The sequence below is a fragment of the Halobacillus litoralis genome (genome assembly GCF_020524025.1).
Lineage (GTDB): Bacteria > Bacillota > Bacilli > Bacillales > Halobacillaceae > Halobacillus > Halobacillus litoralis_D.
In genome coordinates, this window is the sequence record NZ_JAIVKN010000002.1 from 230,687 (window position 1) to 346,029 (window position 115,343).

Below are 115,343 nucleotides of genomic sequence, written 5' to 3' on the forward strand. Positions count from 1 at the left end.
GAATCGGTGTTCCACGTACCGCTTCTACATAAACGGTAGCAATACCGTAGATCAGCTTGTTTTTAGATAATCTGGCAAAACCGAAAATTGCTCCTAGTACGAAACCGATAATCAGACCAACAAATGTGATTAATAATGTCCATACCAAACCTTCAAGCAGGAAAGGCATGACACGATAATAGTGGGATTCCGTTATAAACTCCATATATGTACTCGCTCCTTGTGTATTGAGTTGTAGGATTCATGCCCTATATAGGATAGAACGCATACTTTTGCATTGGAAAAGCGTAACAAGTGTGTTTCTTGCTACGCTCTCCATTCTTTTCTTATTACTCAGAAGACTCTGTGCCGTATTTGCGTTCTCCGAACCATTCTTCATAAATATCATCATACGTCCCGTTATCAATCAACGTCTGCAACGCTTCGTTGACGTCTCCTACGAGTTCAGAGTCTTTTGGAAAGGCAATGCCGTACTGCTCCCCTTGTAGAATGTCTCCAGCGGTTTTTAACTTTGCGCCTGAATCATTGGCTACATAGTACTGTACATTTGGAACATCATACATTACAGCATCAAGACGACCGGACTCTAAATCCATATAGGCTTCTACAATCCCCGGGAAAGTGATTAATTCAGCATCCGGGTGATTCTCAGTAATATACGTTTCACTTGTCGTACCGGAACGTGTTCCTACTTTCTTGCCTGCTAAATCTTCTTCGGATTGAATTTCTTCATTGTCCGCATTTACAGCTAACATAAGACCCGCATCATAGTATGGGTCAGAGAAGTCGATTGTTTCTTTACGTTCTTCTGTAATCGTCATTCCGGCAATCCCGATGTCATAGCGCCCAGACTGCATACCGGCCACAACACCATCAAACTTCATCGATTCAATTTCTACATTGAACCCTGCTTCATCTGCAATTGCTTTAATCAGATCAATATCGAATCCCTGCATTTCTCCCGACTCTTCATCCATGAATTCAAACGGAACAAAGTTATTATCTGTTGCCACCGTATACGTTTCTTTAGATTCGTCAGATCCGGAATCACCGGAACTAGAAGATTCATCGCTGCTCCCACATGCTGCAAGCAGCGTGCTTAATACAAGAACCATAAATAAGTACCATTTCGACTTCATTCATCTTCCCCCTTTTGTTATATGACTTCTATTATCTCAAATTTTACCACTATTTTAAATTTTCTAAATAATAGATATTAACCCTTTTCCGACTGAATTTGACACTTTACACGAATATTTATACACTATGATAAGTTTTTCGCTTTTTTTATCTATTTTTCTTCGTTTTACTACAAAATAAGTTTATATGTGATTGAAAATATACTCAAAGGGTATAGGATTAACATTGTGAAAATTTTAAAAGAGATAAAGGAGCAGATGGACATGTCGCATGAATATCAATTGGATACGAAAGATTTTCACTCTTTGAAAACGGCGTCCCAAAAGATGTTTAACGTGATTAGCGAACGTTTGAATGTACAAACCGCCTACGTCACAAAGAGAGGCGAGACAGCTATGACTGTCCTCAGTTCTTTTAATAGAGAAGAGGAAATTATTCCTGAAGGCTATTCTGTGGAGTATGGGGGGACGTACTGCCGTTATATCATCAATAATAAAGAAAGTTCTTTAACAACGGACAATTTAATGATGGATGAACTGACAAGAGATCTCGAGGTCTCCTCCCAATTACAGGTGAAGGGTTTTCTAGGAGTTACCTTAGTTGATACAAGCGGGGAAGTTTTTGGTACGCTCTGCGTTATGGACAAAGAAGAAAAAAACTTCTCGGATCAAGATATTAAGTTTCTTAAATCAATGGCAGATGTCCTCTCTCATCTGATTGAACTGGACCAGACCCAATACAATATGGCACTCTTGAATGTTCCGATTATCCCTATTACCAAAGGGGTTGCTATCTTTACGATCCAAGGAATCATAGACCAGCACCGGGCAGATAAAATCATGAAGAATGTCCTTGAGTATGGAGTGGAACATGATGTGGACTACTTTATCATTGATTTAACTGGTTTAGTCATTTTAGATAAAACCTTCCCGAAAGTCATCGTAAACCTTGTTCAAGCCTTGGAGGTTATGGGGATCCAGACGATTATGACCGGCATAACTCCTGAAATTGCTCAACGGGAAATGAAAGATACGAATCTTATCAAGATGAAAACAAAAACCGTCTGCGATTTAGAATCGGCCCTTTCTTACATAGGTTTTACGTTAATAGAAAATCAATCAAACCCTGTCTGAATAGACAGGGTTTTAGTAAGCGGGTGAAGAACAGAAAGAAAACGCCTCCCTAAAGAGACGTCCTCTCTAATATTTAGGCTGGGGGTCGGCTTCCATAAGTAAATCTACCAGATGGACAGCATCCATCTTCCCACTTAACCCTTCACGCTCTACTCCAAGCTTCATTTGCAAATGACAGCCTGGATTGGATGTGACAATCCGATCCGGTTTCACACCACATACGTCTTTCATTTTCACATCGAGAATGTCCATTGCCTCTTCATAATTCACGATATTGTATACCCCCGCAGACCCGCAGCAGAACTCAGGACGTTCGAGCTCTCTCAACGTTAATCCTGGAATCTGCTTTAGTAATGCCAAAGGCTCATCGGTTACTTTTTGAACGTTCCGCAGATGACAGGAAGGCTGATACGTAACCGTCCGATGGAGCTCCTTCTCAAATAAAAGACCATCCATTTCCATCAGCACTTCAGAAATATCCTTTACGCGCGACACAAACGCTGATGCGCGTTCATGCCAGGATGATCCTTCCTCAAAAAGGTGCGGGTATTCAACGAGACGCGCGCCACATCCCCCTGCATTACTAACAATATAATCAAACCCTTCTTCCTCAAAAGCTTCAATATTCTGCTTAGCGAGTTCAATGGAATGATCAACTTTTCCGGAATGGGCATGAAGAGCACCGCAGCACGTCTGCTGTTTTGGAAAAACGACTTCTGCACCGCTGCGCAGAAGCAGCTCCATTGTGTTTTGGTTGGTTTTATAAAAAACGCTGTCCATTATGCACCCTTTAAAAAAGCCCACTTTCGCACATGATGGACGTTTTCGGACGTACCGGCCCACACGCGCACGCCTTTCCTTGGGAGAAGGCATACTAGGAAGGATCGTTTCAAACTTATCAATAGGCAGGGGCACACGTTTGGTCAAGCCAAACTGCTGGGATATTTTTTGAAGTCCGCTGGTTTGATAGAACCAAGTCGCGTTTCCTAACGAGTTCATCCATTTTGACGAAGGAAAGAACGTTTGAAAGAAGAAGTCCTCCATTAACTTTCGCGGTTTAGCCTTTTCACTCTCATCGTCAACCACTTGTTTCGCACCTTCAAAGATTGCACCATACTGGACATTTGTTGGGCAGACGGTTGTACAGGCCATGCATCCCAGGCACTTTTCGATCGGTTCACGCAAGTCTTCAACGGACGCTTTCCCTTCTGCTACCATCTTCACCAAATTAATGCGGCCCCGGGGAGAATGCGTTTCTTTCTCCATCGTTTCATAGGTCGGACAGGCAGGAAGGCAGTACCCGCATTGAACACAATCAAATGTTTTATCATAATGCAGCTTTTCTTTCAGCAGGCTACTCATGATGCAGCACCAACTTCTGTCCTTTTTCAGGAAAGACTTTCCCCGGATTTAAGATTCCATTCGGATCCCAGCTGTCTTTGATCCGCTTCATCATATCCAATCCAACTTCTCCGAGTTCAAGTTCCATAAACGGTGCTTTCATTGTCCCTATTCCATGTTCACCAGACAGGGTACCACCCAGATCCAAGGCAGCCTGAAACATCTCTTCCACTGCCATCTCCACCCGTTTCATCTCTTCTACGTCCCGTTTATCACAAAGAATATTGGGGTGCAGATTGCCATCTCCTGCATGTCCAAAAGCGACGATCTCTAGATCATACTTCTCTTTCAACAACTGCAGACGGTCCATAAAATCTGGAATTTTACTCCTGGGAACCGTGGCATCTTCTGAAACTTTCGTCGGCTTAATTTTTGCAATCGCCGGCGACACCTGCTTTCTTGCATGCCAAAGCTTTGCTGCTTCTTCCTCACTTTTCGGAATAAGAATTTCTTCAGCACCCATGTCCTGCATGATTTCTTCAATAAGACCACGTTCAACACCTAACGTTTCCGGATGCCCATCGAGTTCAATAATAATAACCGCTGCTGCATCCACGGGAAGCCCGGCCGGCTGGAAGTTTTCAACAGCTGTAATACATGCCTGGTCCATAAATTCCATTTTTGCAGGTAGTATTCCGGATGTGAGCGTCTGGGAGATCGCTTCTCCTGCCTTTCTTACCTCATCGAAAGCGACCATGATGGTCTGAACTGCCGGGGGTTTGGGCATCAGCTTTAAAGTCGCCCCGACGATGACAGCAAGCGTCCCTTCTGACCCTACAATTAATTTCGTTAAATCAATCCCCGTCACGTTCTTAATCGTTTGGCCGCCCGTCTGGATGATTTCTCCTTCTGGTGTAACAACCTCAAGGCCAAGTACATGGTCTTTTGTCACCCCGTACTTTAGTCCACGCGGACCACCCGAATTCTCTGCGAGGTTTCCACCAATTGTTGCCACATGAGCACTACTGGGGTCAGGGGCATACATCAGACCGTGCTCTTCAGCAGCCTTATTGATATTGGCAGTTAAGACACTTGGGGCAACTGTAACTGTGAGATCGCGAGGACGAAGATCAATAGACGCCGGCCACTGAGACATATCAAGCACAATGCCTCCATGGACAGGCAGGGGTCCTCCGCTTAAACACGTCCCTGATCCGCGTGGGTGGACTGGAATCTTGCAGCGATTCGCCAACTTTAAGACGTCTGATACTTCCTGCTTTTCCTTGACTTGAACTACGACATCAGGCAGGTGTTCCCCAAACGAAGCATCAAAACTGTAACTGTGCCTGTCAGCAACTGATGTCAGTACACGAGATTCAGGTACGAAGCCCTTCAGTTCCTCAATCCATTTCTCCATCCTCTCATCTCCCTCTTAAGATTTCTCCTGTTTTGGACGACTCGGTTTTTCTTTTAACAAATCCATCACATCAGTAATCTCATTGAAGTAATTAGAAGCCTGCTCCCATTGATCTGTGACCAGATTAACAAATAGAATATCAATCATATGCAGCTGAGCGAGTCTCGATGATGTAGCTCCACTGCGGAAGGGGGCAGGAATTTCCCTTGAGGCAGATATATAGAGCGGGACGTCCGCATGGGCAGACACAGCGGATTGTCCATAGCGGGTCAAACTAATTGTCTTCGCTCCCTTTTTCTTCGCAATTTCCATAATCTTTGCCGTTTCATACGTTTCTCCTGAAAAAGAAATGCCGACAACCACATCCTGTCCGCCCACGTTGGCGATGTTCATAGCGGCGTTATGTAAATCTGTAAAAGCTGACGTCGCTTTGTTCATCCGCAAAAACTTCTGCTGGGCATCCTGAGCAATGATCCCTGATGCACCAACCCCGAAGAAATGAATGTTTTCCGCCTGTTTCAAAACATCGACGGCTTCGGCTAATACCGAATAATCCACCATCTCTGTTGTTTCCTTAATGGCTTGTAAACTATTATTCGTAACCTTCTCCACAATGGAGTCAGAGGACTCCCCCGGCTGGATATCTCTGAACCGGGCTTCTGGTTTCTTCTGTAAATCCCCGGATATTCGGAGTTTTAATTCCTGCAGCCCTTTCAACCCGAGTGATTTACACAGCCGGATGACCGCTGCACTGCTTGTTGAACTTAATTCTCCCAATTGGGAAGCCGTACAGTGGATCGCTTCATGTGGCTGTTCCAATATAAATACGGCAATCTTTTTTTCTGAAGGCGGAAGCTTGTCTTTCATTTCATTAAGAATAACAAGCCCGCCCGTTAATGAATTCTTCATGTTCTTCACCACTCTATCCTTTAATTGCACCTTCAGTCATCCCTTTCACAATTCTTCTTTGGAAGATCGCATATAGGACGATCACCGGGATGATAGCGATAACAAGACTAGCAAATAACGTCCCCCATGCGTTGGTATATTGAGTTTCGTTGCTGATATAATCGATCGCCAAGGCAAGCGTGTAATTTTCTTCTGTCTGCAGAAAAATCAAAGCCATAAAATATTCATTCCAGAACTGGATCATATTCATGATGGTCACGGTAATGATACCTGTAGTTGAAAGAGGCGTAATGATCCTCCACAAAATACCATAAGGAGACATCCCGTCAATCGCTGCTGCTTCTTCCAGAGATTTTGGTATCGTTGCCATAAAGCTCGTTAATACAAAGATACTGAAAGGAAGCTGGCTGACAGCATAAACAATACTTAACCCAAAGATATTATCTAATAAATTTAACTGCATCAATAAAAAGAACAGCGGAATCCAGCCCAGAACCATCGGGATCATCATCGCAGATATATATAAAGTGAACAACAATCGGTTGCCGCGAAACTTGATCCTCTCCAGGGCATAGGAAGTTGGAATGGCCATTGCAAGAGTCAACGTTGCCCCAATCCCGGTCACTAGAAAACTGTTAAACACGCTGGTATCAATGTTGTAATTGGTCCATGCATCGGCAAAATTGGAGAAACTGAAGGACTCAGGCAGGCCCCAGGGATTAGAGTAGATTTCTGCATTGGATTTAAACGCTCCAAGAATCATCCAGAAAATGGGATATAGAACAGCTAAAGACCATATGATCAGTGGAACACGAACGATCGTACGCGAAAAAAATTTACCTATATTCACTCGATTCCCCTCCTCACAATTAATACTCCACTTTTTCTCTTCTCATTAAAAACTGCATGATCAGGACGGTGATTAAAGATAAAATCAAGATCATCACACCAATGGTTGCCCCATAACCAAAGTTGTATTTTACAAATGCCTGTTCATATAAATAGGAGCCCATCACATGCGTGGAGTTGTTCGGACCGCCTTTTGTCATCACCTGGACGATAATAAAAGAACCGTTCAATGTAGTAATGATAATATACAGGATTGATATTTTAATCTGCGGCCAGATCAAAGGAAGAGTAACCTTCCAGAACTGCTGCCACTCTGTCGCTCCATCAATCTCAGCTGCTTCATAGTAACTCTTCGAAATATTAGAGATCCCGCCCATCAGCATGAGCATAAACAGACCGATACCTGCCCATACAGAAGGCAGCACGAGACTTGGTAACGCCCAGTCTTCACTGCCAAGCCAGGGCTTCGTCCAGCTTTCCAATCCAATAAGTTCAAGACCAGAGTTCACAAGACCAAGACTTGGGTTATAGATAAACATCCACAAGATCCCGATAACCACAACAGACATGATATTAGGAAAAAAGAACACAATGCGGTAGAAAGGGGCTTCTTTAATTTTCATCTGGGTTAAGGCGACGGCAAAGAACGTCGATAAAATCATAATTCCAATCACCTTCGCTACCACAAGGAAATAGTCATGAAGGATGGTTCTTGGGATAATGTCATCACTGAACAGGCGGCGGTAGTTATCAAATCCGACAAACTGTGCCAGCGAAGATGCGCCTGACCATTCAAAAAAAGAATAATAAAGGCCGTTAAATAATGGATACAGGGTAAAAACAGAAAATAAAAGAAACGTTGGAACCAGGCAGAAAGCCAGGAACAAGTTCCGTTGTCTACTGGATTGAACCATATTTATTACACCTCTCACTTTGATCTAGTCTGCCTGCAGCTTCTCTCTTACACGTCTTTCTCTTAGCTTCTGTGAAACTTCAATGTCGACCTTCCACATAATCTCCCTACTCTTGAAAACACAGTTTCGAGATCTCAGGGTAAGTTTTAGGGGCTACAGGAAAAGGTTCGCTTTCCATGGGGCGGGCGCTGAGCCTCCTCGGACTCTGTCCTCCGGGGCCTCACCTGTCCCGCAAATCCCATTGGAGTCTCACCTTTTCTCTCCGCCCCTTGCCTTATTAGTGTTTCGAAACAGATTCATGAAACTTAAAATCCAGTGATAACAAGCCTTGCATATTGAAAGACTTTATAGAGCTAGAGCGCTATATCCATCTTTAATATGGATGACGGAAGACGCTCCTTATTAGAAAGAGGTACGTTTCTCAAATTCATCGATTGGTGAGGTTGGGAAGCTGGGAGACTCCCGTGGGAGAAGGAGGCAGGGGGAGACCCGCAGGGCGTCAGCCCGAGGAAGCTTCCCAGATCCCCCACAGGAAAGCGAGCAGCTTCCCAACCTCCCCTGACTCTTATTAAGGCAATGAACCTCTTGATTCCTCGAAATCGCTGTCTTACACAATCCTTCTACCAACAATACCTTCTCTTAAGGGAGGTGTTCACAAACTGACTTCTACTATGGTACACATGCATGAAGCTTACAGTAGAAGATAAGGAAAAAGGAATGTGAAGACGATCCGCCTCCACATTCCTTCTTATAACTATTCCAGACTGCTGCGGTACTCTGCCGCTGCTTCTTCAGCCTCTTCTACAAACTCTTCTGCTGTAATATTGCCAAGCATAAGGGAAACGAGAGAGTTGCTGATTGGAGTTTCAAGTTCTGAACTCATCGGATGTGGCTTTTGATGAATCTGTACCTGCTCAGGATCATTAATCATTTCATTCGCTTCAATCAGGAAGGAAGGCACTTCTTCACTTGAAGACAGATCAACACCCTGCAGGTTCATAATTGCTCCTGTATGTTCAGAGAAACTTTTCGCGTATTCTTTTGTGAAAACAAACTCCACGAACGCTTTTGCTGCTTCTGGATTTTCTGCTTTTTCAGCAATGGCAAGCGGGCGGAGGTCCGGGACAATCGTATACGGCTCCCCTTCATCCTGCATTGGAGATGGAATAAATCCATATTTAAAGTCTTCAGGTGTATCGTTGGCCATTTCATTTGGAAGCCAGAAACCAACTGGGATAAAGGCATTTTCATGTAATAGGAAATTCATTTGCGACTGGGTATGATTCAAAGCGCCGAAACCAGAATCAATCATCCCTTCCTGCTGCATTTGTTCAACTTTTTTCATAACATTAAGAACAGGTTCGCTGGACCATGCCCCTTCTTTACCTGTAATCACGTCATTCAGCAGTTCATCTCCACCAGCTGCTCCAAAGGCAGGATAAAGCATACCGCGTAGGAAGTAGTACGGGTACTGACCGGTTGTGACAAACGGTGCAATGCCTTCCTCTTCTTTAATTTGACTCATCGTATCCATAAAGCCAGGGAAGTCTTTTGGAACATCCCAGTTGTTCTCTTCAAACCAAGCATCGTCATACCATGTTCCCCATGTATCGAAAACCAAAGGAAGGCTGTAAATTTCTCCATCATACTTAGCCGGATCTACAATGAAGCTTTCACCTAAAGCTGAACCATCTTCCAGTTCCACACCATTCATCCACTCTGTTAGATTCATCAGCTGTCCATCTTCAACCATCTGCGTTTCACTTGAACCGGCGCCATCGATATAGACAACATCCGGCGGATTGTCTGAAACCCAGCGGGAACGCATCTCTTCATTAATATTTGGACCTGCATGTTCTGTGATGGTGACATCCGGGTACTCTTCCTGAAAGTCTGCAATCACTTCTTTCCACCACGAATCTCCATATCCACCTACAAAGTACTGAATTTCAAGTTCCCCGGCAATTTCTCCAGAACCAGATTCCCCAGATTCCGAAGACGTATCCTCATTCGACCCTTCCCCGTCTGTTTCTTCCGTTCCTGCACCAGGCGCACATCCAACAAGTAAAAGAAAACTAAATAAAATACCTACCATCAACCAAGCCGATGTTTTTTGAAACATCCTCAACATAAGCTCCCCCTTTTGATTGAATTATTCTATTTGAAACCACTGTGTGGTCTTCAAATCAACATGAACGTTCTTCAGCTTTCCTTAACTGTCCATCATGATCAGCCAAAAGTTTCAACGCCTGTTCAAAAGATACATTACGTTTCAGCATTAAGATGGCGGGCTTCACTTGAAGTTCTGCTTCTTTTAATGCCTGCTCTGCTTCCTCATATGTAGCTGTTGTACATTCCATTAGAATGCTTTTCGCCCGCTCCCGCAATTTATGATTGCTGGCATGAACATCAATCATTAAATTCTCGTATACTTTGCCGAGTTTAACCATCGCTGTTGTACTCATCATATTCAAAACCATCTTATGAGCAGTGGCAGACTTCAGCCGCGTCGAACCTGTCAACACTTCCGGCCCGACAATGACCTCAATCGGACACCGGGCCTTCCGGCTGATTTCAGAATGTTGATTACAGGATAGGGAAATCGTATAGGCTTTCTTTTTATCGGCGTAGGTTAACGCTCCAATCGGATAAGGTGTCCGCCCGCTCGCCGTAATGCCTACGACGACATCCTTACTTGTGAGCCCCTTTGCTTTTAAGTCCTGCTCCCCCTGGGCAGCATCATCTTCTGAGTTCTCTTTTGCCTGTGTAAAGGCTTGTCCTCCTCCAGCCATCACAGCTTGGACCATGTCAGGATCTACCATGAATGTGGGGGGGCATTCGGATGCGTCTAAGATCCCCAGTCTCCCGCTTGTTCCCGCACCGACATAGAAGAGCCTCCCGCCATTTTTCAAAGCTTCGACGATGTGTTCGACAGCTGTAGTTATAGACGGAAGGACCCGTTTGACGGCTTCTGCCACTTTTTGGTCTTCTTCGTTCATCACGGTCAGTATTTCCAGCGTCGTCATCTGATCCAAACGTCTGGTTTCTGGATTTCTTTGTTCTGTTGTTAAAAAGGTTAACGAATCAGTCATTGTACATCCCACCTCTATAGGGTTTAGCGAGTAAAGCTGCTCCATATTCCGGTGATGCGTATGATGGAGTAAAGGTGCCTAGTTCTTGTTTTTTCAGTTGTTGTTTAAAATGTTCTCTTACAATAGAAGAATATGTAAAAATAGAACCGGCGACCGTTACACACCCTCCAGGTTTCAATCCTTTGTTAATGAGACTTTTCACATGAAGCACCAGTTCTTCCGCTGCTTCCTCTAGAATTTCAATAGCTGCGGCATCACCCATTTCAGAAGCTTGAATGACACAGGCTGCGAGTCTTGCAATCTCATGCTTTTCACGAGGATGCTGGTAAATGTAGCGTACAAGATGATGAGGACTTTGAAGTCCGCACTCTTTTAATAGTAAAGCCGTTATTTCTGTTTCCGGCCCCCGTCCATCTACCGCTTTAGCGACTTTTGACAGCGCTTTCAAAGAAATGTGATAACCGCTTCCTTCGTCACCAATGAGGTGTCCCCATCCTCCGCATTTATGTATGTTTCCGTTTTCGTCCATGCCTATAGCATTGGATCCAGTGCCTGCAATGACCAGTATTCCTTCCTTCACTTCTGGTGGAAGAGCTCCTTTTAAAGCTGCCTGAGTGTCCGACCCAATAAAAAAGTGACAATTTTCAGACATTCGAAGGTTAAAAAAAATAGACTGGATCACTTCCGTCATCTGTATTTCATCTTCTTTCCGACCTACACCTGCAAGACCAAATCCTACCCCTGTAATTTCGGCGGGATGAATACCATAGCGTTTTAACCCCTCATCAATCAGGGATTCCAACCGTCTTCCAGATTCATTGAAACCAATGGTATGAGGATTTGTACCGGCCCCTGTAATCAACAATGGTTGTTGTGGGGCTGTGTTTTGGCTGGCTTCAAGAAAAAGACAAGTTGTCTTTGTTCCTCCTCCATCAATACCAATCACATAGTTCATGAACAGCCTCCAAATGATTTGTTAATTTTATTATAAAGTTCCTGATTTTTCATGTCAATGTAATGTCTGTTAATTTGTAATTTCATTTCAAGAAGATTCTATTACCGTATAAAACACTCTGAGTCACGCAGTGCCACTCCAAATTCTCCCCAAACTTATCAGAGTTCTTTTAGATTAGAGAACATCATAGAACAATATAAAAAAGCCTCGGTTACCCATAGGAATAACCGGGGCTGATAGAATCTTGTTCTTTTCACATAAACTAAGCGGCTTGACTGCTTTGTTTTTTCCGTTCTGCTTTTAATCGGAATGGGGCACGGATTAAAGCAAAGATGAGGAAAACACCTAAATAGCCGATCACAGGATAGAAGAAGGCGACAAGTTCTGTAAAACCGACAAAGCTTAATCCAAATGCAGCAGCACCTATGATAAGAACAAATTGCTTATGTTTCTTTGTTCCGACTTTAGTAAAACGGGCAGCAAGCGAGAAGAACATGCTGACGGCTGTATTGAAGACCATACCGAAAAGCACAATCGAGTAAAATAAGCCTAGAACTGGAGAAAGTTGATCCACCAACGCTAACAATGGCATATCATAGCCTGCAACAGCATCCACTTTTGAAAAGATAGCCAGGTGACTAAGGATAATCATTAATCCCAGCCCAAGACCTCCAACCAATCCTCCAGCAGCGGATATTTTTTCATTCTCCTCATTCCCCCCCATGAGCAGGGCCATAGATGCGCCAACAGCAATATTGAAAGACACATAATTGATGGCTGCCATAAACCAATGGGACAGAGCAGATGGCTGTTCCAGAGCGAACGGTTGAAGCTCTGAAAATGTTCCTTCCATTGTAAAGAGGCTGTACGCCGCGATTATAAGAACCGTGATGATTAAAAACGGTGTGATGCTTCCAATCACCTGAATCACCCGATTGACATTCATCATAACCGCAAGTGTAACGATTATAGTCATAAAAACAATACCGGATGCCTGGGACAGGCCAAACTGCTGGTGGGGAATAGAACCTGCCCCGGCAATCATGACTACGCCGACGCCGAACAAAGTAAGAATGATGACAGCGTCAATGACCTTTCCAAGGTACCTGCCGCTGATTCGATAAATGGCTTCTTTATGAGATTTCGCCTGCATACGAGTTCCAAGTGTCGTTAACATCATTCCCATATAGGCGAAAAGGGAGGTCGCAACTACAGCTCCGATTGTGCCTAAATAGCCATAGCTTGTGAAATACTGCAGGATCTCCTGCCCGGATGCGAAACCAGCTCCTACGATGATGCCGATAAAAGCACTTGCGATTTTCAATATTCTCTTCATAAAAATCCTCCTTATGTAACCATGATTACTAGAATTTACGAGATTGATCGGCATTGCGTTTATGGAGAATTTTCATACCATTTGTTCTTTTCCACAAAACACTCTCTCTATATTCGTCTTTTTCCACAAAATAATCAAGAGTAAAAAGTTGATGCTTGTTCAGCCGGAACAATGGTAAAATGGTAGTAATTCAGGAAGAAGGAGAACGTCTATGAACCTCACATCACGCGTATCCCATTCATATAAAGACCTATTCGATTCTCCGGAAGGGCTTGCGGATCAAATTGCCGAGAACCTTGGCTGTCCAGTTACCATTGAAGATGCCAACCATAAGATCGTTTCTTACAGTAAGCATGAAACGAACGTGGATGATGCAAGAACAGCTACCATAATGAGAAGAAAAGTACCTGAGCAGGTGGTTAATGGATTGTGGAAACAGGGCATTATGGCTCAGCTTTTTGAACATGGAGACCCTTTATTTATTCCGGAGATGAAAGAAATCGGCCTCGGAAATCGACTTGCGGTTTCGGTTCGAAATAAGAAAGAAGTTCTTGGCTTCATCTGGGCTCAGACCAACGACCGGTCTATTACTGAAGACCATATAGAGGAAATGAAAGAGGCCGCTCAATTCGTCAGTCATTATTTACTCCGCCAGCAAGCGAAGAAAAGAAAAACAGAAGAAAACCGAAAAGAGTTTTTCTGGCAGTTGCTGACCGGGTCCTTGCAGAATGAAGCTGAAATCAAGCAGCTTGCAAAAAGATTTCATATGAATTTACAAGGACAGCTCTGTGTAGCGATCTTTGAATTCACCGGAAATATGAACCAGTCGGTCGAACGTCATGCATATTATCTGACCGAAACCCTCCAGCAGACAAAGATCGTCAGTCGTATCTTTGATAATCAGCAGTTGATTTTGTTAATACGAACAGATAAAAAAGAGGATGCAACGATGATTAGTGAAGCCTTTATCCGTGACTTCACACAAAAGATGAGAGAACGTCTCGGGTTTGAAGCCGTTAAAGGTGCATTCGGGCAGATCTATGATTCTCCTGTTCACGTTAACTTCAGTTACAAGCAGGCGTTGAAGGTTCTCGAACTGAAAGAACAATTTCCATCCCCCCTTCACCAGGTCGACTATTATCAAGACCTTGGGATCTATCAGTTCATCAATGAGTTATCTGCGTTACAAAAGAAAGAAAACTATCGAAATGACGCCTTAATCAACCTTAAGGCCTATGATAAAAGAAACCGTTCCATGTTACTAGAAACACTCAAGATCTTCCTTTTGCATAACAGCAATGTCCACAAAGCAGCGGAATCCATGCATATTCATACAAACACGCTGAATTACCGGTTGAAAAGAATCAGGGAAATCGGGAATATCGATTTTAAAAATGCCAATGAAAAGACAATGTTATTTCTAGACCTTTTAATTGATGAAAGCGAGAGAGAGGATTTGTGATTTTACACAAATCCTCTCTTTTATTTTTTCATTTTCACCTAATTAAAAATAGGACCTTTCAGGCTATACTTTCTTTACATTCAATACGAAAGGTGGTCATTTCTAATGATTATCGGAATTCCCAGAGAGATTAAAAACAATGAAAATCGCGTTGCCATCACTCCATCAGGTGTTGTAAATTTACGTAAAGCCGGCCATACGGTTTTAATAGAAACGCAGGCCGGTCTTGGCAGTAATTTTACAGATGAAGAATACAAAGCATCTGGTGCAGAGATTATCGGGAACGCTTCCGATATCTGGGCAGAATCAGAAATGGTCATGAAAGTGAAAGAACCTCTGGCCTCTGAATACAACTATTTCCGTAAAGGGCTTATCCTCTTCACCTACCTTCACCTGGCAGCTGAACCAGCGCTCACAAAAGCCCTTGTAGAAAATGAAGTGACAGCGATTGCTTATGAAACGGTTACCGTCGATAACAAACTACCGCTTCTTACACCGATGAGCGAAGTAGCCGGACGCATGGCTACTCAAGTTGGTGCTCAATACCTTGAAAAATCCTTTGGTGGAAAAGGCATCCTGCTTAGCGGTGTACCTGGCGTATCCAGAGGAAAAGTTGTCATTATCGGCGGTGGAATCGTCGGGACCAATGCAGCTAAAATTGCCGTCGGATTAGGAGCGCATGTAACGATTCTGGACTTGAATCCAAATCGACTGCGTGAATTGGATGATCAGTTCGGCGGTGACGTGCAGACGCTGATGTCCAACCCTTATAACATCGCTGAATCGGTTAAAGAAGCCGACCTTGTTATTGGCGCTGTCCTTATTCCAGGAGCGAAGGCCCCTAAATTGGTAACAGAAGATATGGTAAAAGAAATGACACCAGGATCTGTCATTGTAGATGTCGCCATTGATCAGGGTGGAAACTTTGAAACGGTGGATCATATCACGACTCATGATGAACCAATTTATGAAAAACATGGTGTGCTTCATTACGCTGTGGCGAACATTCCAGGTGCTGTTCCCCGCACATCCACCATTGCATTAACGAACGTAACGATTCCTTATGCTCTCCAGATTGCATCAAAAGGAGCAGCAGCTGCAATTGAGGAGAACAAGGCTATTGAACAGGGGGTAAATACCGTCAACGGCCACCTTACGTATAAGGCTGTAGCACAGGACCTTGGTTATGATTACACTCCTGTCCTTGAAGCCCTGAAACAACCCGCTCAACTATAATGCTAAAGTCCCCTCCTATGCATAGGAGGGGACTTTTTTACTTCTTTAATTATCATGATGAAAGTCTTAGGACATCAGACTATACCGGTATTTTCTGAAAATACAAACAGTTCGATAGACTCTGTATGATTCATCCATTATTACCTATAATTGGATGTATTCTGACAAGGAGGTTGATTATGAAAAAGAAACATGTCATTCCAATGGCCGTTCTATCATCCGCATTATTTATGGGTACAGTCGCTCCTATCCAAAGTCACGCCATCAGCGAAAACAGCACGCAGGTACATGCCGATCTAGAAAAAAAGAATGTACATAAGGAAAATGGGAAGCCATTCTTTGTCAAAGAAAAGCAGGCAGAAAAGCAATCCGCTGCTAATGAAAAAAATGCAAAAGCCTTTTTAAATAAAAGCAAAGAAGCCTTTAATATGAATTCACCTGAAAAAAGTCTGGGTTCTGCAAAAGTGAAAGAAGATAAACTCGGGATGAAGCACGTCACACTGCAGCAGGAGAAAGATGGCATCCCTGTGGAAGGGAATTTCGTTAAAGTTCACTACAATCACGACAATCAGATTCAGTCCGTGAACGGGCAGTTTGATTCTTCTATCGAATCAGAACAAATGACAACAAAACCTTCTCTTTCCGGGGATGAAAGTTTAACTATTGCCAAAGAGGCTGTCCAGGCGCCGGATCAACTGGTGGAGGATCCATCTTCCAATCTGGTCATCTATCCATCCGGAGACGATAGTTCTCTTGCATACAAAGTAAATGTGAACTTCCTTGGTGAACATCCAGGAAATTGGAACGTATTTGTAAATGCCCATACGGGTGAAGTTATTGACTCGTATAACAAGATTATGCATGCAGACGGCTACCTGCCTGCTAAAGGCTCAGGAACCGGGGTTCTCGGTGATCACCGCCTCCTTCATATCACGCATCAAAATGAAGAAGGCGTGGGTCCTAATGGGACAGACTTTTACCTGCATGATAATTCCCATAAGGGTCTGGAAGGCATTTACACCTACGATTTTAAAAATTCCTGGGACTATCCTAATCTTCCTGGTGAATTATTCAGCTCTAGTAACGCTTCGTTTAACGATGACTATGAAAAGCCGGCTGTCGATGCGCACTATAATTCAGAGGAAGTCTATGACTACTACCTTGAGGAACATGACCGTAACTCTATTGACGGAAAAGGTATGGCCATCAAGTCCACCGTTCATTTTGGAGAGGACTATAACAACGCCTTCTGGAATGGTCAGCAGATGACGTATGGAGATGGAGACGGAGAGTTCTTTGTTCCTCTATCCGCAGGTCTCGATGTTGCAGCACATGAAATGACGCACGGAGTAACGACGTACTCAGCCAATCTTAATTACCGTTTCCAGTCCGGCGCTCTAAACGAAGCTTTCTCTGATATCTTCGGTGCACTCGTAGATGAAGAAGATTGGGAAGTCGGTGAGGATATTATGGCAGATGAAGCTAAAGCATCCGGGCGGACGTCGCTGAGAAGCCTGAGCAACCCAAGTAAATATCCTGTTGGAGCAGATTACGTCCCTTATGGAGATGGAAACGGAAAGTACCCATCCCACATGGATGAGTATTATGACCTTCCAAGAGAGCTTGATAATGGCGGTGTCCACATTAACTCATCCATTATCAATCACGCGGCATATATTACCGGCGAACAAATCGGCAAAGAGAAGTTAGGACAGATTTATTACCGTGCCTTAACGGTCTATCTGACCCCAACCTCTGATTTCAATCAAGCCAGAGAAGCGATTATTCAATCCGCTGAAGACATTTACGGCGCAGGCAGCGAAGAAGCCTTTGCAGCAGAAGATGGTTTCAATAAAGTAGGAATCACTGGGCAGCAGTAATACTGTTCCCATGAAAAAAGGAGGCATCAGATCTGATGCCTCCTTTAATTTTTCTGTGTATCTCGAATGTCGATCTTCGTTATCTTATACCCATCCGCTGATTCTATCAGAGTGTAATCTTTCTGCCGCACATAATCCAGTTTTTCTCCATTTGAATCGGTAAACGTAAATGTCTCTTCTGTGGTAAGAACATACGTGTCATTTCTAAAGTCGGACTGAAGCACGTTATTTTCATGGAAAACAAACGTATACCCTTTCCCTTCAACGTCTGAGAGATACTCCATCAAGTCTCTCGCTGCTTCACTGCCATCCTCAAGGTAAGGAGAGATTTCCCCATATCCACCTCCATTCAGTGCCTGTTCGTAGGCGTCTCTAAAAGAAAGCACAAGCTCCTCCGTCTGAAGACCTTCCTCCTCTTCTTCTACTACATCAAATGCAACTTCCTCTTCGGTATCAAACCAAAATTCGAGCGAGCCAAATTCGCCATCTTTAGAAGTTACCTCACCACTCCTTTGCACACGTCCCTCTTCATCTGTGAATTCTGCATAGAGAACCGTATCCTTATCTTTTGGAAAAGGACCAAGTTCTTCATATTGTCGAAGTTCTTTCCCCGTACTTTTCCCGTTCACAAAAAGGACAGCCTCTTCTCGATTGGTTTGTATGGCGAAGGTTTCACCAAAATCGGATAGTGTAAGCTCAAATGGCTCTTTTCCACCAGGTACAATAGATACACGACCTTTATACTCAAACTCCCCAAAGTCATTGGTTCCTCTGCCTTTGACAGGGTAATCACCAGGATAAGCAGCAAAGGCATTCTCCACTTTCGGTTCTTTCTGTAGCTGGATCGATTCCCCACCTACTTCCAGGGCAATCGGAAGCTGGGTCGTCTCTGCTGTTACTGAAACGGCATTCGCCTTAACCTCATACGTATGGTACAACCCGCCAAGGATCGAATTTTTAACCATTGTAAATACTTCAAACCCATGACTGTCTGTTATCGGAAACGAGGATTCTTCACTCTCCTCTTTCCCTTTTTCCACCAGCTGTAGATAAAGATCATCCCATCCCGACTCCATCAGATAATCCATATAGGTATCTTCATTGAGCACGGCTTCCTTATCCACTGTAACGGCAGTAAAAAAAGCTTCCGCATCGCCATCAGCAACTGCCTGATTCATCTGCTTAAAAGCGGGAAGGGGGTCCACTCTTGCTTCCATAATTTTATGAAAAGAAAAAATGAACAAGGCAAGGACAACTATAACCCCGATTAAGGTTTTTGTTTTCCTGCTTAAAGGCGGCCTCGGCCGGGTCCGTCTTGTAGACGGCTGCGTTTCTGGTTTAGCCTTCGCTCCGCAGTAGATACAATAATCCTGTGTCTCTTGAAGTGGTTTTCCACATTCCCTGCAGTAATTCATCAGCCTCCCTCCTTCTGCACATGTTTTTTCATTAGAAATAGGCTGTAATTTCGTTGATCTTTTCAATCATTAACCATCTCCAGAAAAAATAGGAGAGCAGCAGGATAAGAAGACTTGTACCGATACTTCCATAAAAGGCAGCTGTTTTTCCCTGTTGCATGCCGTGGTGGTAAATAAAAAGACTCGGTACGATAAGAGCGGTGTAAAAAACAGAAGCTCCAAGCAGAATAAAGGTCACACTTGCTGTACCACTAAGCGCAAATAACATCGCGAGGACGTTGACAGCTAGAAAAGGAAGAAGCAGTGCGCCGTACTGAGCAGTCAAACGTTTACCATCAATTCCAAGTTTCATCCACCTGACAACGACAAAAAGCACAAAGAGACTAATAGCCATCGTGACAAATGAAAAGAGAAAAACTCTTGAACTTATCGTGAAAAATGGAAGGGATTCAGCTGATTCCAGCCAAAATACATTCAATTGCTTAAATAGCGAATTAGCAATGAAATAAACACTGATTGTAAATACGGCCATGTAAAGCAGAAGGGTAGTAACTCCCTGCCCGAAACTCTCTGCCGAACTACGGAAAGCATCAAGAGGCTGTTTGAGGGTGGCGATCGAATGGTTCCAATACTGACTTGTTTTCTTAGTGAATTCAGACTGGCCAGGCTGAGGTGAGACAACAGCTAAAGCCGTCGATGCGGATGCCCCGCCATTTGGTTCAAACAATGAATTCCCACATGCTTCACAAAACTTACCATCCGGCTGATCGTGCTGGCACTTGGAACATGTCATGAAATCATCCTTTCCTGTTTTCATACTCAATAAAGGATGTATACGTTCGTCCACCACGTATTCAGAACCTAAACTTTGTAGAAGTCCTCCTTTTTCAACACAGACTCCCTGCGGTTGGATCAACGTTTTTCTATATGCAGCATGAAGGAGGATGAACGCTTACTGCTTTCAAACATTCATGTGGTTAAAAAGCGCAGCAACTGATTCAATAAAAAAGACTCTCTGCCTGATGAGCAGAGAGTCCTTTTCATGTTATAACGCTTTAACAAGTCCTCCGTCTATGACGAGAGATTGTCCGGTAAGATACGTATTGGCCCCGGAAGCCAGAAAAACAACAGCTTTGGCAAACTCCTCAGGTTCCCCGTACCGGCCAAGAGGAATCGATTGTTCTGTTGTCTCTTTGAGATCTTCTACAGCAGTCCCCAGTTTCTCAGCGCGTTTAGCATCGAGAGCAGCTACACGGTCTGTCGCAATTCGTCCCGGTCCTACGGTATTAATGAGAATGTTATCACCCGCAAGTTCCTGTGACAGACTCTTGGATAACCCTACAATGCCTGCACGGAATGTGTTGGAGAGAATAAGGTTATCCAACGATTGTTTAATAGAAGAAGAAGCGATATTGATAATCTTTCCTTCCTTCTGCTCACGCATAGATGGAAGAGCTTCCCTGATCGCCCTTGTAAAGCTTAATAGATTTAATTCAAAAGCTTTCTGCCAGTCGGCATCCTCCAGTTGGTCGAACGTGCCTGCAGGAGGTCCGCCTGCATTGTTAATCAAAATATCTATCTTTCCGTACAAGTCCACAGAACGCTGCATCAGCTGACGGATGTCCTCATGCTTCGTGACATCACACACCTGGTAATCAACATTTGTGTTCCCACTCGTTTCCTGTATTTCCGCCTTCGTCTTTTCAAGCTCCTCCTCGTTCCGGCTTGATATAAGAACGTGCGCTCCTTCGTTAGCGAATTCAAGCGCAATTGCTTTTCCAAGTCCCTTGCTTGAAGCCAGGACGACAACAGATTTTCCTTCTACATGTAGATTCACTCGACTTCATCCTCTCTATCTGCTTTTAAATCTTCCACTGGATTTATAAGGTTTGGAAATCCATCAATCTCACATTCCACCACGTCCCCGTCTCTTAATACGACGGCTCCCGGGGTGCCTGTAGAAATAATATCCCCGGGAAGGAGTGTCATCACCTGAGAATGAAACGCGACCAGTTCATACGGATCAAACGTCATGTTGTCCACTTTATTGGACCGGTGGACGCGTCCATTTATTTTCGTCGTCACGTTGAGATTGAGTACATGATCGATTTCATCGGGAGTAAACAGCTGTGGTCCAAAACTAAAAAACGTATCGAAACTCTTTGATCTTGTTAAAAAACGAGGATTTCTCTTTAAGATATCCTCTGCAGTCATATCAATAATGGTTGTATAACCAGCAATGACTTTCGCTGCATCCTCTCTCGTTACATCCTTACAGGTCTCGCCGATAATAACTCCAAGCTCAGCTTCCCCTGTTGTACGGTCGGAAAGAAGAGGAAGGAGAATGGAATCCCCCGCTCCAATAATCGTCGTGTCAGGTTTCATAAAACTGGCCGGTTCTGTACCAGGCGCTTTTTCATCCAAATCTGACGCGTGATCTGTATAATTCAGTCCAATCCCCCAGATTTTACGAGGATGACGATAAAGCGGCCGGTACGATGGGGTCTCAACGACATTCATTTTACTTTTCAACTCGATCGTCTGCTCCTGCCACCATTTTCGAAAAGAAGAAAAGGTTGGAGGCTGGATCAATTCATACAAGTCTTCCGGCCACTGTTGACCAGTGGTGTCATTTATTGCATTTAACGGATATACAATATCTTCTTCCACTACCACTGCTTTTTCTACTCCACCATACTCAATCGTTGCCAGTCGCATTAAGATTCCCCTTTCATTAAAGCGCTGAACGCTGTTCCTGAAGTTCGTTTGGTCTCTTCAAATTTGTAAAAAGGACAAGAAGGAAGATCGATAATCCAATCAGATCTGTGACGATGCCGGGATAGATAAGCAGCAATGCACCTATTCCAGCTCCTACTCTCATCCACATCGGCACGCTTACTTTTAAGTATCCTTCGGTCATGATGGACAAGAGGAAGACCCCGATCAGCGAGGTGACGGTAATGACTAAGATGTTGAGAATCGTTGCGTCAATCATGAGCATTTCATGAGAGAAAACAAACATAAACGGAACAATAAACCCTGCAATGGCAAGCTTCATCGCCTGAAATCCTGTCTTATTCGGATCTCCCCCCGCAACCCCTGCGCCTGCAAATGCAGCCAGGGCAACTGGAGGTGTAATATTAGCGAAAATACCAAAGTAGAAGACAAACATATGGGCTATGAATGTCGCCGTTTCCGTAGATCCAGCCAGCTCACGATAAAGAGGAAGCTGCAGAAGGATCGGCGCGGCCATCGTACTCGTTATAATATACGTCGGAATACTCGGCAGTCCCATTCCAAGAATAATAGAAGTAATCATGGTTAACACCAGTGTAATCAGAAGTTGAATGAGAGGGCTGTTCACAGCACTTCCGATACTTACTATACTATTGGCGATTTCCAGAGCGACCCCTGTCAGGGAAGCGATACCTACGACAATCCCAACAGCACCGCAGGCAATAGCTACTGGAACTGTCGTTTTTGCTCCTTCTTCTAAAGCTCTGAGACAGTCCATCACGCCAACTTCATCACCGACAATCTTCAAATACTTCCTCCACACATTAATGACGAGTGGAATAACGAGAATAATTACAAGTTCCCACCAGTCACTTCTGACATTAGGCATGCTGCTCCCAGTAATCAATGCAGACAATTGAGGCTGGAAAATGAGGAAAAGAGATACACCGATGATAATAGGCAGCATTCTCTTTGAACCTGCAATAACGATGGTTGCAATGATAGACCAAAAAGCTGCGTAAAAAGGAGTCTTACCAGAGAATAATAAATAAAGCAGTGTCAACATCGGAATAATCAAGTGACCACGCTCGACGAGGACATCTTTTAAAGAAGGCAGCTCACTTTTCGGCAGGCCTTTTAACCCTCTCTTTGCTGCACGGAAATGAACCTGCAGAAGGATCCCAACATAAAACAAAAGGGCCGGAATAATTCCTGCGAGTATAATTTTCGTGTAGGCGACATTCAGGTTCTCAGCCATGATAAAAGCGGCGGCACCCATAATCGGAGGAAGAATCTGCCCACCTACACTTGCAGCTGATTCGACCGCTCCAGCAAAGTTCTTTTTGTAGCCGATTTTTTTCATCAACGGGATGGTGAACGTCCCTGTAGTCACGACATTCGCAATGGCCGAGCCGTTGATTGAGCCAAGAAAACCACTGGCAATAACAGCCACTTTCGCCGGTCCGCCTTTCGTGTGGCCGGCAACCGCAAGTGCTAAGTCATTGAACAATTGGCCCATTCCGGAGCGTCCAAGGAAAGCTCCAAACAAAATGAACAGAATAATATAACTGGCAGATACCCCGATAGCCGTGCCCAGCACACCTTCAGTAATAAACACGAGCTGAGAAATAATCTGCTTGGAAACACTTGTTACAATCGTCATGTTCAAGTCAGGATAGATCGACAACTTTACGTAAAATCCATAAATTAAAAAACCAAGACCTAACAGCGTCAATCCCCATCCCGTCACGCGCCGGGTAATATCAAATAATAGCACCAAAACCAGAATTCCTACATAGAAGTCCATATCATTGATCTGACCGCCTGATTGTATAATCCGTTCAGCTGTCATCAGCATGTAGATCGCAACAAACAAAGACAATCCCGATGTGATATAGTCATAAAAAGGAACGCCCCTGCTCCCTCTTTTTCTGATGAATGGATACATAAGAAAACCCAGGGTCATCAACGTGTAAAGGTGGATACTCCGTTGTTTTATATCCACTAAAGATCCTGCATAGGAAGTGTATAAATGGAACAAGGACAACGCTATCGCCAATACGGAAATCGTCAATGCAATTGGCTTTGCGATCTTCACTCTCGTTGTACTTTCACGGTCGTACTGCTCTGCGGTTTTACTTTCCTGTTTATTCATCATCTGTGCTCACCTCTCGTTTCTACGAATATATAATCTCTTATAGCAGACAACATAGACTGCTGACGTACAGAAAGTTGATACGCCTGTTTTTCCTCCAGAGGGAGAATGGAATCCTTTCCATAATAAACTCGATGGTCTGTATCCTTTCCGGTACGAATCCTCAGTATCTTTCCTATGTTCTGATCGATCCCCATCATATAGACCCATCCATCTTTGATATACGTTTCATCTCCCGTATCACTAGGCACCCCGGCACCAAAGGTCTTAAAGCGGGTACCCGTCAAAGAGATGGACCCTTCACTCAGTTCAAACATCTCTTCCCATTCTTCTTTTTCCACGGAATGTTTCCATCGGATTCGAAACTCCTGTTTTTCATCATAAAGGTGAAAGTCTTCCACATGGCCATCTGAAGTAATGGTAAAAGTCGATACCTTTATAAAGGAAAGAAGAAGAAAAAGGCCGAAGACTACAGCGGTGATGGACAACCTTTTTATCCATTTCATCGTATAAAAAAGGGCACCGGATCGATGCCCTGTTTCCTTTACTCTAGAATGCCTTGTTCTTCATAAAATTTCTTCGCACCCGGGTGAAGGGGAGCGATAAGACCTTTGGCGATTTCGTCACGATCCAGCTGTTTTAGAGCTCCGACAGACACTTCTTCTGTGCCAAGATACTCATAATAACGTTTGGTCATGTCATAAACGACATCCTCACTCAAGTCTTTTGAAACAATAATCATATTTTGAATCCCCACGGTTTCCACCGGTTCATCAAGGTTATAACGAGCTTCATCGCCTGCTTCAATCGTGTTTGCTTTATAGAATGGATATTTCTCCATTAAGGCATCTGCCGTTTCTCCATTGATTTGAACAAAAGTGATATCCGTCTGCTGCATCAAATCCGTAATGTTGCTGTTCGGCACGCCTGATGTGAAAAAGGCTGCATCTAAGTTGCCATTTTTCATTTCCTGCACACTGTCCGCATAGCCTGTATGCGTGACTTTGGAAAGATCGTCATACGTTAAATCAACCGCTTCCAGTACTTTTTTAGCACTTTGTTCAACGCCTGAACCAACTTTACCAACGCCTACTTTTTTTCCTTCGAGGTCTTCCATAGAAGTAATCCCGCTGTCCTTCAAGGCGACAACTTGTACAACGTTCTGATACATTCCTGCCATCGCTTGAACGTCAACAGAATTTCCTTCGAACTGACCCTGTCCTTCAATCGCGTCATACCCAACATCACTCATAATGATCGCCATTTGGTTTAAGCCATCCTTAATGTTTTGGATATTTGCAACTGAGGCACCAGTGGATTCAACTGTCACATTGTCGATATTTTCACTTTCTTCCAGTACGGGCTTAAGTGCTCCACCAATCGGGTAATAGGTTCCTGAAGTCCCTCCAGTACCCAGCACAATTGATTCAGCACCGGAACCTCCTGAGCTGGAAGCCCCTTCTGAATCACCCTCACCACCGCATGCTGCTAAAAATGTAGTAAGCACTAAGGCTAATACAAGTAATAATCGTTTGTACATAAATGCATCCCCCTAATTCGTAATATTCTAACAATAATGATAACGCTTCCAGTTATCCATTTGAATGTTTTGGACATATTGAACGTTTTGGTCTTTTTGGTCTTTTTTAACCAGTACTCTGTTAAATTTTTGTATTGTTATTTTAGGTTTCAACAAAAAACCAGCATTGTTGAAGACTTGAGGTCGAGAGAATGTTTCCGTCGGCTTTCGTTGAGTGTAAGATGGACCAGGAACCCCCCCGCTTCCTGCTGGTGCTGGTGAGCCTCCTACGGGAGAAAGAGGTCGCCAAGACACCAGAGCGAACAATGAACTGAGTAAGGAGGCACGATCTTCCCCATCAAAGAACAAAAAAAACGCCCTGCTTTTAAGCAGGACGTCTATGTTTTTAACTGATAGCGGTTGACTGGTCTACCGACTCCGCCATATTGAATATCTATTTCGACCTCCCCGTTCTTCTGTAAATATTCCAAATAGCGGCGGGCGGTTACTCGAGCCATTCCAAGTCCGTCAGCCACTTCTTCCGCTGAAAGTGGCGTTGTGTATGGTACGAGGAATTGAGTGATCTGTTCCAATGTCTGCTGGTTCAGGCCTTTAGGCAGGTTCCTTACCTCTTTTTCACTGTAACCTCCGATTAGATCATCCACTTGACTTTGGCTTAAATCACCATCACCGCTTACCTGTGTGCGAAAAGTTTTGTAGTGAAGTAAAGACTGTTGAAGGCGTTCATACTTAAAAGGTTTAATAATGTAGTCCACAATTCCGTATTGAAACATAGAACGAATGGTTTCTTTTTCTTTAGCCGCTGTAACAACGATGACGTCTGAGTCTATCGCTCGTGATCGAATTTCTTTTAGAGTTTCCACTCCATCAAGCTCCGGCATATAAATGTCGAGAATAATGAGATCTGGAGAAAGTTTAACTGCACACTCCACCCCTTCCTCTCCATTGGAAGCTGTGGCGATGACTTTGAAAGGAGAAACCTTTTCAATAAATTGTCGATTCACTTCTTGTACCATGGGATCATCTTCTATCAATAACACGTTGATCATTTTTGACTGTTTGCTCATACGAATTCTCCTTTACGAACATCGGCAGTTGAATCATCACACTTGTCCCTTCACCGGTCTGTGAAATGATTTCAAGACTTCCCCGGCCTTTATCTACAATATTTTTCACTAAATATAAACCAATTCCCGACCCTTTTTTCCCTTTGGTTGTAAATCCCTTATGGAAAGCTTTGTTCTGATGCTCAGACGACATCCCTTTTCCATTATCCTCTACAGTGATGGCGCAGTACTCTTTATCCTGAATAATGGATACATCAATCCATTTCTGTTCACGCTTCACCTCATCAAAAGCATGGAAGGCATTTTCAATCAGGTTTCCTATAATCAAGACAAAATCATGTTCATCCAGTAGATAAGGATAGACTTTTAAAACACTCTGCTCATCGACTGTGACCTCAATGTCCAGTTCTTTTCCTCTGCTCACTTTACTAAGCAGTAATCCGGACAGGCTGTAATCTTTAAACTTTGATACGAGAAACCCAGACAATTCCTCCTGTTTCTCTGAGGTCTCAAATACGAAATTCAGCGCCTGCTCCTTTTGGTCTAATTGAATCAAACCGGCAATCGTATGTAATTTGTTCAAGTGTTCATGGTTCTGTACGCGGAGGGCGTCGACGAAGGCTTTCACACCAGTCAATTCCTCTGCGAGCTTGGTCACATCTGTTCGATCCTGGAAAATCATAACCGCCCCGATAATCTCATTTTCTACTTTCATAGGCACAGTTGTATATAAGATCACCGTGCTCCCCAGCCGAAGTTCCTTATTATAATCCGCCTCTCCTGCATGTAAGGCATCATAAAAACGGACCTCCGGAACAACCTCCCTGATCGGAGAGCGGGTATAATCCTTATTTAAATGAAGAAGCTGCTTTGCTTTTCCATTCATCATCGAAATCACGCCGGATTGATCAATCACAATGATCCCTTCATTCATGGCCTGGAAGGCAGCTGTTCGTTCTTCGAAGAGCTGTACGATTTCGTGAGGTTCAAGACGGAAGGTCTGTTTCTTGAGATGACGGGCAAGAAGCCAGGAACCAATGATTCCAAATAAAGAAGTCAGCGACAGCACGAATAAAATTTCATTTTTAATTCCCCATAGAACTTCTTGTATGGAAGGCAGAAAGTTCCCAACTACCACCACACCAATTTGTTCAAGACCCTCATTCATAACCGGGACAAACCCTCTTACAGCTACGCCTGATTCACCCTTCGCTTTTGAGATATAGGTGTGTTCAGCGAACGCCGGTCCTTCATCTTTCCCTGAGGATAACGTACCAAGTTTCTCTTCAACAGGGTGGGAATAGCGCACACGGTTCATGTTCAGAACGACGATATAATCGGAACGATTGATTGTTCGTATCCTTTCTACCATAGGGTTGATCGTTGTCCACCCTTCAGACTCCATAAGACCTTCTTTGACCTCCGGCAGGTTAGCTACTGTACGCCCGGTAACAAGTGCTTGTTCACCCAGTGATTTCTCCCTATTCTCAATCGTATGCCCAACTATGATGATTCCGCCAATAAGAATGGAGAAAAGAACAATCCCAAAAGATAGAATCGTAATCTTCCATCGTATCGGCATCTGCTTTAGGGACATTCTACGCATCCCCCTCTCTTTTTCTAGTGTATCACTTAAATGTTGAATTATGGTACACTGATGTAAACGATTCCAAGGGGTTTTAGCATTGAAAGCCTTCTTCGCTATCAGTCTATTTATTTTCACCGGGATTTTTACGGCTCTTTTTTTTGGATTTGGACTAGGGGAAGCTTCAGAACCCCTGGAATACGATGATGAACAAGAAGGATTAGAAGATGAAATTGTCATTAAGTTCAGCCATGTAGCTGCAGAAAACACACCTAAAGGACAAGCAGTGAGGAAGTTTGCTTCTCTTATCCAGAAGCGCACAGATGGAGAAATTAAAGTCGAAATTCATGCCAACGGGACCCTCTATAACGACCAGAATGAGTATCAGGCTTTAAAAAACAACCATATTCAAATGATTGCTCCAGCTACGTCAAAACTTACGGACAAATTTCCAAAATGGCAAGTTCTCGACCTGCCCTTTGCTTTTCCTACATACAAGGATGTGAAAAAAGCGTATGAAGGTCCGATTGGACAAACCCTGTTAACGGAACTGAAAAACGATCAAGTTAAGGGATTGAGCTTCTGGTATAACGGCTACAAACAGATGACAAGCAGTGAAGATCCTCTCCTCCGCCCTTCAGATTTTAAGTTGATGCATTTCAGAATTATGCCGAGCCCTGTCATTAAAGCTCAATATCAAGCGCTTGGGGCAAGCACCAGTGTCCTTCCTTTTAATAAAATCTATGAAAATCTTGACGTAGATTTTATCAATGGACAAGAAAATACTGCATCCAACATTTACACCAAGAAATTGTATGAAACTCAGGACCATATGACCATCAGCAATCACGGGTATTTAGGGTATGTTGTGTTAATGAATGAAATATTCTGGAAGGAACTGTCAAAAGAACATCAGGACATTATCCAGAAAACGATGGCCGAAACGACAGATTGGAGCTGGAGGCACTCCATTGAGATGAACGATAGTCAGCTTCGGGAAATGAAACGCACAGATGCCATCGAAGTCCACTATCTGAACGATCAACAAAAGCAGCTTTGGGAAGATGCGCTGGAATCCGTCTATAAAGAAGCCAGACCCGTCATTGGAGACAAGCTGTTTAATGAAGTGATGAAACTAAAGGAACACGACTGAAAGGAGCCATCATGATGAAAACTATTTTTGTTGCAGGCCATTCAAAACTGCCTACAGGTATCGCAGCCAATCATATTTCGGAATCTCTTACTCTAACACTGGAAATTGACAAAAAATACGGGGTGATTGTGGATGCCTCCTGTACGCTCGCTACCGAGCATGGAAGAGAGTTTATCAAGTCTCTATTAAAAGGGTACAGCCTGAAAGACGGAATTGAGGAACCCATTGCCCGCTTAAAAGAAGGCTATTTAGGTAAAGCCGGCAATGCGCTTGAGGCCGCGCTGAAGGATTCTCACAAACAATATCTCTATCACCAATAAAAAGAAGGACCAGATTTGTTCTGGTCCTTCTTTTTTAGCTTTATTAAAATATTTTCTAATTTTAATAGACTTGTATTTATACTACTTTCAAGGCTTTTAATTCAGGGAGCTTTTTGGCGATTTCTTTGCCGATTTCCAGAGAAGCGGTTGCGGCTGGTGATGGTGCGTTGCATACATGAACCGAACGTTTGCCTGTGATGATATGAAAATCATCAACCAGCTGTCCGTTCTTCAGCATGGCCTGGGCACGCACACCTGCATCTGTCGGAACCACATCTTCTGCCTGGATGTCAGGTACAAGACGCTGCAGACTTTTGACAAAGCTTTTTTTATGAAAAGAGCGGACCATCTCTTTCATCCCTTCTTTCACATTCGAACCTGCCATTTTCCAAAACCCTGGAAAAGACAGGACATCCAAGGTGTCCTTCCAATGAAAGTCCGTTTTTTGATAGCCTTCACGCTTAAAGCTCAGCACGGCATTCGGTCCTGCATGAACGCCTCCGTCCATCATTTTCGTTAAATGAACCCCTAAAAACGGAAAGTCGGGATTAGGAATTGGATAAATCAGCCCTTTTACTAAATGAGTTTTTTCCTCAGTCAACTCAAAATACTCACCGCGGAAAGGAACAATCCTAACATCTGTATGGATGCCCGCCATCTTAACAAGACGGTCACTGAAGAGTCCTGCGCAGTTGATCATATAACGGGAATGCAGGCTTTTTTCTGTCGTGTCAATCACAACTTCTTCCTTACGCTCTGTTATATCGACCACAGCGGAACCTAATAAAAACTCCACCCCTGCCTGTTCCAGCAACTCCTTAATTTTTTCACTGACCTTCTTATAGTTCACTATCCCTGTCGAAGGTACTTTCAAACCGGCCAGCCCATCTACATAAGGCTCAATTTCTCTCAATTCATCGCGGTCAATTCTGGAGACATTCAAGCCATTTTGCTGAACGCGTTCATATAAAGCTTCCATGCGTGGCAGTTCCTCTTTATCTGTTGCAACAAGGACCTTGCCACAGACTTCATGGGGGATGCCGTTATCCTGGCAGAATTTCACCATGGAGTTCCGCCCCTGGACAGCCATCCTTGCTTTTAAACTACCCGGCTTGTAGTAAACGCCTGAATGGATGACTCCACTGTTTCTTCCTGTCTGGTGGGCGGAAATTTCAGTTTCTTTCTCAACCACTACGATACGCGCGTCCGGATACTTTCTCACGAGCGCATAAGCTGTGGATAATCCTACAATTCCGCCTCCAATAATCACATAATCATACATCAACATGACCTCCTGCTACTGAACGAATCGACCTCTTTGGCGAAGCAATTCTCTGTGCAATTCTGTATTTTTTTCAAATCCGCCTCTTCCATGAAGCCAGAAACGGTTGTTTAGCATAACTAAGTCTCCAACAGGCAGTTCTAATTCAACAATTCCTGTTGAATTTTCCATCGATTGAGAAAGCTCTTTTAAATATTGTGCCTGGCGAATGGTTTCAGGATAGACAAATTGATCAATAAAGCAGATACACGGCTGGTTATTCCATGTATAAAAAGTTTTCCGATGGACGTCCTCTGACACATTTTTACTCGCTGGTGCTTTGTACGTGAAAGGGTGGGAAGCCAGTGCATGGTTATAGAAGTAATCAAAATCTTCCCATTCATCAAGATGAAGGAGCCTTGAACTTCCACCTACAGCATTTTCCTCCTCCATTTTCATCATAAGCAGCCAGTCTGTCGGCTCATCTACATAGGTTCCATCTGTATGAAGCGTAAATCTTCTGTATGCCTGGCGGAGATAAGAGTCACTGTCATCTGTGTGTTTAACGGAAAAGCGGGCATAGTATTTCTTCGACATGGCATCAAAGTTCGGAATTCCAGCAATATGGCTTAACGCTGTTGAGAATTTCACGTAATCTTGAGCATCCGTTGTAATTCCCTGCAGTCCGATTGTAAACCCGCCTGAGGTACGGTCGTTCAGTATGCGGCGGATTGTATGTCCAAACACTTCATCCGTTAATTCCAGAAGCGTGTTGGCGACTAATAAACGCTGATAAGGAATATATTCGAGCTGCTCATCACTAATGTCCTTAACCTCATCCAGGAATTGATGGATCACCTGTTCTTCCAGTTCGATAGAATATAAGCGGTCGTGCTTTTCATGCGGTTGAATGGAATATCCTTTTCCAGTAAATGATGACAATTGTTCTTTTTTCACTTCTAATGCACACATAGGAACACCCTCCAGAATTTAATTGGTTTTTCATCTTACGGGCCCATAAGATAGAAAAAAGCCAGTCTTCCCCTATGAAGGAAAAACTGGCTTTAAACTGCGGAAGAATCTCTGGTTCACAGAGACTGAACAGTTTTACAGTTACAGTATTTACGTTTACGTTCGCTTATTGCAACCGGATTGTGAAAGGGGCTGCCTCTCTACAGGGCTGCTTTCTACCATTATCTTATATCTTTTATAATTTTCTGTCAATAGACTTTTCATTTATTTACAGAAAACGACTCTTTCCACACATCTGACTCGAAGCACCTATTAAAGGCGCCTGCTCCCTCAACATAAGTTCTCTAAGGTTACGACAAATTTCCCGGGAAATGTTTATGTACCATCTACAAATCCATGATTATAACCACAAATAAAGAAGAATGAAAATGACGGCCCAGATCGGAACAGAAAGAACGATGGCCCACAACAGTCCCTTCATGAAATTCCCTTCACCATTTTCCATATGAACACCTCTTTTTTATACGAGTATGTCCAGCTGTGATTTTTTTAACTCACAACAAAAGGTGCGGGGCTCCTATTCAAGTCCCCACACCTTCTGCTATTCATCACGGATTAACTTAAATGTCCCTATTCCTTTTGCCAGCATCGAACCTTCTTGATCGTATAACTCTCCTTCAGCTGTAACGATTCGATATCCCTGCTTAAGGATTCTCCCAGTAGCGGTGATCTCTCCACCGGCCACAGGAGCAAGATAATTAAGGTTTAAGTTCATCGTCGTGCAGCGTGTCTTTGTCGTCGACCGGATTGCCATACCTAAGACAAGATCCAGCATGGTCGCATGAACACCTCCATGTAAGGTGCCATTGACGTTGTGTAATTTTTCATGAATGGGCAGTTTTAGAAGAACATCCCCTTCTTCAAACCGCATAATTTCAAAGCCGATATGGGAAAAGAAAGGACTCGCTTCAAAGCTCTCCCTCACATCCTCAATGGTTTTCATCTGTCCTTCCTCCTTCATTACCTGCCTTGAAAAAGAGGCGGTCTCTTCTCAAGGAACGCGGTTGTTCCCTCGTTTTTATCCTCTGAGTTAAACAGGACAGCCTGAGAGAGCTTCTCCAGCATAAGTCCTGTCTTCATATCTGTCTCTGCACCCATATGAACAGATACCTTAGCGAGTTGTACAGCAAGTGGTCCTTTAGCCAGAATCTTGGCGCTGACTTTTTCCACTTCTTCCAGCAGTGCTTCAGGGGATACAACTTCTGTAACCAGCCCAATTCTTAAAGCTTCTTCAGCGTCAATGATTTTCCCTGTCAAGATCATCTCAAGCGCCTTTCCCTTCCCGACTAAACGAGCCAGTCTCTGCGTTCCACCTGCTCCAGGGATGATCGAGAGGTTCAGTTCTGGAAGGCCTAATTTAGCCTGGGTGGAGGCAATTCGAATATCACAACTCATGGCCAGTTCGCATCCACCGCCCAAAGCAAAACCATTAATCATGGCGATCGTCGGTTTTTCAAAGCTCTCAATCTTGTCATAGATTTGCTGCATACCGTTCGACTGAAGGGCATCGACTGCTGTTTTTTCCGTCAACTGGCTGATATCAGCCCCTGCCGCGAAGGACTTTTCGCCTTTGCCTGTGAAGATGACAATCCCGACTTCTGGATCTTTAGAAGCTCGATCCAGTGCCTCTTCCATTTCATCTAAGGTCTGTTTATTCAACGCATTTCGAACATCCGGACGATTGATCGTAATGAAAGCCAGCTGATCCTGCCTTACGTATTCAATGTTTTCTAATGCCATGATTTCTCATCCTTTCCTACTGCTTTGATTCAGATAATAACTTAAACGTGCCGATTCCTTTTGCAGCCATTTCTCCAAAGCAATCTTCTACGATCCCTTCACCGGTGATTACCTTCTCCGCCTGGTGGGTGATAGACGCATAAGCTCTATAAGGGCCCTTGTTGGACAAATCAAAGTAAGTCGTATTCAAATTGATCGTACTGGCAGGACTCTTGAATTCCTCATTAACCGTAGATCCAATGACGATGTCGAGCATGGTGGAAAATAAACCCGGCGAAAGAGTCCCATCCTCGTTTACGACCTCGGATTTAACAGGGAGATCGAGAGTAACACGGCTCTTTTTATCCACGTGTTTTTTGTACCCGATATGATCAAAAAAAGCAGAATGATCCTGCACGGTAAGACCCCCCTCAAGCTTTACATTCGTTCGACCATGATCGCCATCCCCTGCCCGCCGCCGGCACATAAGGTGGCAACGCCGATCTGTTCTTCTCTCCTTTTCATTTCATGGAGAAGGGTGGTAACGATTCGCGCTCCACTTGCACCAACGGGGTGTCCCAGGGCAATGGCTCCACCGTTCACATTAACCTTCTCTTGATCGAGCCCAAGCTCACGGATAACCGCTAACGATTGAGAGGCAAAGGCTTCATTCAACTCTACTAGACCAATATCAGACACTTGTTTATGGGTACGCTCTAACAGTCTCTTCACAGCTGGTACCGGCCCTATCCCCATTAAATCCGGAGAAACACCCGCTGTCGCCCAATCAACGATTTTTGCCATAGGCGTTAATCCTAATTCCCGTGCTTTAGAGGCGCGCATAAGAACGAGCGCGGTGGCTCCGTCATTTCGGCCGCACGCATTCCCCGCCGTTACTGTACCATTTTCTTTAAATGCAGGACGCAGGCTGGAAAGCTTCTCCAGTGTGGTGTTCGGCCTTGGGTGTTCATCCGTATCACAAGTAAACACCGATTTCTTCTCTTTCACCTCGACAGGGACAATCTCATCTTTAAACCGACCTTCTTCGATCGCTTTAGATGCTCTCCGCTGACTTTCTATAGCAAAAGCGTCTTGGTCTTCTCTTGTTACGTTGTAACGTTCTGCTACATTTTCAGCTGTGATACCCATACCAAGATTGCTGCCATAGATTTCTTTTGGCTGCTGACCTGCTTCGGTATTGGAATCCACCAACTGGGTCCGGTCTCCGCCAAATCGCGCGTTTCGAAGATAGAGAGGAGAACGGCTCATGCTTTCTGTTCCACCTGCAACTACGATATCGGCCTGTTCAAAAGCGATCTGCTGGACACCTGAAGCGATACACTGCATACCAGATGCGCATAAACGATTAATGGTATAGGCAGGGGAAGCTTCAGGAATGCCCGCCCTTAAAGCAGCGACTCTGGCTACATTGGAAGACTCTGTCGTCTGCCGGACTTCTCCCATAATGACTTCATCGATCTGTTCTAATGACACCCCTGCACGATCAACCGCTTCTTTGATGGCAGCTGCCGCCAAATGTCCGGATGATTCATTCTTCAATGAACCTCCATAGCGTCCAATCGGTGTTCGTACGGCACTGACAATTACGATTTCTTCGTTCATTTCCATCCTCCTTTATAGTGCATATTCTTTCTTCAGCTGTCCGGATATGATATTTTTTTGTATTTCTGATGTACCTTCATAAATCCTGGTAATACGCGCATCCCGGAAGAACCGTTCAATTGGGTAGTCTGAAATATACCCGATTCCTCCATGAACCTGGACGGCTTTATCAGCAACACGGTTATAGACTTCAGAACCGTATAATTTCAGCATCGCTGCTTCTTTAATCACTTTTTTCCCTTGATCAACCATCCATGCGACCCGATAGGTAAATGAGCGGAGCGCTTCTGTTTCAACCGCCATTTCCGATACCATGTGAGCGACCGCCTGATGCTCGATTATCGGAACACCAAACTGCTCCCGCTCCTGTGTATACTGCATGGAGAGATCAAGCAGTTTCTGGCAGGATCCAAGGTTCCTGGCCGCAAGACCTGCCCGTCCATTCGCCAGTATTTTCAAGGCATTCACGTACCCCTGCCCTTCTTCTCCTAATACGTTTTCAACGGGAACTTCACAATCTTCTAAAATAATCTCAGCAGAATGCGAGCCGTGCAGCCCCATCTTCGGCTCAATGGCTCCGACTTTGAAACCAGGAAAATCTTTTTCGATAATGAAGGAGGTGATTCCTTTCGCTCCTTTAGAAGCATCTGTCACAGCCATAACGGTGAAGACATCAGCCACGGTTGCATTCGTGATGTAATGCTTGGTTCCATTCAGGATATATTTATCGCCTTTTCTCTCAGCGGTTGTCTTAAGGTTGGTTGCATTGGAACCCGCGCTGGGTTCTGTCAGGGCAAATGCCCCGATGGAATCTCCGCTGGCAAGTGCCGGCAGATACTTTTGTTTCTGCTCGTCATTTCCAAGCTCTACGATTCCAACAGTCCCAATACCGGTATGAGCACCAATCAAAGTTGTAAAGCCATTATGCGTTGCACCTATTTCTTCATATAACGCACATTTACCGACCATGCCTATGCCTAAGCCCCCATACTCCTCGGGGATACTAAGACCAAACAGCCCCATTTCCTTAGACATTTCAATAATCCGGTCAGGGATTTGATCTTCTTTTTCGATCTCCATGGCCGCCGCTTCTACTTCTGTCTGAACAAAATCACGCACGCCTTTTTTCAGCGTTTCAATATCTTCATCTAGTCTAAAATCCATGTATATCTCTCCCTCTCTTACGAATACGTATAAAACCCTCTGCCTGTCTTCCTGCCTAAATGTCCTGCCTTCACATACTTCGTTAAGATTGGACACGGACGGTACTTCTCGCCTAACGTTTTATGAAGGTACTCCATATTCCGAAGCCGGGTATCCAAACCAACCAGGTCCGCGAGTTCCAATGGGCCCATCGGATGGTTCAATCCTAGATTCATCGCTTTATCAATATCTTCAACTGAACCTACCCCTTCCATGACCATATTCATGGCTTCATTTCCGATCAGGCAGTTCATACGACTAACGGCAAATCCGGGATACTCGTTAATTTTCACGCACTCTTTTCCAATGGATTCTCCAAACTCGAACGATCGTTGAATCGTCTCTTCTGATGTTTCCAGCCCGCAGATCACTTCAATCAGCTTCATCTTTGGTACAGGATTGAAGAAGTGAAGAGCAATACATTGATCAGGTCTTGACGTTTGTGCAGAAATTTCGGTCGGACTCATCGTCGATGTATTGGTCGCGAGAACAGCCCTTTTGGGAGCACACCGGTCCAGCTCCTTAAAGATTTCCACTTTCAGCTCCATCACTTCTGGAACTGCTTCGATTACAAGCTGCGCTTCGGCAACAGCTGGTTGTATTTCCTGATGATAGGTTATCTGTTTCATACGCTCTTCTGCTTCCTGCCATGACAATTTTCCTTTTTCTATACTCTTCTGGAACTGCCTTTCTATATAACTCCTGCAATTGTCCAGTCCCTGTTCAAATTTATCCTGAACAGAAACAGATAATCCGGAGAAAGCACAGACAAAAGCCACCCCTCTGCCCATCGTGCCCGCTCCTATGATACTCACGTTCTGAATCATCCTCACCCACCACCTTTGTGTCATCCATTCCTTACGTTTTAAAACCCCTGTTCATAGGCAGAAACCTTATTCGTACCATGTTTCATACGTATCTATTTAAAGTGCCTGTCAGGACTCAGCTGTATTGGTAAAAGCCCTTACCTGTTTTGCGGCCGAGCTCTCCTTTATTTACTTTTTCTTCTACGATTTTCGCTGGACGATCCGCTTCATCTCCAGATTCTTCAAATCGCTGCATGCGGACGAAATAATTCACATCAAGTCCTGTTAAATCCATTAACGAAAAAGGACCGATAGGATGATTTAAAGCTTTCGTACAAACCGTATCGATTTCTTCGTGAGTGGCGTAGCCGTTCTCAAGGAGAAAGACGGCTTCATCCATCAGCTTCCCGAGAATTCGGTTGGCGATAAACCCAGAGATTTCTTTTTGCAGCATAACTGGAGTTTTATTTATACTTTTCACAAATTGAAAGGCTCGCTGAGCTGTATCTTCAGATGTATGCGGCCCTTTCACGACTTCAACCAACTCCATAACAAGAGGCGGATTAAAGAAATGAAGGTTACACACCTGCTCTGGACGGCTTGTTGCATCCGCTATTTTAGAACTGACAATCGTTGAACTGTTCGTGGCAAGGATGGCACCAGGCGCAGTGATTTCATCCAGCTGTTTGAATAAGCTCCTCTTCACATCCAATTTTTCAACAACCGCTTCAATGACAAGGTCTGCATCATGAACATCTGAAAGCGATGTTCCCATCGTGAGATGATCAAACGCTTCCTGTACCTGCTGTTCTGTCAGGCGGTTCTTCTCCACACTACGGCGCATTCTTTTTTCCAATTCTTCTTTCGCCTGCTGTAACTGTTCTTCTTTAAGGTCATTTAAGAATACGGGATAGCCCTGCAGTGCACAAACCATTGCAATCTGGCTTCCCATTGCACCGGCACCTATGACGGCAACTTTATGAATAGGATTGGAAATCATGAGATTGAGTCCTCCTTCGCGGCATTTCTTTTCTCTTTTTCAACAAGTTTGCGTTTCAATAGTTTTCCAACGGTATTTCTTGGCAGCTCATGAGTGATTTCAAATTGCTTTGGAACTTTATAACGGGTTAAGTTGCGGTAGCAGTGACCTTTCAGCTCTTCTAAATCAATGCTGTGCCCTTCTTTTGCGACCACATAAGCTTTAACGATTTCTCCTTTTTCCTGATCTGGAATGCCTACAACAGCAGATTCTTTCACGTCAGGATGTTCATATAAAACGCTTTCAATTTCCTGCGGGTAAATATTGAAGCCGCCGTTAATAATCATTTCCTTCTTACGGCCGACAATATAGAAATATCCATCATCATCTGTCATTGCCAGATCGCCGGTATAGAGCCATCCGCTTCTTAGCGCATGATTGGTTTCATCTTCCTTCTTCCAATACCCCTTCATAATCTGCGGACCTTTAATCACTAATTCTCCTACACTATTTTCAGGCAGTTCCTGATTATCTTCATCCACTACCTTACTATCTGTCCCAGGCAGTGGAATGCCAATGCTGCCTACTTTTCTTACTCCACTCGTAGGATTTCGGTGAGTAGAAGGGGAAGCTTCCGTCAAACCAAATCCCTCTCCGATCACAGCACCTGTTAAGCTCTCAAACCGTTTGATAATCTCTATCGGAAGCGGTGCTGAACCGCTTGAGCAGAACTTTAAGCAGTCTAAGCCGTACAATTCCACTTCTGAATGATTAACAAAGGCATTGTACATTCCCGGCACACCTGGGAAGAAGGTGGGCTGGTATGTCTTGATGTTCTCCAGTACATCATTAACCTCAAACTTGCGGATAAGTAGAATCGTAGCACCAATATAGATTCCAAGATTCATCGCACTCGTCATGGCGTACACATGATAGAGCGGCGTTGCTGTCAACACCATTTCCTCGCCCCTGGCCATCTTCTCTCCATACATGGTGTGGCTTTGGACGACGTTTGCCACTAAGTTGAAATGAGTGAGCATGGCCCCTTTCATCTTTCCGGTGGTGCCTCCTGTATATTGAATGACCGCCACATCTTCTTTTACAGAGATAGGGACCTCTTTGGTTACCGGTGTGTCTTTTTGAATAAGATGAACTAAGGAACGAGGGTCGTCTGCGTTTCCTCCTGATAGAAACAGGTGTTTCAAATCGTTGATCTCACTCATTTCCTCTACACTGGAAAAACGGGATTCTTCTGCAATCAGGTAATCCATGTCAGAGTCACGCATAATCTGCAAAAGTTCCCTCGCTGTGTATCGCGGGTTGATCTGCACAACTATAAGTCCCAGCCTTTGTGCAGCATAATAGGCGATTACATAATCAGGATGATTGGAAATCATCAAACCGATTCTTTCGCCTTTCTCAAGTCCAAGGGTATCCCAGGACCCGGCTAAGCGATCGACTCGATCTTTTAACTGCGAGTATGAGATCTTCATGCCTTCAAAAATGATGGCTGTCCTTGTCCCATACTGCTCCACCGTTTGTTCTAAGAGCTTATACAAAGGAACTTCCGGTACGTTCATTTCCTTTTTCATTTCAGGCGTATAAGATTCGTACCATTTTCGATTCTTTAAAGAATTCAATCCAACTCCTCCCTCTCACTTATTCTAATTCTCCAACTTCCTCATAGTATTTTTTCGCTCCAGGATGCAGCGTTTCAGGATCAATCCCATTTAATGCCGTGTCTACCGTAAAGTGTTTAGCTCTTTCCGGGATCTGGTCTTCAAATGCAGGAATGTTATCCCAGAACAGTTTTGTCAGATTGTACACATACTCTTCATCTAGATCTTTTCTTGCTGATAACATCGTAACCATTGTGTATGTCGGAATTGGTTCACTTAGATCCTTGTACGTATCGGCTGGAATTTCACCGGAGGAAATCCCGATTTTCTTTTCCTCAATGCTTTTCAGCTTGTCTTCTTCAATAGGGATGACTTTTATCGGCTTCGTGATTTCAATCTCCTGTAAGGCCGGAATAAATGGTGCGCCTCCGCCAACAAAAACATCCACATTGTTGTCTTTCAGCATAGAAGCTCCATCAGAGTAATTTCCGTACGAAATTTCTCCCCCGGCTTCATTTATCGTTTCTTCGTCAATGTCATACTCCGCCATCATATTCCAGAAGGCAACTGGACCACCGCCGCCTTTTGGACCAAGGAAAATATGCTTATCAACAATATCCTCAATGCCATTAATATCATCATGATCGGTTGTGGTGGCAATCGTTTGATAGACCGGATACAACGCTCCGATTGCAGACGCTTCCGAGATTGGTTCATCAAATCCTGCTCCCCCATCCAGCGCCGCAGTAAAGTCAGACGTGTAATTCAGACCCATCTGGATATCTCCCACTCCAAGGGATTTTAAGTTTGCTGTCGATCCTCCCTCCACCTGGGAGACGTTCAATCCGGAAAACCCATCCATATAAACATCCAGCATGACGGTCGTAATAGGGTACCATCCAGACCCCATCGGTCCGCTGCCGATTTTCAAGAACTTATCCGGTGCAGATGGTTTATCTGACGAATCCCCGGATGTTGCATCACTGCTTCCGCATCCAGTTAAAACGAACGCAAAAGAAAGTACCGTTATGATTAGGACCATATATTTTTTCATTCATATCCACCCTTCTTTATTTATCCACTCATCTGCTTGGAATCTTCCGTCACATAGGTCGTGGATTTTTTCTGCCAGATGATTAAGAAAATGACGAGGGAAAGGCCGATTAAATCGCCAATTAACCCCGGCATGACCAACAAGATGGCGCTTGTGAACAGCAGCAGTCTCTTCAACATTCCTAAAGGACCGAGCAGGTAATTCTCCAAGGCTCCTGCAAAGAATAAACAACTCAAAAATGCGCTGGTAACAGCAATGACAATCCGTGTCGTGTCCGCTCCCTGAAGAAGTAACTCAGGATTATATACAAACAGAAACGGAATGAAGAACCCGCCCATCCCGATTTTTATAGCATAGAAGGCGGTTTTCGTCGGATTCGATCCGGCTATTCCAGCTGTTGTATAAGCCGTTATGGCCACTGGAGGCGTCAAACCGGACAGCACTCCAAAATAAAACACAAACATATGGGCAGCAACGATGTTCACGCCTAAATCAATCAATGCCGGTGCCCCCAGCACAGCTAATATGACGTAAGCAGAAACGGTCGGCATCCCCATCCCCATAATGATGGATGCACCTGCCACCAGAATCAGTAATAAAATCAGCGATCCGCCTGCCACGTCAATGACAAACCTTGAGAACGTAATCCCAAGACCTGTTAAGGATACGGCTCCAACAATAATTCCTGCTGTCGCACAGGCAGCAATAACAACAAGCGCATTTCTCGCTCCATTTTCCAGGGCTGCTAAAATATCCAGTAAACTCATTCTTGTAGCGCTGCGGATCCAGCTTAAAACGATAGTTGCAAGGATAGCGTAAAAGCCGGATTTCATTGGACTGTAGCCATAAATCATCAGTCCGATGATCAGCAGAATCGGCAGGAACAGATAGCTTTGTTTCAGCAGGACAAGCTTAAGGTTCGGCAGCTGTTCCTTTGGAATGCCCTCCATCTCTAAACGCTTCGCGTGGAAGTAAACCACCATACCAGCGATAAAAAAGTAAATGATCGCAGGAATGAGCGCATAGAGAGCAATCTTGATATATGGAATGCCAATCGTCTCGGCCATAATAAAAACAGAGGCACCCATAATCGGCGGCATGATCTGACCACCTTGAGAAGCGACGGCCTCGACCGCTGCGGAAAATCTTTTGCTGTATCCAAGTTTTTTCATCAAGGGAATGGTAAAAGAACCTGTAATGGCTGCGTTAGCCGCTCCATTTCCTGTGATGGTCGCAACCAGTGCACTTGATCCTACAGCAGAGAGCGCCGGTCCTCCTGTTTTATTGCCGAACAAACCAAAAGCGAAATCTGTGAAGAACTGTCCTCCTCCAGACTTCATCAAAAACGAACCAAAAACCACAAACAAAATGAGCACAGTAGAACTGACGTAAATCGGTGCACTGAAGATCCCTAAAGTTCCACTGAACATATGATCCACCATTTTTTCATAGCGGACACCAGGGTGGGCGAGTGCTCCCGGAAAGTACCTTCCTAAAAAGATGTAAGCAAGAAAGAATAATCCGATAGCCGACATCAAGATGCCGTTCGTCCTTCGAGTTGCTTCCAGGACAAGAGCAATGAAGATCGTCCCGAAGATGACGTCAGACTGGCTGATGTTTCCTTGACGGCTTTGAATCATTTCTGCTCCAGTGATCATGTAGTAGGCGGTCACTAAAGTAACAAGGACAATCAATACGTCCATGACACCGAACTTCTTTCCCTTTCTAAAAGGAAACAACATAAAAATCAGGAGCAGTGCCCATAAGACGTGGATACTCCGCTGCTCCCAGGAAGGAAGCGTTCCGAAGCCGGCTGTGTAGACATGAAAGATGGACAATCCAATGGCAAGCAGGCTGATGATGAGGACAAAGATCCTCGATCCATTCCACTTTTCCTTTCGATCCTTCCACAGGGTTTCAATAAAAGCAGGCTTCTCTTTAACGGTTGTGTCTAACTTCTTCACCTCAGCTGTTTCACTATTCAGTTTGGTTCACCTCCAACCCCTCAACATGTAAGGGCTTACAAATTTTCGTTTAATTTTCTTCCAATACTTTTCTAGCTACCAGCAGTCGCTGGATTTCATTCGTTCCTTCATAAATCTTTGTAATTCTGGCATCCCGATAAAAACGTTCGACCGGGTATTCACCGATATAACCGATTCCACCATGGATTTGAACGGCTTTATCTGCGACTTTATTAAAGACTTCCGATGCAAAAAGCTTAGCCATGGATGCTTCCTTAATGACCTTCTTGCCTTCGTCCACCTTCTCCGCCGCCATCATCGTCAGGGTTCTTGCCGCTTCTGTTTCTGTAGCCATATCAGCTAACATCCATTGAATCGCCTGGTTATCTGCAATCGGTTTTCCAAATTGAATGCGTTCTTTCGCGTAACTCGCAGACAGCTCAATCAACTTGTCACAGGATCCTACGGCTCTTGCTGCCAGACCTATTCGGCCCTCACCGAGAATTCTCAGCGCATTAATATATCCCATCCCTACTTCGCCAATCACATTTTCTTCGGGAACGATACAGTCTTCAAAAATGACTTGAGCTGTATAGGATCCTCTCAATCCCATTTTTTTATCTTTCTTTCCAACGATCAGACCCGGAAAATCTTTTTCTATTAAAAAGGCCGTTATGCCGCCTTTCGCTCCTTTTTCACGATCTGTTAACGCAAATACTGTAAACACATCCGCAACAGGAGCATTGGTAATAAAATGCTTCGTTCCATTCACGACCCAGTGATCGCCTTTTTTCTCTGCCTGGGTGGCAAGGTTCGTCGCATCTGAACCTGCTCCTGGTTCAGATAAAGCAAATGCGGCAATTTTTTCTCCTGTTGCCATTTGAGGCAGGTACTTCTGCTTTAACGACTCAGATGCCAATTTAACCAACCCGGTACTGCCAATTCCGGTATGAGCACTGATTAAGGAAACAAATCCGTTGTGCGTCCGACCCAGCTGCTCCAGGACAACCGCCTTTCCAACCGCATTGAGTCCAATGCCTCCATATTCTTCAGGGATACTCATTCCAAACAAACCCAGTTCCTTTGCTTTTTCTACAAGATGAGGGGGAATCGCATCCTCGTCTTCAATTTGCTGCGCATAAGGTTCTACCTCATTTTCTACAAAGTTTCGGATCATCACTTTCATTTGTTCTATTTCATCAGCAATTGTTACAGCCATGTACATAACATCCTTTCATTTTTGGTCTTCACTCTTATACAAGCAATTTTCATGCCAGCTCGACCGTTTCAGTAAAAAAATCCATAAAAAAAGTCTGCATAAGCAGACTGGACGGGCCTTAAAGGTTTATTATTTTTTTATTCAGGGTAAGAGTCGTTTCATCTATACATTTTTAGACACTCTTCTTTGATTCATATTTGAATTAAAGAGAGGATATAACCATTAATGTTGATTCGTTTTTGAATGCAGTGATTCATCTTTGAATCGCAATTTTCGATTCATAAAATTCAGCACGCTGTATATCGATTGGATGGCAGGTGTTTCGATTCCATTCATTTCCCCCTGCCTCTTAAGGTAACCACACATCGCCTCAACTTCCATCGGCTTTCCACGAAGACGATCCTGAAGCATAGAGGTCTGGTGCTGTTTCGCATATTCTGCTCGAGAGAAAATCTGTGCAGCCATTGCTTCAGCGTCACCAGGGATTCCGCTGTGGGAAGCGACGGTTATGACTTCGTCACAAATGTTTTCTGCTGTTCTACGCAGATCCTTGTCTTCCAGTATTTCTCCCACACGTGCACCAGACACAGCAGAAAGAGGATTGAACGTGGCGTTCCACATCAGTTTTTTCCACTTTCTCACCATAATCTGTTCAGATTGCACGCAATCAAGCCCGGCTTCCTGAAAGAGGTCGATAAATGGGGAGGGGTTTGTGACTAGTGATAGTGCTCCGACAACGAGCTTCACTCTTCCCTGCTGACGTATAACCCCCGGGTTTTCGACGGCTGCCTGTACATAGGTGACCGCGGATAACACGCGGTCCTCTCCGAAGGTTTCGCTCAGAAACTCTTCATTTTCCACTCCGTTTTGTAATGTCATGACATAAGCCGTATCCTTTAGTTCAGCCTTTAGCGACTGCGCCATGTCTTTTGTATCGTTAGACTTCACACAAAATAAAAGAAGATCTGATTCTGCCAGCTCTCTATAATCATCTGTAAAATTTCCCTCCACCACATATCCCCTGGACTCTTCCTTTATGAACAGCCCCTCTTTCTTCATAGCAGACAAATGGCTTCCTCTTGCTAAAAACGTGACATCATGTCCCGCTTCCGCCAGTCTTCCTCCAAAGTAACACCCGACAGCTCCAGCTCCTGCCACCCCTACTTTCATTCAGCATCCTCCCCTTTGCAGACCTGTAATTGATATTTTTTCAGCTTTCGGACGATCGTTGGCTGGCTTGATTGGAGGGCCTGTGCAATTTCGTACGTATTTTTATATTTCTCTACAGCCTTTTTTAATACTCTGGCTTCTGCAAGCTCTACAGCTTCTTTTAAAGGAACGATTGAGGACTCGGTGTTTATTGAATCTGTTGTTTCCTGATATTCTTTTGGCAGATTTTCTGTTCCCAACAAATCTTCCGGTGTTGTCACAACAAGGCGTTCAATTAAATTGGAGAGCTCCCTGATGTTTCCCGGCCACTCATAAGAAAAAAAGAAATCATTCAAATTCGAATCCACTCGTTTTCTCATACCGTACCTTTCGTTTGCCTGTTTCAAAAACAAATCTATTAGAGGAAGAATGTCATCCCGACGGTCTTTTAAGGAAGGGATGGAAATAGGAAGAACGTTTAAGCGGTAATACAGATCTTCCCGAAAATCCCCGTTTCGGACCATTTCTTTTAAATCCCGATTGGTCGCGGCGATGATACGGACATCCACTTTTCTTGGTTTTGTCCCGCCGACCCGCTGAATTTCATTTTCCTGCAGCACTCTCAGAAGTTTGACCTGCAGCATGAGTGGCAGCTCACCGACTTCATCTAAGAAAAGCACACCTTTATCCGCCATTTCGAACATCCCCGGCTTTCCTTGACGATTCGCCCCTGTAAAAGCTCCCTGCTCATAACCAAACAGCTCAGACTCAAGGAGGTCCCCTGGAATCGCACCACAGTTGATCTTAATAAAGTCTCCCTCTTTGGAACGCGCACTTTCTTTAAAAATATGCTTAGCCAGAATATCCTTGCCGACACCTGTTTCTCCCAGAATTAAGACGGTTGCATTGACATGAGCGATCCGCTCCGCTGTGTCATAAATCATCTTCATAGGCTCACTGTGAATGACAATTCCATCCAATCGCGACCTGCGATTTTTTAGAAGGTCAAGCTCTCTTTTATACTTGTCATTCAATTGATTCATCCTGCTCAATTTTGTTTGAAGTTCATTCAAGTCGGATAAGTCCCTGATATTCGTAACGACTTTTTCGACTTCTCCGTCTTCATTGAACACAGGTGCTCCTGTAATTAGAGTTTCTTTCCCTTCAAAATTATCCTGAACAAGGGAAACGGTTCGTTTTTGTTTCACAACACGGTGGGTAACCGAACTCTTTAGAATCCCCCGCTTAATCAGGGCATCGACATTCTTTCCTATGTAGTACTCTTTCGGTATACCGGTAATCCGCTCGATCGCTGAATTTGTTTTCCATGTTACTCCTTTATGATCGGTAATATAAATACCGTCATACGCATTTTCTATAATCGCATCGAGTTCCCGGGTCAACTTCTTTAAATCTTCATTTTCCGTTTTTAAAGCCGAAATTTCACTCGTTTCTGTGCCAATAAATAAGTGAGTTTCTTCTTCAGACGAAGAGCTTCGGATAAAAACAAACCGTGTGTCTCCTCTTTCAGCAAGCACAAGCTTGGATTCCGCTGCCACATCCCACCCTGGAAAGATTTCGCTGATATGAGATTCGGAGGTAAGTTCACCTTCTACATTTTTTTTCATCTTTTCGTTGAAAGAAAGGACTTGTCCATTCTTATGAAGTACCATAGCAGGAAGAGGAATTTGATCAACCATTTCGATAAGAACCACCGTTTCACCGCCTCATTAGTATAGGATTGAAGTTCTGCCTGTCGCTTTTTATTAAACCTTTGCTGTACTCCCATTAAGCAGGGGGAGTGGATGGATCAGACCGGGAGCATTCCCTAAACGAAGGGGAAGACAGCCCTGAATGTTGAACAACGGTTGTTTTAAAACATTCCGTATACGGTTAGTACAAGGATTAATACACTCAACACGCTCATAATATAAGTCCCGTTCCAGCGGAAACCAATGGTCAGCCCATTCCGCTGCAGGCAATGACTCACAATAATATTGATGGCGTTTAGCGGACTCAAAACAGCTGTCATAGACCAGGACATAATAAAAATAAGCGCCAGAAATTCAGGTGACATGCCTATATTGATCGTTGACACTTGACTGGCTAATATCGGGATGACGACAATTTGATGAATTCCAATACATGCGAAAAATAAGACAACCGCAAAGATGACAAGGACAAAGAATAGGAGGGACTGCTCAGCATTCCATAACAGGAAGGATTGAATTTGTCCCGAGAATGCTGTATTTCGAATGGCCAGACCGAATAAGCCTGCACTCAAAAACAAGGTAATCTCATGATCCATGTGTGCGATTTTTTTCAGATATTCTTTAAACTCATGCCACAGGTTTTCCCATTGTTTAAGGCTCAACGCCCAGACCAACGGCACAAAAACAGCAATTAAACTGACAAGGGTCAACATGGAAATATGAGTGATAGACTCCAGGACAAGAAGAATACCAATCATACCGAGGAGCATAGAGAAGATTTTCCATACATTCTTTCTATGAACTTTCTCGATACCAGGGTCTTCTTTTGTATCCTCCATCTCCTGCTTCTTTATAATCTTTAACTTTTTTGAGGAGCGCTTGAATAATAGATTTCCTATTCCAAGTTGGATGAGAGCGGCTGTTAATCCAAGTGCGATATACTGGCTGAATTCACCACCGACCTCATATAAAACAATAGCTACAGATGCAAAATAGGGAGACCAAAGCATGGAAGAGGTAAAACCGATTAAATACGATTTCCCAAGAATCACAGGATGGATGTTAAGCTTTCCCACCATTTCGTGAACGATCTTTACAGAGCCCATATTTAAAATCGGACTAATTAAAGCAAGAGAACTGGAAAGACCAAAAAAGGCGAGCCTCGGCTGGTCTTCCCATTTTTTTAAGAAGTATTCAATCGATTGAAAATAGCCTCCTGCTTTTAAAGGAATGGAAAGCAAAGGTACCAATACGATTAAGGCTAAGAGCGGCAGGTTCTGCTGAATGCCCTCAAGACTTGTGACTGCCGGCTGTTCTTTTGTCATGGCATTAATGAGTAATGCCAGACTAAACAAGGTTAACGTTATGAATCTGGCTATTCCTGTGACTGTCCTGACACTGATAAAATAAACAAGCAGACACAACAGAGATAAAAGATAAGACAAAGGCAGCACAGGGAGAAAGAAGTAAACGAGATATATGCCGCACATCGCAAGTATAAATATAGGTTTCCATCGAGTCTTTTTCTTCATAAAAGAACCGCTTATACTTCTTCCTTCACATCTGAGTATGGCCAGGCCGGCAGCATCTGGGACAATGGCTTATCTGAGCGGTAACCGAGCACATAATCGGCCTGCATAATCGTATGAATCTCCCTTGTTCCTTCATAGATGACAGGTGCTTTTGAATTTCGCAGGAACCGTTCTACAGGGTACTCATTGGAATATCCGTAGGCACCGTGAATTTGGACAGCATCATTCGCAGCTTCATTAGCAAAATCACAGGCCTGCCACTTTGCAAGAGAGGTCTCTCTTGTATTCCTCTTTCCTTGATTTTTCAACTCGCCAGCCTTGAACACGAGCAGACGGGACATTTGATAGCCGGCTTCCATATTGGCGATCATTTGTTTGACCAGCTGGTGTCTGCCAATCTCTTTTCCGAACGTTTCTCTCTCATGGCAGTATCTGACACTTTCTTCTAAACAGGCGAGTATTTGACCACAGGCTCCTGCAGCTACCGTGAAGCGTCCATTATCTAGCGCAGCCATGGCAATTTTAAATCCTTCCCCTTCTTTTCCAAGGAGGTTTTCCTCCGGCACTTTCACATCATCAAAAAATAATTCTCCTGTATTACCTGCGCGGATTCCTAATTTACCTTTAATGCCTCTAGAGGAAAAACCAGGCATTGTCCGCTCAACAATGAAGGCCGAAATGCCTTTATGTTTGGTATCCTTATCCGTGTAAGCGAATACAAGAAAATGATCGGCATGGTCGCAAAGCGAGATCCACGTCTTTTGTCCATTTAAAATATAGTGATCGCCATCTTTTACAGCTGTGGTCTTCAGTGAAGCGACGTCTGATCCTGCCCCGGGTTCTGTCAGACCGAAGGCTCCCACCTTTTCCCCTTTAGCTTGAGGAATGAGATACTTTTGTTTTTGTGCTTCATTTCCCCACTGCAGAAGTGTCAGGCTGTTTAATCCTGTATGCACAGAAACAGCCGTTCGAAAAGCCGTATCCCCGCGCTCAAGCTCTTCACATACGATCGCAAGAGTATTGTAATCCATCCCGCTTCCACCATACTGCTCTGGAATACAGACCCCCATAAGATCAAGATCGGCTAAGCGTTTCATTACGGACGGTTCAAAATGTCCCCGTTCATCCCATTCCTGGATGTAAGGGTTAATCTCCTCATCTACAAACTTGCGGACAACTTTTCTGACCATTTCCTGCTCTTGAGATAATTCAAAGTTCATCATCCAGCCCTCCTTGTTTTTTCAGCAGGCAAAACCTGTTCGACCCTGCGTCTGTCTTTTTACCAAGAATTTCACAGTCAAGGCTTTTCCCTTCATCAATAATTCCTCTAAAAAACAAAAGCCAGCCATATCAAAAAAATCTTGATATAACTGGCTTCGATCTACGTCAATGAATCTCACAGCTGATGAGAGTCGATAGATTTACAGTTACTTATTTTGATTTATTCCGGCGTCATTCACGGGTCATGAAAGAGATAATCTTTCTAGATGTGAATGTTCTTCTTCCATTATACAATTGTTCTAATTTTCTGTCTAATTTTTATTTACTCTTCTACATCGATGGTGACGATCTCTCCATTCTCCACCGCCGCAAGACGAAGAGCTGTTGAGAACCCGCCATTTTCTCCGATTTCATCAACGGTATACACTTGTTTTTCCTCTGGGAGAGCATCTAACCCATCCTGCATATGAGCGCGGATAGCCTCAGGATCGTCAACGCTGCCAGCGGCTTTCATAGCTTCCATAAACACATTCATAGCTACATAGTGATAACCAGCTTCAGAACCAGGGTCTTCCCCGTATTTCTCATTGTATTTTTCAATAAAGGCATCAGTTCCCGGATAGTCGGAATACGTAAGAGGCGTGACGCCGATGGATCCATTCAGCTGTTCAAAGGATCCGGTTACGCTCTTCATCTCATCCAGTTTTGCCTGGTCCATAACGATAAACCCGCCTTCAAATCCGAGTTCTCTCGCCTGCTTCGCTACTTTTGCTGTAGGTTCTGAAGGACCACCGATGAACAGGACGTCTGGATTTTCTTTCAGAGCATTGGTTACAAGCGTGAAGAAATCTGTGTCTTTTGAGAAGTCAATGGAAGAATTATAGACAACTTCTCCCCCTTGTTCTTCCCAATAAGGAACAAGTGCTTCTGTCCAGTCTTTCCCGTACTGGGAAGCTGTCGGCAGCGCTGCCATTTTCTTGCCGTGGTTTTCCATGGCGTAGTTGGTAAATGGATCCAGGTACCCGTCATAACTTGGCGGAATACGAACGGTTAATTTGTTGCCGGCTTCTGTTACTGCCGGTTCACTCGTATAGGCACCAATCAGGAAATTCTCCTGCTCATTGAACACCTGCATCGCTTTAATCCCCCCGCTGTGAGGAGAGAAGATAATCGGAGTATCATTTTCCTGCAGCAGTCGTTTCGCATTCGCAGCTGTTTCATTTGGTAAGTATTTGTCATCCAGCGAAACAAGGTTGTACTTATAGGTCTGTCCGTCAATTTCAAATCCGCCGTTGTTGTTAATTTCCTCTACAGCTAAAGTAAGCCCATTTAAGGTACGCTCTCCATAATAAGCCGCCGGACCGCTTAAGGGACCACTATAGCCAATATTGACTACTTCCTCGCCCTCTTCCACTTCAGGAGCTTCTGATTGTGTTTCACTTCCACCTTCACTTGACGTCTGCGTTGAATTGTTATCAATACAACCTGCCATTACAAACAGAGCAGCCATGACCAATAATAATGCCGATAACTTGAGAATTCTCATTGAATATCCTCCCATGGTTTGGTGTTTTTTTAATCCTGTAAAAAGAGACGAGACATCAAGCACCAATATAAGCTTTTCTGACCGTATCATTCGACAGCAGTTCGTCCGCCGTTCCCTTGACGACAATAGACCCGCTTTCGTACACATAGCCCCGGTCCGCAATTTTTAACGCCGCATAGGCATTCTGCTCAGCCAGCAGAACCGTTGTGCCATCTTTATTAATTTTTTGGATTACATCAAACATCTGCTCTACAATCAGAGGCGCAAGACCGATGGACGGCTCATCAAGGAGCACCAGTTTCGGTTTTGACATTATCGCTCTTCCGATGGCGAGCATTTGCTGCTGTCCCCCGCTTAAAGATCCCGCTGGATCGTCCTTTTTATCGTGGAGGATGGGGAAGAGTTCAAACACTTCTTCTAATGATTGATGGACCTGCTTTCTTTTTCTCCTGTGTACATAACCCCCCATAATTAAGTTTTCCTTGACCGTCATCTGAGGAAAGAGCTTCCTGTCTTCTGCACACTGAACAATGCCTGCCTGAACAATTTTATCTGGAACCACCCCGTGGATGGGAGATCCTTCAAAAGCAATGGTACCTTCACTCGGTTTCTGAAGACCGCTGATTGCATTAAACGTCGTGCTTTTCCCTGCTCCATTGGAACCCAGCAGGACGACAAGCTCTCCTTTTCCAACATGAATATCAATGTTTTCAATAGCAGCGAACGCTCCGTATTTTACGGAGACATTGGATAACTCAAGCACTCGCATCCCCTCCTAAATACGCTTCAATGACAGCAGGGTTATTCATAATTTCATCCGATGTTCCTTCAGCGATTTTCTCTCCATAATTTAAAACCATAATTTTGTCAGCAAGCTTCATAATCATTTTCATTTTGTGTTCGATGAGACAGACCGTGATGTTCCTTTGCACCATTTTTTCCATCAGCTCTGCCAATCCCTCTGTTTCTCCAGGGTTAATGCCTGCTGTGGGCTCATCAAGAAAGACAACTTCAGGGTCCGTCGCAAGGGCCAGCGCAAAAGCCACCCGCTTCTTTTCTTCCTGAGTAATGCTTCCGGCCTGCTGATCCATCACGTGGGTGAGTTCCACGAAGTCCAGGACTTCCATGGCTTTCTCTCTGCACTTTCTTTCCTCCCTCTTAAACCGGGGTGTGCGGAGGACGGCATCCCACAAGTTTGACTTCGTGCGCAGGCGGTGTCCGACAATAACGTTATCCAGCACCGTAGATTCTTCAAAAAGGTGGGTCGTCTGAAACGTACGGGCCACTCCGAGTTCTGCCATTTTATTCGGTGATAATTTTGTTACATCTTTCCCTTTGTAGATGACCTGTCCTGAGGTAGGCAGATGTGAACCACTCAGCAGATTAAAAAATGTGGATTTCCCGGCACCGTTTGGCCCGATAATCGCATTAATTTTCCCTTTTTCAATAGTAAAATCCACTTCGTTGACCGCCACGAGTCCACCAAATTTCTTCGTCAGCTGTTTTGTTTCAATGAGCACACTCATCCCTCCTTAATTTTCTTCTCTGATTCATCCGTTTCAGCTTCGAAATACCTCTGTTCTTTTTGAGGGCGGTTCCTTTTCCTTGCAGCCATTTTCATCCGCCAGTCATGGTAGGCACCCACGATTCCCCTCGGATAGAAAATAACCAGTAAAGTCAGCAATGGACCGAAAATGAGCATTCGATAATCTTGTAAAAATTGAAGGGACTGAGAAACAGCTACAATGAGGAAGGTGCCGACAATAGGTCCTGCCAGTGTTCCGATGCCGCCGACGATAAGATAAGTAAGAAGGTCAAAGATGATTGTAATATAGCCGATGTCCGGTCCGATAAAGCGGATAAAAGACGCATATAACGCACCAGCAAGGCTTGCAAAGAAGGTCGAGAGGACAAAAACCAATAGTTTGTTTTTCATAGTGGAGATTCCGATCGTCTGCGCTAAATCTTCGCTGTTGCGAATCGCGATAAATGTACGCCCGGTTAAGGAATGAACGATCCGATACATAATAAGGACAGTGAAAAGCAGGAAAAATAAAACCAGGTAATACTGAGATAGTGGAGTTTCAAAGGTGAGTGGACCGATAGCAGAAGGTGATTCAATGCCGATCAACCCACGGACACCGCCCGTTAAGCTGTCCCATTTATCAATTACCAGATAGATGATGTAACCGACACACAACGTGTAAATGGCAAAAAAGTGCTCCCGCGTTCTTAACGCGACAAGCCCGACAACAGCACCAATGGCACTGGTAATGAGACAGGCAAGCAGAAGAGCAAGCCAGAAGTTGATGTCTGTGTTAACGCTCAGTAATCCTAAAGAATACGCGCCAATGGCGAAAAAACCGGCATGAGCAAGGGAAAGATAGCCTGTATAACCCGCTAATAAGTTTAAGCCGTACACAGCGATCATCCATATAAAAGCAAGAGTAAGGACATGGAGGAAGTAATCGTTTGAAAGAACAAATGGGAAGAGAATTGCTGCGATGATAAATCCAATCACCCAGCCCTTGTTTTTAAGAAGTGAGACCAATTAAAAACCCTCCCTTGAAAACAATCCTTTTGGCTTGATTGATAAGATTACGACAAGCAGCAAAAAGGCAATTATGTCTTTATAATCATTGGAGATATACGTGGCCCCAAGACTTTCTGTAAACCCGAGAATGTATCCGCCTAAAATAGCGCCGGGAACACTCCCCATACCGCCAAGAATGATGATAACGAAGGCTTTTAGAATGACCAGGTGGCCCATACCAGGAAATACAAGATTGATCGGTGCAGACAAGGAAGCCGCAATCGCTGCCAGCCCGCCTGAAATCATAAAGGTTAACATCGCTACCCGGTTTGTATTAATTCCAACAAGCTGAGCACCTTCCCGGTTCTGCGCCATTGCGATAATGGTTGAGCCCGTGTAGGTCTTCTTTAAGAACAAATACAACAGAATCATAACGGCAATTGCACCAATGTTAATAAGAACCCGCTGGGTGGTGGCTGTCATTCCAAAGATATCAATGACTTGTCCATACGGAGTTTCCATCGTACGATAGTCAGCGCCCCAGATGAGCTGTGCGAAAGCCTCTAAAAATAACAGCATACCAATGGCCGCAATCTTATCATGAATAGGCGGCGCATGCCTCAGCGGATGAAAAACGAGTCTGTCCATAAGTACACCGAGAAGCCCGACAACTAAAACAGAAACAGCCATCGCAATCCAATAGTGTATGCCCCATAAAAGCATCATCGTAAGCGTCACATAAGCCCCCAGCATATACAAAGCCCCATGGGCAAAGTTAGGGATATGCAGGATGCCGTACACCAGCGTCAGTCCGAGCGCAACTAAACTATAGACACTCCCAATCGTTAAACCATTGAAAAGCTGCTGCGTTAAAATATCCATTGAACTTCCCCTTTAACCTCAATTTTGAAGCTGTGCCTTGGAAGTGATCCAAGGCACAGGTATTCATGACTTCTGGTCAACGTCTACTTTTTTTCGTTCTTCCTCCTGAAGCTTTCTCCAGAGGATTTTTCCGCTGTTTGTCATAGGGAATTCTTTAATAAACTCGATCATCCGCGGGTATTTATAAGCGGCCATCTGTTCTTTCGACCATTCCATGATTTCCTCTTCGGTCACCTTACCCTCGTAATTGTCATTCAGGATGACAAAAGCTTTAATGTTCTCGCCTTTTCTCGGATCTGGAACACCGACGACACAGGCCTGCTGGACTGCAGGGTGGTCATATAAAGCCGATTCTACTTCTGTCGGCCATACGTTGTACCCGGATGCATTGATCATTCGTTTTAGACGATCGACGATGAAGAAATACCCTTCCTCATCGTAGCGGCCGATATCACCGGTCCGGAAAAAGGATTTCCCGTCAATGTCAAGAAACGAACTCTCATTTTCGTCCTCCCGGTTGTAGTAGCCGACCATTACCTGAGGGCCGTTTACGACAATTTCACCGATCTCATCGGTCCCGACTTCCTCCAAGGTTCCAGGGTCAATGATTCTTGCATCTACATCAAAGGAAGGGATACCAAGACACTGCATTTTTGGACGATCAGGCGGATTGAAGTGTGTTTGAGCAATGGTCTCCGACAGTCCATACCCCTCGACAAACTCAAGACCCGTTAACTTATACAGTTTTTCGCCCAGTGCTTTCGGAAACGCTGCTCCCCCTCCAGAGATAGCAGTAAGAGAGCTTAAATCCTCGGCTTTCACCTCTGGATTTGCCAAAAAGTCAACGAGCATCGTACTGATCGTCACCCAGTGGGTACACTGCTGGTCACGAATCAACTGACGGGCGGTTTCACGATTCCACCTTGTCATAATCACCATTTTATTTCCGCTGAACAGAGGCATATGCATGCTGTGGACCATACCTGTTACATGAAAGAAAGGCAGGGTGGCAAGAGACCTTGAGTCCATCGTTGCCCTGGACCAGTAAAAGGATCCTAAAATGTTTGCCTGAACGGTTCGATTGGTATGCATACATCCTTTTGGCATTCCTGTCGTTCCAGAAGTATAAGGAAGCACAGCCAAATCATCAGCATGTACATCTACGTCCGTCGGCTGGGCTTTAAGTGCCAGAGCTTCTGCCCATAAGTGAACCCCGTCATCTTCGTATATATTCCTGACAGCAGCAACTTCTGCAGGCAGCTGATCTTCATCTTTTCCTTTGTAATCGGAATAAGCCGCTACGACTAAGTTTTCTAATGTCGTCGACTCTACAAGAGGCTGGACAACATCCATCAGCTCCTGTCCGATGATTCCCAGACGAATAGCTCCGTCTTTCACGTAAAACTCCAGTTCGTTGGTTTTTAACATTGGATTAATGGGAACAACAACAGCACCGGCTCTTAAGATGGCATAATATCCAATGACAAACTGCGGGGAATTCTGCATCAGCAGGAGAACTTTATCCCCTTTTTTCACATCCAGGTACAATTGCAGGTAGCCGGCAAGGGCGTCCACCTGTTCCAACAATTCACGGTACGTCATACGTGCTCCGTAGTAGTAAATCGCTTCATGGTCAGGATAGCGGGTGGCAGATACTCTTAAATTGTCATAAATCGAGGTCTCTGGTACCGTTAAGGACTTTGTCAACTTCGGCCAAAACTCATAATGCTTGGTTAGCAAAGAACCACTCCTTTTCATATTTGCTTTCAATTATTTGTAAGCGTTATCATTTTGTGGTTTAACAAACATGCTTACTTAATCATCCAGCCGCCGTCCACCAGTAAGTCGGACCCTGTCATATAGGAGGCTTCTTTAGAAGCTGCAAAACAGATGACGTTGGCCACTTCTTCCGGCTTACCCACACGACCTAATGCCGTATGTTCCTGAATCGCCTGTTCAAAGCGTTTATTCTGTAAACCTTCTGCGGTCAAAGGTGTTTCTGCAAACCCTGGGGAGACAGAATTCACCCGGATACCTGATTTAGAAAATTCCAAAGCTAATGCTTTCGTGAAATTAATGACCGCCGCTTTTGACGAGCTGTAATGAGGAATCTGCGCCCCTGCTTTATGTCCGGAAAGGGAGGCAACATTCACGATTGCACGGTTTTCTTCTCTTCCCTCATCCATCATCAGGCGGCTGAGTGACTTGGAAACAAGAAAAACGCTTTTTAAATTGGTATCCTGTATGCGGTCCCACTCACTTGCTTCCATATCAAGAACGGAAGATTTACCTGACGTACCAGCATTGTTAATGAGTACATGCAGACCGCCGTATTCTTCGCTTAAGTAGCGCGCGAGCTTGTCCACCTGATCTTCCTGGGTGACATCCGCCTGGAAAACGACAGCTGCAGGCTCTGAAAGTCCTTCATTAATCTGATCGGCAACTTTTTTCAGCTTGCTCTCCGTTCTTCCAACGAGAACCACTTTTGCTCCTTCGCCTGCCAGTTTTTTTGCGGTCTGCTCTCCAATTCCGCTCCCCGCTCCAGTTACGACAGCGATGGCATGATCAAATCTCTTCATATTTTCAACCCCTTCTGACCTTCTCCACATCTAAATAAACTTCTAATAGTTCACGGAGTTCTCCGTCAATGGCTGCACTCTGCTGCTTCTCATAATCAAATTGAACAAGGACAGCAGAAGCCTTTGCCACCTCTTCTTTCGTATCCTCAACAAGGATGCTGTGAGAAAAGTTGAAACTGCTGGTGCCTACTTTCGAGATCCAGGAGCGAATGATTAATGACTGACCATAGTACGCCTGACTGACGAAATCACACGTAGTTGAAGCCAATATAAAGCGGCTCCCTGTGTTTAGATGGGGAGGAAATACTTCTTGGAAGAACTTCCCCCGCGCTTCTTCTAAATAGATAAAATAGCTCGTATTGTTTACATGTCCCGCCATATCCGTCTCACAAAACCTGACTCTCACAGTGCTCTCATGCATCAAGTCACCATCTCCATTCCTACTAGTCAGTATGTTAAGGACAGCCTTTTAAGTAAAGGCCCGACAGATTACTCCTGCTTACGTATCCCATTTAGAATGATTTTCAAGTAAATCGACGTTAACTTTTCCGCTGACACGTCACCATCCGGATCAAACCAATAATAACTCCAGTTGGTCATTCCAAGGATCCCTCTTGTCACCATATCAGCGTCAAGGTCCATTTCAAATTCGCCTTTTTCCACGCCATCCTCCACAAGTGTCTGCAAGTTCACCCGGAATTGATCTCTCTTCTGAACTATCTGCTCCATGTAGTCAGATCCAATGTTCCGCATTTCCCGGAAAAAGATTCTCGCGCTTTTCTTTCGATCTTTGATGCTGTGGATCACCATATAAATCATAGAGCGCAGCTTTTCTTCACTATCTTTCGTATCATCAGACAGGATTGCATTTTGATTTCGCAGCAGAAACTCAATAAACTCAAGGTGAATATCAGTTAAAAGTTCCTGTTTATTTTTGAAATAATAATAGAATGTGCCTTTGGTCACACCAAGTTCCTCTACAATTTCCTGTAAAGACGTCTCAGTGAATCCCTTTTTATCAAATAAATGGATGCTTGTGTTAATTATTTTCTCCTTCATAGATACATTGTCCTCTCATTTAGGGATAAAAATTTATTATAACATCCCTAAATTATATAAAAGAGACCGAATGTCAGCTGCGTTCAAGGATCATGGAAATTCCCTGACCTCCACCAATACAAGCCGTAACGAGCGCGTATCGTCCTTCGCTTCGTTTTAGTTCATAGATGGCTTTTGTTGCAAGAATCGCACCCGTCGCTCCAAGCGGGTGTCCATGAGCAATGGCGCCTCCGTTCACGTTGACTTTTTCCATATCCATCTCCAACTCCGCCTGACAGGCAAGCACCTGAGCTGCGAAGGCTTCGTTGATTTCAATGACATCCATATCCTCAAGAGATAAACCTGTCTGTTTCAAGATCTTCTCGGTTGCCGGTACAGGACCAATGCCCATAATATTTGGATCCACTCCCGCTACCGTGCAGGCGACTACTTTTGCTAATGGTTCCACCCCAATTTCACGGGCTTTGCTCCGCGACATAAGAGTAAGAGCAGAGGCAGCATCATTTAAACCAGAGCTGTTTGCCGCTGTCACCGTTCCACCTTCAAGGAAAGCGGGGCGGAGTTTAGCCATCCCTTCCATTGTAGAAGAAGGACGAGGGTGTTCATCGACTTTAAATTCGATAGGCTCTCCTTTTCGAACAGGAATCTTTAATGGGACAATCTGCTCTTCAAACCGCCCTTCTTCAATTGCCTGTGCCATTCTTTCCTGACTTCTCTGCGCAAACTGATCCTGTACTTCTCTAGGAATCTGATATTTCTCAGCTAAATTTTCTGCTGTGATTCCCATCGGAGGGTCCCCGATCTCTTTAGGAGACAGCTGTGATTTTCTAAACTTTGGAGGAGCAGGACTATACGGTCGTTCAGGCCGGTCCATTAAATAGGGTGCCCGGCTCATACTCTCCGTTCCACCTGCTACATAAATATCTCCATTTCCTGCTTGAATCGCTTGAGCTGCCAGGTGAATGGCATTCAAGCCTGATCCACACTGCCTGTCGACAGTAAGCCCTGGTAGATTCATAGAAAGGCCGGACTGCAAGGCTGATAACCGTGCGACATTTCCTCCTCCGCTGAGTACATTTCCAAAAATGACGTCTTCAATCTGATCAGGCTCGACACCAGCACGTTTGACCGCTTCCTTAATCACTTCGGCCCCCATAACATGGGCTGGAACTGTTGCTAATGTACCGGCTTGCTTTCCAATGGCTGTACGTACCGCTGACACGATCACTGCATCTCTATCTGACATCGTTTCACTCCTTTTTTATTCTTACATCGCATGGGTGCCGCCATCGACAATGATGACATCACCTGTGATGTGATTGGAAGCTCGTGAACTAAGGAAAATGGCTGCCCCTTTCAGGTCGTCCTCGCCTCCGAACTTACGTAAAGGCGTCCCTTCCAGGAAAGCATCTTCCCCTTTATCCATTAAAACCTTGGACATTTTCGTCGGGAAAAAGCCGGGAGCGATGGCATTGACTTGAATACCTCTTGGTCCCCACTTCACCGCTAAGTCTTTCGTAAATGTAAGGACAGCCCCTTTGCTGGAATTGTAGCCAATCGTATCCATATACTTTGGATCTGACCCTTTCATACCAGCCACGGAAGAAATGTTGACGATTTTTCCGGACCCTTGTTCCAGCATCACTTTCCCGACCATCTGCGACATGAGGAACGTACCCGTCACGTTTACATTAAAGACCTTCTGCCAAGCATCAAGCGGCATTTCTTCCACAGGTGCTCCCCAGGTGGCACCGCTGTTATTGACGAGAATATCAATCCGTCCGAAATGATCAACGGTCTCATCGACCACCTTCTGCATACTGTCAGGATTGGTCACATCACAGGCAAAGGCAAGGGAATCCACTCCAAGCTCTTTTAACTGTTCGCTTACTTCTTTACAGGCCTCAATCTTCCTTGAGCAGACAACCACATGAGCCCCTGATTCGGCAAATCCTTCGGCAATCTGCTTCCCGAGTCCTCTTCCACCTCCGGTAACGATCGCTACCTGCCCCGTTAAATCAAACAATTCTTTAGCGTGCATGGACCTCGCTCCTTTCCGCGGATTTAGCCAGTTCATACTTGGCAATTGCTCTGCGGTGGACTTCGTCAGGACCGTCTGCCAGACGCAGGGTGCGGATATTTGCCCACTTCGCTGCCAAGCTTTGATCTTCACTGACACCAGATGCTCCAAAAGCCTGGATCGCTCTGTCTATCACCTTAAGTGCCATATTAGGAGCGACGACTTTAATCATGGCGATTTCGGATTTCGCTTCTTTATTACCAACAGTATCCATCATATAAGCAGCTTTCAGTGTGAGCAGGCGTGCCTGTTCAATTTCAATTCTGGAATCAGCAATCCATTCACGAATGACTCCCTGATCAGCAAGCTTTCTTCCGAATGCCTCGCGGTCATTGACCCGCGCGCACATGTCTTCAAGGGCCCGTTCTGCTGCGCCGATCGTCCTCATACAATGATGAATACGGCCCGGTCCCAGGCGCCCTTGAGCGATCGCAAAGCCTTTGCCCTCATCCCATAGAAGATTGGAAGCGGGAACGCGGACATCTTTAAATTCGATTTCTGCATGACCATGAGGAGCGTGGTCATAACCGAAAACAGGAAGCATGCGTTTGATGGTCACACCTTTGGTATCCAAGGGAACAAGGATCATCGACTGCTGCTCATGTTTAGGGGCATCCGGGTCATTCTTTCCCATTACGATACTGATTTTACAGCGCGGATCTCCTGCCCCGGATGACCACCACTTCGTTCCATTAATGACGTACTCGTCTCCGACTCTTGTAATACTCGTTTGGATATTCGTCGCATCCGAAGACGCCACATCCGGTTCCGTCATAGAAAAACAGGAGCGGATCTCTCCTTGTAAAAGCGGCTCCAGCCACTGCTTCTTCTGCTCCTCTGTTCCATAACGGACAAGCACTTCCATGTTACCTGTATCAGGAGCGGCACAGTTAAAAACTTCAGGAGCAATGTTCGAACGCCCCATAATTTCGCACAAAGGCGCATATTCCATATTTGTTAAGCCTGCGCCGTACTCACTGTCCGGGAGAAATAAGTTCCAAAGCCCCGCTTCTTTCGCTTTCTCCTTCAGCTCATCCATAATGGGTGGAATATCCGAGAAGCGGTTCATTCGATTTAACTGCTCCTCATAAATCGATTCATTTGGATAAATGTGCGCTTCCATGAAGTTCTGCAACTTTTCTTGAAGAGATTTTACTTTTGAAGAATGTTCAAAATACATAAGTTCCCTCCTTAATATGTAACCGCTTTTATTTCTCTCTTACTGAAAACGACCTGGCCTTCAATAACTGCTTTTCCTTTTTGGTTTTCAGCTCGGACGTGAAACGCCGCCTGCTCTTTGTCATTGTTTTCAACTTCTGCATGTAACGTGATGACATCATTAAGGAAAACCATGCCTTTAAAACGAATCGAGTAGTCCTGGATAAACCCGTGTTCATAAAAAGGGGTAAACAGCTTAGCAAGATTCCCCATTGTCCACATCCCATGAGCAATGACACCAGGGAGACCAGCTTTTTCTGCTTCTTCATCAATGGTATGAATAGGATTGTAATCACCGGAAGCTCCGGCGTACTTAATTAAATCGATCCGCGAAACAGGAGGAAGCGTAATCGTCTCCAGCTTATCGCCTGTCTGCAACTCATCTAAAGCACTCATACACGCATCTCCTTTCTAACGGCTTCTGTAATAATAACCACTTGTTCTTCTGAGAAGATTAACTGCCCCTCCAGATCTTCTCCGTACCGTTTCACTTTAAGAAAACCCATATCTCCGCTTTTTCCGCTTCGTTCATAGTAATCTTCCACTTCCGCAAAGCAGAGAATCTCTTCCCCTACGAAAAGCGGACGTTCATAGTGATAGTTCTGCTCTCCATGAATCAATCCCTTTTTCGGTAAATCCAACCCTTCAATTTCTCCATAATCAAAAACTCTCGGAAAGGTTGGAGGGGCTATATTACGTGAAAATGCAACATCATCGATAAAAACAGGATGAGGATCCCCGATAGATTCAGCGAACTTCTTAACTGCTCCCCGCTCAACCGTGTTCTTTACCCGATTCGACTTTTTTCCGATCGATTGTTTAAACATAAACGTTCCCCTTTCCCATCAGTTCTTTGGACCACCTGCAACATAGAGCACCTGGCCGTTTACAAAGGAAGAGTGTTCATCAGCAAAAAATGCGACCGCATTGGCGATGTCTTCCGGTTTTCCACTTCTGCCTGCCGGGATCTTATCAACGCTTGCCTTGACAAGGTCCTCAAAAGAAATCCCGATGCGGGAAGCTGTTTCCTTCGTCATTTCGGTTTCAATAAAGCCCGGGGCAACCGCATTGGCTGTAATTCCAAACTTCCCTAACTCGATCGCAAGCGTCTTCGTGAAGCCCTGCAGTCCTGCTTTTGCCGTGGCGTAGTTGGCCTGCCCACGATTTCCAAGCGCCGAAGTCGAGGAAATATTGATAATGCGCCCATACTTATTTTCCACCATGAAACGCTGCGCAGCCCGTGCCGCATTGAACGAACCCTTCAAGTGAACATTCATGACTGTATCCCAGTCTGAATCTGTCATCTTAAATAACATGTTGTCACGAATCACACCTGCGTTATTAACAAGAATATCAAGTGATCCGAAACGGTTATGGGCTTCCTGCATAGCGGCTTCCACTTGTTCATAGTCAACGACATCGGCTGACTGGCAGAAAACATCAAAACCATCTTCTTTAAATTCCGCTTCCACTTCCTGGAGGGCTTCTTCATTCACATCAATGATGGCTACTTTCGCCCCTCCTTCAGCTAACTGCCTGGCAATTCCTTTCCCAATTCCACGACTACCGCCTGTTACAAATGCTGTGCGATTTTCAAACCTTCCTGTCATATCCATTTCCTCCTTAAGTTCTAACCGATTTTCACATGTCCTTTTAATAGATTACGAGATATAATCAAGCGTTGAATTTCATCTGTTCCATCATAGATTCTCCACAGTCTCGCTTCACGGTACCAGCGCTCGATAGGCAGCTCTTTTGTATAGCCCATACCACCATGGATTTGAAGAACACGGTCGATGACGTTATTGCCCATGTTTGCTCCATACAATTTCGCCATGGATGCATAATGACGGTTATCTTCTCCTTGATCGAGCGTAAAGGCTGCATTAAGAACAAGCCATTTGGCTGCTTCAATTTCAACGGCAGAATCTGCAATCTGCCACTGGATCGCCTGTCTGGTTGCAATAGGCTTGCCGAATGTTTCCCGCTCATTCGCATAATCAATCGCCATATTCAACAAGCGTTCAGCAGCTCCGACAGCACGTGCCCCGACGACCCAGCGGGCAAATCCAATCCACTCAAGACCAAGGTCATACCCATGATTCATCTCACCGAGAATGTTTTCTTCCGGTACACGGACATTATCAAAGATCAGGGATGCTGGTCCCCATTCGCCCATGGTGTGGATATATTCGGATTCCCATCCCATGGAACGGTCCGCGATAAAACACGTTACACCCTGTCTCCCGCCGGAAGATTGGTGAAGTTCTTTGTCTGTCACGGCAATGACCATGACAAAATCCGCTTCATTCCCACCTGTAATGAAGGTTTTCTCTCCATTAAGGACCCATTCTCCGCCATCTTTCACAGCAGTCATCCGTATGTTTCTTGTGTCCGACCCTGCTCCAGGCTCCGTCATCGCAAAGCAGGATTTTTTCTCACCGTTTATCGTTGGAATTAAGTATTTTTCTTTTTGCTCCTCATTGCCATAGTAAAGAATGTTATCGGCCGATCCTCCAAAGGTGAATGGCACAAATGTACGGGCCACTTCCATTTGAACGATGGCGAGCATCATTTGTCCGAGGTTCGCTCCCCCGTACTCTTCCGGTGTATTAATCCCCCAGAAGCCTGCTTCTTTTGCTTTTTGCTGCAGCTCTTCCAGCTTACCCGGTGAAAGACTTGGCTTTCCTTCTCTTTCATTACGCAGCACATCATTTTCAAGCGGAATTAATTCTTTTTCCACAAACTTACGAATGGTCTTTCTTACCATTTCCTGTTCGTCGGTTAGACGCAAATGCATATGATCATCTCCGTTTCTATGAATTACACCGTTTTCCGATTCCACCCTGATTAACATACCGACTGGTAGGTATGTACACTTTTATATTATTGCAAATATTCTAAAAACACAACACGTTTTGAAGAAATATCCAAGAATTAAGTCAGATTTCATAAAAAAAAGCTGCCTTATTAAAGACAGCTCACCCATTATGAATCAAATTCTTTTTTTAATGAGTTTATAATTTCATCCATCGGCTTATCAATGCTGGACTCTACAGCTGCTAAGTAAGCCCCTTCCAGGATTGGATAGGTTACCAGTTGAATAGATTCAGAATCCAGCATCTCTATCGCCATTTCTGCATTCATTCTGGCACTTCCGAGATCGTAAAAAACCAGCGTGCCATCACAAGTACCCCTTACCTTTTCAAGAGCGTTTTGTATCCTCTCAAAACTTGTCCCGATACCGCCGATTTCACTCCCCCCGGCAGCTTCAACGGGAACATCCCCTACAACCTGCTGCAGAAGCTCCTTGATTCCTTCGGCTACTTTTTCACTATGAGAGACGACGACGATAGCTGTACTACTCACAAGTTAAGCCTCCTCCATGACGAGCGCAAGATTCTTAAACAGAAAGTATGACGAGACGGCCCCTGGGTCTAAATGTCCCTTCGAGCGTTCTTTTAAGTAAGCGGCACGACCTTTGGTGGCCTGCATACTCTCTGTATTATCCTTCGCCTCTTCTGCGACATGCTTTATACGTTCCCCGTCAAAATGATCAACTTCCTTCATCCCGGACAGAACAGGGGTCCAGACGTCGACCATTGTTTTTTCTCCCGTCTCGGCTTTACCTCTTTGCTTAATACCCTCTAACCCTGCTTCTACCATCTCAATGAGAGTTTTATAATCCACCTGCTTTCCTTTACAGGCCATCGACATTTTTAATAAAGCTGTGCCGTATAAAGGCCCTGAGGCTCCTCCAACTTTCGACATTACTGTAGTAGCAGCCGCTTTTAATACATCAGAGACTTCAGTAAAGTCTTTTCCCTCTAACGATTTGGTCACCTCTTTAAAGCCTCGCGCCATATTAATTCCATGATCCCCATCCCCAATTGCTCGATCAAGAGATGTAAGGTAATCTTTCTGTTCTTGTAGATCCTCGTTGGTTCTGGACAGCCACTCCTGCACCTGAATCACTTCCATCCGCTTCACTTCTCCTTTCTCACACGAAACGCAGGAGCATTTGAAGGTGCATCCAGCAGTCCTTTTAATTCGTTATCTACTTTCAACAGCGTAATGGAACAGCCGGTCATTTCTAAAGATGTCATATATTCCCCTACAAACGTATGGGATACAGTTACACCCTTCGCAGCTAACCATTCCTGCACTTTCCGATTCATAATATAAAGCTCCATTTCCGGTGTCGCGCCCATTCCATTCACCATAACAGCCACTTCATCAGATTGGTTCAGTTCCAGTTCCGGAACAATCTTATTCAATAAATCTTCTGTTATATCATCAGCAGCTGACAATGGTTTCTTTTCTACTCCCGGTTCTCCGTGGATACCAATCCCCACCTCCATTTCATCTTCAGCCAGTTCAAAGCTCTCCTCTCCAGAGGCAGGCATGATACAAGGACGAAGGGCAACACCCATCGTACGAACATTCCTGATGACTTGTTCTGCCGTCTTTTTGACATCTGATAAAGAAGCACCGCTTTCAGCTTTAGCACCAGCAGCCTTATGAACAAAAATGGTGCCTGCCACGCCTCTTCGCCCTGTCGTAAACGAGCTGTCCTCAACGGCTACGTCATCGTTTACGATTACACGTTCAACCTCAATCCCTTCAGCTTCTGCAAGCTCTGCGGCCATCTCAAAATTCATGACATCCCCTGTATAATTTTTGATAATAAGCAGAACACCCGCGCCTCCATCGACCGCCTTAATAGCTTCAAAAACCTGATCGGGGGTAGGGGAAGTAAATACCTCTCCAGATACAGCCCCGTCAAGCATCCCTTCTCCCACGTACCCCGCATGAGCCGGTTCATGGCCGCTTCCTCCGCCGCTTACAATTCCCACTTTATTCTTTACAGGGGCATCCTTGCGTGTAATAACCGTTGTATCAGGAAGTCTTTTGACAGCCTGTTCATGAGCGGCTACAAATCCATCGAGCATTTCTGTAATAACATGGTCCGGGTTGTTGATTAATTTTTTCATATTTACATCCCATCCTTTATAAAAGAATAGGCACCTTTTTTAAACAAAGGTGCCTGTACAAAAATATGAATTATTTAAATTTCCTTGTTGCTTCTACAGCTTTCTGCCAGCCGCTGTAAAGTCTTTCCTGTTCACTCTCAGTCATGTCACCTGTAAAGGTCCTTTCATTTTCAGACTGCTGTTTGATTTCGTCCTTATCTTCCCAATAACCAACGGCTAACCCCGCAAGGAAGGCCGCCCCCAGCGCAGTTGTTTCCTGAACGACTGGACGTTCGACTGGAACGCCGAGAATATCACTTTGGAACTGCATAAGGAAGTTATTTTTAACCGCTCCACCATCCACACGGAGAGTCTTTAATTCTATGCCTGAATCAGCAATCATCGCATCAAGAACGTCCTTCGTCTGGTACGCTAATGATTCCAGTGTAGCGCGGACAAAGTGTGCTTTTGACGTACCGCGCGTCAGACCAAAGACCGCTCCTCTGGCGTCACTATCCCAGTACGGGGTACCCAGTCCCACAAAAGCAGGGACTAAATACACCCCGTCCGATGAGTCAACAGATGTAGCATAGCTTTCTGTTTCCGGTGCGCTTTCAATCAATTTCAATCCGTCTCTTAACCATTGAATAGCTGAGCCCGCTACAAAGATACTTCCTTCCAGCGCATACTCCACTTTTCCATCGATGCCCCAGGCGAGAGTTGTGAGGAGTCCGTGTTCGGAAGGCACCCCTTCTTCGCCTGTATTCATCAGCATGAAACAGCCGGTTCCGTAAGTATTCTTTGCCATACCTTTTTCAAAGCAGGCCTGTCCAAATAATGCCGCCTGCTGGTCACCGGCAATACCAGCGATTGGAACTTCGTGACCGAAAAAGTGATAATCGACGGTTTTTGCGTAAACTTCTGAAGATGATTTCACTTCAGGAAGCATGGATTTTGGAACAGTTAAAATATCCAGCAGTTCGTCATCCCACTTCAGGTCGTAAATGTTATACATTAATGTCCGGGATGCGTTGGAATAGTCCGTAATGTGCGTCTTGCCTCCAGATAATTTGTAAACCAGCCACGTATCAATTGTTCCGAACATCAAATCTCCGTTTTCCGCTTTTTCCCTTGCTCCTTCTACATTGTCAAGCATCCACTTTACTTTTGTGCCTGAGAAGTAAGGATCCAACAGCAAGCCTGTTTTGCTGCGGAAAAGCTCATTATGCCCTTCTGCCCGCAGTTCCTTGCAGATGTCTTCCGTTTGTCTGGACTGCCAGACCACGGCATGATAAATTGGTTTGCCTGTATTCTTATCCCAAACAACTGCTGTCTCACGCTGGTTGGTAATTCCAATCCCCTCAATTTGAGAAGGTTCTACATCTGACTTTCTCAAGACATCTGCCATACACGCTAACACGGATGTCCAAATTTCATTTGCATCATGCTCGACCCAGCCTGGCTTTGGAAAGAACTGCTCAAATTCTTTTTGTGCGGTCTGTACGATTTTTCCTTCTTTATTAAAAAGGATGGCACGTGAACTCGTTGTTCCCTGATCAATCGATAGAATATATTTTTCTGTCATGGTAACTCTCTCCTCTATTTAAATAATATTCAGCTGATTTTTTCTTCCAATTGGTTTCCGACAGTTTTTCCTTTTTTAATCTCCGCGTTCGCTGCTCCGACTAAAATAAATGCCATTATAGCTGAAAGAACCCAGAAGGCTATTGAGAATTCCTGGACAAAGATGGCACGGTAGAATAACGCACCGTAAATACCGCCCAGCACCGGTCCAACGACCGGAATCCATGCATATCCCCAGTCCGATCCACCTTTTCCTGGAATTGGAAGAATAGCATGAGCAATCCTTGGTCCCAGGTCACGGGCAGGATTAATGGCATAACCTGTCGCTCCCCCTAAGGACATACCAATCGCAACAATCAACGCACCGACAATAAGAGGGTTTAAACCTTCTGTAAATTCATTTGCGCCAATAAATAAAATTCCCATCACCAGTACAAATGTACCTATAATTTCGCTTACTAAGTTAGAAAAAGGGCTGCGTACAGCAGGATCTGTTGAGAATACAGCAAGTTTTGCTCCCTGATCTCTCGTTTCTCTCCAATGAGGCAAGTAGTTAAGAAAGACAATTGCCGCTCCTATAATGGCACCAATCATTTGTGCAGCAATATAAAGCGGAACCTTAGACCATGGAAAATCTCCAATACTAGCAAGTCCTAACGTAACAGCAGGGTTGATGTGGGCTCCCGTAAAACTACCGACAGCATAAATTGCCATCGTAACCGCAAGTCCCCAGGCAATGGTAATAACGACCCAGCCTGAGCCTTCGGCTTTCGAATTCTTCAATACCACACCACCGACAACACCACCACCAAAGATAATGAGAATCATCGTGCCAATCAGCTCTGCAAGAAATTCCGACATTTCTTACACCTCTTTTTCCTTTTTTTCAAGTTAAGGGTATAAAAAAGACCCGCACTAAAACGCATACTCCTCATGCTGTATGCAAAATAGTGTGGGTCTCCGCATCTCCACCACGCACTTAACTTGTTATCTCTACTATACGATTATATGAAAGCGCTGTCAACAAATTATGTTAAAAAATCCCACAATTATTCAAAATATTCTAATTTTTAAACAGAAATGTTTCTGACTCGTATGATGAGTACAAAAGAACCTATGGTTGGGACATTAATATGGATGGCCGTAAAAAATAAAGAATGGTTTTATATAAGAAAACGCCCTCCAGTTGGAAGGCGTTTTCGATCCATCTATTATTTTGTTGCTTTCTTCTGAAGAGCTTCTTTCACAGCCGGGCTGACTGCTGCATCTCCACCAAGAACAGTGATAGAAGAAATGTCATTCGTGTACGCATACTTAGTTAAGTAAGCATCCACTTCTCTTGGTAGATTTTCAGGGTCTACCAACAATAACATGCCATCTTTTCCTGTAACTAGAGGAGCTGCCGCAAGGGCATCCGGGTAGTTTGTTCCGCTGGCCACGTAAAGCTGATTTGTGCTTGGTTCGAACTCTTGAAGCAAGTCTACAAGTGTACCATAACGGTTTACACCAGATAGACGCTCAACAGCCAAGGATACTTCTTCTACTTGACTGACAACGTCATCAGAAACAACGCTTGTTCCACCAACCACATACACATCCTCGTTTTCAAGGACAGCTAAGGCTTCATCTGAAAGGTCTTCCCCATTTGTAAGAACGATCGGCATACCCATGTCACCTGCGATAGAAGCGGCACTTAGAGCATCTGCATAGTTCTTACCAGTTGCAAGGAATACACCATTTCCTTCGTAACCAAACTCACTCTGTAATTCTTTTACAATCTCAAGGTTTGTACCATAACGAGTATCATCAGATAGGCGCTTCACGTTATTAGAAGCGATGCTGATACTGTTCAGCTGAGTGAACACTTCTTCTGATACCGCTCCTGTTCCACCTAGGATATAAACATTCTCTGCACCTAGACGTTCAATCTCATCAAGAGCCGCATCTGTTAATGTTCCACCGCTGTTGACTGGAATGATAGGAGCATCTGCTGCAGAAGCTAATGGACCTGCTGATAAAGCATCCGGGAAGTTATAACCCGTAGTAACGACGACTGTATCTGCTCCGCCATCTGGATATAGATCTTTGGAAATCTCAATTGCCGTACCTACACGGTTTTCACCGGACAGCGTGCTTACAAGGTCCGCATCTGTCGTAATGGAAACAAGATCAAGTACTTCGTCTGTTTCAGCATCTAACATGTAAAGAGCGGCATAACCTTTAATCGGCTGATCTGGTGTTGTAATCGTTACAGGTACATCAACGGATTCTCCAACACCAATGGAAGCAGAATCCATTCCCGCTGTAACAGATCCTTCCCCTTGATTATCAGAGTCATATGGCAGTACTTTCTCTTCTGTCATGTTCAACGTATAGTCGACAGTTTGAGAACCTTCACCAAAGTTGTCGACAGCAATGGTATATTCGCCATCAGGAAGACCTCTGACAGTAAACGCTTCGCTGTCTGATCCAGTAGCACTGTAAGCTGCAAGTCTGCCTTCTTCGTCATACAGGAATAGATCTAAGTCTGCAGATGGTGATGGAGAAACATCCACGCTTAGAGAAACATTATTTTCAATGTCTACTTTAATTAAGTCCCCGTCTAACGTATCATCAGAAGTTCCTTGAGTTACGGTACCTGTGATCGTTTCTTTAATCGGGCCGGTAAAACCAACCGTTTCAAACTTCACATTGGCATCGTCTGCCAAATAGTTCGTAAACGTCACTTCTTCGTTGAACTCCTGGGAAGTAGTAACTTTGCCAAGATCAATGTTACCAGGTTCACTTACGATATCCTGAGCCACAGCTTCAAGCGTGTATTGATTCATTTCTTTTCCTTCTTCAGGAGCAATGGTTCCATACACATGAACTTCCCACACCCCAGGCTTCGGAGAAGGAACGACAAAATCTTCTACATCAAGTCCATTATAACCGGCATAGCCAACAAAGCTGTTGACTTGGAAACCGTCTGGATCGAAGACAAGCATACGAACACGGCCCTTGAAGTCATCGTTTTCTTTAAGAGCATCAAGTGAGAAACGAAGCTCACTCAGCCCTGAATCCACGTCAAATGTGTAGCCGTTCGTTTGAGAAGACTGAACCTCATCCTGCACACGGAAGCGGTGGTTGTTATCTGCATTAAACTCATAACCTGTTACAACCGTCTGGGCACTTCTAGCTTCCACATAAGGTGTAGAAGGATCGTTGAATACTAGATTACCAGCATTAACGCCTGTTTTAAGTTTGGAAGCATCATAGGAAACTGTAATGTAGTCATACTCCCCTGCACCTATAGTGATTTCATCTACAGAAGGCGTAAACCAGTCATGTGTAGATGTTACTTCAAGCGTTTTCGCTTCATCAGAATTGTTTTCTACTAACACTTCCACCGTTTCTGGAAGATCTTTGTTTCTAACATAAAGACCTGGACCTCCAGCTACTTTTTCACCGTGGAATACTGTAACATCCACATCTTTCACTTCATTCACAAAATTGTCGCGCATGTACTCATAAGCAGCCGGAACATTGATTAAACCTCCACCCTGCTGGGCACGGTTATAACCATCAATTTCATCCGCTGTTTGAATCAGCGCTTCCTGCGCTAACTCATAGTCAAATGGCAGACGGTCTTTTTGAGCCGCGGATTTAAGGAGCGCAACCGCACCTGCCACATATGGCGCAGACATACTTGTTCCCTGAAGGACATCATAAGCGGTCTGCTCTAGTTCACCTGAGGCCACAACCTGATACTGGTGCACCGGCTGTGCAGCATAGGCAGAACCGGGAGCTACGATATCCGGCTTCTGATCGCCTCGTTCATTTGGACCGGCAGAAGAGAAGTACCATAGTCCTTCCCCTTCAAGAGGGTTGCCTTCTGCGTCTTTTCCATATGGATAGGCATTATATTCTTTCGCCCACATGTCAGAGTTAATATAGGCACCAACAGAGATGACACTTCCAACATCACCAGGAGAACCAACGGAGTCAATACCAGGTCCACTGTTACCAGCTGATGTTACGAAGACGATATCTGTATCTTCGCTAAGAACGTTCATTAATTCGCCGTAGCTTCCGACACCTTCATTCAAATCAGGAAGGGATCCTAAACTCAAGTTGGCAACGTCTGCATCAAATCCACCTTTTGATTCAGGAAGAGCTGCATCAATCATCGCTTTTTGGATACTCCAAGTAGCTGCACCGCCGTCTTCCTGGAACACGCGCAGACCTACCACTTCTGATTCTGGAGCGACCCCTTCACCAGCGATGGCGCCGTATGCATTGGATGCGAGCGGGCCGTTAGCGGCTGTAATACCTGCTACGTGGGATCCGTGTCCGTTTAAGTCCGTAAACAAGTTAACTGTTCGAATATTATATCTGTCTTTAAGGGCATCCAGGTCATTGACACGGAAGTTTACGCCGACTTTTTCATCGGTTACATCCACATCAAACGTACCGGCATCTCCATCTTCATAAGCTGTTTCATCATTAAAATCGCCGTCTTCGTCGGTATCTATATAAATGGTGTCACCAACGAGAAGAACTCCGAAATTGTCGGCTTTTTCAGGGTCAAAGATACGTTCCCCGTCTTCATCAACTTCCCAATCAGCTTCGCCATCCGCATTGAAATCCGCAAAGGCACGGAAGTGAGTTTCTCCGTAATAGACGTCTTCACTGTCTGTATCAACGCCGTCAATCGAAACAGATGCTTTCTGCTCGTCGGATAACTGCATGAAAACAACGTCACCTTCTGCAAACGTATCGTATGGCTGATCCGCGACAAATTCCTGATATTTTTCGGAAGGTGCGAATACACCAACATTAGCTGTAAGATAATTCGAGATTGTATAGTCTCTTACATTAACAATCTTAGAATCTCCATATTTTCTAGTTTCAGCGAACACTTCCTCAGATGTCTGCTCAGACCCTTCTTCCGCCTCTGGAAGATCGGTGAAGGAAGCGTGACCAGGGTCTGGACCGGAGTCGATGACCGCTACGCGTGTACCTTCCCCATCAAACTTATCGTGGAAATCATCCACCCCAGTAGCCGGGTGAGTTTCCAATTGATCTGGAGAAACGTCAGCATCCGGATCCGGCGCTGCCTGTCCTTCCACTTCATCCGGTTCAACCGGAGCCAGTTGAATTTCCTGGTTTTCACCTACGGTACGGACGGAATCCAGCTTAATAACATCATAGATTTTATTCGTAGGCACTTCAGCCAGATAACCATAGTTTTTATGGTTCTGCTTAACCGTAACGCCGAGGTTTTCCAACTGTGCTGTGGCATCCCGGCCATTCCCGATAATCACAAGCTCTTGAACGGTTTCTTCACTGTTCGCGAGTGTGACGATCTCTTGATAATTAAGTAATGTATTAAACTTCTTCACTGCGCTGGTCTCTGCTTGAACGGCACCTGGACTGTATGTACTGACTCCAGCGAAGGAAGATGCAACAATTGCGGCACTAGCAAAAACAGAAAGGGCTTTTTTCTTTACATTCTTTTTGTTTGACACCAAAATTAAAAACCTCCTATTTTTCGATTAAAACGGTGTAATTTCTCCTAAACTCTCCTTTCTTTTTCTTGATTTTTCAAAAAATTACAACACCTTGATTTTACGACAATATCCCTAGACCGTCAAACAATATTCATTAGATTCAGAAAAATAAGAAATAAAAGAACACCCAGTTACAAAACTGGGTGTCTACTGGTTTATTGGTAAAAAGAGCGGTCAATTTCCCAGGCAAGAGGAATACTGATCGGCTGCGTTCCACCAATAATCGAGTAATCTTTTCTTTGATCGAACAACTGCACGCTCTCATTTGTTGGTCCTATTTGACTATCCTGGGTAAGGATAATAGGACTAGATGACTGTACTGCAAGCGGGGCGACAGCCATCCCATCCGGGAAGTTTCGGCCAGTGGCAAAATAAAGCTCTTCCGCCTCATCATTTCCAAACGTACGATGCATGGCCCTATTGGTTTCATACCTGTTTTTTCCGGCTATCCGCAAAGGGTTTGAATCAGGCAGCCGGCTCTCGACATCCTCAGAAACCGGATGGGTGCCCCCTACAATATAAGTCTTAGTAATCCCGCTTTCCTCCATATAGGATTGAACAGGATCTGGAATGGAGTCTGACCGCACATAAACAATGGGATACTGATACATGCCGCTGTATCCGGCAGCGGACAAAGCGTCTGGAAACTCCTGACCAGATATAATGAATGCCTTATTGGTCTCATATGGAATCAATCTATTGACGGCAATGGCGGTTTCATATCGGTCCGATCCGCTCACCCGGTAGGTGTGATAACCTTCTGTTTCTAAGTCATCTTCTACACCCTCTGATATCGCATTCGCTCCGCCAATTAAAACAACATCTGTTGCTTTCAACCGTTCCAGTTCTTCTTCGATGGAAACGGACAACCGGTCCCTTTTTTCTAATAAAACGGGACTGTTCAAATAGGAAGCCAAGGGAGAAGCAGCCAGACTGTCAGGGAAATCCCTGCCTGTTGCAAGAATGACAAATTTCCCGGTCTCTGTGGTCCCGTCTATTTTCAAGTCTTTCTCATCAAGCTCATTCCAACCTATCTGCGAGATGGCTGTTGATGTTTGTATTGACGTAGGGCCGGATATTCGATGAAGGTCTCTTATGTTTTCAATGGATTGTTTCGCATCCACCATCCCTTCCCCAAGACTGAAGTGGGCAGGTACATAGCGGGAAGACTCTTCAATCAGCCGTTTTAACTGCTGTCCTCTTAAAAAAGGCGCATGATTTTTTAACAGCGAGGCCAGTGAACTCACATGACCTGTTGACATGCTTGTTCCTTCCATTGTTTTATAATCATCTTTAAGATAGGTACTTAAAAGCTCGGTTCCCGGAGTAACAACGTCTACATCCACTCCATAATTAGAAAAGGAAGCTTTATCATGCAGACGGAGATCATAACTTCCCACTGAAAGAACGTTATTCAGCGCAGCAGGATATAAGCTCTGTGCCCTGTCATTGTTACCGGCAGCTGCCACGACAAGAACCCCTTCTTCGACGGCAGAATCCACCGCATCAGCAAGGCTGGTTCTGTATGTATACGTCCCTAAACTTAAGTTAATCACATCAGCCCCATGCTCGACCGCATATCTGATCCCTTCAATGACATCCGAAACATTTCCTGAATTCTCTTCCATAATTTTAATCGGCATAATCTTCACGTCGCCTAAGCTGAGAGAGGATACACCTAATCCATTGTCTGTATTCGCCGCAATTAATCCGGCAACGTGACTTCCATGTCCAAAGGTATCCTGAGGGGGGAGTGTCGAATCTACAAGATTCGTCCCTTCCACCAGCTGTCCCTCCAAATCAGGATGATTCTTATTGACACCTGAATCAATCACCGCAACAACTGGATCTCCCGGCTGCTTCTGTGCATAGTCTGTCCATGCTTCGGGCGCTTTCATAGCTTCATAGGTTTTCTCCTGATCTATGTAGTAAGGATCGTTCGGGGTAAAACCCTGCGCGTAGACTTTCGTGTCAACTTCTATGTATTCAATAGCTGGATTTTCTTTCAGCTCTTCTACCTTTTCTTCCCAGCCTACTACATCTGTCGAAATAATATCGACAGGAAACTCATTTTCCGCAGACTGTGTCGTTACTTCATCTTTATATTTCACAATCAGTTTCACTTGTTCATTCCCTGATGCATAGGTGATGGACGAGTGCCCTAAGAACCATCCTCCTATGAAAAGCAGGAAAAGCAAGGTGCGTATAATAGATTTCATCTCTTTACTCCTCTTTCATTCTTTCTCCAGCGACTGAAACCGTTGGGGTTACGTCCCATTTAAAAGAAAGTGTTTATGGAACTTCTCATTGCAGCGTTTCCTGGCATCCGTGAACGATCCCACATTTTCTCTGTATGTTCCTCCACATGATTTAGTAAGGCCGGCAATAGTCGAGTAGAATACGACTTTTACGTGATATCCACCCCTTCGTTAAGTAAAGCGGTAAAAAGCAGATGAACAATAACCATCCCCTTTCCGTTTTCCTAAAGGCTTAAGGCTGACGAACTTCATATTTAAGGCGCACCCTTGTCATCACCTGTTACTTTCATTCATATGGTGTGACGAACCAGGATGAGACGGTAATCGATCCTTCGCATTCGAATCGCTTCCTATAGTTTACAATGAATGCCATCGTTTTTAAACATTCCTTCGACACTTTTCCGTCCGTCAGTATAAGGCAAAAAAGAACGCTGGAGATTTTGATTATCCTCCAGCGTTCTTTTTATTAAGCCTTTCGTTACAGGTAGGAGATTTAGAATGGCAGGATGTTTCTGCAAAGAAAATAATCTCCTCGGATAAAGACTTTTTAAGAGCTTGGGAAAATACCCAATTTCTTTTTTGACTTGATTCTTTCCGGAGGGTCGGCATACACCATCTCATTGTTAAGAATGACATGAGCATTCTCCATAAACTGATACATCACTTCTGATCCATATACTTTTTTGACTTTTTCATACGCTTGAGGCAGGAAGAAGCCTTTCTTACGATGGTCATAAGCATTGGATGCAATGACATGGGCTAAATTGTGTTCTATCAATTGTAAGGCGAATTTTTGAGTGCTCCTGCCATGTTTATTCATTAAACTTGCCGCCGATATCTGTGTGATGGCACCATTTTTCACAAGTTGATACAGCAGATCCGGTTCCTTTTTTAAAATCTGGTTTTGTTCTGGATGAACAATAACCGGAAGATAGCCTGATATGTGCATATCATACAGAACCTGCTTTGCATAATGAGGAATTTCTTTATTGGAGAACACAATAAACACGTAGTTGCTTGTCTCATTTACCGGAATAATTGTCCCGCTTTTGATATCGTCTACAAGTTCTCCGTGGATTTTCACTTCATGACCAGGGAGTATTTTTAAATCGATCCCCTGCTGAAATAATTCATCATTCAGCTCCCGGCAGTGAGATAAAATCCTCTCCCTGTTATTTTCATAGATAGAGGGTTGGAACCTGGGGGCGGCCACAACAGTCTCAATCCCCTGATCCACCGCAGCTTTTGCCATTTCAAGGCTTTTTTCCATCGTATCCGGACCATCGTCTAATCCGGGAAGGATATGACAATTAAGATCAATCACATCATTCACCTCTATTAATAGGATTTTCTACACCACTCATTGATATAGAAGAAAAGCAGTGACTTGTATAATATTTATAATAGCCTCGTTCGTTCATTATAAAGAACTATTTTAAATTATAGCTTATTTAAACATGGAAATAAAGGGGGTTTTTTACAATTTATAGTTGGGCATAAATGGAATTTATTTTTAAACATACACATATTATAAAATAAACTCCTCAATAAATTTTAAAAAAATCAAAAAGTATTAATAATCAACCACGATAATCCCAAATTAATTAACAACTTAAACACAATGCAGGTTTGTTCTACAAAATGAACGAATCTTGTAGAGTATTTTTGATTAACCACATTTACCTTTCTTTTTCTCATAGATATATACAATTATTCATATATCTAAAATAAAGCATTTACCTAACCTAATATTGAGGATGTATAAGAACCATTTTCTAATGAGAGAATACGAAGGAGATCGTTATCCTTCACCAAAGAGATGCGTATATAACACTGATAAATTATTGAACGTGAGAGGAAGCGAGTTAGAACAACATTCAATTCACTCAAAAAAGATGGTGGTGAAAACCCATTAATTTTCAATGATCAGTCCAATAGGATTGTATTAATTAGATGTTCCACTAAGTATTTGACATAAAACACCCAATCCACTACCCCACCTATATGCGTTCAGTAGATGTAAAACCTATTCATAATTCTACTTTTTGAAAGAAAGTCCATATTATCACCACAAAGAACAACACACCTGTGTTGTTCTTCTTTTTTGTTTCCCTTTAAGCCTCGTCACGTTTCTTCTCTTCTTCCATTCGATATAATAAGGTTGTGGAACAGTGGATTAGATCGTTCTATATCAGTGCGTCATGCGTGCCTTAAAAATACCTTAAAATTCAGACTCCCAGGTCAGCTGTATACGTTCGACAACTTTTTTTGAAAAGCTATCCCCACTGTTTAACAGACTCTTACTCTTTTTAAGCGAGGTACCTAATGAAAGAAGCCAAATGGAAACAACTGCTCAACTTAATAAAAGCGACCCGCCCCCCAAAAGTCTTATTCAGCACCGCCTTAATTTTAAGCCTGCTGAATACCGCCGCGGGGCTGGCGATTCCGCTGTTTGCCAGTCAACTCATCGACAACTTTGACTTAAATGATTTAAATACAACCATCATCATCGGCATCGTTGCTGCCTTCTTTATCCAGGCTCTGGCCGGCGGGGTATCTGTATATTTCCTTGCCCGCGTTGGGCAGCATGTCATCGCTTCGCTGCGGGAGAGGCTGTGGAAGAAGCTCCTCACCCTCCCTGTTTCTTATTACGATGAACACGAGACCGGGGATGCCGTCAGCCGGATGACAAATGACACAGGTGTGATTAAAAACTTAATCACGGAACACTTCACTGGCTTTATTACAGGAATCATTTCGGTTACAGGCGCGGTTATCATCCTGTTTTATCTCGACTGGCCGCTCACACTGGTCATGTTTTCCATCATTCCGCTCGCTCTTTTATTTCTTATCCCGATCGGAAGAAAGATGTCAGAGATCTCCCGTCATTTACAAAAAGAGACGGCTGGTTTCTCTGCCAACCTGACCCGCGTAATTTCTGAAATCCGCCTTGTCAAAGCATCAAACGCAGAGGAACCGGAATGGAAAAATGGAAAGACAGATATAGCGAAGCTGTACCGTCTTGGATTACGCGAGGGGGGCATACAAGCCCTTATGTCACCGCTTGTTTCTTCCTTGATTATTGTCGTCCTTGTATTAATTATTGGATATGGAGGAGTCCGTGTCACTTCAGGTGCGATGACGCCCGGGGAACTGGCCGCCTTTTTCATATACCTTTTTCAAATCATCATGCCGATTACCCAGATCGTTGTATTTACCACTCAATTTCAAAAAACGATTGGAGCGACCGAAAAAGTCCTCTCGATTCTTACTCTTGATGAAGAGCAGCTGGACAATGGAAAAAACGTAGTTACAGGCAGTCACAACCTTACCGTCGATGCTGTGACTTTCGGATATGATTCCTCGGACATTGTCCTAAAGGATGTCTCCTTTACTGCCCATAAAGGTGAAGTGACCGCTATCGTAGGACCAAGTGGGAGTGGAAAAACAACGATGTTTTCATTGATGGAACAGTTTTACCATCCCCTCCAAGGTCAGATTCTTTATGCTGAGGAGCCGATCCAGTACTATTCATTGAAATCTTGGCGGGAAATGCTCGGGTATGTTTCACAGGAAAGTCCGATATACTCCGGGACAATTATGGACAACCTTACGTATGGACTTAAAGAAGAAATTCCTAAAGAAAAAGTGGTCGCTGCAGCTGAAATGGCCTATGCTCATGCATTTATTGAAGAACTTTCGAATGGATATGAAACCGAAGTGGGTGAACGGGGCATCAAACTCTCAGGCGGACAGCGCCAACGGATCGCCATTGCCAGAGCTTTGCTCCGCGACCCTGAAATCTTAATGCTGGATGAAGCAACATCCAGCCTGGACAGTCAATCAGAGATCGTCGTTCAACATGCGTTAAAGAATTTAATGAAAGGCCGGACGACACTCGTTATAGCCCACCGCTTGTCAACAATCGTAGATGCCGATCAAATCATCTTCTTAGAAAAAGGAAAGGTGACCGGAATCGGCACCCATGAACAGTTATTTCAAGAACACGAACTTTACCGCAACTTTGCAAAACAGCAGTTACGAATGGAGTAGAATAATATAAAAACGCCCGGAATAAATACATGTTCCCCTGTACCATTGGTGTGCTGGAAGGTCCGAAAACCCCCCTCGCAATCGGACCTTTGCTTCACCCAGTTATTCCGGAATCAGACAGTTTCAAGAAAAAATCCCCTTATAAAATACATCTGGACAACCCGCCTACTTTTCCTTAAACTATAAATATGAAACCAGTTTCACATAAGAACGGGAGTGAGATTTATGCCGAATATCTCTGATGTAGCCAAACACGCAGGTTTGTCAAAAGCCACCGTATCACGCGTCATTAACAACCACCCTTATATATCCAAAGAAAAACGCGAGCTTGTCCAGCAGGCGATGAAAGAACTCGGCTATCATCCGAATCCTTCAGCGAGAAGATTGAGAGGCCACCTCACAAGTACAATCGGCGTTATCGTACCACGAATCGTAAACCCTTTTTTCGCTTACTTAGTAAACGCTATCGAGCAAGCCGCCTATGCCAATGAATACCAGGTACTCATCTTTCAAAGCGATGAGAGCAGAGAAAAAGAAATCTCTTTTCTTAACTTGCTAAAAACGAAGCAGGTCGATGGCGTCATTATGACTTCAATCGAAAACGACTGGCACGATATCAAGCCTTATTCAGCCTACGGCCCTATCGTCTGCTGCAACGAATATGTTCAGGATCCACTTGTGCCTACGGTAAAACTGAACCAGACAGAAGGAGCCTATGCAGGAGTGAAACACCTCATCGAACGCGGTCATAAAAAGATCGGATACAGCACGGGCGCCTTATTTGCAGGCGAGGGACGGGATAAAGATCGCAATGACGGTTATCAAAAAGCCTTAAAGGAAGCGGATCTTGATTTAAACCCAAGCTGGATTTTTGTGAATAAACACACCATTGATGATGGCAAGCAGATCATCCGCCAGATGATGAATATGAATGACCGGCCGACGGCTCTCTTTTCAGGCAGCGACGAAATTGCAGCAGGTGCCATGTCAGAAGCAAAAGCACATGGAATACGCATTCCAGAGGACCTGGCCATCCTTGGCTTTGACGATCAGCCAATTGCAGAATTGCTGGACCCTCCACTGACAACCATCCGACAGCCCATTGATGACTTAGGTGAAAAGTCTGTAGAGCAGCTCCTCCGCTTTTTTAAAGATAAAAGCGCTCAATCCGAGTGTGTTGACCTTCCCTTTGAACTTATTGTTCGAAAAAGTACTTAATTTCACGGAATTTTCAAAACAATTGTTGTAAGCGTTACCAACTATGTGTATAATACAAGCTAACGAATCAATGATATCATTTTGTTCAAATGTGAAACCGATATCACATCCTAACCAAAGCTCACTTGTCTTTTAGAAATCAAGTCGTAGAACCTTGTTATCCGCAGTTGTTTTTTGGCCATTTCTGAAACCGATATCACACTAAAAGGAGTGCATCATATGAAAGTAAAAAAACTAGGAACGTCGCTGCTTATTTCTACAGCTCTGCTGGCAGGTTGCTCTTTTTCCTCTGGAGAAGATGATTCTGCTTCTGGATCCGAAGATGAATTGACGATTGAAGTCTTTCAAGGGAAAGTAGAATTTAAAGATCAGTTTGAAGAATTGGCAGACAAGTACGAAGAAGAAAACCCTGGAGTAAATATTAAAATTACGGCTGTTGGCGGAGGATCTGATTATGCCGGTTCGTTAAAAACCAAATTCGCTTCTGGTGATGAACCTGAAATTTTCAGTATTGCAGGTCCAACAGAGGCACAAAACTATGACCAGTACCTCACTGACCTATCGGACACTAAAGCAGCAGAAGCCGCTCTTGATGGCACGCTTGAGCCTGTCACCAAGGAAGAGAAGGTACGCGGTCTGCCGTTTAATCAGGAAGGATACGGTTTGATTTACAACAAACGTATTTTTGAAGAAGCAGGCATTGACGCTGGCAGTCTTAAAAGCTATGAAGACTTAGAAAAAGCCGTGCAGGAGCTGGACAGCCAAAAAGAAGAACTTGGCATAGAAGCCGTATTTGCTTTTCCAGCGAAAGAAAAGTGGGTCCCGGGCAATCACTTGTCGAATGTATATTTAGCACCGGAATTTGATCAAAAAGTATTAGAAGCCTTCAATGCAGAAAGTGTCGCTTTTGATAAAGGTGATGAATTCAAGCGCATGATTGACCTGCAGAATGAGTATTCCATCCAGCCAACATTAAGCTTAGACTACTCCCAGCAGGTGGAGCAGTACTTCTCTCTACAGGAAGTAGCGATTATACAGCAGGGAAACTGGATCTACCCATCGGTGCTGCAGATGGATGAAGAATTTGCCCAGGAAAATATGGGCATTATGCCAATTCCAGTCGAAGGGTCCGAAGGAAAAATCCCTGTCGGCATTCCGAATTACTGGGCCGTCAACAACAATAGTGACGAAGAAGTCATCCAGGCGTCTAAAGACTTTTTAGACTGGATGTACACATCAGAGACCGGTAAAGAAGCGGTCCTGAAAGACTTCAAGTTCATCCCTGCCTATGAAGGGTTTGATACAGCAGAAATCTCGGACCCACTATCTAAAGAAATCTATGAATATTCTTCAGAAGGTAATACCACTGGATGGGTCTTCCTTGGATACCCTGGAACTTGGGGGGATTATGTAGGAGGAAATGTCCAAAAATATATCAGTGGTGAAATGACATGGGACGAATTAGAAGAGGACTCCATAAAAGAATGGGAAAGTAATCGTAAATAATCATCCTATCTCCTCCCCTTAAAGATCGCTCAAGCGTTCTGTTGGGAAAGGCTGAAGGATAGCAAAACACAAAAACCGGCGGCCGAGCCATTTATCGGTCTGCCGGTTTTTGTGTTTCCCGTTTGAAAGCTTCTTCTCTACGGGTATAGGAGGCTAACCTTCCAACCTTTTGCAATGGTCATACAATTTTTAAGATTCCATCCGTATAATTGGTTATTATTGTATATTATTCGGGAATAGATATATATTCCTATAAAAGAGGAGATGGCCTGTGAAAAAGACATGGAGAGCTTTATACCTGACGGCTTTTGTTGTGACGCTGATCGTTTTAGGAGCAGCCCCTGCTTCAGCTGATGAAGATCGGAAGAAAATTGAAAGTCTTGCAGAAGAAGAAAAAGAGATTACATTCGAGACCGAAGAGAAAGGGGCGGAACTACAAGGGGCAGACCAGATACCCTTAGAGAAGATCTATAACCGCCAGGTCATCCTTAAGCTACGGGATAAGGCGGACCCTGATTTATCCAAGTATGAAATGATTGAACAGAATTTGCGTAATGGTCCGTCTGCAGGCCAGTGGAAAACGATTCACATCCCGGAAAAGCTTGATTACTATGAGGAGCTCCAAATGATCAAACAGATGGATGGAATTGAGTTAGCTTCTCCTGATCAAATCTATGAGTCTAGTTATGTGCCCAAAGATACATATTATCAAAGTCATCAGGACTACTTAACTATGATCGGTATGGAAAGAGCGTGGGACATTACACGTGGTTCGGACAGGGTGAAAACTGCCGTCATTGATTCAGGTGTTTACCAGGGGCATAACGATCTGGATGGGCGGCTGACCAGTGGTTATGATGCCGTTTATGGAGGAAGTGTGTATGACGATTACAACGGACACGGGACGTTCGTAACAGGAATTATTGCCGCCAATATGAACCAGACGGGCGTCACCGGAGTGGCCCCTTTTACAAAAATCGAACCAGTCAATGTCGAATACGAGGGGAGCGTATCGACCACAGGAGTCATTAAAGGGGTTGATTACGCAATTGACAGCAATGTAGATATTATCAATATGAGCTTTGGCGGATACACAAACAACACTACATTACAATCTGTCCTGTGGGATGCTTATGAATCCGGCATTGTATTAATAGCAGCTACAGGGAACGATCAGACCAATACTCCTTCCTATCCAGCTGCCTATCCCTGGGTTATTGCTGTAGGGGCTACCGATACAACGAGTGGTTCTCCCGTAGTCGCAGACTTCTCCAACTACGGTTACCATGTGGATGTCACCGCTCCTGGGGTGAACATCCTGAGCACAAGCACCATGGGTGGATACGAAACAGGAGACGGAACTTCCTTCTCCACACCAATTGTCAGCGGCCTTGCTTCCTTAATCAAGGCTGAACACCCGGATTGGACACCTCCACAAGTTGAATTTGCCCTTCAGAATGGCAGCAGACAGTTCCGCACCGGTGAATCCAATCCCTGGACAGGATTCGGGCAGGTGGACGGCTATAAAGCTCTAACCTCATCTATAAGTGACATGGGAACAGACCGGTCCTCCTGGAACATTACAAAGGCACAAAAGCTTTCCCCGGGTGTAGAAAAAGAACGTTTAAACTTCCCGACAGATAAAGACTTGTATTCTCTTGAAATGAAGTTTCCAGGTGAAGTGAACCTGGAATTGTCTCATCCCGCAAGCCACATCGACATGGGTTTTAATGTCTATCAGGAAATCGATGGAGACGTTTACGAAATTTACTCCGAAGACATCGGTGTCAGCGGGGAAAGTGAAAGCCTCACCTTCAGGGCAGAAAAAGGCCGCTATTACGTGGGTGTTTATGAATATTACGAGAACTGGTCGAGAGAGAATTATTCACTAAAGATGGATTGGACTCTAGATCAACCAGAGAGACTCAGCGGTTCCACACGCTTCGATACTTCCGCAGAGATTTCTAAAAAAGGCTGGCCTAATGGTTCAGATACCGTCGTATTAGCTACCGGATTTGACTTTCCAGATGCCCTGGCTGGATCGCCTCTGGCATATGAATTGGATGCGCCCGTCCTGTTGACCCGCTCCGATCGACTGGTGGAAGAAACGAAAAAAGAAATGCAGCGCCTTGGTGCCGAGGATGTCTATATCCTGGGTGGAACAGGAGCCATATCAGACACAGTGAAAAGAGAAATTTCACAGATGGGATTTGACGTAAAACGTCTGTCAGGGCAGAACCGTTATGAAACATCCGTGAAGATAGCCAACGAACTGCTCTCCTTACAAGGAAGAAACCAATTTGATCAAACGGTGTTATCTTATGGCAATAACTTTCCGGACGCTTTGGCATCGGCCTCTTATGCTGCTCAAACTGGACTTCCCATCCTCTTAACAGCAACTGACAAAATTCCTGACTCAACTCAAACGGTCTTAAGCCGTGTAGATAAGACGATTGTAGTTGGAGGAACAGGAGTCATTAGTGATAAGGTTCTCGACCAGGTACCAAACGGAACACGTTACGCTGGTGAAAACCGCTTTGATACATCTGTTCAATTAATTGAAGGACTGGAGATGCCGACGGATGGATTTTATATTGCCACAGGATTTGAATTTGCTGATGCTCTAACTGGATCTGTACTCGCTGCCAAAGATGAGAAACCCATTCTCCTCGTGAGAAGTGACCGGATTCCAGAGGAAGTGCAGTCGTTCATTGACCGCTCCAATTCAAACGAATTCACCATCCTTGGAGGAACAGGAGCCATCAGCCAGGAAGTTGGAGCAGAACTTCTCGAACGATCCAACTAACTAGTAAATCAGAGGCATGATTATGAAAAGTCTCTCTTGAAATTCCATATTGATATGAATAGAAAACGAACTTCCAATAATAATTTGGAAGTTCGTTTTCATTTTTTATTCTATTTGTGTCCCTTTGGTTTAAGACTTGCTTTCAAGATATTATCAATTGCATACTTCATTTTTAATTCGCAATCTCCTTTGAAACGGAGCTGGTTTATCTGAATGATGCAGGCAATAGTTGTAAAGTTCACCTTCCATCACAACTTTGAACACCTGGGAAAAGGAGATATCCTCAGGGCACTCATCAACATAGCTTGCTCTTCAGAAAAAAATTCTAAATTTACCTTTATTCGTTCTGCTCAAGCTTATCACAATATACATGCATGGCCTCACGAAGAAAAGCCGACAAACCAGGCTGGTGCTTATCAATATTTTTCGTAAAGCGTGGATCGTTCACATATAAATCTCCCAACCCTCGAAAAATTTCCGGTGTACATTCATAAAAGCTGTCTGTTATATGTTGACGCATTTCTCCGACAATACGCTGTACTTCGGCATCCTTCGGTCCTTTATGCATCACTTGAACGATACGGTTATACAATTCCCCGCTTTTTTGGTGGATCCTTTTCCAGTCATCTTCATTGTACGCCGCCGTTTTTTTCATGGATTCTTCATACGCTTTGGTACCACTATACTTTTCTTTTACTTCTTTCCGGTATTTCTTCTGATGCTCCTCGATCTTTTTCATATCAAACGGTTCAAACCTATCTTTGTTTTCCATAACAGATCCTACTTCAATTGATTGGATGGTTTGTTCAATGGAATGAATCATCCGTTCGAGGCGGTTCTTTTTTTCTAACAGCAATTGTTTATGGGTGTGGAGAGCCTTTTTCTTGTCAAAATTCGGATCATCAAGAATTTCTTTAATATCCTGCAGCGTAAAATCAAGCTCTTTGAAAAAGAGTATTTGCTGCAGCTGGGCCAGATTTTCGTCATTATAAAGGCGGTACCCATTCATTTCGGTATGTGCTGGTTTTAAAATTCCAATATGGTCGTAATGATGCAGCGTGCGCACACTAACCCCAGCAAGCTCTGCTACTTCTTTTACTTTATACAAGACCATCACCTCATGCTTTTACCTTAAACTATTACGCAGCGTTAGAGTCAATAAGAAAGAAAAAAAGGACGCGAGACTTCTCTCAAAAAAGAAAGTCTTTGTACAATAACCTCACTTAAAGAAATGATTGCACTAAAAAAGCGTCTCCTCAATAGGAGACGCTTTAATTATGAGCTGTATTCGTTGATCAACCCTTGGACTTTTTGGACTTCCTGGTCAGGTACCTGTAAGTAATAGATACCGCCGATTCTCGTCCCATTCCCTGTCATTTGATAAGTCTTGAGATCTTTTCTGGCACTGCTGTAATTGACCATCAAATCTTTCATGACGCTGAAATCCATGTTTGTCGTTACGTTATTGCCTAACACATCAAGCATGTCATGGATTTTATTAACAGAAGCGAAGTTTGCTCCTTTATCCAGCACCTGCTGAATAACCTGACGCTGACGCTCGTTACGCCCTGCATCGCCGCGGGGGTCTTCATAACGCATGCGTACGTACATTAATGTTTCTGCGCCGTTTAAGTTCAGCTCACCCTTTTTATAGTGGTAGCCGTTCTTGCCGACCCAGTCCAAATCATTCTGCACGGTAACGCCGCCGACAGCGTCTACCATTTCAGCTAAGCCTTCCATATTCATCTTCACGTAGTAATCCAGTTCAATATCAAGGAAATTTTCAACCGTCTGAATAGACATATCTGTACCGCCAAAGGCGTAGGCATGGTTAATTTTATCTAAGCTGCCGTTATGTCTTGAGTTTCCGACCATCTCTGTGCGTGTATCTCTTGGAATACTGACAATCTGGCTGCGATCGTCATTTGGGTCCAGCGTCATCACCATAAGAGCGTCAGACCTGCCCCTGTCCCCATTCCTCTCATCTACACCTAACAGCAGGATGTTTAACGGTTCATTCTGCTTTACTTTCTTCTCGGTTAGTTCATGGTCAATAGAAGCGACTTCCTTATTCATTTTCTGATCAACCGTAGCTTTTGCCCCGTTGTAAAGGGTGAAAGCGTAAACTCCACCAGCAAGGATTAATAGAGAAAAAACAATCAGAGGAACCTTCCACCATCTTCCCCTCTTTTTCTTCCGTTCTGCTACACGACTCATCAACATTTCACTCCAATTTTTTCAAGCAATCTATCATCCATTATATAAATAATCCTAAAGTATTACAATTCTATTTTGTATAAAACCACAACTTTTGTCTTATAATGGTAAAAAAATGAAAGAGTGATAGTCGCCATGTACAGAAGAATGCTATTCACCCTCTTTCCCGTCATGTATATGGCCGGGATCTGGATTCAATCGAGTCACTCTGTTCAGCCAATCATTGATATTCTGGAGTGGTTCCTATGACGACAGCCCTATTTTTAGAGAGTCTTCATCTCATAGAGTTCGCGTTGTTATACCTCCTGATTGTACTTGCTCTCAAGGTGCATCATCGGTTTACCCGAACAACGAACTTACTGGCAGCTGTGTTTAGTATGTTCTACGGGCTGGTTGATGAAATTCATCAATGGTATGTACCGGAACGGTCTTTTACCATGACCGATTTATTGAAAGATGGGATTGGCGTTTTCACAGCATTTTTGATCGTACACTACCTTCACTTCTACAGGCACAGAAAGAAGGTGCAGGATGAGGTCCGCCATAAAAAAATCACCGGATCCCGGTGATTTTTCTTATTCCCCTATTTCTCCTAATTGTTCCAGTGCTTCAGGATACAAAATCGTATCAAACTCCTTTCCATCCTCTGCGTTCACCACATGAATGGTCACGTTATAATGATCGGGATCGACCCCGTTGAACAGTTGATAAATCAACCCGGTCATGCCAATTCCCAGTGATGCAAATCCATCAAAACTATCTTCGTAAGCGGATTGATCTACCGTCATTGTAAATTCTGTGAATGCGTCGTTCGCTTCAACATTTTGTATCGATGGATAATCTCCACTGTCTTTCATCTGATTCATCGTCACTGTCATTTCCTTTTTGAATTCTTCCATGATTTCTTCATGTTTCTTTTTGGACATTTTATAAGTAATAGAACCGTCATCGTTTTGAATGACATCGGCAATCCCTTCAGCTGCCGCTTCTTTTTTGATTTGATCAAACGATGTTTCCTGAAAATCTACAAACGTAGCTGGTAAAGTGATCTCTACATGTAAGAGCTTTTTATCTACCGTTACACCTGGCTCCTGGCTTTCTTTTTCTTTCTCATTCTCTTTCTCTTTCTCATCGGCCTTTTCTTCGCTCTTTGGTTCCTGCTGACTGTCCTTCTCACCATCCCCCTCTGACGCAGACTCTGACGCGCATCCTCCTAAGGCCAAGGTAAAAAAGAACAGTACCCATAACAATTTCTTCATCCAAGTCCCCCTTCCTCTATCCATCGTATGCCGGAAAACGAGATTCATTAGCTTCTTTTTTATAATTCTAAATAGGAAAGGATTCGCTCTCATGTGAGAGAACTGCGAGCTGATTTCATCTATCTACAAGATGTTGAACAGCTTGTCTACTCAGAAAAGGATTCTACATACAAAAAGCCCTCTCTTATTAAAGAGAGGGCTTTGGTGATTAAAAACTTTCAAAATAGGCATCTGACCATTGCAGCAGCTGGAGGATGTCTTCACGCTCCTGCTTAAATGCGGACTGCGGATCATTGAACTCATTTTCAATACGCTGATTGGTACCAAGATCAAGGATACGCGGGTCAAACCGACTATTCTTAGCGATATAGAACGTCTCATTATTAAAGAAGGAACTGGTCGGCACGTAGTAGCGCATGCCGAGCAGATTGTTGGAATAATGAAGCAGATTATGACCAAAATAAAGCGAATCTGGCTCCACACCAAGAAGATTAAGCAGTGTCGGCATCATATCAATTTGACCTCCGATATGATCGACTTCCTGAGCCATTCCCTCTTTTCCAGGTACTCCTACAATGAAAGGAATATTAAAACGGTTTAACAGAGAGTAACGTTCTCCATTGAAATCTTTTAATAACTCCTGATCTTCTTTCTTCAGCAGCTTGCCATGCAGACCTGAATGATCTCCATATAAAGCAATGACCGAGTTTTCCCATAGACCTTTGTCCTTCAAATCCTGAAAGAACTCTCCGAGTGCCTTATCGGCATAATGCACAGACTGCAGGTAGTTTCCGGTCAGGGTATCCTGATATTTCTCAGGAAGATCCAAACCACGCTTGTCTTCCGGCATTTCAAACGGCGTATGGCTTGTCAAAGAAAGAACATGGGCATAAAAATTCTCATGGTTTTCTGAAATATCCCCGAGTGCCTGTATGGACTTATCGTAAAATAAGCCGTCAGAGGGTCCAAAACCAACGGTGTCCTTTTCCCCATAAAACTCTTTGGCGTAATAGTCATCAAATCCAAGCGCCGGATACAGCTCATCACGATTCCAATAGTTCACTTCATCGGCATGCATCGTGACAGAATAATACCCTCTCTCTTTAAGCATTCGAGGTAAGGAAGGGACCTTTTTCCCAGTGATTTCATCAGTGGTGGCTTTGCTGCCTAATGGATATAACGACGTATTCATTAAGTATTCAGCATCCGAAGTATTTCCGGAGCCAATTTGTTGATACACATCTGTGAAATAAGTACTTTCTTCTAACCAGTCATTGATATTTGGCGTAATTTCCTGTCCGTTTAAAGACTGGCCGATCACAATGTCCTGAAGAGATTCAATCTGCACAACGATCAAGTTCCGACCTTCTGCGATTCCGAAGTTTTCGTGCTCGCTCATCGGGATATAATCGCTCCCCTTCAACTCCTCGATCCGCTCCTGCGTGACATTTTGATCATCACCAGAGAAAGCATATGCCTTCTCATTCTGGGAATGATCTTGATAGTACTGAACGAATTGAGTTGTAAATAATCCATTTTCTTTAGCAAACAACGCACTGTCTAAAATCGTTTCATGTTTACTCGTTTGAAAGTTAACGATCGTAATGACGAGGCTGGCAATAAGGATGCTTGCCATGGCGACATTGGAGGTTTGGTTCACAGGGTACGTCCATTTAAATTTCCGTGTAAACAGCCAGACAACGAGAAGAAGAACCAAGTCTGCTAAAAATAAGACATCTGTTCCATTCAGGAGCAGCCACATACTTTCGTTCACACTTCCCACCTGGTTTAACTGTGAAAGGTCATAATACGTCGGTACCGTACCGAAGTAGCGCTCGTAAATCAGCATTCCTATAAATAAAAGCGATAAAAATACATCGAAAACGATATATACCCACAGTTTTCCCCGTTTTAAAATAAGCTCGACCGCTGCCATAAATAGCAGGACAAGGGTTGTCTCAAACCATAGGCCGGCAAGGGGATTGGTATCCTGCAGAAGTAAATATCTTAAAATGATAAACTTTAAAGCTATCATTCCAGCAAAATAGAAAAAGTAGCTTTTCACTAGTCTTTTGAAAGAATTTGTCATTTTACACACCTCAACAATATTCTACCCAATTGTTAAGTTTATGTAAACTTTTTGTAAATGAAATTTGATAGAAGGATTTTATTGCTCAATAATAAGGCTGAAAATCTATTATTTATGCGTAACCTTCTCTATTAAAGGAATACGGCAGGTGAATGTGAGAAAATTATTCGTGCATGAAAAAAAGCCTCCGATCCAAAGATCGGAGGCTTCTCTAGTATTCTATTATTCTTCGTCGTTCTCCAGCTCAGAAGCTACTGCATCACTTACAGCATTCGTTCCACCAAGAACCTGGAAGTTGTTAATATCAAGCTTGTCGATTGCCTCTTTCGTTACTGCTGGAAGTTTATCCTGCTGAACAAGAAGCATAGAAGCCTCTTCTTTTGCAGCAAGTACGGAACCAGCTAAGGCATCAGCGAAGGACTGACCTGTTGCAACAAACGTTTTTCCTTCCTGTACAGCCAGCTGTTCGGCAATGACCGCAGCTGTTTCATAACGTGTTTCTCCGCTGTAGCGGACAGCTCCTGGCAGCATCGCTTCCACATCGGCAGAAATCGCGTTTGTTCCACCAACCACAATGCTCTCTTCAAAATCACTTAGAGCAACTTTAGTAATGGATGGCAGTTCATCTGTTTTAGAAAGAAGGATTGGATAGCCTTCTCTTGCAGCATAAGGCGCAACAGCTAACGCATCCGGGTAGTTGTAGCCATCAGCCACAATGACGTTTTCTGGATTGCCATCTAAACGTGCAGCAATATTCGCTGCAGTTTCAAAACGATCCGCGCCGGAAATACGATCAACGGCTACGTCCATCCCGTCCAGCTGATATTTCACATACTCAGAAACGGCCCCTGTACCGCCAAGGATAATCGCTTCACTTGCACCCAGGCGTTTGATTTCTTCCATCACTTCATCATTTAGATCTCCGGATTTTGTAAGCAGGATCGGCGCATCTTCTTTATACGCAAGAGGAGCACCAGCTAAGGCATCGGCAAATTCATCCCCGCGTGCAATGACAACGGTATCCGCTTGATCCCAGCCTTTTTTGGAGATTTCAACTGCTGTTTCATAACGGTTCATGCCGCTTACACGTTCCGTTGCTTTCTCAACAATACGGGACTCTTCATCAGGGGATACTGTGCCCTGTTCATCTAGATATTCGTTGAACACTTCATAATCGACAAGGAAAAGCTCTGTCATTTTTCCATTCGCTTTTGCTTCTGCGAAGGTTTCATACCCATCACCGCCGGCAGCGACAAAAGCATTTGTTGCTACTGTGTATTCTTTGTCCATGTCTAAGGCTTCATAACCATCATCTGTTTTCGTCTTCACATCAACGATTCGGCTGCCTGCTTCCAGTGAACGGTCAAAGGTATATTTCAGACCGGAAACCTGCGCAAAGCGTCCGCCCATGTTTTCAAGATCACTTACCCCATTTTCAAGAGCATCGACAATCTGTTCTCCCGTTAGATCAAGCGTGACAAGGGTATTACCAAACGGCATCGTTGTTAAAACTTCGCCCATTGTAATATCACCTTTGTCGATGGAGGCACGGATACCTCCGCCATTTTGAATCGCAATTGTCGTATCTGGCTCGACGTCCTGCGCTTTTGCAAGCATAGAATCAGTAATTAAGTTTCCTAGATTTGTTTCTCCCTGGCGTACATCACTGCGCTCACCATTTAAGGCAACCGTTGTTTCACCAACCACCTGCTGTTTCAAATCTTCGAGCGGTCCTTCAAGTTCTGTAAGCAGCTCCTGTGCTTCTGCATTTGGAGTCACATCAGATTCCTCAACATCAATCAGCTGGCTGTCCCACGCTGTAAGTACACCTTCATCGTCAAAAGAGACTTGAAGATCACCAAGAAACTCACTGTACTCTCCTGCCTGGACAACGACAGTCGGCTCGCCGTCTTCATTGAATACTTTTTCATCGTCTAACTGTGTATGGCTGTGCGCACCAACTACGACATCAATACCATCAACACTGGATGCCAGCGTCTCATCATAGGTAACTCCGATGTGAGTGAGGGCAATAATTTTATTGACCCCTTCACCTTCAAGCATCGCTACCGTATCTTCAGCTTTTTGAATGTAGTCTTCAAAACTGATGGTATCCCCTGGGTTGGACAAGGTAACGGTTTCCTCACTTGTCAGACCGAAGACTCCGACTTTTTCTCCGTCTACATCAATGATCGAAGCTGGATAGATCGTGCTGTCCTCACCTGGTGTGCCGATTTCATCTTTGAACAGCTGGCTCAGGCGTGTATTGGCGCTGTAATCAATGTTAGAACTTACAATCGGAAATTCTGCTTCCTCAATAAAATCCGCAAAAACCGCCGGACCATCATCAAACTCATGGTTACCCGGAACCATCGCGTCATACTGCATCATGTTCATAAACTGAACATCTGCAAGACCTTTATATTGATTGTAGAAAAGCGTACCTGAAAAGACATCGCCGGCATCAAGCAGAATGGAGTTTTCACGATCAGCACGAAGCTGTTCGACAAGTGATACTTTTTTCGGGGCATTGCTGATGTGTGCGTGTGTATCATTGCTGTGCATAATCGTTAAGTCAAAATCGCCTTCTGCTGCTTTTACTTCTCCAGATGGCAGGGCAATGGTTCCAAGAGCAATCGCTCCTGTAGCTGCTGCTGTTGCTAGTACTCTTAATTTCTTCATACATCCAACCCTTTCTAAATAAGCGTGAACCGCTTTTATTATGATTTTTTATGGAGGGGAAATCTGCCGGTGCAGATTCCCCATTCCTTCTAGAAATATTTAAAACTAAGAGGACTAGTCTTCGAGATCCTCTACAACGTCTTCACTTACCGCATTCGTTCCACCCAGGATGTGGTATCGATCATAGGCCTGTTCGTCAATGACCTGCTCGATACTGTCAGGAATGTTTTCTTTTTTCACAAGTAGCATCGGAGCTTTGTACTTCGCCGCTAAGACAGAACCTGTCAACGCATCAGCAAAGTCGCCTCCCGTAGATAGGAACGCATGTTCGGAGTCCCCGACAAGCTCTTTTGCAATGGCTGCTGACGTTTCATAACGGTTCACCCCGCTGTAGCGCATCGCTTCCGGCAGCTTATCAAAAACTTTCTCACTTACGGCATTGGTACCACCAAGTACGATCGTTTTCTCAATACCGGAGAGCGCACGTTTAGTATCGCGAGGGAGCTTATCCGTCTTCGTCAAAAGAATCGGGTAGCCCTGCTCAGCTGCATAAGAAGCAGCAGATAACGCATCGGGATAGTTTCTTCCATCCGCTACAACCGCTTTAGATGGGTTTCCGTCTAAGCGAGCAGCAATATTCGCCGCTGTTTCATAACGGTCCTTACCGGAGATCCGCTCAACCGAAAGACCGAGACCTTCCAATTGATAACGGACGTAATCCGAAATCGCTCCTTCGCCGCCTAGAATAACAATGCGTTCTGCGCCAAGTCTTTCAACCTCTGCTTTTACGTCGGATACGAGTTTATTAGATTTTGTTAATAGAATCGGTGCATCCAGCTTATAAGCAAGTGGTGCGCCGGCTAAAGCATCAGGGAACGAATCGCCGCGGGCGAGCACAACCGTCTCGGAGGATTCCCAGCCTTTTTTCGATACTTCGACCGCTGTTTTGTAGCGGTCTGCACCAGAAATTCTCTCAGTCATATCATTAAAATCAATTTGTGCAAGCATCGGATCGTGGTCGCTCGCACGTCCAGCCGCTTCAGAGAAGTCAGCATTTATGTTGACACTATCAATCTCTGTCCGTTCTGCCAGGTTATTGCTTACAAGAATATGATCAAGCACCTGGGAGTTCCCTTGATAGTTGTAAGAGTAGCGCTCTTCAAGAGGCAGCTCCTCCACCATATTTGTCAGAACTTCTCCTTCAAGTGTGTTGATTGGTGCAGAGAATTCAAAGTCGTTCAAGTCACCCATCACAACGACGTTGGCACCTTCAACGGTATCGACCACATTTTGAACAAACGAATTTACCACACCTGCTTGTTTCAGACGCTGAACTTCACTTCCAAGTTCAACCGGCTGACTGGCACCAAACAGGGAGTCATCGCCACCTTTAGAGTTAAAATGATTCGTTACCATAATCACTTTTTCACCTTGGAATTCAAATTCCGCTGCCAGTGGTTTACGAGAATCATCAAACGCTTCGTTTTCAGGATCAATTCGGCCGGGATTCAATGTTAAGCCATCCTGATCGACTCCAACCGCTGTGGAGTCATCGCCTTTTGGTTTGTCCGGCATAGAAACACGATCCGGGTTATAGATAAAACCGACGCGGATGTTTCCACCAGGCTGACCGCCATCCGTTTTATCAGCAGGTGCGATATCGGTGTATTCATATGTCGGTCCACCTTTGGCTTCAATCGCATCAATCAATTTCTGATAAGACTCGTCTGCTTCGACCGTCCCATCATCTGTTGGACCATTGTTATCCTGCACTTCTACAAGACCGATGACGTCCGGCTGGTTTAAGTTGTTCACCATCGAATCAGCAATTCTGTCTACTTTCTCCTGGGACGTATCCGCAGAGAAGTTCTCCATATTATAAGTCGCTACATTCAGCTGATTTTCCTCTACAGTCAGATCACTGACTTCGCGCTCTGTTCCACCGTCTACAATGGCTGGGAACTCTCCCTGAGTACGAATCTTAAAGTTACTGTAATCATAGCTGACAACACCAATGACCGAACCATCCAGCTGGTCGCCGACTTTCACGTCGACATCGTAACCATCGACATCAAGAAGCAGACGCTCTGGATTATAGTCATTTTCAGAAACTAAAAGGCCGTCCGCATCGGTAAACAGCTGGTCTTCATTTGTGTTCACATACACGGCAACTTCCTCATATTTCGGAGGAGAGGTGACTTTTGCATCCTTCATTTCTACGCGCATGCCCTCTAAGCTTTCATAAAAGTCGATCCCGTCTTCTGCCGGGTCGAAGCTGGTCAGGCCGTCATCTTCAATGTTGACGGTCGGCGGTGTGCGGTCTTCCCCAATGACAACCGTATCAGGCAGGTCGTTCCCTTGAGACTGAACGTCTACAGAAGAAGCCGTGATCTGTGTCGTTAATAAATCGTCTGCATCACTGTACCCATCTTCTTTCCATTCCTTGACTTCACCACTGACCGTTACTTGATCCCCGACTTCCACACCAGAACCTCTGGAATACACATAGATTCCTTCGGATGTCGCGATATCCTCATCCGGGTTCTCATCTTGAATATAAAAGCCATTTGAACCGTCAAGTGCGGTGACAATGCCATCGACATTGGTCACGTTCATTCCTTTATAAGGAGATTCATGAGCAGCTCCCTGAATATCGTGGATATCAAGCGAATCAAGTGACTCTAAAACTTCATAGGAAAAAGTGAAGACTTCACTCGTTTCACCGCCATCTTTTACAACGACAGATTTAATCGTTGCATCTTCATCCACTGTAATCGGTGATGTATATTCTGTGCTCCCTGACGTCGGCTCACTGCCATCCATCGTATAATAAATCGCCGCATCCGGCTGGGCGGTCTGTAAGGTCACTTCTGACCCACGGACAATCTGCCCGGAAGCAGGACTAGCTGTGACAGAGAAGATCTTCTCGACAATATCGGACTGCTCCCTTGGAACTAACCGGTATTCATTGAAACTGTAGGTGACGACACCTTGCAGCTGTTCGTATGTTGTTCCGGCTTCTAAATCCAGCTCAGCTTGAGGGGTGATTAGAAATTCACCGGTATCATCCTCTGCTGTATAGTCACCGTACTGATTTTGACCGGTAATCTTCACACCATTGAGCTTTACAAATTCGCCTTCAATCTCTTCGCCGTTTTCTGAACTAAAGGCAGATCCTGTCACGAGTTCGGGATCCGGAACCCCTTTATCTTCCGTTTTGACCGTAACATCATCAGCATCGGCCTGGATCTGCTCCATTCCATAGTAGGAAGAAAGAGCTCCCTGGGCTGTGATTTCATCGCCAACTGTTACATTTAAACCGGAGGCACGAACGATAATTCCAGCGGTATCATCTTGTATGTATACGTTCGTCTGTCCACCAGATTCAAAAGTGGCCGTGGCAATGCCTTCGACTTTCACATTTGTACCTTCCGACGCGTTTCTTGCTTCAGATATCGTAGATAGGGTAATAGGTTCATCAGGTTCATCCGGGGATGTTTCGTCTGGATATTGACCTAAATAAGTAAAGGTATCTTTGTCTTCGATGTTAAAAGAGGTGCCGGCATCAAATGCATCATTAGGATTCTTATCGCCCGTCAGCTTATCAGTCATTCTCGTAAGTGTGACGTCTTTTGCAAAATCAGCATCCGATCCAACCTGGCCAAGAGAGTCGACAATTTCACCATTATGCTTTAATACAAGCGCATCGTTTCCATTAAAGTTTACAACGCTGTCCGTTGTGAGGAGGTCAGCGGCGGCTTTAACAACCTCTCCTGCACCATCGTTTGCGATCACAAATACTTCTCCATCAGCAAGCGTTCCTTCCAACTCAAATGTTCCACTGCTTTCAGAACTGCCATTTGAATAAACTTCAATTGTATATTCGCTTAAATCAAGTTGACTGCCACTCCCGTTGTACAATTCCAATGCTTTGTTATACGAGCTGCCTTCCACATACTCAGAAATCAACAAGGTGTCACTGGATGGTGCTTCAGCCTTGACATTGTACGCAGGGCCTGCAAACATCCCGAGAACTAAAGAACTGACAACGACAGAACTAACCCCTTTTTTGAGGCTTATTTTCTTCATACGTTTTACCCCTCCCCAAATATCTATATATTCAACAAGAAACTCCAACGTCCTCCATTATATATCAAAATTTGTTAGATTTGTGTAAATTGTTGTAATATTTCACGAATAATTTGTATGCGCTTACAACAAATGACTTATCTTTCTCCTCAGCAGGGCGGGTATAAAGTTCCAGCTGCTTCATTTACTTCATACAAGCCCCCTGAGTCAGCGTAAAATTAGAAAGAAACCCTATTGAAGGATATGGCCGTGTATTTTATGATGGTTGAAAATGCCACGACAAAGGGAGAATTCAACGATGGACATTCGTCACCTGCAGTATTTCATTGAAGTTGCCCGACACAAAAGCTTCACCAAGGCAGCCTCACACCTCTTTATCTCTCAACCCACGATCAGTAAAATGATTAAGAATCTGGAGACAGACCTCGGAGTGGAATTGTTCGAACGAAGCAGAAAAAAAGTAGTCCTTACGGATGCCGGGCGCCTGATTCTCTCTCAGGCGAAAACGATTGATAAAGCGTTCCAGAATCTGCAGACACAGCTCGATGATTTGATCGGGTTGCAGAAAGGACACATCCGTATCGGTCTTCCGCCGATTATGGATGCCGAACAGTTTATCCAAATCCTCGGTGGGTTCCATGAACAGTATCCTCACATTACTTTTCAGCTCATGGAAGACGGGGCTAAGAAAATTGAGGAGAACATTATGCAGGAGGAATTAGACGTCGGCATTACCGTCCTTCCGACAAGGGAAGAGATCTTTGACTACTTTTTCTTACTAAAAGAGGAGTTAGTGGCTGTGCTTCCCACGGCGCACCCGCTGGCGGGGCAGGAAGAAATCCATTTGGAACAGCTGAAACACGATTCCTTTATCCTTTTTAACAAGGATTTTGTCCTGAACGACCGCATCATTTCCACCTGTAAGAAAGCCGGATTCCTCCCGAACGTCATTTCAGAAAGCTCGCAGTGGGACTTTATCGGCAAGATGATAGCTTCTAATTTCGGCATCTCGCTCCTGCCCAAAAGTGTCGCCGGTCTGTTAAAAGAAGATGTCCGCACGACAAAAGTGGCCGAGCCGTCCGTCGCCTGGGAATTAGCCATCATCTGGCCGAAAGAGCAGTACATTTCCTATGCGGCAAAAGAATGGCTGACTTATACCCAGAACCGCCTCAGCTCTATCGACCAAGAATCAGCTTTGTAACCCAAAGCTGATTTTTTTATGCCTTTTCCCTATGACTGTAAGCATTTACATAGATATTGGCTATCCTGACAATGCCGAATTGCTATTTCACTTTCTGAACCGACCCGCTTAGACTGAAGGTGTCATCCTTTTCATAGAAAAAGACAGTCTTTACGAATAAGCGTTTAGAATGGATTATCCTGCTGAAAGGAAGTGGAACGATGGAAGCAAAACGTACAAAAGAAAGTCTCGTCATCAACACCGATCAAGTAATGATCAATGACCTGAACAATTACAACACACTATTTGGCGGGGTGCTGATGAAGAAATTGGACAACAATGCCACCCTGTCTGCACGAAGACACGCCCGGGTAAAGGAGTGTGTAACAGCCTCCACGGATTCGATTGATTTCCTTCATCCGATTCATCAGACGGATTCTGTCTGTGTGGAGTCCTTCGTCTCCTATACGAGCAATAAGTCGATGGAAATCTTTTGTAAAGTCATTGCAGAAGATATGATCACCGGGGAAAGACGGATGGCCGCTACGGCTTTCTTAACTTTTGTAGCCCTGGATGCGAATAAAAAAGCTGTCCAGGTCCCGAAGGTGATTCCTGAAACAGAAGAAGAACAATTTCTCTATCAATCAGGGGAAGAACGTGCCAAAAGGCGCCGTTTCCGCCGGGAACACAGTGCTGAACTGACAAGACTCATCGGCCTTGAAAAACCTTGGGAAAAAGGGGTGGATAAACATGATGAACTTAGCCAGCTTGGGTGATTTATACGAAGCGAAGGAAGAGTTGGAGGAAATAAGACGGACTCATCCAGACGTATACGGAATTCTAAGTCACGTCGTCAGTTTTACGCGCCAGCTGCAAATTAAGTACGGATATATGGGGGCACTTTTAATGGAAGAAGATTTGACGGCCACTTATCCTGAGTTCGTCAAAGGGTCGATCTTATCGTTATACCAGAAAGAAGTAAAGCGGCTCAAAGAACACGCCGATTTTCCATTGGTTAAAGGATTATTAGACAAGCACCGGAACGTCGGGGACGCGAAACTATTCTTATTAATCATCGGAGCCAAGCCAGAGTCACTGAGAGGATCAACCATTATGAGATAAACAAAAGAAGAGGAAGGAATCCTAAGGGACACCTTCCTCTTCTTCCGTCTCATGTGAATTTCCAATCCGTATGTACACAGCATCCGCCCCAGTAATTAAGCGTTCAGCAGCATCATAATAGAAGCAATCGGAATTCCGCTTAAAAAGGCGAGGGAAATAAAAACGACCCCTTTTGCCTGTGATTGATTTTCACCGGTTACAGAAGAGATGCTTTCCTGTCCTTTTACGAACAGTTTAGTCAGTCCGACCAGCCAAAACACAAGGATGACAGCTATCGATAGGTACATATGAAGGACCATCACTTCTCCATCAGCAAGGTTTGCATAGGTTGAAGCAAGTATGATGATCGAAAGCGCCTCAACAAGTGCTGCCGTAATAAAAAATTTCGTCTGGGCTTTTTGAATTTCTGGTTGGGAAAACGAACCCTCTGCTAATGTGTTGAACATCCTGCTTCCTGCAAAAAATATCCCCACAACAGCCAGGATACTTGCAAGTGCAAATAAATACTCCATGATATAACCTCCCTCTAGTAAGGTTCCATCAGAGATTCTAACATCGGGAGCATGAGGAATGATAATGGCAAAGTGAACCATCTCACTTCTACGCCGGCACGCTCATTTTCTATGGTCCATACCTGCCAGACTCTTGCATCTGGACAGTTCGAAAGACATAATGAAGAACGGATAGATAACTGTAGAAAACGAACAGCAGCAGGAGGAAATCGAAATGACCAGAGTGTATTTAATCCGGCACGGCGAAAGTGAATGGAATGCAGCCGGTGATCTATATTGTGGCCGAACTGACATCGGCCTGTCTGAAAAGGGAAAAGAACAGGCGCGTGCAGCCGGGGAATTTTTAAAAGATGTTCATTTTGATGCGGCCTATTCTTCTCCTTTAATTAGAGCCTACGATACAGCGTCTCTGATTCTGGGAGAACGAAAGATGGACATCGAGATGGATGAACGGATGTATGAAGGAGACTTTGGCGAATGGGAAGGACGATCTAAAGCCACCTTTATCCAAGAAGACCCAGAGTCATGGAACGAGTGGATGAGAGATCCATGGCATACGCGGGCAGGAAGAACGGGAGAAACAGCCAAAGAAATGCATGACCGGGCGACTTCTTTCTTCAACGACCTTACACAAAAGCACGGGGATGAAACCGTTCTTGTCACCGCCCACAACAATACAATCCGGTTCTTCCTCGCGGGCGTTCTTGGGATGTCTTTTTCTCATTATAGAAAAATCTTTCAGGATAACACAGGGATTAACATCCTGGATGTTTCTGAGGACAATGTTGTGATTAAAAGTTTAAATGTCCATACCCATCTTTAAAAAAGAAGCTGATCTCTGATGGGAGGTCAGCTTCTTTTTTATTGGCTCTGTTATAGCTTAGTGGTGTTATTTAGGGTTTCCGTGAATGTTAGTTGAGTGTAAGGTGGGCCTGGAAACCACTCGCTTTCCTGTGGGGATGGGGAAACTCCTCGCCCGTGGAAAGCGAGTCGTTCCCAGCCACCCCTCCGTTCAACAAAAGTAACGGCCCATCCATAAGCTTCGACTCTACATAAGGGGTATTCTATGGAACTGATTAAAAATTAACCACAGACTTAAACAGAGACTATTGACTATCCATTTTGCGTTGTGGTTTCGATCAACTTTCTATGGAAGAAAGAATCGTGACCGGCATCCCGTTTGGTGCGGTCAGCGAATACATCTTCTCTCCATGTTCTTCAATTGGACCATGAATGTCCGTTCCCTGTTTTTTGGCATAATCCGCAAACGCATCGGCATCATCGACAACGATCTGAAGCATCGTTACGCCCACCATACATTCACTTTTATGCCAAAATTCAAGCCAGCTATCTCCTGCTTTAAAAATTCCGCCGCGGTACTCGTCCGTGTTCGTCCAGGCGTTTTCGATTCCAAGCTTGTTTTGAAAGAAGTCGACCATGTCATCACTCTTGTCTGATACATCTACATATCGGTATCCAAGCACCTTCATTTTCCGCACCCTTTCTCTATATAACTTCTAATTCTTAGTCTCCTCCTAAGTTTAAGAACCTAAACAAGAACCGGTCCTATTTTCCCAGGAAGATTCCTTTCCTACCGCAGCACGAATCAAAGGTGCTGCAAAATACGTCTTAGATCTTTCTGTTCATCAAACGATTGCAGCAGTTCTTCTTTTTGACGGATCAATGCTGTTTCTGTCCCTTGAAAAACCGGCCTTTTCTCAGCAAACAAAAGATATTCATCACTCAGTTTCCTCAGCTCATACCAGTCATGACTAATATATAAAAGCGTCTTCCCCTGTTGGTGTAGCTCTTTCAGCCAGGCAATGATATCCTCTTTGGCTGCTAAATCAACACCCGCGGTCGGTTCATCCAGTAAACAGATCGAAGGATTTTTCAGGAGACCGACGCATAGATTCACTTTCCGCTTCCAGCCTCCGGACAATTGACCGACAGGCTGGTCCATCACTTCATCAAGGCGCAGTGTCTCCACCATCCGCTTCAGAAAGTCATCATCCACTTTTGTCTTCTCAAGCTTCTTCCAAAAGGCAATCTGCTGCCCTACCGTCAACTCTTCATAAAGGGCGATGTCCTGCGGAACATATCCAATCGCTGAACGGACGCGCTTTACTACTTGTTTGTATGGTTGTCCTTCATAGGAAAGGGCTCCCTTCGAAGGTTTTTCTAATGAAGCGATAAGTTTAAGAAAGGTAGATTTCCCAGCTCCATTCGGTCCAATGATACCGATCGAACTTCCCTCCTGAATCGTCAGCGAAAAGGGATCAAGGACCTGCTTTCGTCGATACCGCTTGGAAACATTGTCGAGTTGAATCATGAAATCCCCTCCTTTCTATTGATTAATCAGAAGCCATTGATGGGGCCATAGGTCTGTAAAACCAGTTTGAGTAATGGTAAAAATAAAAGAACTGACAGCTATCAGCATCAGTATATAGACGGCCCAGCGTTTTTTCCCAAACGCCATAAACAAGCACCAGGTCACAATGAAAGTTAAAGCAGCGACAATAATTCCGTGTATATTCCATGCCGCCATCAAATCCTGCGGTGTTTCGGATAAAAAGAACAGCCCATTGAGCGGCAGTATATAAGATATAAGACCAATAAAAGCAAAAATAACAAAATGCGCGAAAAAGTAAGAGGCCGTAGTCTTTTGAATCAGTTTGATCCTTGCGAGTCGTCCGCTGTTTTCGTCTTTTGTTACTTCATATAAAAAGAAAATCGCAAGCAGCCAGGCATACAAGAAAAACAGCTGCAGCACCGTCACCTGCCAGGATTGCAGCTGCGGCTCTTCTCGTTCCGGCTGCTGTGGTGAACGCTCTGTTACACTTACCTGAAATAAAGGCTCTGGTTCCCAAAATTGATCCGAATACTGAAAAACTTCTTCAAAGGAAGTCTCTGTCTCCTGCTCAACGATTACCGCCGCTTTTGCATTAAGCGCAAGTCGCATCAATTCTGCACCAAAGGCTTCTTTAGCAAATACATCAAGCGCTGAGTTTTCGTTCCGTATCCACGTGATGACCTCATTAACTTCTCCCTGTCGAATGGATGCTTGAAATCCTTTTTCGATAATAAAAGCCGCTTCCACTGCTCCCTTTTGGACATCCGTCTCCGCCTCAGCCCTGGTCGCCTGAGACACAAGGCGGACCCGCCCGGAATCTTCCACCCGGTCTGTCACCGTTCGGGAATCATCACTTTGATCTTCATCAACAACAGCAATCGGAACGGCTGTCTCTCCTGCTGTATTTTCAAAAAAAGGATAGAGCAGAAAGGTGCATAGAAGAGGAAAAGCAAGAAGAAGAATTACAAATGGACGCTTCCGCCATTTATTTAGATGTAAAGATAGATATGTAAGCATCCCTCTTCTCCTTCCTAAAACCAGCCACCAGAGCAAAAACGTGCAGGCCGATGCCCCACACCGCCAACGTAAACAGCGACCGATTTTCTTCGTTCGTTAAAGCAGCCTTGAACACCTCATAACTCCACTGAAACGGGTTCCATTCATGAGCCATCCACTCTGGGAGGTAGATCCCCGGCACATAAGCACCGGCACTAAAAAGACCGATCAGTCCTATCATCGTAAAAATCAAAAAACGTAATCCAGATGGGATCTGCAGCCCGTATAAAAGCCCGGCGAACGAGGAAAGCAGCAAGGCCGTAAGCACGAGACCCAGGTGAAAGGACACTGACCAGGAAATCGGCTCCCCGACTTGATGGATAAGTACAAAGCTCCCTTCAAGAAGCACCAATGCAAACAGCCACCACTTCAACTGCTTGATCATCACCTGATGGATGAATGTTACATCGACCATCTGCCAACGCATTTGTACCGCGCCTTTCATTGAAGGGCCATCAAATGCCTGGTAGAATGCGATAAATAAAACAACGAAAGTAAATACAGCAGCGATCAGTCCATGCTTTTCCCACCCGATACCCGCACCACTTATCACCCGCTCTTCCTGAAAGGCTTCATTGCGGTCAAGAGCAAATAAAGTGAACGTAACGATGACCTGTTGAAGGTTGTTTCCTCTCTGTTCATCAGGCATTGTTTTAATATGTAGATCATAAACCGTATTCACTGCACTTTGAGACGCAGAGATGTACTTTGATCCGCTCTCCAGGAGCACTTGAAGCATCGCTGAGGGCAGGGGTTTTTCACGGTTTGTCATCACCTGAATCGGGTCATTTTCCCCGACCATCAAACTCTCTGTGAATCCTCTGGGTATCGTCATGATGCCCGCCAGCCTTCCTTCCTGAAAAGCTTCCCGCGCTTCTTTTTCATCCATAGGAATCAGGTTTAACGCCTGCTTGAGCCGTTCTTCTTCGGATAATTGATTGATGAGCGCTTTTGTCTGAAAGGTGTCATCCTCATCAACAACAGCTGCCTGAATGGTCTGATCCTGCTCTGTAATCATGGCCTGCAGGGACAGCACGATAAGCAGGATAAAAAGTAAGGGAATGCCAATAGATAAAAAAAGAGGGGCAGGCCGTCGAACGGTCGCCCTCATCTCATAGTTCCATAATGATCGTATGTTCAAACGGTCCGCCTCCTCTCTTCAGCTTGGGTTTATGATTAAAACCCACCTAGTCCGCCAAGTCCGCCCATTAGGGAATTGATATGCTCCTGGAAGTTCTGCTCAATATCTGCGCCAATCTGCTCAAGTTCTTCATTTGTAGTTTCCATCAATGGAACACTGTTTTCTTCTGTCCATTCAGGGAACTCCAAATCATCGGTGAACGTAATTGTCTGATCAAGAGTAAACTCAAGACCCGCTGCCATATCTCCCATCATTGGGTTTTCCATACTCAAATCCAATCCGAAATTCACGTCGTTTTCATAAGCATTGTCACTGCCTTCTTCTAACATCGTGTTATAGAAGCCTGAAATTGACGGAACCGGCTGCTGTTCAAACATCGGCCCTTCAAGGGTTACATCAAACTGGGATTTTGAACCTTTTTCTGTATAATCTGTGTTTATTACCACGCCGGCATTAAACGATTCCGGTGCTGACTCTCCTTTTAACCCAAGAGAATAATCCACGTGCAATCCTTCATCGTTCGGCTGACCTTTTTCTTCATAGCTGAAGGTTAAGGTCCCTTCATCCTCTTCAGGCTTAACAGTCACATCAAACGTGCTTACATATTTTTGTTCGCTTTCTTTCATATAATCACTGGCTACATCAATCGCAACTTCCTGCTCATCCTGTGGTTGAATGGCCATGTCCCACGTCTGGTGGGCAATCAAATCATCTTTGATGTAGGACTCCATCGTAATTCCATCCGGAAATTGAAGCTTATCGATGCTTTCAATGATTTCATCAAGGTCCTTCTGGAATTGATCAACCCCGCCGGGAGCGGTCGCCAGATCCTCTTGAAGTTCCATCTGCTCATTTAAGATATCCTGGATGCGTTCATCATTCTTCAGCTTCTCAAGCAGTGTAACCATCATTTCCTGCGCTTTCTCTTCGCTGATCTTCATTGTTACTTTATCGTAATTTTCACCTTCATACTCAGCCCCCTGCTCAAGAGAGAACTCCGCCTCGGTTAATTCTTTTCCTAATGTAGTGACGTAGTCTTCAATGATTTCTTCTGACTCTTCTGCTGTTACCTGAGATTCCAGGTAGTCGGCAATCAGAGGAATCGACGTCTCTTCTGATGCTGTCGGATCACCCATCTTAGCTAGAAACGCACCTAACTTGTCATTAGGAAGTGTGAAGTAGTCTTCATATACAAACGGTGCCTGGGCGGCAAAAGTATCTTCATTTTGATAGAAGTTTCCGTTTGCTATACTATTCCCCTGAATCTGAAGGTCCATCTCCCCGTACACTTCTTTCGTTTCCGGATTCACTTTCCCGGTTAAATCGAGTTGAGCTGACGATAACACCCCTTGAATTAACGGAAGCTGCGGGGCCATCTGACGCAGCTGCTGCCCTTGTGTGTCCATTCCCATCGTCAGGGTGGCATCGGATTTATGAGCTTCGTTCTGCTGACGCTCCATAAACTCTCTTTGGTCTTCTGTGTATTCTTCCATGCGCTCGAACTGATCGTCAATTGTGTTCTTTTGAGCCGTCATATACATGACCATCGGATTTGATTCCTTCAAAACGGCATACGCAGTACCGCTGATCACGGCAATGGCAACAACCGTCAAAGCCATAATCAGCCATTTGTTTCTTTTCGTCTTCGGTTTCTGTTCGTTACTCATGGACCTCTCCCTTTCTATCACTCTCAATTGTTCTCTAATACTACTTACGAAAAACAGATGAATGAAGTTTCACCTTTTGATAAAATATGTAAAATCACACCCTCTTATACTACAATAGTCTCACCAATTATGAAAGGTTACTAGATAGGAAGAAAAAGTCTTCTTATCCACCGCTGTAGAAAAATAGATATTATTTTAGAGATTTCCCGGGAAATGATAGATCTTGTCATAACAAAAAAGCCCACCTATACAGGCAGGCCTTCATCTTTATGAAAAAATACGGTCAATCTGGGAAATCTCATCATCTGACAAGTTCACTTCAAGCGTCTTCAAGTTATCCACGACCTGCTTGGAACGTTTCGCGCCCGGAATAACAGCATCAATGGATGGCTGGTTCAAGTACCAGGCAAGCACAACGTGCGGGACGCCTACGCCATTTTTCTCTGCAATCGGACGCAGCTGATCGACTTTGGCCAGGTTCTCCTTAAATGCTTCCCCCTGGAAAAATGGATGCTCCGCACGATAATCATCAAAGGTGGTGTTCTCATCATATTTCCCGGCAAGAAGTCCGGATGCAAATGGAAAATAAGGAACAAAAGAAATTTGATTTTGTGCTGTATAAGGCAGCATCTCTTTTTCAGCTTCACGTTTAAACAAATTGTATTCACTTTGAATAACATCCACGTAGCCGTCTTTGTTCGCTTGTTTTAATTGATCCACAGAGAAGTTTGAAACACCGATGGAACGAATCTTCCCTTCATCCCTCAACTCTTTCAATGCTCCAACAGCTTCATCTTTTGGAGTATCCTCATCCGGAAAGTGGATGTAAAACAAATCGATGTAATCAGTCTGCAGGCGCTTTAAGCTGTCCTCTACCGATTTCTTCAGGAAGTCCGGAGAATTATTAAAGACAACCTCCTCACCTTTGAACTGGTGAGCCCCTTTCGTTGCCAGGATAATGTCGTCCCGCTTAAACTCCTTCATGACTTCTCCTACAAGCTCCTCTGATCTTTCCGGTCCATAAATATAGGCCGTATCCAGAAAATTCATGCCATGCTCAACAGCTGTGCGGACAACATCCTTCCCTGCTTCTTCATCCAGATTTGGGTAAATGTTATGGCCGCCGACCGCATTGGTACCGAGACCAATCGGGTTGACCACTAACTCCGACTTTCCTAAGTTTGTTTTTTTATCCATTCCTTCATCTCCTTCTATTTATCCTCTTATGATATGTACCACTTTCCCTGTAGTAGAAAACAAATTCTTCCTATTATGTTTGTGCACCATTCTAATAGATCCGGGTGACCGGGAAAATACCTTTTATTCAATAGGCTCTGTTCAAGCCTGTTATTGCTATTGGAAATGATTCTTTATTTTAATGCGTCCAAATATTTGATACGATTTGCCCGGCCGTTTTATGGCAACTATCATTTCGTGTTCAACTAACGGACCAGTTCAGCGGAAGATGGATTGTATAAATATATACTTACCAAACTAAAAAGGGAGGTGAATAATAAATGTTTTTCTATATCTTATTTGGTATTGGTATTTTAGCATTCGTCCCTATATATTTCGCAGAAAATATAAACAGTTTTATTTTCATTATGGCTTCTGGTACAATTTCAGGTTTTTCACTGGTTTCTTTCAGCATTTTCGTTAACAAAGATTGGAAGGGTTTCCGAGGAAAAAATGGCCTGCCTATGAGAATTATTTTTGGTGGAATAGGAGTACTTGTATTAATAATGAGCCATTTCTTCTGGGTGGATTTACCCAATTATATAACTGAAAATTATCGCACCCTTGAGGGAGTTCCTTCTGAGGTTGAATATTTCCCACCCTCAGGAAAAACTGGTGAATCTTTTTTTGTTACTATTGAGGGCGTTAGACTCCCCTTAACCCCCGCCCCAAAAGTATCAGAAGAAGAAGCAGAAGGTCGTTATTTTACCATCAAATATTTCCCATATTCTGAGTGGATTGTTGATTATAAAATTGAGTAAGTAACTATTACGGTTGAAATCCCTCAAAACCACATCATTCGCCTTATAACAACAAAACGGAATAAAAAGCAGTCAAAAAGATAAAAAAAGCTTAAAAAACGAACAATAATTGTTTGTTATTAATTAACGTTCATAAAAAACCTTGTTTTCTCCCTATGCATTTGTTATAGTAAACACCGTATTCAATTCCATATCGTACTCGTATATTCTCAGTAATATGGTCTGAGCGTCTCTACCTGGTTCCCACTAAAAGAACCGGACTACGAGTTAAAGATGCAGCTGCGTCCCCATTGGCGCAGCAGGCTTAGTCATTTGGCTATTTGTATACTTTAACTTGGACGTCTAAAGGTAGAACCCATTTTCTACTTTTAGGCGTCCTTTCTTTAGGAAAAGGAGACGAGGATCCGGTACGATAAAACATACAACAAGGGAGCGCTACCTATGAAGCATCTTAATTCCATCCGAATGATCACATTCGCACTTATCTTATTTTCCTTCCTTGCCGGATGCAGCAATGACACAGAACAGACATCCGCAAAAGCAGAAGAAAATGAGCCGCAGCCCATCCTCGTTCAAGGTCCTATGCCGATCGAAGCTGAAAATTTCGCCGGGCGTCTCGATAACGTAGAGGAAGAACAATCGGGAAACTTTGTGTTTTATAAAGGAACCGTCAACGATTACCCTGTCATTGTCATGAAGACAGGAAAAGGAATGGAAAATACCGCAGCCGCAACAGCGATTTCGATTGAAAAATACGCACCAGCCGCCATCATCAATCAGGGAACGTCCGGCGGCCATGACCCGGACTTACATGTTTTTGATATCGTACTAGGTGAAAGAACCGTCAACCTTGGTTCTTTAAAGACGGGTCACCTTGAAGATGGCGAAGGAATCGCACCTAAAGAGTGGATCCCGATGGACTTAATGGCTTCTGAGGGGAGTGCCGGGGAAGACCCTGATGCGGAAAATATCCGCTACTTTAAAGGCGACCAGGAGCTGCTCGCTGCAGCCAAGGCTGTTAAAGATACCCATGAAGAAGGAAAAGTCGTAGAAGGAACCATTGGTTCTGCCGATGTATGGAACAATGAAGTCGATCGTATTCAGTGGTTCCATGAGAATTTTGGATCCTCTGTTGAAGAAATGGAGGGAGCTGCCGGAGCGCAGATCGCTAAGGCTTATGACACACCATACCTTGGCATCCGTATCCTTTCCAATAATAAAACGAATGACGGTGAATACAATCCAGATACCGCAGAAGCGAATCAGGATTATGTATATGAGGTCGTCAAACAGTACATTTCTACAAAAGCAGAATAACTTAAAGAAGCGCAGCTCCTCGAAAGAGCTACGCTTCTTTTTTATATAAAAGTTACCCTTCTAACGTCTCCAAGACAGCCTTAACAAGAATCTGTGACGCTTCTGCCATCACATCCTGATCAAACGTCATCTTAGGATGATGCAGTCCCGGCTTTAAATCACACCCGACTCCAAGCATAGCAGCCTTCAGTCCGGGCCGTTTAATCGTATAATAATGAAAATCATCCCCCCCGGTGGACGGGATGACTGGATTTACGTTATCCTCTCCTGCCACCGTCCTGATCGCCTGTTCCATTTTCCTTACAGCATCTTCGCTGACGATTGCCGCGGGAACGTTGGATTTCACCTTCAGCCCCAATGGCGTCCCGTGCAGCGAGGAAACGGAGTCAACAATCGCTTCAATCTTACTCATCAGCTCCGCCATCACATCATTCGTCTGCGCTCGAAGATCCATCGCAAAAGTGGCACTGCCAGGGATGATATTCGTATTGCTTCCTCCACTGTGAAAAGAGGTGACTTTCGCTGAATACGGAACCATTGGATCCAAATGGATACTATTCAGATGATGGATGATTTCTGCTCCAAGCTCAATTGCATTTTTATTTAAATGGGGGCGGGCGCCGTGGGCATCCTCGCCTGTAATCTTTCCTTCTAAAAAACGAACCGCTCCATGCTGGATACCCGGTGTGAACTGGCCGGACCTGAGCTCCTGTATCGGCCTCAAGTGCAGGCCGTACAGGTAGTCCACATCATCGACCACACCTTTTTCGACCACTTTTAAAGCTCCTTCAATCGTCTCTTCTGCCGGCTGGAAAATAAAGCGCACCGTACCGTTCATATCCCCCTGTTTTTGCTCCAGCATAAAAAGAGCTTCCAAGACAATCGACATATGCGCATCATGCCCGCATGAGTGATTGGCTTTATACTCCCCGTCCACTTCCTGCCAGAGGGCATCGAGATCTGCCCGCACCGCAACACACGGTTTCCCGCTTCCGATTTCAGCTATAAGTCCCGGACAGTCATCAAAACGACTGACTCTTGCACTCGTTTTCTCTAGTAATGAGGCTATGTATTCTGTCGTCTTCGTTTCCTGCCAGCTCACTTCAGGATGGTTATGCAGATGATCAAACATTTCTTTAATCGTTGGTCGATTCTCCATTCATCATTCCTCCTATGAATCATGATAAGTTTCAGTTCCACTTCCTTTGACGATAACACACAAATTACGAACTCTCTCACAGAAAGGGGACAGTATCTTACACCATGACTTCTCAAAATAAAAAAAGAAGAAGATCAACGCTTCTCCCGGTCGATCTTCCTCTGTATAGCATTCTCTAAAATCATTCTCGCTTGATTAAAATAATAGTCTAATTCAGCAGATGATGTCGCTTCACTCATCTTTCTTCTATATATCTCAAAACGCTGAAACTCTTCTTCAGTTAAAAACTTGTCTGAAGAAGGAAAAGGAATAATGTCCCCCACTCGATCGACCCTCTCACCTGTTTTACATATGCAATAGTATATGACTGTTGATCAATTTCTGTGAGAAGTTTGTATTTACTGAGAAATTTTTGGAGTTTATTAAAAATGTTGGAAATATAAATAAAATGTAACAATTCATTGACAATGTTACAAAAACATTACTATACTGTTAAATCGTATGAGTTTTACAATATTAATAATAAAAAGGTGTGAATTATTTGAGTGTCGTTCCCTTACAAGAAGCATCCAGCTGTAAAAATGAATGGGTAGGTTCAAAAGCCATGAATCTCTCAAAAACGAAGAAGATCATCCCTTCTATTCCTGATGGATTCGTTGTGACATCTGAGATTTTCAAAGCGTTCCTTATACATAATGATTTAGAATCATCCAACCCTGACATTCAAGAAGACATTTTAAATGGGCATTTTTCTGAATCTATGAAAGAAGAAATCTCTGCTCATTACGCGGAATTAGTGAAAGATCAACCCACCCATGTAGCTGTACGATCCTCTTCAGCTTCAGAGGATTTAGAAGGCGCATCGTTTGCCGGACAATACGAAACGATGCTGAACATAAGAAATGAAGAGGAACTCCTTCAAAGCATTAAAAAATGCTGGGCCTCTTATTTTTCTGCCTACGTGCAAGACTACGCTTCCTTACATAACGTTTCCCTTGAAAACCTGCACATGGGCGTACTTGTACAGCAAATGGTAGCCGCTGATGTATCCGGTGTGATTTTCAGCTCAAACCCTGTTACACATAATCACCAAGAAGTCCTGGTAAATGCCAGTTATGGGCTGGGAGAAACGATCGTCGATGGAACGGTTACTCCAGATATGTTTATTGTCCATAAAGAAGAGAACACCATCACGAAAGAATTAGGTCTGAAAGAAATTCAAACCATTCAAACAGAAGAAGGAAACGAAACCATAGATGTTCCAGAAACATGGCAGGATCTATTCAGCCTGAACGATTCCAACGTCCTTGAGATCGTATCAATGACAAAGGAAATCGAGCTGTATTACGGACTGCCCGTAGATATTGAATTTGCCATGAAAGACAACCACATTCACATTTTACAAACAAGACCGATTACGACGATGAAGGAGTCAATCAAATGAGCACAGCACCTTATATTGATGTATTTACAAACTTAAAAAACGAAATCTTTATGTCAGATGAAGATAAAAAGAATTATTTCTGGGAACAGGACGGCGTTCACTTCGCTAAGCCGATTACTCCGCTCTATGCTTCATTCATGGTTCCTGGTCTGACAAACGGAACAAAAGAAGCATTTGAAAAACTCAAACTTCCGACAAAACAGTTTGTCGCAAAAGTGGAAGACGGATTCTTTTATCAACGCGTTCCTATGCACGAAAATATTGAAGAGCGCCTTGCAGAACACCAGCAGGCGATGATGGACGTTTTTCCAAATGCAATGAAGGTCCTTGATGATTACGTACAGGGCACGCTGCTTCCTTACTATAAGAAACTTGATCAGCAGGCTGCCAAGAAACTTTCCACTAAAGAAGCTGAAGAAGCGGTACTGGAACTCTATGACATGTACAGCCGCATCTGGAGCATTCACTTTGAAGTCGTCATGCCAAGGATGTCGATGGGACAAGCATTAGAACAGGTTTATGGGCAAGCGTTAAACACAGAGAACGTGACAGAAGTATACGAACTGCTTCTTGGACAAATGAACAAATCTTTGGAAACCGACCGTGAACTTTGGAAGCTTTCCTTGAAAGTTAAAGATTCTAAAACGCTAAGTGATGTGTTCGAACAAGGGGCAGAAGAACTGCTCCCTCGTTTAGAACAAACGCAGGAAGGCAGAGACTTTTTAAGTGCCATTGATGATTTCTTATCTGTTTATGGCCACCGTACCGCCAACAGTCATGAATTCGCCGATGAAACTTGGATTGAGAACCCCTTCCATGCCTTGAAGATTGTGAAGAACTATGTGGAAAAAGAATTTGATTTTGAAGCAGAGTTCCAGCAAGTAATTGAGAAGCGCCAACAAAAAGTAGAAGAAGTGCTGGCGGAGATGCCGGAAGGTGAATTAAAAGAAACTTTTAAAGGGCTTCATGCAATGGCTCTTGATATGTGGGGTCTAGATGAGGATCATCACTTCTATATTGACGCCATGCTGCCGGCAAAATCCCGTCCACTAATGCTGAATATAGGGGAGACTCTTTTAGAGAACAGCGTCATTCAAGATCGAGAAGATATCATGTACATCTATCTGGATGAATTAATTGAATTTCTGCGGAAGCCAAAAAAGGCGTATGACCTCATTCAAAATCGAAAAGCAGAGCATCAGGAGAACTTAGCGAAAACGCCGGCCCCTATCTTCGGCACCCCTCCAGAAGGGCCTGTTGACCCTGTCGTCGAACGCGTTTTCGGAACGAAACAGGCACAATATAATGAAGAGACACAATCCTTCAGCGGTTATGCCGGTTCCCAAGGCACCCATATGGGACGCGTCAAAATTGTGACGGGACAGGATGAATTTGAAAAAGTAAACGAAGGCGACGTATTGGTATGTAAAACGACCACTCCTCCATGGACCGTTTTATTCAATATTGCAGGTGCCATTGTCACAGACAGAGGCGGCGTCCTATCTCACGCAGCAACTGTTGCCCGCGAATACGAAGTTCCGTGTGTAGTCGGTGCGAAGATGGCCACTTCTGAATTGAAAGACGGGGATCTTGTCACCGTAGATGGTACAAACGGGGACGTTATTATTCATGAGAGAAGCTAACATAAAGTTCATTATTCTTTCCATATTAACAGGAACCTTTTTGGTTCCTGTTAATTCTACTATGATCTCTGTTGCACTGCCTACTATTGCACAAGACTTAAATCAGCCCTTCACTAACGTCTCATGGGTAGTCACAATTTACCTGATCGTAATGGCTGTTGCCCAGCCGATTTCAGGAAAACTGGGTGATCAGTTCGGAAACAAGAAAGCGATGATGACAGGATTTACTCTATTTCTCTTATCCTCAGTTGCGGCTGCTTTCTCATCCGGACTGATCCCGCTCATTTTGTTCAGATCCCTGCAGGCCCTCGGTGGTGCTCTTGCAACACCTAATGCTACCGCCTTAATCCGAACAACGCTCCCAAAAGATAAATTGAGTCAAGTATTCGGAACCTTTGGCCTTGCAATGGGACTAGGTGCAGCCATCGGCCCTCTTCTCGGGTCAACGCTCATTGATTCATTCGGTTGGAAAGCAATCTTCTGGGTTAATGTTCCGTTCTTACTATTCTCCATGACGCTCTCGTGGCTGGTCATCCCAACACCTGAAGTTGAAAGAGAATCAAAGAAGATCGACGTATGGGGGTCCCTATACTTAACAATCTTGTTAACGCTCTTCACACTTTTCTTAACCCAAAGCCAATTCATAAACGTGTGGACCGTATTAATTGGATTGTCAGCACTTCTTCTTTTTATCTTTCAGGAATGCCGGCACCCGGCTCCTATTATTCAATTTGGCATGTTTCGCAATGAGAAGTTTACAACGTCCAATCTTTATATATTTCTAAATAACTTCGTCATGTACAGCGCCATACTGTTTGTTCCGATTTTATTAGAACGATAC

Annotated in this window: 96 protein-coding genes and 1 riboswitch (2 of these 97 running past the window's edge); of the genes, 20 read left to right on the forward strand and 76 right to left on the reverse strand. The window is 44.2% G+C overall.

Annotated features, from left to right (window positions below):
• Both LC036_RS07895 and LC036_RS07900 read right to left on the reverse strand, forming a co-directional pair.
• A protein-coding gene (locus LC036_RS07895) for an amino acid ABC transporter permease (protein ID WP_226580705.1) crosses the window boundary here: on the reverse strand, window positions 1–205 show its 5' portion. The gene continues 452 nt to the left of window position 1, outside the view; only the first 205 of its 657 coding nucleotides appear in the window; the start codon lies at window positions 203–205; its stop codon lies off the left edge, out of view.
• 124 nt (window positions 206–329) lie between these two features.
• Window positions 330–1,139 (reverse strand): glutamine ABC transporter substrate-binding protein, encoded by an 810-nt coding sequence (locus LC036_RS07900; protein WP_226580708.1) that lies wholly within the window; start codon window positions 1,137–1,139, stop codon window positions 330–332.
• A 264-nt stretch (window positions 1,140–1,403) separates the two neighbouring features.
• Between LC036_RS07900 and LC036_RS07905 the strand changes: the two genes are divergently transcribed.
• On the forward strand, window positions 1,404–2,273 hold the full coding sequence (locus LC036_RS07905; RefSeq protein WP_226580711.1) for an STAS domain-containing protein: 870 nt from the start codon (window positions 1,404–1,406) through the stop codon (window positions 2,271–2,273).
• 66 nt (window positions 2,274–2,339) lie between these two features.
• Here LC036_RS07905 and LC036_RS07910 read toward each other — a convergent pair whose 3' ends face one another.
• The 9 genes from LC036_RS07910 to LC036_RS07950 form a co-directional block, all read right to left on the reverse strand.
• Window positions 2,340–3,635, reverse strand: coding sequence for a (Fe-S)-binding protein (locus LC036_RS07910; RefSeq protein WP_226580715.1), 1,296 nt, complete (start codon window positions 3,633–3,635; stop codon window positions 2,340–2,342).
• A complete protein-coding gene (locus tag LC036_RS07915) occupies window positions 3,628–5,031 on the reverse strand; it encodes an FAD-binding oxidoreductase (protein ID WP_226580718.1) in 1,404 nt (467 codons plus the stop codon). Before LC036_RS07915 ends, LC036_RS07910 begins: the two co-directional genes overlap by 8 nt.
• Window positions 5,032–5,046: 15 nt before the next feature.
• Complete coding sequence (locus LC036_RS07920) at window positions 5,047–5,940, reverse strand: MurR/RpiR family transcriptional regulator (protein ID WP_226580721.1); 894 nt, start codon at window positions 5,938–5,940, stop codon at window positions 5,047–5,049.
• A gap of 13 nt (window positions 5,941–5,953) precedes the next feature.
• Window positions 5,954–6,790: a carbohydrate ABC transporter permease gene (locus LC036_RS07925; RefSeq protein WP_226580723.1), complete on the reverse strand. Its 837-nt coding sequence runs from the start codon at window positions 6,788–6,790 to the stop codon at window positions 5,954–5,956.
• A gap of 19 nt (window positions 6,791–6,809) precedes the next feature.
• Window positions 6,810–7,703 carry a carbohydrate ABC transporter permease gene (locus LC036_RS07930; RefSeq protein WP_226580726.1) on the reverse strand — a complete coding sequence of 298 codons (894 nt, stop codon included), beginning with the start codon at window positions 7,701–7,703 and terminating at the stop codon, window positions 6,810–6,812.
• 754 nt (window positions 7,704–8,457) lie between these two features.
• Window positions 8,458–9,834 (reverse strand): ABC transporter substrate-binding protein, encoded by a 1,377-nt coding sequence (locus LC036_RS07935; protein WP_226580729.1) that lies wholly within the window; start codon window positions 9,832–9,834, stop codon window positions 8,458–8,460.
• Between the two features lie 55 nt (window positions 9,835–9,889).
• Window positions 9,890–10,795 carry an N-acetylmuramic acid 6-phosphate etherase gene (gene murQ / locus LC036_RS07940; protein ID WP_226580732.1) on the reverse strand — a complete coding sequence of 302 codons (906 nt, stop codon included), beginning with the start codon at window positions 10,793–10,795 and terminating at the stop codon, window positions 9,890–9,892.
• Window positions 10,788–11,750 carry an N-acetylglucosamine kinase gene (locus tag LC036_RS07945; RefSeq protein WP_226580735.1) on the reverse strand — a complete coding sequence of 321 codons (963 nt, stop codon included), beginning with the start codon at window positions 11,748–11,750 and terminating at the stop codon, window positions 10,788–10,790. The genes murQ and LC036_RS07945 overlap by 8 nt, the downstream gene beginning before the upstream one ends.
• A 262-nt stretch (window positions 11,751–12,012) precedes the next feature.
• A complete protein-coding gene (locus LC036_RS07950; RefSeq protein WP_226580738.1) occupies window positions 12,013–13,086 on the reverse strand; it encodes a hypothetical protein in 1,074 nt (357 codons plus the stop codon).
• Between the two features lie 211 nt (window positions 13,087–13,297).
• Here LC036_RS07950 and LC036_RS07955 point away from each other — a divergent pair, with 211 nt between their 5' ends.
• The 3 genes from LC036_RS07955 to LC036_RS07965 all read left to right on the forward strand — a co-directional run bounded on the left by LC036_RS07955 (window position 13,298) and on the right by LC036_RS07965 (window position 17,664).
• Complete coding sequence (locus LC036_RS07955; protein WP_226580741.1) at window positions 13,298–14,548, forward strand: PucR family transcriptional regulator; 1,251 nt, start codon at window positions 13,298–13,300, stop codon at window positions 14,546–14,548.
• A gap of 105 nt (window positions 14,549–14,653) precedes the next feature.
• Complete coding sequence (ald, locus tag LC036_RS07960; RefSeq protein WP_226580744.1) at window positions 14,654–15,784, forward strand: alanine dehydrogenase; 1,131 nt, start codon at window positions 14,654–14,656, stop codon at window positions 15,782–15,784.
• Window positions 15,785–15,963: 179 nt separating this feature from the next.
• A complete protein-coding gene (locus tag LC036_RS07965; protein ID WP_226580746.1) occupies window positions 15,964–17,664 on the forward strand; it encodes a M4 family metallopeptidase in 1,701 nt (566 codons plus the stop codon).
• A gap of 44 nt (window positions 17,665–17,708) precedes the next feature.
• Here LC036_RS07965 and LC036_RS07970 read toward each other — a convergent pair whose 3' ends face one another.
• The 9 genes from LC036_RS07970 to LC036_RS08010 all read right to left on the reverse strand — a co-directional run bounded on the left by LC036_RS07970 (window position 17,709) and on the right by LC036_RS08010 (window position 28,159).
• Window positions 17,709–19,079, reverse strand: a complete 1,371-nt coding sequence (locus tag LC036_RS07970; RefSeq protein ID WP_226580749.1) for a TcaA NTF2-like domain-containing protein — start codon at window positions 19,077–19,079, stop codon at window positions 17,709–17,711.
• Between the two features lie 31 nt (window positions 19,080–19,110).
• Window positions 19,111–19,929, reverse strand: a complete 819-nt coding sequence (locus LC036_RS07975) for a zinc ribbon domain-containing protein (RefSeq protein ID WP_226580752.1) — start codon at window positions 19,927–19,929, stop codon at window positions 19,111–19,113.
• A 195-nt stretch (window positions 19,930–20,124) separates the two neighbouring features.
• A complete protein-coding gene (locus tag LC036_RS07980; protein ID WP_226580755.1) occupies window positions 20,125–20,916 on the reverse strand; it encodes an SDR family oxidoreductase in 792 nt (263 codons plus the stop codon).
• Entirely contained in the window at window positions 20,913–21,797 is an 885-nt protein-coding gene (locus LC036_RS07985; RefSeq protein WP_226580758.1) for a fumarylacetoacetate hydrolase family protein, read from the reverse strand. The genes LC036_RS07980 and LC036_RS07985 overlap by 4 nt, the downstream gene beginning before the upstream one ends.
• Window positions 21,798–21,813: 16 nt before the next feature.
• The gene (locus LC036_RS07990; RefSeq protein WP_226580761.1) at window positions 21,814–23,973 is read right to left on the reverse strand and encodes a TRAP transporter permease; all 2,160 of its coding nucleotides are present in this window, start codon (window positions 23,971–23,973) and stop codon (window positions 21,814–21,816) included.
• Entirely contained in the window at window positions 23,970–24,476 is a 507-nt protein-coding gene (locus tag LC036_RS07995) for a DUF1850 domain-containing protein (protein ID WP_226580764.1), read from the reverse strand. The genes LC036_RS07990 and LC036_RS07995 overlap by 4 nt, the downstream gene beginning before the upstream one ends.
• Before the next feature lie 38 nt (window positions 24,477–24,514).
• Complete coding sequence (locus LC036_RS08000) at window positions 24,515–25,510, reverse strand: TAXI family TRAP transporter solute-binding subunit (protein ID WP_226580767.1); 996 nt, start codon at window positions 25,508–25,510, stop codon at window positions 24,515–24,517.
• A gap of 377 nt (window positions 25,511–25,887) precedes the next feature.
• Entirely contained in the window at window positions 25,888–26,559 is a 672-nt protein-coding gene (locus LC036_RS08005; protein ID WP_226582455.1) for a response regulator, read from the reverse strand.
• Window positions 26,531–28,159, reverse strand: coding sequence for a sensor histidine kinase (locus LC036_RS08010; RefSeq protein WP_319004445.1), 1,629 nt, complete (start codon window positions 28,157–28,159; stop codon window positions 26,531–26,533). The genes LC036_RS08005 and LC036_RS08010 overlap by 29 nt, the downstream gene beginning before the upstream one ends.
• 103 nt (window positions 28,160–28,262) lie before the next feature.
• Here LC036_RS08010 and LC036_RS08015 point away from each other — a divergent pair, with 103 nt between their 5' ends.
• Both LC036_RS08015 and LC036_RS08020 read left to right on the forward strand, forming a co-directional pair.
• Complete coding sequence (locus tag LC036_RS08015) at window positions 28,263–29,315, forward strand: DctP family TRAP transporter solute-binding subunit (RefSeq protein ID WP_226580773.1); 1,053 nt, start codon at window positions 28,263–28,265, stop codon at window positions 29,313–29,315.
• 14 nt (window positions 29,316–29,329) lie between these two features.
• Complete coding sequence (locus tag LC036_RS08020; protein WP_226580776.1) at window positions 29,330–29,635, forward strand: DUF3870 domain-containing protein; 306 nt, start codon at window positions 29,330–29,332, stop codon at window positions 29,633–29,635.
• Between the two features lie 76 nt (window positions 29,636–29,711).
• Here LC036_RS08020 and lhgO read toward each other — a convergent pair whose 3' ends face one another.
• The 41 genes from lhgO to LC036_RS08225 all read right to left on the reverse strand — a co-directional run bounded on the left by lhgO (window position 29,712) and on the right by LC036_RS08225 (window position 77,316).
• A complete protein-coding gene (gene lhgO, locus LC036_RS08025; RefSeq protein ID WP_226580778.1) occupies window positions 29,712–30,917 on the reverse strand; it encodes an L-2-hydroxyglutarate oxidase in 1,206 nt (401 codons plus the stop codon).
• Between the two features lie 15 nt (window positions 30,918–30,932).
• Window positions 30,933–31,868 (reverse strand): glutarate dioxygenase GlaH, encoded by a 936-nt coding sequence (glaH, locus tag LC036_RS08030; protein ID WP_226580780.1) that lies wholly within the window; start codon window positions 31,866–31,868, stop codon window positions 30,933–30,935.
• Window positions 31,869–32,469: 601 nt separating this feature from the next.
• A complete protein-coding gene (locus LC036_RS08035) occupies window positions 32,470–32,871 on the reverse strand; it encodes a PaaI family thioesterase (protein ID WP_226580782.1) in 402 nt (133 codons plus the stop codon).
• 17 nt (window positions 32,872–32,888) lie between these two features.
• Complete coding sequence (locus LC036_RS08040) at window positions 32,889–33,668, reverse strand: enoyl-CoA hydratase/isomerase family protein (protein WP_226580784.1); 780 nt, start codon at window positions 33,666–33,668, stop codon at window positions 32,889–32,891.
• A 16-nt stretch (window positions 33,669–33,684) separates the two neighbouring features.
• The gene (locus tag LC036_RS08045) at window positions 33,685–34,134 is read right to left on the reverse strand and encodes a PaaI family thioesterase (protein ID WP_226580786.1); all 450 of its coding nucleotides are present in this window, start codon (window positions 34,132–34,134) and stop codon (window positions 33,685–33,687) included.
• Window positions 34,086–35,270 (reverse strand): thiolase family protein, encoded by a 1,185-nt coding sequence (locus tag LC036_RS08050; protein ID WP_226580789.1) that lies wholly within the window; start codon window positions 35,268–35,270, stop codon window positions 34,086–34,088. The genes LC036_RS08045 and LC036_RS08050 overlap by 49 nt, the downstream gene beginning before the upstream one ends.
• 12 nt (window positions 35,271–35,282) lie before the next feature.
• Window positions 35,283–36,434 carry an acyl-CoA dehydrogenase family protein gene (locus LC036_RS08055; RefSeq protein WP_226580791.1) on the reverse strand — a complete coding sequence of 384 codons (1,152 nt, stop codon included), beginning with the start codon at window positions 36,432–36,434 and terminating at the stop codon, window positions 35,283–35,285.
• A gap of 17 nt (window positions 36,435–36,451) precedes the next feature.
• Window positions 36,452–37,297: a 3-hydroxyacyl-CoA dehydrogenase family protein gene (locus LC036_RS08060; RefSeq protein WP_226582458.1), complete on the reverse strand. Its 846-nt coding sequence runs from the start codon at window positions 37,295–37,297 to the stop codon at window positions 36,452–36,454.
• 118 nt (window positions 37,298–37,415) lie between these two features.
• On the reverse strand, window positions 37,416–38,279 hold the full coding sequence (locus tag LC036_RS08065) for a 3-hydroxyacyl-CoA dehydrogenase family protein (RefSeq protein ID WP_226580794.1): 864 nt from the start codon (window positions 38,277–38,279) through the stop codon (window positions 37,416–37,418).
• Window positions 38,276–39,898 carry a long-chain-fatty-acid--CoA ligase gene (locus LC036_RS08070; RefSeq protein ID WP_226580798.1) on the reverse strand — a complete coding sequence of 541 codons (1,623 nt, stop codon included), beginning with the start codon at window positions 39,896–39,898 and terminating at the stop codon, window positions 38,276–38,278. Before LC036_RS08070 ends, LC036_RS08065 begins: the two co-directional genes overlap by 4 nt.
• 19 nt (window positions 39,899–39,917) lie before the next feature.
• Entirely contained in the window at window positions 39,918–40,931 is a 1,014-nt protein-coding gene (locus tag LC036_RS08075; protein ID WP_226580801.1) for a TAXI family TRAP transporter solute-binding subunit, read from the reverse strand.
• A gap of 20 nt (window positions 40,932–40,951) precedes the next feature.
• Window positions 40,952–42,895, reverse strand: coding sequence for a TRAP transporter permease (locus LC036_RS08080; RefSeq protein ID WP_226580803.1), 1,944 nt, complete (start codon window positions 42,893–42,895; stop codon window positions 40,952–40,954).
• Between the two features lie 70 nt (window positions 42,896–42,965).
• Window positions 42,966–44,114 carry an acyl-CoA dehydrogenase family protein gene (locus LC036_RS08085; protein ID WP_226580807.1) on the reverse strand — a complete coding sequence of 383 codons (1,149 nt, stop codon included), beginning with the start codon at window positions 44,112–44,114 and terminating at the stop codon, window positions 42,966–42,968.
• A gap of 222 nt (window positions 44,115–44,336) precedes the next feature.
• The gene (locus tag LC036_RS08090; protein ID WP_226580810.1) at window positions 44,337–45,284 is read right to left on the reverse strand and encodes a ketopantoate reductase family protein; all 948 of its coding nucleotides are present in this window, start codon (window positions 45,282–45,284) and stop codon (window positions 44,337–44,339) included.
• The gene (locus tag LC036_RS08095; protein ID WP_226580813.1) at window positions 45,281–46,978 is read right to left on the reverse strand and encodes a sigma-54 interaction domain-containing protein; all 1,698 of its coding nucleotides are present in this window, start codon (window positions 46,976–46,978) and stop codon (window positions 45,281–45,283) included. Before LC036_RS08095 ends, LC036_RS08090 begins: the two co-directional genes overlap by 4 nt.
• A gap of 158 nt (window positions 46,979–47,136) precedes the next feature.
• A complete protein-coding gene (locus LC036_RS08100) occupies window positions 47,137–48,507 on the reverse strand; it encodes a hypothetical protein (RefSeq protein ID WP_226580816.1) in 1,371 nt (456 codons plus the stop codon).
• 11 nt (window positions 48,508–48,518) lie between these two features.
• The gene (locus LC036_RS08105) at window positions 48,519–49,727 is read right to left on the reverse strand and encodes an acyl-CoA dehydrogenase family protein (protein WP_226580819.1); all 1,209 of its coding nucleotides are present in this window, start codon (window positions 49,725–49,727) and stop codon (window positions 48,519–48,521) included.
• Window positions 49,728–50,050: 323 nt separating this feature from the next.
• Window positions 50,051–51,274 (reverse strand): ABC transporter substrate-binding protein, encoded by a 1,224-nt coding sequence (locus LC036_RS08110; protein ID WP_226580823.1) that lies wholly within the window; start codon window positions 51,272–51,274, stop codon window positions 50,051–50,053.
• Window positions 51,275–51,329: 55 nt separating this feature from the next.
• Window positions 51,330–52,037: an ABC transporter ATP-binding protein gene (locus LC036_RS08115; protein WP_226580825.1), complete on the reverse strand. Its 708-nt coding sequence runs from the start codon at window positions 52,035–52,037 to the stop codon at window positions 51,330–51,332.
• Window positions 52,030–52,794: an ABC transporter ATP-binding protein gene (locus tag LC036_RS08120; protein ID WP_226580828.1), complete on the reverse strand. Its 765-nt coding sequence runs from the start codon at window positions 52,792–52,794 to the stop codon at window positions 52,030–52,032. The genes LC036_RS08115 and LC036_RS08120 overlap by 8 nt, the downstream gene beginning before the upstream one ends.
• A gap of 2 nt (window positions 52,795–52,796) precedes the next feature.
• Complete coding sequence (locus tag LC036_RS08125) at window positions 52,797–53,825, reverse strand: branched-chain amino acid ABC transporter permease (protein ID WP_226580831.1); 1,029 nt, start codon at window positions 53,823–53,825, stop codon at window positions 52,797–52,799.
• Window positions 53,826–54,689, reverse strand: a complete 864-nt coding sequence (locus tag LC036_RS08130) for a branched-chain amino acid ABC transporter permease (protein ID WP_226580834.1) — start codon at window positions 54,687–54,689, stop codon at window positions 53,826–53,828.
• A 63-nt stretch (window positions 54,690–54,752) separates the two neighbouring features.
• The gene (locus LC036_RS08135; RefSeq protein ID WP_226580837.1) at window positions 54,753–56,429 is read right to left on the reverse strand and encodes a long-chain fatty acid--CoA ligase; all 1,677 of its coding nucleotides are present in this window, start codon (window positions 56,427–56,429) and stop codon (window positions 54,753–54,755) included.
• A gap of 71 nt (window positions 56,430–56,500) precedes the next feature.
• Window positions 56,501–57,268: an SDR family NAD(P)-dependent oxidoreductase gene (locus LC036_RS08140; RefSeq protein ID WP_226580840.1), complete on the reverse strand. Its 768-nt coding sequence runs from the start codon at window positions 57,266–57,268 to the stop codon at window positions 56,501–56,503.
• A gap of 4 nt (window positions 57,269–57,272) precedes the next feature.
• On the reverse strand, window positions 57,273–57,674 hold the full coding sequence (locus tag LC036_RS08145) for an acyl-CoA thioesterase (protein WP_226580843.1): 402 nt from the start codon (window positions 57,672–57,674) through the stop codon (window positions 57,273–57,275).
• Between the two features lie 83 nt (window positions 57,675–57,757).
• Window positions 57,758–58,327, reverse strand: a complete 570-nt coding sequence (locus tag LC036_RS08150) for a TetR/AcrR family transcriptional regulator (protein WP_226580846.1) — start codon at window positions 58,325–58,327, stop codon at window positions 57,758–57,760.
• Window positions 58,328–58,400: 73 nt separating this feature from the next.
• Complete coding sequence (locus tag LC036_RS08155) at window positions 58,401–59,573, reverse strand: thiolase family protein (RefSeq protein ID WP_226580849.1); 1,173 nt, start codon at window positions 59,571–59,573, stop codon at window positions 58,401–58,403.
• Between the two features lie 21 nt (window positions 59,574–59,594).
• A complete protein-coding gene (locus LC036_RS08160; protein ID WP_226580852.1) occupies window positions 59,595–60,368 on the reverse strand; it encodes an SDR family oxidoreductase in 774 nt (257 codons plus the stop codon).
• Window positions 60,358–61,587: an acyl-CoA dehydrogenase gene (locus LC036_RS08165; RefSeq protein WP_226580855.1), complete on the reverse strand. Its 1,230-nt coding sequence runs from the start codon at window positions 61,585–61,587 to the stop codon at window positions 60,358–60,360. Before LC036_RS08165 ends, LC036_RS08160 begins: the two co-directional genes overlap by 11 nt.
• 11 nt (window positions 61,588–61,598) lie before the next feature.
• Window positions 61,599–62,021, reverse strand: coding sequence for a MaoC/PaaZ C-terminal domain-containing protein (locus LC036_RS08170; RefSeq protein ID WP_226580859.1), 423 nt, complete (start codon window positions 62,019–62,021; stop codon window positions 61,599–61,601).
• Window positions 62,018–62,452: a MaoC family dehydratase N-terminal domain-containing protein gene (locus LC036_RS08175; RefSeq protein ID WP_226580862.1), complete on the reverse strand. Its 435-nt coding sequence runs from the start codon at window positions 62,450–62,452 to the stop codon at window positions 62,018–62,020. The genes LC036_RS08170 and LC036_RS08175 overlap by 4 nt, the downstream gene beginning before the upstream one ends.
• 18 nt (window positions 62,453–62,470) lie before the next feature.
• Window positions 62,471–63,235, reverse strand: coding sequence for a beta-ketoacyl-ACP reductase (locus LC036_RS08180; RefSeq protein ID WP_226580865.1), 765 nt, complete (start codon window positions 63,233–63,235; stop codon window positions 62,471–62,473).
• Between the two features lie 20 nt (window positions 63,236–63,255).
• Entirely contained in the window at window positions 63,256–64,425 is a 1,170-nt protein-coding gene (locus tag LC036_RS08185) for an acyl-CoA dehydrogenase family protein (RefSeq protein WP_226580869.1), read from the reverse strand.
• A 188-nt stretch (window positions 64,426–64,613) separates the two neighbouring features.
• Window positions 64,614–64,994, reverse strand: a complete 381-nt coding sequence (gene dhaM, locus LC036_RS08190; RefSeq protein ID WP_226580874.1) for a dihydroxyacetone kinase phosphoryl donor subunit DhaM — start codon at window positions 64,992–64,994, stop codon at window positions 64,614–64,616.
• Between the two features lie 3 nt (window positions 64,995–64,997).
• Window positions 64,998–65,606, reverse strand: coding sequence for a dihydroxyacetone kinase subunit DhaL (dhaL, locus tag LC036_RS08195; RefSeq protein WP_226580876.1), 609 nt, complete (start codon window positions 65,604–65,606; stop codon window positions 64,998–65,000).
• Window positions 65,607–65,611: 5 nt separating this feature from the next.
• Window positions 65,612–66,619 (reverse strand): dihydroxyacetone kinase subunit DhaK, encoded by a 1,008-nt coding sequence (gene dhaK, locus LC036_RS08200; RefSeq protein WP_226580879.1) that lies wholly within the window; start codon window positions 66,617–66,619, stop codon window positions 65,612–65,614.
• A gap of 70 nt (window positions 66,620–66,689) precedes the next feature.
• The gene (gene glpK, locus LC036_RS08205; protein ID WP_226580882.1) at window positions 66,690–68,183 is read right to left on the reverse strand and encodes a glycerol kinase GlpK; all 1,494 of its coding nucleotides are present in this window, start codon (window positions 68,181–68,183) and stop codon (window positions 66,690–66,692) included.
• 29 nt (window positions 68,184–68,212) lie between these two features.
• Window positions 68,213–69,043: an MIP/aquaporin family protein gene (locus LC036_RS08210; protein WP_226580884.1), complete on the reverse strand. Its 831-nt coding sequence runs from the start codon at window positions 69,041–69,043 to the stop codon at window positions 68,213–68,215.
• 350 nt (window positions 69,044–69,393) lie between these two features.
• On the reverse strand, window positions 69,394–73,692 hold the full coding sequence (locus LC036_RS08215) for a cell wall-binding repeat-containing protein (protein ID WP_226582461.1): 4,299 nt from the start codon (window positions 73,690–73,692) through the stop codon (window positions 69,394–69,396).
• Window positions 73,693–73,889: 197 nt separating this feature from the next.
• Window positions 73,890–75,953, reverse strand: a complete 2,064-nt coding sequence (locus LC036_RS08220; protein WP_226580886.1) for a S8 family serine peptidase — start codon at window positions 75,951–75,953, stop codon at window positions 73,890–73,892.
• A gap of 586 nt (window positions 75,954–76,539) precedes the next feature.
• Entirely contained in the window at window positions 76,540–77,316 is a 777-nt protein-coding gene (locus LC036_RS08225) for a tyrosine-protein phosphatase (RefSeq protein ID WP_226580888.1), read from the reverse strand.
• A gap of 1,001 nt (window positions 77,317–78,317) precedes the next feature.
• Between LC036_RS08225 and LC036_RS08230 the strand changes: the two genes are divergently transcribed.
• From LC036_RS08230 to LC036_RS08245, 4 genes are all read left to right on the forward strand, one after another.
• The gene (locus LC036_RS08230; RefSeq protein WP_226580891.1) at window positions 78,318–80,045 is read left to right on the forward strand and encodes an ABC transporter ATP-binding protein; all 1,728 of its coding nucleotides are present in this window, start codon (window positions 78,318–78,320) and stop codon (window positions 80,043–80,045) included.
• A gap of 225 nt (window positions 80,046–80,270) precedes the next feature.
• Window positions 80,271–81,263, forward strand: coding sequence for a LacI family DNA-binding transcriptional regulator (locus LC036_RS08235; RefSeq protein WP_226580893.1), 993 nt, complete (start codon window positions 80,271–80,273; stop codon window positions 81,261–81,263).
• Window positions 81,264–81,482: 219 nt separating this feature from the next.
• Window positions 81,483–82,769: an ABC transporter substrate-binding protein gene (locus tag LC036_RS08240; RefSeq protein ID WP_226580896.1), complete on the forward strand. Its 1,287-nt coding sequence runs from the start codon at window positions 81,483–81,485 to the stop codon at window positions 82,767–82,769.
• Window positions 82,770–83,040: 271 nt separating this feature from the next.
• Window positions 83,041–85,575 carry a cell wall-binding repeat-containing protein gene (locus tag LC036_RS08245; protein WP_226580899.1) on the forward strand — a complete coding sequence of 845 codons (2,535 nt, stop codon included), beginning with the start codon at window positions 83,041–83,043 and terminating at the stop codon, window positions 85,573–85,575.
• 337 nt (window positions 85,576–85,912) lie between these two features.
• Here LC036_RS08245 and LC036_RS08250 read toward each other — a convergent pair whose 3' ends face one another.
• Together LC036_RS08250 and LC036_RS08255 are read right to left on the reverse strand one after the other, a co-directional pair.
• Window positions 85,913–86,689 (reverse strand): MerR family transcriptional regulator, encoded by a 777-nt coding sequence (locus tag LC036_RS08250; RefSeq protein ID WP_226582463.1) that lies wholly within the window; start codon window positions 86,687–86,689, stop codon window positions 85,913–85,915.
• A 161-nt stretch (window positions 86,690–86,850) separates the two neighbouring features.
• Window positions 86,851–87,792, reverse strand: coding sequence for an LCP family protein (locus tag LC036_RS08255; RefSeq protein WP_226580901.1), 942 nt, complete (start codon window positions 87,790–87,792; stop codon window positions 86,851–86,853).
• A gap of 245 nt (window positions 87,793–88,037) precedes the next feature.
• Here LC036_RS08255 and LC036_RS08260 point away from each other — a divergent pair, with 245 nt between their 5' ends.
• Entirely contained in the window at window positions 88,038–88,361 is a 324-nt protein-coding gene (locus tag LC036_RS08260) for a VanZ family protein (RefSeq protein WP_226580903.1), read from the forward strand.
• A gap of 6 nt (window positions 88,362–88,367) precedes the next feature.
• Here the strand turns inward: LC036_RS08260 and LC036_RS08265 are convergent, their stop codons facing one another.
• The 4 genes from LC036_RS08265 to LC036_RS08280 form a co-directional block, all read right to left on the reverse strand.
• Window positions 88,368–89,051 carry a hypothetical protein gene (locus tag LC036_RS08265; RefSeq protein WP_226580906.1) on the reverse strand — a complete coding sequence of 228 codons (684 nt, stop codon included), beginning with the start codon at window positions 89,049–89,051 and terminating at the stop codon, window positions 88,368–88,370.
• Window positions 89,052–89,259: 208 nt separating this feature from the next.
• The gene (locus LC036_RS08270; RefSeq protein WP_226580908.1) at window positions 89,260–91,086 is read right to left on the reverse strand and encodes an LTA synthase family protein; all 1,827 of its coding nucleotides are present in this window, start codon (window positions 91,084–91,086) and stop codon (window positions 89,260–89,262) included.
• Window positions 91,087–91,362: 276 nt separating this feature from the next.
• Window positions 91,363–93,822, reverse strand: coding sequence for a cell wall-binding repeat-containing protein (locus LC036_RS08275; RefSeq protein ID WP_226580910.1), 2,460 nt, complete (start codon window positions 93,820–93,822; stop codon window positions 91,363–91,365).
• Window positions 93,823–93,936: 114 nt separating this feature from the next.
• On the reverse strand, window positions 93,937–97,911 hold the full coding sequence (locus tag LC036_RS08280) for a cell wall-binding repeat-containing protein (RefSeq protein WP_226580912.1): 3,975 nt from the start codon (window positions 97,909–97,911) through the stop codon (window positions 93,937–93,939).
• Window positions 97,912–98,209: 298 nt separating this feature from the next.
• On the opposite strand from LC036_RS08280, the gene cidR reads away from it, so the two are divergent.
• From cidR to LC036_RS08295, 3 genes are all read left to right on the forward strand, one after another.
• On the forward strand, window positions 98,210–99,112 hold the full coding sequence (gene cidR / locus LC036_RS08285) for a cidABC operon transcriptional activator CidR (protein ID WP_226580914.1): 903 nt from the start codon (window positions 98,210–98,212) through the stop codon (window positions 99,110–99,112).
• Between the two features lie 200 nt (window positions 99,113–99,312).
• Window positions 99,313–99,867 (forward strand): acyl-CoA thioesterase, encoded by a 555-nt coding sequence (locus LC036_RS08290; RefSeq protein WP_226580915.1) that lies wholly within the window; start codon window positions 99,313–99,315, stop codon window positions 99,865–99,867.
• Window positions 99,845–100,213 (forward strand): hypothetical protein, encoded by a 369-nt coding sequence (locus LC036_RS08295; protein WP_226580918.1) that lies wholly within the window; start codon window positions 99,845–99,847, stop codon window positions 100,211–100,213. Before LC036_RS08290 ends, LC036_RS08295 begins: the two co-directional genes overlap by 23 nt.
• Window positions 100,214–100,308: 95 nt before the next feature.
• On the opposite strand, the gene LC036_RS08300 is transcribed toward LC036_RS08295, so the two are convergent.
• The gene (locus tag LC036_RS08300; protein WP_226580920.1) at window positions 100,309–100,725 is read right to left on the reverse strand and encodes a hypothetical protein; all 417 of its coding nucleotides are present in this window, start codon (window positions 100,723–100,725) and stop codon (window positions 100,309–100,311) included.
• 214 nt (window positions 100,726–100,939) lie between these two features.
• Here LC036_RS08300 and LC036_RS08305 point away from each other — a divergent pair, with 214 nt between their 5' ends.
• Window positions 100,940–101,548: a histidine phosphatase family protein gene (locus LC036_RS08305; protein WP_226580924.1), complete on the forward strand. Its 609-nt coding sequence runs from the start codon at window positions 100,940–100,942 to the stop codon at window positions 101,546–101,548.
• A gap of 316 nt (window positions 101,549–101,864) precedes the next feature.
• Here the strand turns inward: LC036_RS08305 and LC036_RS08310 are convergent, their stop codons facing one another.
• From LC036_RS08310 to LC036_RS08335, 6 genes are all read right to left on the reverse strand, one after another.
• Entirely contained in the window at window positions 101,865–102,215 is a 351-nt protein-coding gene (locus LC036_RS08310) for a hypothetical protein (protein ID WP_226580928.1), read from the reverse strand.
• 116 nt (window positions 102,216–102,331) lie between these two features.
• Complete coding sequence (locus LC036_RS08315) at window positions 102,332–103,057, reverse strand: ABC transporter ATP-binding protein (RefSeq protein WP_226580931.1); 726 nt, start codon at window positions 103,055–103,057, stop codon at window positions 102,332–102,334.
• Between the two features lie 15 nt (window positions 103,058–103,072).
• Entirely contained in the window at window positions 103,073–104,095 is a 1,023-nt protein-coding gene (locus LC036_RS08320) for an ABC transporter permease (protein WP_226580934.1), read from the reverse strand.
• Window positions 104,064–105,275 (reverse strand): ABC transporter permease, encoded by a 1,212-nt coding sequence (locus LC036_RS08325; RefSeq protein WP_226580937.1) that lies wholly within the window; start codon window positions 105,273–105,275, stop codon window positions 104,064–104,066. The genes LC036_RS08320 and LC036_RS08325 overlap by 32 nt, the downstream gene beginning before the upstream one ends.
• Window positions 105,276–105,310: 35 nt before the next feature.
• Window positions 105,311–106,942 (reverse strand): DUF6583 family protein, encoded by a 1,632-nt coding sequence (locus LC036_RS08330; protein WP_226580939.1) that lies wholly within the window; start codon window positions 106,940–106,942, stop codon window positions 105,311–105,313.
• A 267-nt stretch (window positions 106,943–107,209) separates the two neighbouring features.
• Window positions 107,210–108,139 carry an aldo/keto reductase gene (locus LC036_RS08335; RefSeq protein ID WP_226580943.1) on the reverse strand — a complete coding sequence of 310 codons (930 nt, stop codon included), beginning with the start codon at window positions 108,137–108,139 and terminating at the stop codon, window positions 107,210–107,212.
• Between the two features lie 320 nt (window positions 108,140–108,459).
• Here LC036_RS08335 and LC036_RS08340 point away from each other — a divergent pair, with 320 nt between their 5' ends.
• Window positions 108,460–108,939 carry a hypothetical protein gene (locus LC036_RS08340; protein ID WP_226580946.1) on the forward strand — a complete coding sequence of 160 codons (480 nt, stop codon included), beginning with the start codon at window positions 108,460–108,462 and terminating at the stop codon, window positions 108,937–108,939.
• Between the two features lie 179 nt (window positions 108,940–109,118).
• Window positions 109,119–109,222, forward strand: a riboswitch (purine riboswitch).
• A gap of 158 nt (window positions 109,223–109,380) precedes the next feature.
• Entirely contained in the window at window positions 109,381–110,256 is an 876-nt protein-coding gene (locus LC036_RS08345; RefSeq protein WP_226580949.1) for a 5'-methylthioadenosine/S-adenosylhomocysteine nucleosidase, read from the forward strand.
• A gap of 52 nt (window positions 110,257–110,308) precedes the next feature.
• On the opposite strand, the gene LC036_RS08350 is transcribed toward LC036_RS08345, so the two are convergent.
• Both LC036_RS08350 and LC036_RS08355 read right to left on the reverse strand, forming a co-directional pair.
• Window positions 110,309–111,415 carry a M20 peptidase aminoacylase family protein gene (locus LC036_RS08350; RefSeq protein ID WP_226580951.1) on the reverse strand — a complete coding sequence of 369 codons (1,107 nt, stop codon included), beginning with the start codon at window positions 111,413–111,415 and terminating at the stop codon, window positions 110,309–110,311.
• Between the two features lie 134 nt (window positions 111,416–111,549).
• Complete coding sequence (locus tag LC036_RS08355) at window positions 111,550–111,738, reverse strand: hypothetical protein (protein ID WP_226580954.1); 189 nt, start codon at window positions 111,736–111,738, stop codon at window positions 111,550–111,552.
• Between the two features lie 218 nt (window positions 111,739–111,956).
• Between LC036_RS08355 and LC036_RS08360 the strand changes: the two genes are divergently transcribed.
• The 3 genes in view from LC036_RS08360 to LC036_RS08370 are tightly spaced (each overlapping or abutting the next) and all read left to right on the forward strand, a layout consistent with a single transcriptional unit that may run on beyond the window.
• Window positions 111,957–112,859 carry a PEP/pyruvate-binding domain-containing protein gene (locus tag LC036_RS08360; protein WP_226580956.1) on the forward strand — a complete coding sequence of 301 codons (903 nt, stop codon included), beginning with the start codon at window positions 111,957–111,959 and terminating at the stop codon, window positions 112,857–112,859.
• Entirely contained in the window at window positions 112,856–114,502 is a 1,647-nt protein-coding gene (locus tag LC036_RS18565) for a PEP-utilizing enzyme (RefSeq protein WP_319004446.1), read from the forward strand. Before LC036_RS08360 ends, LC036_RS18565 begins: the two co-directional genes overlap by 4 nt.
• Window positions 114,489–115,343: the 5' portion of an MFS transporter gene (locus LC036_RS08370; RefSeq protein ID WP_226580958.1), read on the forward strand. It continues 477 nt past the right edge of the window; only the first 855 of its 1,332 coding nucleotides appear in the window; its start codon is at window positions 114,489–114,491; the stop codon falls past the right edge of the window. Before LC036_RS18565 ends, LC036_RS08370 begins: the two co-directional genes overlap by 14 nt.

Bases quoted from the DNA above. Each gene is read 5' to 3' on its own strand.
- LC036_RS07900 (WP_226580708.1), bottom strand. From the start codon at position 1,139: ATGAAGTCGAAATGGTACTTATTTATGGTTCTTGTATTAAGCACGCTG.
- LC036_RS07905 (WP_226580711.1), top strand. From the start codon at position 1,404: ATGTCGCATGAATATCAATTGGATACGAAAGATTTTCACTCTTTGAAA.
- LC036_RS07910 (WP_226580715.1), bottom strand. From the start codon at position 3,635: ATGAGTAGCCTGCTGAAAGAAAAGCTGCATTATGATAAAACATTTGAT.
- LC036_RS07915 (WP_226580718.1), bottom strand. From the start codon at position 5,031: ATGGAGAAATGGATTGAGGAACTGAAGGGCTTCGTACCTGAATCTCGT.
- LC036_RS07920 (WP_226580721.1), bottom strand. From the start codon at position 5,940: ATGAAGAATTCATTAACGGGCGGGCTTGTTATTCTTAATGAAATGAAA.
- LC036_RS07930 (WP_226580726.1), bottom strand. From the start codon at position 7,703: ATGGTTCAATCCAGTAGACAACGGAACTTGTTCCTGGCTTTCTGCCTG.
- LC036_RS07935 (WP_226580729.1), bottom strand. From the start codon at position 9,834: ATGTTGAGGATGTTTCAAAAAACATCGGCTTGGTTGATGGTAGGTATT.
- murQ (WP_226580732.1), bottom strand. From the start codon at position 10,795: ATGACTGATTCGTTAACCTTTTTAACAACAGAACAAAGAAATCCAGAA.
- LC036_RS07945 (WP_226580735.1), bottom strand. From the start codon at position 11,750: ATGAACTATGTGATTGGTATTGATGGAGGAGGAACAAAGACAACTTGT.
- LC036_RS07950 (WP_226580738.1), bottom strand. From the start codon at position 13,086: ATGAAGAGAATATTGAAAATCGCAAGTGCTTTTATCGGCATCATCGTA.
- LC036_RS07955 (WP_226580741.1), top strand. From the start codon at position 13,298: ATGAACCTCACATCACGCGTATCCCATTCATATAAAGACCTATTCGAT.
- ald (WP_226580744.1), top strand. From the start codon at position 14,654: ATGATTATCGGAATTCCCAGAGAGATTAAAAACAATGAAAATCGCGTT.
- LC036_RS07965 (WP_226580746.1), top strand. From the start codon at position 15,964: ATGAAAAAGAAACATGTCATTCCAATGGCCGTTCTATCATCCGCATTA.
- LC036_RS07970 (WP_226580749.1), bottom strand. From the start codon at position 19,079: ATGAATTACTGCAGGGAATGTGGAAAACCACTTCAAGAGACACAGGAT.
- LC036_RS07985 (WP_226580758.1), bottom strand. From the start codon at position 21,797: ATGCGACTGGCAACGATTGAGTATGGTGGAGTAGAAAAAGCAGTGGTA.
- LC036_RS07990 (WP_226580761.1), bottom strand. From the start codon at position 23,973: ATGATGAATAAACAGGAAAGTAAAACCGCAGAGCAGTACGACCGTGAA.
- LC036_RS07995 (WP_226580764.1), bottom strand. From the start codon at position 24,476: ATGAAATGGATAAAAAGGTTGTCCATCACCGCTGTAGTCTTCGGCCTT.
- LC036_RS08000 (WP_226580767.1), bottom strand. From the start codon at position 25,510: ATGTACAAACGATTATTACTTGTATTAGCCTTAGTGCTTACTACATTT.
- LC036_RS08005 (WP_226582455.1), bottom strand. From the start codon at position 26,559: ATGATCAACGTGTTATTGATAGAAGATGATCCCATGGTACAAGAAGTG.
- LC036_RS08010 (WP_319004445.1), bottom strand. From the start codon at position 28,159: ATGCCGATACGATGGAAGATTACGATTCTATCTTTTGGGATTGTTCTT.
- LC036_RS08020 (WP_226580776.1), top strand. From the start codon at position 29,330: ATGAAAACTATTTTTGTTGCAGGCCATTCAAAACTGCCTACAGGTATC.
- lhgO (WP_226580778.1), bottom strand. From the start codon at position 30,917: ATGTATGATTATGTGATTATTGGAGGCGGAATTGTAGGATTATCCACA.
- glaH (WP_226580780.1), bottom strand. From the start codon at position 31,868: ATGTGTGCATTAGAAGTGAAAAAAGAACAATTGTCATCATTTACTGGA.
- LC036_RS08035 (WP_226580782.1), bottom strand. From the start codon at position 32,871: ATGAAAACCATTGAGGATGTGAGGGAGAGCTTTGAAGCGAGTCCTTTC.
- LC036_RS08040 (WP_226580784.1), bottom strand. From the start codon at position 33,668: ATGGCATTAGAAAACATTGAATACGTAAGGCAGGATCAGCTGGCTTTC.
- LC036_RS08045 (WP_226580786.1), bottom strand. From the start codon at position 34,134: ATGTGCCGGCGGCGGGCAGGGGATGGCGATCATGGTCGAACGAATGTA.
- LC036_RS08050 (WP_226580789.1), bottom strand. From the start codon at position 35,270: ATGAACGAAGAAATCGTAATTGTCAGTGCCGTACGAACACCGATTGGA.
- LC036_RS08055 (WP_226580791.1), bottom strand. From the start codon at position 36,434: ATGGATTTTAGACTAGATGAAGATATTGAAACGCTGAAAAAAGGCGTG.
- LC036_RS08065 (WP_226580794.1), bottom strand. From the start codon at position 38,279: ATGATTTCCAATCCTATTCATAAAGTTGCCGTCATAGGTGCCGGTGCA.
- LC036_RS08075 (WP_226580801.1), bottom strand. From the start codon at position 40,931: ATGAAAAAATATATGGTCCTAATCATAACGGTACTTTCTTTTGCGTTC.
- LC036_RS08085 (WP_226580807.1), bottom strand. From the start codon at position 44,114: ATGGCTGTAACAATTGCTGATGAAATAGAACAAATGAAAGTGATGATC.
- LC036_RS08090 (WP_226580810.1), bottom strand. From the start codon at position 45,284: ATGAAAGTAGGGGTGGCAGGAGCTGGAGCTGTCGGGTGTTACTTTGGA.
- LC036_RS08100 (WP_226580816.1), bottom strand. From the start codon at position 48,507: ATGAAGAAAAAGACTCGATGGAAACCTATATTTATACTTGCGATGTGC.
- LC036_RS08105 (WP_226580819.1), bottom strand. From the start codon at position 49,727: ATGAACTTTGAATTATCTCAAGAGCAGGAAATGGTCAGAAAAGTTGTC.
- LC036_RS08110 (WP_226580823.1), bottom strand. From the start codon at position 51,274: ATGAGAATTCTCAAGTTATCGGCATTATTATTGGTCATGGCTGCTCTG.
- LC036_RS08130 (WP_226580834.1), bottom strand. From the start codon at position 54,689: ATGGATATTTTAACGCAGCAGCTTTTCAATGGTTTAACGATTGGGAGT.
- LC036_RS08140 (WP_226580840.1), bottom strand. From the start codon at position 57,268: ATGAAGAGATTTGATCATGCCATCGCTGTCGTAACTGGAGCGGGGAGC.
- LC036_RS08150 (WP_226580846.1), bottom strand. From the start codon at position 58,327: ATGAAGGAGAAAATAATTAACACAAGCATCCATTTATTTGATAAAAAG.
- LC036_RS08155 (WP_226580849.1), bottom strand. From the start codon at position 59,573: ATGTCAGATAGAGATGCAGTGATCGTGTCAGCGGTACGTACAGCCATT.
- LC036_RS08160 (WP_226580852.1), bottom strand. From the start codon at position 60,368: ATGCACGCTAAAGAATTGTTTGATTTAACGGGGCAGGTAGCGATCGTT.
- LC036_RS08165 (WP_226580855.1), bottom strand. From the start codon at position 61,587: ATGTATTTTGAACATTCTTCAAAAGTAAAATCTCTTCAAGAAAAGTTG.
- LC036_RS08170 (WP_226580859.1), bottom strand. From the start codon at position 62,021: ATGAGTGCTTTAGATGAGTTGCAGACAGGCGATAAGCTGGAGACGATT.
- LC036_RS08175 (WP_226580862.1), bottom strand. From the start codon at position 62,452: ATGTTTAAACAATCGATCGGAAAAAAGTCGAATCGGGTAAAGAACACG.
- LC036_RS08180 (WP_226580865.1), bottom strand. From the start codon at position 63,235: ATGACAGGAAGGTTTGAAAATCGCACAGCATTTGTAACAGGCGGTAGT.
- LC036_RS08185 (WP_226580869.1), bottom strand. From the start codon at position 64,425: ATGCATTTGCGTCTAACCGACGAACAGGAAATGGTAAGAAAGACCATT.
- dhaL (WP_226580876.1), bottom strand. From the start codon at position 65,606: ATGGAAGTGATTCAGGTGCAGGAGTGGCTGTCCAGAACCAACGAGGAT.
- dhaK (WP_226580879.1), bottom strand. From the start codon at position 66,619: ATGAAAAAATTAATCAACAACCCGGACCATGTTATTACAGAAATGCTC.
- glpK (WP_226580882.1), bottom strand. From the start codon at position 68,183: ATGACAGAAAAATATATTCTATCGATTGATCAGGGAACAACGAGTTCA.
- LC036_RS08210 (WP_226580884.1), bottom strand. From the start codon at position 69,043: ATGTCGGAATTTCTTGCAGAGCTGATTGGCACGATGATTCTCATTATC.
- LC036_RS08220 (WP_226580886.1), bottom strand. From the start codon at position 75,953: ATGAAATCTATTATACGCACCTTGCTTTTCCTGCTTTTCATAGGAGGA.
- LC036_RS08230 (WP_226580891.1), top strand. From the start codon at position 78,318: ATGAAAGAAGCCAAATGGAAACAACTGCTCAACTTAATAAAAGCGACC.
- LC036_RS08235 (WP_226580893.1), top strand. From the start codon at position 80,271: ATGCCGAATATCTCTGATGTAGCCAAACACGCAGGTTTGTCAAAAGCC.
- LC036_RS08240 (WP_226580896.1), top strand. From the start codon at position 81,483: ATGAAAGTAAAAAAACTAGGAACGTCGCTGCTTATTTCTACAGCTCTG.
- LC036_RS08250 (WP_226582463.1), bottom strand. From the start codon at position 86,689: ATGGTCTTGTATAAAGTAAAAGAAGTAGCAGAGCTTGCTGGGGTTAGT.
- LC036_RS08255 (WP_226580901.1), bottom strand. From the start codon at position 87,792: ATGAGTCGTGTAGCAGAACGGAAGAAAAAGAGGGGAAGATGGTGGAAG.
- LC036_RS08260 (WP_226580903.1), top strand. From the start codon at position 88,038: ATGACGACAGCCCTATTTTTAGAGAGTCTTCATCTCATAGAGTTCGCG.
- LC036_RS08265 (WP_226580906.1), bottom strand. From the start codon at position 89,051: ATGAAGAAATTGTTATGGGTACTGTTCTTTTTTACCTTGGCCTTAGGA.
- LC036_RS08270 (WP_226580908.1), bottom strand. From the start codon at position 91,086: ATGATAGCTTTAAAGTTTATCATTTTAAGATATTTACTTCTGCAGGAT.
- LC036_RS08275 (WP_226580910.1), bottom strand. From the start codon at position 93,822: ATGAAGAAATTAAGAGTACTAGCAACAGCAGCAGCTACAGGAGCGATT.
- LC036_RS08280 (WP_226580912.1), bottom strand. From the start codon at position 97,911: ATGAAGAAAATAAGCCTCAAAAAAGGGGTTAGTTCTGTCGTTGTCAGT.
- cidR (WP_226580914.1), top strand. From the start codon at position 98,210: ATGGACATTCGTCACCTGCAGTATTTCATTGAAGTTGCCCGACACAAA.
- LC036_RS08290 (WP_226580915.1), top strand. From the start codon at position 99,313: ATGGAAGCAAAACGTACAAAAGAAAGTCTCGTCATCAACACCGATCAA.
- LC036_RS08295 (WP_226580918.1), top strand. From the start codon at position 99,845: ATGAACTTAGCCAGCTTGGGTGATTTATACGAAGCGAAGGAAGAGTTG.
- LC036_RS08300 (WP_226580920.1), bottom strand. From the start codon at position 100,725: ATGGAGTATTTATTTGCACTTGCAAGTATCCTGGCTGTTGTGGGGATA.
- LC036_RS08305 (WP_226580924.1), top strand. From the start codon at position 100,940: ATGACCAGAGTGTATTTAATCCGGCACGGCGAAAGTGAATGGAATGCA.
- LC036_RS08310 (WP_226580928.1), bottom strand. From the start codon at position 102,215: ATGAAGGTGCTTGGATACCGATATGTAGATGTATCAGACAAGAGTGAT.
- LC036_RS08315 (WP_226580931.1), bottom strand. From the start codon at position 103,057: ATGATTCAACTCGACAATGTTTCCAAGCGGTATCGACGAAAGCAGGTC.
- LC036_RS08320 (WP_226580934.1), bottom strand. From the start codon at position 104,095: ATGCTTACATATCTATCTTTACATCTAAATAAATGGCGGAAGCGTCCA.
- LC036_RS08330 (WP_226580939.1), bottom strand. From the start codon at position 106,942: ATGAGTAACGAACAGAAACCGAAGACGAAAAGAAACAAATGGCTGATT.
- LC036_RS08335 (WP_226580943.1), bottom strand. From the start codon at position 108,139: ATGGATAAAAAAACAAACTTAGGAAAGTCGGAGTTAGTGGTCAACCCG.
- LC036_RS08340 (WP_226580946.1), top strand. From the start codon at position 108,460: ATGTTTTTCTATATCTTATTTGGTATTGGTATTTTAGCATTCGTCCCT.
- LC036_RS08345 (WP_226580949.1), top strand. From the start codon at position 109,381: ATGAAGCATCTTAATTCCATCCGAATGATCACATTCGCACTTATCTTA.
- LC036_RS08350 (WP_226580951.1), bottom strand. From the start codon at position 111,415: ATGGAGAATCGACCAACGATTAAAGAAATGTTTGATCATCTGCATAAC.
- LC036_RS18565 (WP_319004446.1), top strand. From the start codon at position 112,856: ATGAGCACAGCACCTTATATTGATGTATTTACAAACTTAAAAAACGAA.